The organism is Streptomyces sp. AC555_RSS877, from assembly GCF_019049245.1.
In the GTDB taxonomy this organism is placed as follows: Bacteria; Actinomycetota; Actinomycetes; order Streptomycetales; family Streptomycetaceae; genus Streptomyces.
Map to the genome: position 1 here is coordinate 113,269 of NZ_JAGMUK010000040.1, position 113,906 is coordinate 227,174.

Here is a 113,906-nt window from a genome sequence, read left to right on the forward strand (position 1 = left end):
GTTCACATCGACGTGCCCTGGCTGCTCCAGCGGCACGAAGAGGTTCTGCCCGACCAGCCCACGATCAACGACTTCTCCGCCCTGGTCGCCGCCGTCGCCCGGCACCGCGTCGACCCGCCCCGCCTCGGCGTGGACTCCGACCCGGCCTGGCGGGCCGCCGCACTGCTGCACACCATCGCCCTGCTCAAGCCGCTGCCGTCGGCCAACGCACGCTTCGCCTGTGCGACGGCGGTGGCCTACATGTTCGTCAGCGGCGTCGGCATCGACCCGCCCTACGGCGCCCTCGTCGACCTCGCCCGCGACCTGATCTCCGGCAAGACGGACGTCTACGGCGCGGCCGACCGGCTGCGTTCCTGGCAGATCTGACGTTCCCCGGGTGTCGGTGCATCGGCCGTCCTCGGGGCCGCCGACCGAGGGCGGGAGGAACGGGGTCGGCGGCCGGCTGCGCGCAGGAGAGCCGCCGTCCTGCGCGGGGGCCTCCGAGGATGGGCCGGTTCCAGTGCACTACGCGGCGGTGTGCGCCGGGAGCGTGCGTACCGCTCCGGCGCGTGTGCGTGCATCACACGGGGCGCACGCGAGGGCGGAAAGAACCGGTGCGGGCGCGATGAGTTGCCTACTGCCGTGCGGCCGTTTCTGACTTTCTTTCAATGATGTGCAGGTTTCTCCAGTGCCTTGTTGGCCGTGAGTGACTTGTGCGAGGGTGAACAACCGTGTGGGGGGTAAGGGCCGGCTCGCATTCGTTCCGTGGGGAACCGGGGCGGACGGAGGCGGTGAATTCATACTCCTCATGTCCGCGCCGGAAAGGTGAGTGCCAGTCCGGGCTTCTTTTCGGCGGTAAGAACTTCTGTGCCCCCGTGTGCGTGGGAAGGAATCCGCTCAGTGCCAACCCCCCATCCTCCTCGCCCGCCTTACCCCCCGGTCGGCGGGGCTCCCGAGGAATCCGACGAGGGCCTCGGCGCCGCGCTGAGAGGCCGTTCGGACGTCGAGGTCGGCAAGTCCGTCGCGCTGCTCATGGCGCGGCACTGGCAGCCGGTCCACGAGTACGCGGCGATCTGTCTCGCCTCCCCGGAGGGCACCGCCTCCATGGTCACCGCCGCCGCCTTCCACCAGGTGCTCGACCGGCTCACCCTGGGCGAGCCGGCCGTGGCGCTGCGGCCGCGGTTACTCGTGACAGTGCGGGACACCGTCAGACAGTGGTCCTCCGAGGAGCACATATCCGGAGCACTGCCGGAGTTGGGGAAACCGGCCGGAGGCCGCGGTATGCGGGCGGCCAAGTCGCTGACACCCGAAAATCGCAAGTTGGCCGAGCGTTCATTCCACGCTCTTCCCGGACTCGCCCGGTGTTTGCTGTGGCACGTCGAGGTCGAGGCGGAACCCATGGCCGTCCCCGCCGCTCTCCTCGGCATGGACACCGGCACCGCGTCGGCGGCTCTCGAACAAGCGCGTGAAAAATTCCGTGAGGGTTGTGTACATGCCCATCGAGAACTCGCGCCGAGCAAGGATTGCCGCTTCTACAACCGTCTCCTCGACGTTCCGATTCGCCGCGGCGGGGCGCTGTTGCCGGATGTCCAGCACCATCTGGGGGAGTGCCGCCACTGCCGGAACGCCGCCGAACAACTGAGTCATTTCGAGGGCGGCCTGGGTGTCCTGCTCGCCGAGTCGGTGCTCGGCTGGGGCGCCCGGCGCTATCTCGAGTCCCGGCCGAGCCGGTCGCAGGAGCCGCCCCGCGCGCGCGGCTCCTCCCGGCACGGCGGCGGACGCCGTCGGCTGCTGCCGGGGATCCCCTCGCCCGGCCGCCGGCCCCTGGGCGGACTGCGCTCCTCGAGGACGCTCCTGACGGGCGTGGGCCTCGCCTCCGCCGGGCTGCTCGCGACCGTGCTCGTCGCCGGCCAGTGGTCGGACGGCGACGGGGTCGACCCGGCCGCCTCCACCAGCGGGAACGGGGCCGTGGGCGCGGCACCGGGAGCCGGCGGCCAGGCCCCGCCCACGGCGTCCTCCGGCACCGCCCAGCTCCCCATCGCTCCCGGCCGCACCAGGCTGCGCAACCTCGGCGCCGACCTGTGCCTGGACATCAGGGGCGAGCCCAGGTCCGGCGCCGGGACCGAACTGGCGGCGTGCTCGTCCGTGCCCACGCAGCAGTGGTCGTACGAGAGCGACGGGCTGCTGCGCAGCGTGGCGGAGCCCGACCTGTGTCTCGACTCGCACGCCGACGCCGGGGTGGTCATTCTCGGCACGTGCGCGGGCGAGAAGGCGAAGCGGGCCGACGACGTGCGCTACGACCTCACCGTGCAGGGCGAGTTGCTGCCCCGCTGGGACGAGCAGCTCGCCCTCACCACCACCGGCGCCGACCCGGGTTCCGACATCGTCGTCAAGGTCCGTGACGGGGTCACCGAGCAGTACTGGCTCGCCGACCCCGCGTCGACGGCCACCCCCGGCTCGCTGTCGGCCACCGGCACGCGGGCGCCCGGCGCGCGGGCGGTGGGGCTTTCGGACCGGGGTTAGGGCTTGGCCGGCGGGGTTCGTCCGGCTCTCATGCGGGCTCCTCCACCAGGTCGGCGGAGCCCACGGTCGCCGGGGTGGCGTGTCCGGACAGGGCGAGGGTGAGGTCCAGCTCCGCCAGCAGACAGCGGATCACGTGCTCGACGCCCGCCTGGCCGTCGAGTCCGAGCCCGTAGACGTACGGCCGTCCGACCAGGACCGCCCGGGCGCCGAGGGCCAGGGCCTTGAAGACGTCGTCGCCGGTGCGGACGCCGCTGTCGAACAGGACGGTCAGGCGGTCGCCGACCGCTTCCGCGACCCGCGGCAGCGCGTCGGCCGCCGCGACCGCGCCGGCCACCTGACGGCCGCCGTGGTTGGACACCACCACGCCGTCCATCCCGGCGTCGGCGGCGAGGCGGGCGTCGTCCGGGTGCAGCACGCCCTTGAGGACGATCGGGCCGTCCCAGTTCTCCCGCAGGAACGCCAGGTCCGGCCAGGTCTTGCCGGGGTCGGCGAACATGCCGACGAAGTGCATCACCGCCGCGTTCGGGTCCTCGTGCACCGGCTTGGCCAGGCCCGCCCGGAACGCCGGGTCCGAGAAGTAGTTGGCGGTGCCCACGCCGTGCAGGAACGGCAGATACGCCTGGTCGAGGTCGCGCGGACGCCAGGACAGCAGCGGGGTGTCGAGCGTGACGACCAGCGCGGTGAACGCGGCGGCCTTCGCCCGGTCCAGGAAACTCCGGGCCACCTCCGGGTCCTTCGGCCAGTACAGCTGGAACCACCGCTCGGCGTCGCCCATCGCCTCGGCGACCTGCTCCATCGGCGTACTGGACGCCGAGGACAGGATGTACGGCACACCCTGCGCCGCGGCGGCCCGGGCGGCGGCGGGCTCGGCGTCGGGGTGCATGATCGACAGCACGCCGACCGGCGCCAGGGCCAGCGGCGCGGGCAGGGCGCGGCCGCACACCTCGACGGACAGGTCCCGTTCACGGACGTCCCGCAGCATGCGCGGCACGATCCGGCGACGCTCCAGTGCGGCCCGGTTGGCGCGGGCCGTACTGCCGTCCCCCGCGCTGCCCGCCACATAGCCGACCGGGCCGGGGCCGAGCCGCTGCCCGGTCAGCTCCTCCAGCCGGGTCAGATCGGTGGGCAGGCGCGGTACGGCGCCCGACATCCCGTTCAGATAGATCTCGTACTGGAAGTCCGCCCAGTGCTTGGCCATCGGTACCGCTCCGCCTCTCCTCGTCGAGCAGCGTCGCCCCGACGATACCGGCGAGTAGGCGCGGGTCCGCCCGCTGTTCGGGAACAGCGGCCGTGTGCGGGATCCGCACCGGAGGCCGGTTCAGCCGTCCTTCGGAGCGTGACCTGAGGAGTCGTCCACCGCCCGGTCACTCACCGTCCGTCGCGGCGTCCTCCGGCTCGGCGTCGGGCCCCTGGGCCCGCACCCGCTGCACGTGTTCGAGGGAGTCCCGCAACTCGGCGAGCCAGTCGTCGGTGTGGCGCTGGACCAGGCGGACGCACCAGGCGAGGGCGTCGCTGCGGCTGCGGGCGACACCGCCGGCCACGAGGGTGTCGAGCACCTGGCGCTCGGGCTGGCGCAGCCGGGTCATCACGGGCGCCGCCACATGGGTGAACAGGACCCGCTCCCCGCCGCACTCCACGCCCCAGGACACCTTCCTGCGGAACCGGTGCTCGGCCTCGCCCGCCACCGCGATCCGGGTCTCCCGGGTGCGCTCCCGGAACTCCTGGACCCGGCCCTGGACGGCGGCCTCCCGTTCGGCGGCCGAGACGTCCTGCGCCAGCCGGGGCTCGGGAATGCGGCCGATCACGGTGATCTCCTCGCGGTCGGCCGTGACCTCGACCAGCGCCTCGAAGAGGTCGTCCGGCAGGCGGCCGGCGAACCAGCCGCGCAGCTTCTCGTGCTGCTCTTTCGTAATCATGTAATCACGATTACTCCATCTCGGTGGGAAGGCAAGGGGCGGACCGGAAGTGCGCCGAGGGCTGAATCGGAATGTTTCAGGCCTATTAAGTGACGGGGGGAATCCGGCCATCCGGCCGGAACGGGAGATCGGGCACCGTGCGATTGCAGGGTGGGTGCGTTCGAATTCCGTTACTTCACGCCACTGATTCAATACGCAAGGTTACTGAAACCGGTGGGGTCGATGTGAGATTCGGGGCCGGACTCGGCAGACTCGCGCTCGCCGCGCCGGCACCGACCGAGTCGGATCGCGGCACACCGACATCTCGTCGAATCGAGCGGAAGGATGCACACAATGCGGAACACCGCGCGCTGGGCAGCGACCCTGGGCCTTGCGGCCACCGCCGTCTGTGGACCCCTGACGGGCGCCGCCCTCGCACAACCGACCACCACCCCGAACGCGCTCTACGCCCCCTCGGCCCTGGTCCTCACCGTGGGCCACGGCGACAGCGCCGCCACCGTCACCCCGGAACGCGCGGTCACCCTGACCTGTGCCCCGACCGCCTCGGGCACCCACCCGGCCGCCGTCTCCGCCTGCGCGGAACTGCGCGCCGCGGACGGTGACTTCGACGCCCTGGCGGTCAGGGACGGCGTCCTGTGCACCAAGGAGTACGACCCCGTGGTCGTCACAGTCGACGGCGTGTGGCGCGGTCAGCGCGTCTCCTACGAGCGCACCTTCGCCAACGAGTGCGTGAAGAGCTTCCAGGGGAGCAGCGTCTTCACGTTCTGATGGACCGGGATCGCACGTTCTCCGGAATGTCCCGAGGGGCCCGCAGATGGGGAGTGCGAGCCGCTTTCGCGGAGACCTGTGATCCCGCACCGGGGGTCGGTGGGCGGAGTGGGGCCGCCCGCCGACCCCTCGGGTCACTTCCCTTCCCTGTCCTTCTGTTCTTGGCCGCCCTGCTGGTTCCGGCTCCGGTCGCGGTGACTGGTGTCGCACCAGGGGTACCGCCGGCTGCGCCGGCAGGTGCACAGAGCCACCCGGAAGCGGTCGGAGCGGACCGTGGTGCCGTCCTCCAGTTCCACCTCCACCGGCCCCTCCACCAGCAGCGGGCCCCGGCGTTGCACGGTGATCCTGCGAGGCGTGTCAGACGGGGAGTTCGGCACGGACGACCACCAGCTCCTCCTGCTTCTCGGCGGGAGGCAGCAGCCCGCGCTCCCGCAGCCAGCCCTCCCGCCCCCGCAGCACCGGACCGAACGCGATCCGGCTGCGGCGGGTCACCGACGCCTTGAGTCCGGCCGTCCGCAGATGCTCCAGCGTCCGGCCCGGATCGCTGAGCGCGGAGTGCACGATCAGCACGACGCCCCCGGGGCGCAGCAGATCCGGTGCCTCCCGGCAGATCCGGTCCAGTACCAACCGCCCGTCCCGGCCCGCGTCCCAGGCCCGGGCAGGACCGCGCGGCAACCGCACCATGGGTGCCGGCACGTACGGCGGGTTGGTCAGGATGAGGTCGAAGGACTGGCCCCGCACGGGGCCGAAGAGGTTCCCGCGCCGTATGCGTACTGGCACTCCCGCCCGCCAGGCGTTCAGCCGGGCCGTGGCCACCGCTCGCCACGACACGTCCACGGCGGTCACGCGTGTGCCGCGGCGCGCGGCCTCCAAGGCCAGCGCACCGGAACCGGTGCCCACGTCGAGGACCTCCGCGCCCGGCGGAAGCGGTTCTTCTGACAGGGCCCCGGCCAGCAGGGCGGTGTCCTCCTGAGGGGCGTAGACGCCCGGGAGGACCAGCGGCAGTACCAAAGGATTCACGTCGCTCGTGTACCCCGGCAATCAGGAGATATGGGAGATTTCGGAAACCGTGGGCGTGCGCAGCGACGACCGTCCGGCCCGCCAGTCGGTGAGCAGCCGGGCGGCCAGGTGGCCCTCGACGTGTTCGGTGGCGTCGATGCCGAAGGCCACGTCGGCCGCCAGATGCGGCTCCTCGGCGAGCAGCCCGCCGATGACCTCGTGGCGTACGACCTGCTCGTGCACGGCGTCCGCCTCGACGTGCTCGTCGTAGAAGAACTCGGCCGCCGGTCCGGCGTCCGTGCGCCGCATCGCCTCGGCCAGCCGCCGGGAACCGGGTGACGACGTGATCTCGACCGACGCGAAGTGACCCACCAGGGCGCCCCGCAGGGACCGGTGCAGACCGAACAGGGACATGAGGTTCACCGTGGCCAGCATCTCCGCGCAGGCCGCGTCGAGGTAGTGCCCGTACGCCGTGTCGAGGTCCAGGTCGCACATCAGGTCGGCGAACAGCCGCGCGTGCACCCGGTCGGGGCGGCCGCCGCCGTACTCGTCGAACTCCACCGCCGCCATCCCCGCCTTGGCCCGGCCCCACAGCCGCGGCAGCACCCAGGCGTGCGGATCGGCCTCCTTGAGGTGGTACAGCGAGCGCTGCGCGGCGTACTCGCGCAGCTGCCACAGCTCGCCCTCCTTCTGCAGGTAGTGGCTGACGCCCGTCCCGTCGAGGGGTTCGACCAGGAGGTCGGCGAGCGCGTCGTCCACGCTGTCGTGTACGGCCGTGTCGGCACGCAGCGCGGCCAGGAAGCGGTGCTCCAGCGCGGCGCGGGTGCGCAGCAGGTCCGGGTCCCACTCGCGGTCCGGGGCGACGCCCTCGAACCCGCGGTAGTGCAGCTCGTAGCAGAGGTACAGCGCGAGCTGGAGGTCGTCGCCGTAGACGGCCGCGCCCGCCACCTCCTCGTGGTCCGGCAGTGGTCCGGCGCCCCGCAGGTACTCCGCGACGGCTGCCGAGACCGGCCCCCGGGCGAGGGGCAGCCGTGGTTCGTGACTCTCGTGTGGCATGAGCCCCGGGTACCCCGGCCGTGCTCGGCCATCCACCGGCGTGGAGCCGCCCAGAGGGGGTACTCCGAGCCCACATGAAGGCACTCGTGATCAACTGCACGCTCAAGAAGTCGCCGGACCCCTCCAACACCGAGGCACTGGCGGGCGTCGTCGCCGAGCGGCTCGCGAAGGACGGTGCGGACGTCGAGGTCGTCCGGGCCGTCGACCTGGCCATCGAACCGGCGTGACCAGCGAGCCCGTACGCGAGGGCGACGACTGGCCGCGCGTCCACGACAAGCTGCTGGAGGCCGAGATCCTCGTCATGGCCTCGCCGACCTGGCTCGACCGGCCCTCCTCCCCCGCCTGGGGGCACCCCTCTGGGGGAGGGTGCTGGAGCGGATGGACGCGCTCATGTCCGAGACCGACTGCGAGGGCAGGCCGGTCGCCCCGGGTCGCGGGTGTGGTCGTCACCGGCAACGAGGACGGCGCCCACCACGTCATCAGCGAGATCTCGGGCGCGCTCGCCGACATCGGCTACACCATCCCCGGCCGGGCGTGGACCTACTGGCACCTCGGGCCGGGCCCGGGCCCCGACTACCTCGACGACGAGCAGGGCCGCGACCGGTCGCACCAAACGGGCCGGGCCATGGCGGCCGACCTGTACGGCGTGGCGAGCGCCCTGGCGGCGCACCCCCTGGGCGCGCCGCCAGGCTAGTGTCCTGCGCCGTTAATTCGTCGTCGGTTCTTGGCAGTCCGGCGCTGCCGACTCGGTCGAGTACTCGCAGGCCGGGGCCGGAGGGGCGGCCGACCAGCCCGGCAGGGCAAGGCGCGAATCTGCCGACGAACTTCGGGCGCAGCACACTAGTCACTCGCCCTCGGACTCCTCCTGCGCGCGGGTGTTCGGGGTGATGGCCTCCGAGGCCTCGCCCCGGTGCCGCCGCTGCTCGGCGGAGTCCCGGGTGCGCGTCTCGGCGTCCTCGACCTCACGCAGGACCTCTTCGAACGCGGTCCCGGGCTCATCGGTCCGGCCGTCCTTGCGGTCGCTCTTCCCGGCATCGGACACGGCTGTCTCCTTCCTCGGGTTCCTGGGATTCCTGGGGTTCCTCAGGCTTCTTCCTCTGGCTTCCTCGGTTCAGTTGGTCGCCGTGGCGATGCGCAGCGGTACCGGACCCGGGGGAGCGGTCTCCTCGTTGCGGCGGACGATCTCCGCCCACCAGGACGCGCCGTCCTCGATGTGACGCAGCAGCACGCCTTCGCGGATCGCCCACGGGCAGATCGTGAGCGTCGTGATCCCGGTCAGTTTCATGGCCGTGTGCCCGACCACCGCGCCGGCCAGGCTCTGCATCGCGCGGGGGGCGGAGATGCCGGGCAGCAGGGCGCGTTGGGCGGCGGGCAGGACGGCCAGGCGGCCGATCGCCTCCCGCAGGTCCGCCCGGCGCAACCGGCGTTCCTCGAACGGGCCGTAGCGTCCGGGAGGGGCCCCGCACAGGCGGCCCAGCTGTTGGAAGGTGCGCGAGGTGGCCACCGCGGTGTGCGGGCCCTCCCAGCGGATCCGGGCCGCCACGTCCCGCAGCTGATGCCGGACCTTGCGGCGCAGCGCCCGCACCAGCTCCGGCGGCGGCGGGTCCTGGCCCTCGAAGTGCTCGTGGGTCAGCCGGCTCGCGCCGAGCGGCAGAGAGGCCACGAAGTCCGGTAACCGCCCACGGCCGAAAGCCACTTCGAGTGAACCGCCGCCGATGTCCAGCAGGGCGAGCGGCCCCGACCGCCAGCCCATCCAGCGCCGCGCCCCGAGGAACGTCAGCTCGGCCTCCACCTCGCCCGGCAGGGTGCACAGCCCGACTCCCGTCCGGGCCCGCACCGTGCGCAGGACCTCCTGCCGGTTCCGGGCGCCGCGCACCACCGCGGTCGCGAAGGCCAACGGCTCCGCCGCGCCCCACCGGGTCGCGGTTCTGCCCGCCTCGGCGACCGCATCGACCAGCCGTTCGACCGCCTCCTCCGGCACCGGGCCGCCGGGTTTCACGTGATCGGACAGCCTCAGTCGCCACTTGGCGGTGTGAACGGGCAGCGGCACCCCTCCCTCCGCGTCCGCGACGACCAGTCTGACCGTGTTCGATCCCACGTCAACCACGCTGATTCGCATGGCCCGTGAGTACCCCCTCGCACGGCAGCCCAACGTCAGCCGCCGCGCGACGCTCTCAGCCGCGGCCACTGCCCGACATCGCACACCAGTACGACTGACACGGGCCACAGCTTCCAGCCCCGCCAGGGGCCGCCTGCATACCGCTCCACCACCCGCCGACCTCGAGAATTCCCGGCGGTTGCGACCGCTGCGGCAGTGCCGGCGCCGCCACACACGAACCGTCCCGCAGGCCGGCGGCAGGCACCGTCTCCCCGCGGGCGGCGGCCCCTCGGGCCTGTGCGGCTCCCTCGGGCCGGATCACATGGGGACGACCGGAGGTCCTGCTCCGGGACCGCGCGCCGGTGGAGCAGGGAGGCGACCAGCGCGCGGCAGCGATCAAGCCGGTCGACCACCAGAAGGCGGTGGTGAGCGTGTCGCCTGTGACGGGTTCGTCGAGGGCGGCGCCCCCACCAGGGGGCCCCGGCTTCGGCGCCCGGCCTCTCAGCCGCTCACGTCATCTGCCGCCGCACCAGCTCGTGCAGCCGGCCGCCCGTGTCCGCGAGGAGCTGCGCGGGCGGGCCCTGCTGGGCGACCTTGCCGTCCTCCATGACGATCACGCGGTCCGCGTCCAGCACGGTCGACAGGCGGTGCGCGATGACGATCCGGGTGGCGTTGAGGGCCTTGGTGCTCTCGATGACCGTGCGCTGTGTCTCGTTGTCGAGGGCGCTGGTCGCCTCGTCGAAGAAGAGGATGCGCGGGCGGCGGATCAACGCCTGGGCGATCATGAGGCGTTGGCGCTGGCCGCCGGAGACGGCGCCGCTGCCCGAGACGATCGTGTGCAGCCCCATCGGCATCCGCTCGATGTCCTCGGCGAGCCCCGCCATCGCGGCCGCCGCCAGCGCCTCCTCGGGCGTGTAGGGCTCGGTGCCGCAGATGACGTCCAGGATGGAACCGGTGAAGGGCTGCGCGTGCTGGAGGACCACCCCGCACTGCCGGCGGACGGCGGACTGGTCGAGGGCGGCCAGGTCCTGACCGTCGTACAGCACACTGCCCGAGACCGGCCGGTCGAAGCCGATCAGCAGCCTGAGCAGGGTCGACTTGCCGCAACCGCTCGGGCCGACGATCGCCACGAACTCGCCCGGCCGTACGTCGAACGACACGTCGTCGAGGACCAGCGGACCGTCGTCCGAGTACCGGAAGGAGAGCCGGCGGGCCTCGATGCCGCCCGACAGCGGACCGGGGCGGGTGCTGGCCGTACGGACCTCCGGCGCGGCATCCAGCACCGGCTTGATCTCCTCGAACAGCGGCAGCGCGGCCACCACCGAGACGAAGGAGCCGGTCAGCTGGGTGACGGCCGTCAGCAGCATCGTCACCGAGGTGTTGAAGGTGAGGAAGGCCGCCGCCGACATCGATCCCCGCGCCGGACCTGCCAGCAGCATGAACATCACCAGGGTGCACAGGGGCAGGTAGACCGCGCCCATCACCGTGGTGAGGTTCTTGATGCGGCCGACCTTCTGCTGCAGCTCGCGGCTGCGCGCGAACTCCGAGGCCCAGGCCGCGTAGGCGTAGTTCTCGGCCGCCGCGACCCTCAGCTTCGGCAGGCCGCGCAGGGTCTGGAACGCCTGGTTGTTCAGCTTGTTGCCGAGCACCACCAGGCGCCGCTGCCAGCGCACCTGCCACAGTCCGAGGCCCAGGAACACGGCGGCGATGACGACGAGCATGCCGATCGCCGCCATCGCCATGGAGGGGCTGTACCAGAACAGCAGGCCCAGGTTCATCGCGCCCACGGTCACCGACTGGGCGATCACCGGGCCGATGCCCGCCATCATCCGGCGGATCGCGCTGATGCCCATCGCCGCGCTCGCCAGCTCGCCGGTGGAGCGTTCGGTGAAGAACTTGGTCGGCAGTCTCAGCAGCCGGTCCCAGACCGCCGGCTGGAGAGTCGACTCGATACGGCCCTCCAGGCGGAGCATGGTCAGGTTCTGCATCAGCATGAAGGCCGCCGCCACCACGCTGCTGATCATCACGGCCAGACAGAACTGCACGATCAGGTCGGTCTGCGCCTTCGGCACGAACTCGCCGAGCACCTTGCCGGTCGCGATCGGCACCAGCGCCCCGATGGCGACCGTCACCAGGCCGCTGGTCAGCAGGTTCGTCAGGTCACCGCCGGTGCCGCGCATGCTGAAGCGGAGCAGCCCGAACGGGGTGAGCGGCCGGTCGGGCAGCGGGCGGTAGAACATCACCGCACGCGGCTCGAACTCCTCCGCGTTGGCCTTCTCGATCGGCGTCTCCCGACCGGTCGCCGGGTGCACGGACACATAGCCGCCGCGCCGCCACAGCAGCGCGACGGGCGCGCCGGACAGGGCCCGGTGGCCCACCAGCGGGCCGACGTTGTCCCGCCACCAGCGGCCGTCGAGGCGTACGGACCGGATGCGCACCCGAGAGGCGAGGGCGATCTGCTCGACCGGGTCGAGACGGTCGCTCTCGGTGCCCGACTGCGCGGGCTCGGCGAGCGGGATCCCGGCGGCCTGGGCGACCAGCTTGCACGCCGCCCAACTGGCGTCCGCGTCGGCGGCTGTCGCACGCTTCGACGACTTGCCGATGGATGCCAGCAGCGTCCGGTCGGCCTGGGCGCGGACCGCCTCACCTGCCTTGATGCCGGCGGCCGTCCGCGTCTCGTGCGTGTGCTCCAGCTGTTCGATCCACCGGTCCAGCGTGGTCAGCAGCCGGTACTCCTGGTCGACCATGCTCTGCCACACGGCCGGGTCCATCAGCAGGTCGGCCGCCGCCTCCGCGCCGTACAGCGAGCCGTACTGCACACTGCCAGGCGGCACCTGCATCCAGAAGACGTCGTCGTCGGTGGGCGCGGCGGCCCGGTCCGTGGCCATCGGCGCCTGGAAGAGGATGGACAGACTGCGGCCGACGCCCAGCGCGAGGGCGTACTCCAGCGGGCTCGACGTCGGCGGCACGTACTGGGGATTGCCGTACGCGTCGTAGGACCACGTCTGGGTGTCCGCCGGCTGATACAGCTCGCGGAGGTTGATCCGGTGCACCACGCAGTCCCTGAGCGGGCGGGCCACCAGGGTGTGCTGGGGCCCCGCGACCGGGCCGAGCAGCAGCGAGCCCGCCTCCAGCCTGCCGAGGTGGTGCCAGTGGCCCTGCGCCTCGGCGTCGACCGCGAACAGGTCCACGGCACCCGCCGCGACCAGCCACAGCACCTGCGGCCCTTCCAGGTCGATGCGGCTCAGGCCGGTGCAGTCGATCGGCGTGCCCATGGAGCCGAGCGCGCCCAGAACGAGGTCCGGCTCGTGTGCGGTCGTCATCTCACCGCTCCCTGACCAGCTCGGCGTACGCGCCACCACGCGCCACCAGCTCCTCGTGCCGCCCGCGCTCCACGATCGTGCCGTGCTGGAGTACGACGATCTCGTCGCTGTCGCGCACGGTGCTGAGCCGGTGTGCGATCACCACGCAGGCACAGCCGCGCTTGCGCAGGTTGTCCATCACCGTCAGCTCGGTCTCCGCGTCCAGCGCGCTGGTCACCTCGTCGAGCACCAGGATGCTGGGCCTGCGCACCAGGGCCCGGGCGATCTCCAGACGTTGGCGCTGCCCGCCGGAGAAGTTGCGGCCGTCCTGCTCGACCTTGCTGTGGATGCCGCCCGGGCGGCGCATCACCACGTCGTAGAGGGCGGAGTCGCGCAGCGCGTCCACCACCGCGTCGTCGGGGATCGAGGGATCCCACAGCGCCACGTTGTCGCGGACCGAGCCCTCGAAGAGGAACACGTCCTGGTCGACGAAGGAGACGGAGGCCGCGAGGGCCCCGCGCGCAATGTCGTCGATGCGCTGCCCGTCGATACGGATCACGCCCTCCCACGGCGCGTACAGGCCGGAGATCAGCCGCGACACCGTGGACTTGCCGCTGCCCGAGCCGCCGACCAGGGCGACCTGCTGGCCCGGGCCGACGGTCAGGTCGAAGCCGGAGAGCAGGGGCTTGTCGAGCGGGTTGTAGCCGAAGGAGATGTTCTGCAGCTCGACGTGACCCTGCAGTCGGCGCGTCGACTCGCCGGCGCCCGGGCGGCCGTAGAGCGGGTCGGCCTGGAAGTTCTCGACGTCCTTCAGGCGGGCCACGTCGGCCGCGAAGTCCTGGATGCGGCTCGCGACACCGTTCAGACGGGTGATCGGAGCGGTGAAGCGGGTGACCAGTGCCTGGAAGGCGACCAGCAGGCCGACCGAGATCCCGCCCTCGATCGCCCGCATGCCGCCGATCCACAGGATCAGCGCGCTGTTCAGCGACGCCAGCGTCGGCGCGACCACGCCCAGCCAGGCGCTCGGCACACCGAGCCGCTGCTGCTCCTCCAGCGTGGTGGCGTGCTGTCCGGCCCACTTGCGGAAGTAGCCGTCCTCACCGCCGGTCGCCTTCATCGTCTCGATCAACTGCAGGCCGGTGTACGCCGTGTTGGTGAGCCGGGCGCTGTCGGCGCGCAGCTTCGCCGTACGGGTGGCACGCAGCCGGATCACCACCCGCATGGCCACCACGTTCAGCAGCGCCACGCCGATGCCGACGTAGGTGAGCTGCGGGTCGTAGGTGTACAGCAGCACCGCGTACAGGACGACGACCACGGCGTCCACGCCCGCCGCCGCGAGGTCGCGGGACAGCGTCTCGGCCACCTGGTCGTTGGACTGGAGGCGCTGCACCAGGTCGGCCGGGCTGCGCTGGGAGAAGAAGGTGACCGGCAGCCGCAGCAGATGGCGCAGGAAGCGGGCGCTGGAGAGGGTGGAGGAGATGATGCGGCCGCGCAGCAGGTTCGCCTGCTGCAGCCAGGTCAGCACGAGGGTGAGCAGCACGGACGCGCCCATCGACGCGAACAGCACGCCGAGCAGGGAGGTCTGACCGCCGATCAGGAACATGTCGATGTACTGGCGGCTCAGCGCGGGCACCGTCGCGCCGACCACCACCAGCAGCAGGCTCGCCAGCACCGCCGCCGGCATGGTGCCCGCGGTGCCGCGCAGCCGGGCCGGCATCGCGCCCAGGACACCCGGCTTGCGTCCGCCCTTGGTGAAGCCCTCGCCGGGCTCCATGACCAGGACGACGCCGGTGAAGCTGCCGTCGAAGTCCTCCATCGGTACGAAACGGCGGCCCTTGCCGGGGTCGTTGATGTACACCCCGCGGCGGCCGAAGCGGCGCCCCATGCCGTCGTAGACGACGTAGTGGTTGAACTCCCAGAACAGCACGGCCGGTGTCCGCACCTCGGCGAGGGCGGCGGTGTCCATCTGCATGCCCTTGGCGGTCAGGCCGTAACTGCGGGCCGCCTTCAGCAGGTTGCTGGCGCGTGAGCCGTCCCGGGAGACACCGCAGGCGATGCGCAGCTCCTCCAGCGGCACGTGCCTGCCGTAGTGGCCGAGCACCATCGCCAGGGAGGCGGCGCCGCACTCGACGGCCTCCATCTGGAGCACGGTGGGTGTACGGACCGTCTTGACCCTGCCCGTGGGGACCGGTCGCTTGGGCGGGGCGGCCCGGCGTCTGCTTCGGGTGTCCTGGGCGGCACTCACGGCAGCAGCCAATCGACGGGACGCTGGTCCGCCAGCCGGATGGAAGCGTCGGCCATCGTCATGGAGGTGAGGGAGAACGGCGGCCCGTCCGCGGACGACCACGTGTAGCCGCTCTTCGTGCCGGCCGACTTGTCCAGCCTGACCAGTACGGCCACCGGCCGGCCGTCCTTGGTGAACTGCTCGCCGAGCTGGCCGTCCCCGAGGAACGCGGAGATCTGCTGGGCCGACTGGGCGGAGCGGTCCACCGACTTCACATGGCCGCGCAGCACGCCGTACTCCTGGGTGGGCACCGACTGCACGGTCAGGTCGACGGCGGCGTTCGCGGGGATGGAGGCGGCGTTCTCGGCGGGGACGTACACCGTCGCGTACAGCGGGTCCGTGGCGCGGGCGACCTTCTCGACGGCGGCGACGTTCGCGCCGGTCTGGATGATCTGGCCGATGGTGGCGGCGAGCGCGGTGATCCGGCCCGCGGCGACGGTACGGACGACGGTGTCGCCCTCGGCCGTACGAACCTTCAGCACGGGGGAGTCGGCGGGCAGCCGCGTGCCCTCTTCGGCGACGACCGCGGTGACCTGGCCCGCAACCGGGCTCTGCAGGATGTAACTGCCCTCGCCGTGGGTGAGGATCGCGGGCGCACCGACCGTGGAGGCCACCGAGCCGGTCACCGCCCACACGGACGCGGCGGCCATCACGACCACGGTCACGGACAGGACGAGCCAGCCCTGGGGGCGGGCGAAACGCACCGGGAGGTCGAGCTCCTCCGGCGACTGGAGCTTGGCGAGGGCCTGTTGGCGGAACTGCACGGAACTTCCCTCACCTGTGGGAGAGATCTTTTACGGCACCCGAGAATCCCGGAGCCGGCATACGGCTCCGGGACTCAAGGGTCACAAAGGCGCGATCAGACGCCGGCGACCAGGCTGGTGACCGGGGCGGTGTTCAGGCCGGTGACACCCTCGACGGTGCCGACGGCCGTGTTGACCAGGCCGGAAACCGGGGCAATGCCGTCCACCAGGCCGGTGACGGTGCCCAGAGCGTTCACGGACAGACCGCCGGAGACGTTGTCGAGCTCGGCGTCGGAGATCTCGACGGTCTCAACCTGGGGGGTGGAGTTCATGATGGAACTTCCCTTCATATGGGTATTCACAAGGGGGGAGCGGCCCCCTCTGGGGGACAGACGGACGGCCGCGACCGCAGGCGCCGGGTGCCCGTTTCCGGAAAGCCCGTAGCGGCCCCTGCGGTGCGATGGATCAAAGCACGCGGCGGGTCCGGGCTTCCAATCAACCACCTGTCTCACCAGGGCATTTGTGCCTTAGGAGTACCCGTCGGTGCAGGGCTGCGCACTGCTTGGTGGCGACTTCTTCACACGTGGCGCGGTGGTGTGCCGGTACGGACCCTTGCGCTCGCCGTCGCGAATCCGACACTCCGTGCCAATGACGCGAGGGGTACTCCGACTTGTGCAGATCCTTCGCGTGCGGTGACCTCATTGGGTATTCGCTGTGCAGATTCCCTGGAGCAAGGATTCGGCCCGGTGTTCACAACGGACCGTTGGCGTCCGGTTGCTGAACGTGTCAGCCCAGTAGTGCGTAGACCGTGCTCGCCCGTGCCGTGATCTGCCCGGACCCCTCGTCCGTCATCGTGATGTCGGCGAACGCCGTCCTACGGCCCAGCTTGGTCACGACCGCTTCGATCAGGACATCCGAACCGGTCACCGCACGCTGGAAGGACGTGGACTGCTGCACCGTCGTCATCGGTCCGTAGGAGCCCCGGGCGGCCGACAGAGCGATCACGGTCGCCGTGTCGGCGGCGGCCATCAGAGCCTGCCCGGACAGCCCGCCGCCCTCCCGGGACAGGCGGTCCGACCAGGGAAGACGCAGGGTCGCCCGGTCGTCCCCCAAGGCCTCGACCCGCAGGCCCAGTTCGAGAACCCACGGGGCGAAGTTGTCGGCGAGGATCGTGTCGGCTTCGGCGGTGGTCATCGTCATATGGGCGATTGTTCCCCGCACCGGGCGGACGGGTGAGGGCCGTGGCCGATTCGGTGTTTCACGCGCCGCGCACGGAAACGGAATTGAACGCCCCGTGCACACCGTGCGTACCCACTGCCATCCAGGCGCCCCAACAACTGCCAGACACCGGCAACAGACTCCGGTCCCTCAGGAGGTCGAGAAGTTTGAGTCACAAGCGAATTCCGAAGCGCAAGGTCGCGATAGCGGCGGGCAGTGTGGTCGCGCTCGGAGCAGCCGCGATCCTGCTGCCCAACGCCAACGCCTCCCAGGACGGCTCTTCGGACAACACCGCCGCCGCGCCCCGGACCCTGAAGGCGGGGGACGCTTCGGATCTCGCCTCGCAACTCGCCGGACTGCTCGGTGACGCGTTCGCCGGTTCCTACTACGACAGCGACAGCCAGCAGCTGGTCGTCAACGTCATCTCCGGCGACAACAACAACGTGATCGTGCAGGCGGAGAAGGCGGGCGCGAAGGTCCGCGAGGTCGACAACAGCATCCGCGAACTCGAGGCCGGTGCCCAGACCCTCAAGTCCGAGGCGACCATCCCGGGCACCGCGTGGGCGGTGGACCCCAGGACCAACAAGATCCTGGTCACCGCCGACAGCACGGTCACCGGCGCCAAGTGGGACACCCTGGAGTCGACCGTCGAGAGCCTCGGCTCCGGCATGGCCACCATCAAGAAGTCGGCCGGCACCTTCAAGACCTTCCTCTCCGGCGGCGACGCCATCTTCGGCGGCGGCGCACGCTGCTCGGCGGGCTTCAACGTCACCGCGGGCGACGGCAGCCCCGCCTTCCTGACCGCCGGTCACTGCGGGGTCGCGGAGGCCGCGTGGTCCGACGCGCAGGACGGCGAGCCGATCGCCACCGTCGACCAGGCCACCTTCCCGGGCGACGGCGACTTCGCGCTCGTCAAGTACGACGACCCGGCGACCGTGGCGCCCAGCGACGTCAACGTCGGCGGCGGCCAGACCGTCGCGATCTCGCAGGCCGCGGACGCCACGGTCGGCCTCGCGGTGACCCGGATGGGCAGCACCACGGGGCTGAGCGACGGCGAGGTCCTCGGACTCGACGCCACGGTGAACTACCCGGAGGGCACCGTCACCGGGCTCATCCAGACGAACGTCTGCGCCGAACCCGGCGACAGCGGCGGCTCCCTGTTCACCGAGGACGGTCTCGCGATCGGCCTGACCTCGGGCGGCAGCGGCGACTGCACGGTCGGCGGTGAGACCTTCTTCCAGCCGGTCACCACCGCACTGGCGGCGGTCGGCGCGACCCTCGGCGCGGGCGACGCGGCGGGCGGCGGCGAAGCCGGCGCGGGTGAAGAGGCCGGCGCTGGTGAGGAAGCCGGCGCGGGTGAAGAGGCCGGCGCGGGTGAGGAAGCCGGCGCGGGTGAAGAGGCCGGCGCGGGTGAAGAGGCCGGAGCGGGTGAAGTCGGCGGCGAGGAAGCCGGCGCCGGTGAGGAAGTCGGCGGCGAAGAGGCCGGAGCGGGCCAAGAGGTCGGCGGTGAGGAGGCCGGCGCCGGTGAGGAGGCCGGCGCGGGCGCCGAGGACGGACTGACCGAGACCCACTGATCTCCGCGTCGAGAGCGGTTCGCCCCCACTGAGCCGCTCTCGACGCGGAACGACACGGACCGGTTCGGCCCCCCGGCGGGAGGGCCGGGCCGGTCCGTTCTGCGGTTCCGGCCCCGGGTCAGCCCGTAACCCGCGCCCGCAGCAGCAGCAGGGCCACGTCGTCGATCCGCTCCCGCGTGGCCACGCTGTGCCGGACGAGTTCGTCGGCCAGCTCGTCCAGGGGCAGGTCCCCGGCCTCGGCCAGCCGCCGCCCGAGCGCGGCGAGCGCGTCCTCGATGTCGACGCCGGGCGACTCGATCAACCCGTCGGTGTACAGGACGAGCACGGACCCGGGCGCGAGGTCCACCTCCGTCGTCGGATACGTGGCCGAGTCGGCGATGCCCAGCAGCGGGCCGCCGGCCAGGTCCAGCACCCGCACCCGCCCGTCGGGCCGGCGCAGCAGCGGCGGCGGATGCCCCGCCCGGGCCATCACGGCCCGCTCCCGGTCCGGATCGAGCCGCAGATACAGACAGCTCGCGAAGAGGTCCGAACCGAGGTCGATCAGCAGCCGGTTGGTGCTGCGCATGACCTCCGCGGGCGGCTGCCCGACGGTCGTGTACGCGCGGACGGCGGTACGGATCTGCCCCATCAGCCCGGCCGCGGTCACGTTGTGGCCCTGCACGTCCCCGATGACCGCCGCCGCCGGACCGCGCATCGGCACCAGGTCGTAGAAGTCGCCGCCGATCTCCATGCCCTGGGTGGCCGGCAGATAGCGCGCGGCCGCCTCGATACCGGGCAGCAGCGGCAGCGAGTGCGGCAGCAGGGCTTCCTGCAGGCCGTGCGCCAACTGGTGCTTCGCGTCGTAGAGCACCGCCCGCTCCAGGGCCTGGGCGATCAGGCTGCCCAGGCTCGTCAGCACCGCCCGCTCGTCCGCGGGGAAGGGGTGCGGCTCGGCGTAGGCGAGCACACACGTGCCCACCGGGCGGCCGGAGGCGATCAGCGGCAGATACGCCCAGGACGCGAACCCGTCGGGCGTCGGGTGCGGCGCCGGATACAGCCGCTCCAACTGCTCCCGCGAGTCGAAGAACGCGGGCACCCCGCTGGTCAGGGCGTGCGTGCCCGGGGTCTGTTCGGTCAGCGGCAGCCCGTCGAAGCGCTCCACGACGTGCGGGTCCGGGTATCCGCGGTGCCCCAGGACGTGCAGTCGGCCGGTCCGAGAACCGAGAAGCACCAGGGCCTGACTGCCCACGGCAGGGGCGATCTCGTCCGCCACCAGCTGGACCACGTCCTGCACGCTCGCCGCCTCGGTGAGCGCCCCGGCCAGACTCAGCACCTGGGAGATGGTCACGAGGCGGGAGGGGGCGTCACCGGGCTGCGGCCCGGCCCGGCTCATCTCCGCCACCGCCCGCGCCCGGCTGATCCGCACACTCAGGCCGGTCGTGCTCGGATACAGGCGGAAGGAGAGCCAGTCGCCGGGCGGGCGCATCGCCACGAACGACGTGGTGTGCTGGCTGAGCAGCGCGGCCCGGTAACGGTCCTCGTACGCCGGGTCGTTGAGCCAGGGAACCGCCGCCCACAGCTGGGAGCCGAGCAGCTCGCTCACGGCCACGCCCATCAGCTCGGCCGCCGCCGCGTTGGCGAAGCCGATCCGCCCGTGCAGATCCAGTGAGCACAGCCCGTACGGCAGCCGCGCCACCATCCGTGCCGCCTCCACCGTGCCGAGCGTGCCGGCCACGCCGCCCACCGTCGGCGCGGCAAGCAGGTCGGGTTCGGCGTGCAGCGGGACGCTCTCCTCGACCGCCCGCTCCAGCCGCAGTGCCAGCCGGTCGCAGGCCGCGGTGAGATGGTCGCGCTCCCGGTCGGACAGCTCCGGCGGATGCGATCCGGGCCAGGTCAGGAAGACCGCGCCGTACTCGGTGGACTCGGTGGCGACGGGCACCGCCGCCACCGCGAAGGGGTAGGGCAGCACGACCGCGATCCGTGGATAGCGGCGCGCCATGTCCTCCTCGCCGCCCACCCAGACCAGCCGCCGTTCGCGCACCGCCTCGGCCACCGGGATGGGCGCGCTCAGCCCCACCCGCTCCCAGGGCGCCGCGAACGCCCGGGGCAACCCGGCCATCACCGCCATCTCCAGCACCGACGCGTCGTCCGCCAGCAGATAGACCGCACCGGCGTGCGCGTGCACCTCGTCCATCATCGACGCCAGTGCCAGCGACAGCAGGGGTCGGCCGACGCGGGTCCTGGCGGTCACCGGCGCCTTCGCGGATGTCCGGCCGTCGGACACGCCGACCACCTCCTCGCCCGACCGGGGAACGGTCCCTGGGGTCAAATCTCCCTCTTGGCGGCCCACCGCGCACGGCGAGCGCCCGAGCGGCATCGCGCCGGCCCGCGTGCGGGCACCCGCATGCCCGCGTCACGGTGAGGGCGGCCCGTACCCCGTGCGCCCCGGGCCATGCCCCCACAGTCGAAGCGCGCGGCGGCGGACAGGCGCCGCGCGTGCGCCCCCGCGCACCCCGATGGCCGGTTCTCCGCGCCCGCGAACGGTCACGGGCGCGAACAATGGGGCAGGCGCTCAACACAAGGAACCGGCGTACGGCGAGCTGAAGGGGTGGCAGTGATCCGGGTGCTTCTGGTCCACGACGAGCTTCTGGTCCGATCGGTTCTGGCGGAGTGGCTCCGCCGGGAACCCGACCTGAGGGTGTACGACACCTCCTGGCGCGGCGCGCCCGGACACGTGAGGTCCGTGCGGCCGGACGTCTGCGCGGCCGACCTGGAGTGCGCGGACACCTACGGCATCCCGCCGCTCGGCGAGCTCCGCACGCGCGGCCCGGAACCGGTGCACCCCCGGCTGCTGGTGCTTGCCGGCGCGAACAGGCCCGGCCTGCTGAAACGGGCCGTCGAGGCGGGAGCGCTCGGTTACGTCGACAAGGAGGGATCGCCGCAGAACCTGGTGCGCGGGATCCGCCGCGTCGCCGAGGGGGAACGTTTCGTCGACGACTCCCTCGGCTTCGGTTTCCTCAAGGCCGCGCAGATGCCGCTGACCCGCAGAGAGCTCAGCGTGTTATCCCTGGCCGCCGAAGGGGCCTCCGTCGCCGAGATCGCCGGGAGCCTGCACCTGTCCCACGGGACGGTGCGCAACTACATGGCGGCCATCACCCGCAAGACCGGGGCCCGCAACCGCGTCGACGCGATCCGCATCTCGCAGGGCGAGGGCTGGCTCTGACCGCCCGGACGGTACGGGCGTCCAGCCGCCGACGAGTTCGCGGTACGGCGCGAAGTCCCGCACCAGCTCCTCGTGCGTCCCGTACGCCGTTCGCCTGCCGTCCATGACCAGCACCCGGTCGGCCCGCCGCGCCGAGCTGATCCGGTGGGCGACGACGACCAGCGTGCCGCCCGGCCGGGCCGCGAAGGCCCGTTCGGCGCGTTCCTCCGCCGCCGGGTCCAGGTGGCAGGTCGCCTCGTCGAGCAGGGCGAGCGGGGCGTGGGACAGATAGGCCCGCGTCAGCGCGATCAGCTGCCGCTCGCCCGCGGAGAGCGCCGCCGGATCCACCCGGGCGGCGGGCCCGCCCAGCGCTTCCAGCAGCGGAGTGAGCCCGACCGCCTCCGCCGCGGCGAGCAGTTCCGGCTCGGGCACCGGGTCGGGCCGGAAATGCCCGAGGTTCTCGGCGAGCGTCCCCGTGAAGACGTACGCCTCCTGCGGGATGACCACGCGCCGGGCGGCGGCCTCGGCCACCGGCATCCCGCACACCCTGATCGTGCCGCTCCGCGGCTGAAGCGGCCCGGCGACCAGCGCGGTGAGCGTGGACTTCCCGATGCCGCTGGGGCCCACGACGGCGAGGTGGGTGCCGGCCGGGAGGGTGAGATCGAGGTGGTCGATGACGGGGGCGGCGATGGGGCCGTAGGCGAAGGTGACGGAGGTGAGGGAGAGGGCAGGGGCATCGGCGGGGGGTTCCGGGCCGGGCCGCGCGAGAGGCGCGGTGGCCGGGGAGCCGGCAGGCTCACGCACCAGCCGCCGCAGCACCACGACCAGTCGTGAGCCGCTCGTGCCCAAACCGTGGACCAGGTTGCGCAGGGCGGGGAGCAGGGACTGGGTGACGTAGGCGAGGGCGCCGACCAGGGCGCCCGTGGTGACGCCGTGGTCGAGGAGCCAGGGCGCGGCGGCGAGCAGCAGCACGATCGGGAGCTGGCCGCCGACGGCGAGGGAGGCCACGCGCAGGACGCCCCAGCGGGCGAGGGAGCGGGCGGTCCGGAACTCCGCGTCGATCCGGCGCCCGGTGTCGGCGGCGACCCGGTCCTCCGCGCCGGCGGCGGTGATGTCCCGCAGTCCCGGGCAGACGGCGCCGAGGTCGTCGGCCAGGGCCTCGTCGGCGACGAGGAACGCCTCCTGCCGGCGGGCCAGCGGGCGCAGCGTCGCCGCGAACAGGGCCACCCCGGCGAGCAGTGGGGGGCCGACGACGAGCAGCAGCAGCGGGTCCAGCGAGAACAGGCCGACCAGGGCGCCGACGGAGGTGAACAGGAACGAGCGCGACACCATCACCAGTCCGGCGAACGTGTCCCGGGCGATCTCCACCTGCTGGGTGAGCCCGGACAGCGCCCCGCCGTCCGCCTCCCGCACCCCGCGTGCGACGACCCGGGCGACGAGCCGGTCCCTGAGCGGTTCCACCAGCGCGGCCACCGCGGCGTACACGCGGGCGGTGCCGTACGCGCCGACGACGACCCCGAGACCGGCCACCCCGAGCCAGCCGAGCCCGGCCTCCGGGCGCCCGGCCAGGAACCCCTCGTCCAGGGCGCGGGCGGGCGCGTACCCGGTGAGGAAGGTCTGCCCGGTCTCCAGCACCGACCAGCCGCCGAGCCGCACCAGTACCCGCCACCGGCCCCGCAGAAACCGGAACCCGAGCCGACCGATCCCCCCGTCCACGCCACCGGCCCCCTCGGTCACGACCGCCCCTCCTCCCAGGTGGTCACTTCGGGCCCACCGGCCCCACCAGACATACCGGGCTCCCCGAGCGCCGCCCGGTACTCCGCGTCCCGCCACAGCTCCTCGTGCGCTCCCACCGCCCGCACCCGGCCCCCGTCCAGCCACGCCACCGCGTCCGCGCGCGCTGCCGTGGCCGCGCGGTGGGCGATCAGGAGCCGGGTGCTGCCCGGACCGCCGCTCACCAGCGCCTCGGTGATGTGGGCCTCCGTCACCGTGTCGAGGCTGGAGAGGGCGTCGTCGAGGATCAGCAGCCGGCCGCCGTGGGCGAACGCCCGTGCCAGGCCCAGGCGTTGGGACTCGCCGCCGGAGCGCGGGGCGTCGGCGCACAGCGTGTCGTAGCCGTGGGGGAGACGGCGGACGAAGTCGTCCGCGCGGGCCGTCCGGGCGGCCTCGCGGATCCGGGCGGGGGAGGGGGACGGCAGGCCGAGGCCGATCGCGTCCTCGACCGTGCCGGTCAGCAGCGCGGGGCGTTCGAAGGCGTGGCCGACCGCGCGGCGCAGCTCGTCGTGGGTCAGTTCGCGCAGCGGCACTCCGTCGAGGAGGACCTGTCCGGCGGCCGGGTCGGCGAGCCGCCCGGCGACCGCGGCGAGCAGCGACTTGCCCGCTCCCGACCGGCCGACCACCGCGAGTGTCGTCCCGCCGGGTACGACGAGGTCGACGCCGTCGAGCACGGCCCGCCCGCCGCGCCGGGCGGTCACCTGGCGCAGCTCCAGCCGGCCCGGGCCGGGAGGCAGCCGGCGCGGGCCGTAGGCGGGGGCGGGCTCGGTGAGGACCTCGCCGAGGCGTCCGGCGGCAGCCCGGGCCCGGGCCAGCCCCGCGAGGTGTCCGACCAGCACGCCGACACCCGCCGCGAGAACCGCGTACCGCCAGGCGGCGAGCATGTCGCCCACCGACAGCCGGTTCCGGGTGAGCAGTACCCCGGCCACGGCCACCACCGCGAGCTGGAGCAGCGGGGCGACGGCGACGGCCTGGCCGGCCGCACGGCCCTGCACCTGCCACATGCGGTGGCCTGCCCGAGAGAGGTCGGGCAACGGCCGCAGGATCCGTGCGGTCTCCCGGTCCGCCGTACCGGCCGCCGCGATGGTGCGATGGCCGCCGACGGCCTCGGCCAGGGCGGATGCGATCCGCCCCTGCACCTCCTGGTAGTGCGTCACGCACCGCGAGGTGTCCCGGGACAGGGTCCGCAGGAGCAGGGCCAGCACCGGCGCTCCGGCGAGGAACACCGCCGCGAGCCACGGGTCGATCAGGGCCAGCGCCACGACGCCGCCGACCGGCCCGGCGAGCGCGGCGACCAGCGCGGCACGGGCGGCCGGTGCGGTACCGGCCTGGGCGGCGTTGCCGACGAGGCGCGCCACGAGGTCGCCCGGCCCGAAACGGGCGGCGGCCCGGGGGCCCACGTCCAGCACGTGCCGGGTCAGGTACCGGCGCAGCCAGGCCGTGGTGCGGGCGTCGACCGTGCCGCCGAGCACGGTCTGACAGGCGTCGAGCAGGGCGATCAGCAGGACCAGGCCGGCGCAGTACAGCACCCAGCGGGTCGCCGGGGTCTGGGCCAGCAGCTGGTCCAGGGCCCGGCCGAGTGCGGCCGGCAGCAGCAGGCCGGCGCCGGTCGCGGCCGTGCTCACCAGGCACAGGGCCACGCAATGGGTGACGCTGTGCCGGGCGGCCGGTGCCGTCAGGCCCTTGTCGGCACAGGTGGTCATGCGGCCTCACATCCGGGGCTGGTGCACAGGGTCCCGGGCGGCCCTCCCGCGAGGGAGCGCACCGCCCGGGGCCGCGGTTGCACGGTGCTCGTCAGAGACAGAGCGTGATGCTGGCCGCGCTGACACAGGACAGCAGGCTCAGGGTGCTGTTGCCGCCGCCGGTGTGCTCGTCGGACTCCATCGTCTGCAGGTCGAGAAGTGCCATCTCGTGTCCTTCCTCTAGGTCGTCCACCCGTGGGGACGGGGTTGGGTCACGACTCCGTCAGGTTGCGGAGCCGCGTTCTGTGGGCCGCCCGAGCGGCGGCAGGAACGGCAGGTGCGCGGTCGTCCGGTCGTCGAGGGCCGCGCCGAGCGCGAGCAGGCACCCTGCCGTTCCGGTGCCCAGGTCCATCGACAGCCGCATCATCTGGTGCCCCGGGAAGGCCAGTTGGCCCTGGTAGGACATCGCGAACCAGCCGAGCCCGGCGATCTGCTCGCCGAGCCGTGCGTCGCCGGCACCGGGCGTGCCGGTGCGGGCGAGGTGCAGGATCATCCCGGCACGGCCCTGGAAGAGGCCGGGCTGCGCGTAGAAGCGGGAGGTGGCGGCGGTCAGTACGCCGGCGCGGGCCCGCTCCCACTCGCCGGTGTCGTCGGCGACGTGGGCGAGGTAGTCGTCGAGGACCATCCCGATGCCCGCGCTGCCGTCGCCGAGGTACGGCAGCGTCCGCCAGCCCTCGTCGACCTCCAGCGAGCCGCCCTCGCGGGTCACACAGTTCTCCAGGTCCCGGCGCAGCGCCCCGCCGGCCGCCGTCAGCAGCTCCGGCTCGCCGGTGTGCTCGTACTGCCGCAGCAGGAACAGCGCGGGCCCGGTCCAGCCCCGCAGGAGTCCGGCCCGGCGCCGAGGCGTGGTGGGAGGCGGCTCCGCGAGTCGCCGTACGAGGATCCGAGCGGCCTCGGCGGCCCGTTCGGCGAGCTCCTCCTCGCCGGTGGTGTCGGCAAGGCCGCGCAGGACCAGGCCGAGTCCGGCCAGTCCGCCGTGCAGGTCGGAGGAGAGGTTCTGCCAGCGCTCCTTCAGGATCCCGTCGATCAGGTCGAGGGCGCGCTGCCGGTGGCCGAGCCGGTCCAGGACGTGGGCGACGCCCGCGAGACCGTCGTACAGGCCGAGCGAGGTGCCGATCGGGGGCGGCGCGGTGTGGTCGAGGAGCCAGCGTTCGCCCTCGTCGTACCTTTCGGCGCCGACCGCGTCCAGCGCGTACAGCACGCCGGCCGCGCCGTGCGCGAGTCCGAGGCCGCCGCCGTCGGAGAACTGGGTGATGTCGCCGGGGAAGAGCCGGTCGTCGCGCTCGGGGGTGGCCGAGGCGAGGAGCGCCTTGACCATGGAATCGCGGCTGTAGGGCCAGTCGCCGGGCTCCACGAAGGACACCGGGGGCGGCGACGGGCGCGCGGCCACGTCCCGCGTGATCTCCGTGACCGCCTCCTGCAGGAACTCCTTCGGTACGTCCGGGAACTGGCCGGCGATGACCTCCGCCAGGTGGGCCGCCTTGCCCCGGTCCACGACGAACAGCGTCGTGACGGGCAGGAAGAGGGCCAGGCGCAGGCAGGCCAGCGCATACCGGTCCACGTCGATGCCCGTACGGTCTGGCGGGGCGAAGAAGCCCGGATGGGCGACCACCTGCCGGCCCTGTTCCGAGACGGGGGCCGCGGCCTCGAAGTCGAGCAGGGACACCGACTCCTCGTCCGGGCCGACCATGATGTTGAAGACATGCAGGTCGTTGAAGACGATCCCGCGTGCGTGCACCGCTTCCACCGCCCGCTCCACCGCCTGGTGGATGCGCACCGCCCACGCCGAGTAGGCGGCGACCGCCTCCGGATCCGGGTCCGGGGTCAGCAGGGGGTGCCGCTCGGCGAAGAAGGAGTTGAGCGGCCGCCCCTCCAGGAAGTCCATGACCAGGAAACGGTGGTCGCCGAGCGTGAACCAGTCCCGCACCTCCGGCACCACACCGGTCCCGGACACCTGCTCCAGGGCGTACTTCTCCCGTTCGAGGCGGGTGATCGCGTCGGCTCCGTCGGAGGCCAGTCCCGCGTGCGGCCGCCCCTCCTTGAGAACGACCTTGCTGCCGTCCCGGAGATCGGTGCCCGCGTACACCCCGCCGCCGTTGGAGAAGTGCAGCGCCTTCTCGATCCGGTACGGCAGCTCGCCCACCGTCGTGGTGTTCCGCGCCGCCAGATGCGGCTCCAGGAAGGCAGGCAGCGTGACCCACTCCGGCACCTGGAAGGAGGGTGCCCGCCGGTCCGGCACCAGTCGACCCTCGCCGTCGCGCACCGCCGGCACGAGCGAGCCGCGGTCGTCGACGACGAAGGTGCGCGCGAAGGCGCCGTAGCGGACGTACAGCGGGCCGTCGTACCAGCGCAGGTCGGTGAGGATGTACGGCCCTTCGAAGCCCTCCAGGAGCCGGCCCAGCTCGCGCAGCACGTCGTGCAGCTGCTCCTCGTCGGCCGGATAGACGGTGACGAACTTGCCGCTGGTGTCGCGACCCGCGTACTTGGTGTTGCGCAGGTGCAGCAGATGCGGGCCGGGCACGAACTTGAACGGGATGCGGCGCGGCACGCAGTAGTCCCACACGATCGCGGCGATCTTCTCCGCGTTCGCCCGGACGGCCGAGGCGTGGATCTTCCAGCCCTGGGCCGGACCCGCCACCGGTGAGCCGTCCGGGCCGAGCGGCGTAAGCGCCAGCCAGTCGCCGATCCGCGTCGCGTCCCAGCCCTCGGGAACCGCGCGCCGCGCCGTCTCGTACAGCGGCGCCGCCTCCTGTCCCTCCGCGGACAGCCGGTCCGGCGTCTCGTAGAAGTGTCTGTCGGCGAGTGCGTACACCTCGTAGCGCTTGTCCATGCGTCCCCCTCCGTGGAACCGGCACTGAGCCTTCCAGTGAGCCCACGGCCACGGACAGTCACGTCTGTCACGAGGTCACCGTGCGGAACGCATGCGTAAAGACATGTTCGGGGAGTTTCGAGCGCGGACCGCCCGGTGGCTCCACGGAACGGTCACAGGGGCTGCGCAGGTGCCCCATAAGCGTTGTAATGGCGGACGTGGTCAGTGAGGGCGCGGCGGGACGCGGAGCGAGAACGCTGCGTGCCGAAGCTGCCCTGACCTCGCTCACGGACGAACCGGGCTCACCGCAACGGCTGCACCACCTCCTCGAACTGACGCTCGTTTTCGCGGGAGCGACCTTCGCCGCCGTGTACATCCCGGCCGAGGACGACGACCTGTTGTGCCTGATCGAATCCGCCGGTGTGCCCCGGACGCTGTACGGGCTGCGCGACACCTACGCCCGCTCCGGCCGCTCCCCGGTGGCCACCGCCCTGCGCGACGGCCAACCGGTGGTGCTCGGCCCCGGAGAACTCGCCGCCTGCCCCGAGTCCCGGCGCGCGCTCTCGCCGGAGTTCCATCTGGCGGCCCTGCCCGCGCACGGCGACGGGGGCGGAGCCTGCCTGCTCGCCGTCAGCGAGGACACGGCCGGTTTCGGCACCGAGGGCCGCAAGTGCCTCGAACTGATCGCCGGCGCCGTCGTCCGCCCGGCCCCCGCCGAGCGCACCGAGGGCGGCGACCTGGCCGCCGGTGCCTTCAGCCTCGCCATGGACACCGGCCGCGTCGAGGTCGGCGACGAGATCCTGGAACTGTTCGGCATCGGCGCCGACGCGTTCGACGGCAAGGTCGAGACGCTGCTCGGCCTCACCGTGCCGGAGGACCTTCCCTCGCTGATGTCGGTGGTGGAGGCCGACCACATGTCCATCGGCGACCGCGAGCTGGAGTTCCGCGTCCTGCAGCCCACCGGACCGCCCAGATGGCTCAGGCTGCGCGGTCGCCTCCTGCCCGGCGGCGACGGCCGCCCGGTACGGCTCGTGGGTACCGTCGGCGACGCCACCACGCTGCGCTCCGACGTCACCGACGTGGCCCGCGTCCAGCGCCTGGCCGCCGCCCTCGCCATCGCGGGCACGGTCCGCGACGTCAGTCACGCCGTCGTCGCCGCGCTGCGCGCACCGCTGCGGGCCGACCGGATCGCCCTCGCCGAACTGGAGGGCGACCGGCTCGTCGTCACCGTCCTCGACCCGCCCGAACCGGAAGACTGGCCCGAGCTGTGGCGCCTGGAATGGCGCTCCGAATGGCCCGACGCGCCCGTGCGCGCCATGCCCACCCTCGCCGCCGCCCTGCGCGAGGGCCGCGCGCAGATCTGGCCCGCCGGCACCGCCCTGGAGCCCGCCCTCGCCGAGGTCGGCCCCGGCGGCCTGGCGGTACTGCCGCTGCCCGGAGTGGGCCGGATGGCGGGCGCCTGTCTCATCGGCTGGGACACCCCGCACGACTTCGGTACCGACGAGCGCGCCCTGCTGACCGCCTCCGCGGGCCTCGCCGGGCAGGCCCTGATGCGCGCCCACGCCTTCGACGCCGAGCACGAACTCGTCGGCATGCTCCAGCGCCAGCTGCTGCCGCGCCGCCTGCCCGAACTGCCCGGCGCGGTGGCCGTCGCCCGCTACCTGCCGAGCACGGCGGGCCTCGAGCTCGGCGGCGACTGGTACGACGTGATCCCCCTGCCGGACAACCACGTCGCCCTCGTCATCGGCGACGTCCAGGGCCACAGCGCGGCCGCCGCCACCCTCATGGGCCAGATGCGCACCGCCCTGCGCGCCTACGCCGTCGAGGGCCACCCCCCGGACGTGGTCGTCTCGCACGCCAACCGCCTCCTGATGGACCTGGAGACCGACCTCTTCGCCACCTGCGCCTACGTAGACGTCGACCTGGAGGAGGGCTCCGCCTGGTACGTGCGCGCCGGACACCTCCCGCCGGTGCTGCGTCACCCGGACGGCAGCACCGAGATCCCCGAGGCGGACGGCGGCCCGCCGCTCGGCGTGGTGAGGCAGGGCGAGTTCCCGATGAGCCCGCTCAGGCTGCAGTCGGGCACCGTCCTGGCCCTGACCACGGACGGTCTGGTCGAGTCCCACGAAGCCGACATCGACGAGGGCATGAACCGCTTCGCCCACGGGCTGGCCGTCTCCGACCCCGGCCACCTCGGCCTCGTCGCCGACGCCCTGCTCGGCAACGCCCGCCGCAGCGACGACGTCGCCCTGCTCCTGCTGCGCTACGACGGCATGGCCTCCCGCCCGCAGCGCGAGGCCTGGACGGTGTGGCGCGTCCCCCAGGCCGTCGGGCAGGCCCGCCGCTTCACCCGCCGCACCCTGCGTGCCTGGGGCATCCCGGCGGACGCCATGGACGCCGTCCTGCTCGTCGTCTCCGAACTCGTCACCAACGCCCTGGTCCACACCGACGGCCGGGTCCGTCTCGACCTCACCCTCGTCAACCACCGGATGCGCGTCGCCGTCACCGACTCCTCCGCGCGCACCCCCGTCAAGCCCACCAGCATCGGCTGGGAGGCCACCGGCGGCCGAGGCATCCTCCTCGTCGAGGCCATGTCGGCGACGTGGGGGACCGTGCCGGTCAGCGGCGGCAAGCAGGTCTGGAGCGAGATCTCCCTGGAGGGGTACGACGTCGCGCCGACCGGGGTACCCGGGGCCCACAACCCCGAGCAGAGAGGCATGCCATGACCCAGCACGTCAGCGACATCATGACCAGCGCGCCGGTCACCGTGGAACCGCAGACGTCCGTGACGGCGGTGGCCCGGATCATGCGCGACCAGGACCTCGGAGCCGTCATCGTCACGGACGGGGACGAGCTGCGCGGCCTGGTCACCGACCGCGACCTCGTGGTGCGCTCGCTCGCCGAGGGCGGCGACCCCGAGCAGACCACCGTCGTCGACGCCTGCAGCGGCGACCTGGTCACCCTGACCCCCGAGGACGACGTGGACCACGCCGTCGAGCTCATGCGCGAGCACGCGGTACGCCGTCTCCCGGTCGTCGAGGGCGGCCGCCCCGTCGGCATCGTCGCCCTTGCCGACCTGGCGATGGAACGGGACCCCGGGTCGGCCCTGGGCGACATCAGCGCGGCCCGGCCCAACACCTGAGGACGACAGTACGAACGGAAGTGCGAAACCGGTGCCCGGGAAGGGGGCGCCGGTTTCACCGCACCGTCTGGGGGGACTCGGTGGCACAGCTCGGAAGGACGGAGCGCCCGGCCCCGGAGCGGGCCGAGGGCAGGACCGGACGCAGAAGGAAGATGAAGTGCCGTGACCGCGCAGACCAGTGAGAAACCCGTCGCCCGCAGGCCCGAGACGGGCTGGTCGAGGGCCCGCCGCCTGCGCGACGGACGTGCCCTGAGGACCTGCCTGCCCGCCGTGGCGGACGAGAGCACCCAGCGCACCGCGCGGCCGGACGGCGAGGGGAACATCTTCAGGGGCGAGGACTGACCGTCAGACACAGGCCGTGACGCCAGGGCCATGTGCTCGCCACGGTCCGTTCTGCCGGGCTATGGTGACGCAGATGAAGGCTCTCGTGTCGTCCGGCGGCGCCGGTACACGGTTGAGGCCGATCACGCACACGTCGGCCAAACAGCTGGTGCCCGTTGCCAACAAAGCTGTGCTGTTCCAAGGCCCGCAGGCCAGGATCCGCCTCGCGCCCCCACCAGCGGCCGGCCCCGCCGGAACCCTGGTCGGCGACTCCCGCGTCGGAGACCGCGGCGAGGTGCAGATCCACGCATGAACCTCCTCGTCACCGGCGCCGCCGGGTTCATCGAGCCGGCCCACGTCCGCATGCCGCGCGCAGACGAAGCGTCCGACGCGCCCCGGACCACAGCGCTCGACAGGCTCGCCCGCGCCGGCGCCCTCGGTCCTCCCGAACTCGGCCTTCCCCGGCCGGAGTTCGTGCGGGGCGACATCCACGAGGCCGGGCCCTTCGACGAACCGACGGCCGACGTCGACCCGGTCGTGCCCTCCGCCACCCAGTCGCACACCGATCACTCGATCGCAAGTGCGAACGATTTCGTCCTCCGGTGGGATACCCGCGGCGCCTACCGGGACCGCGTCGACCGGTCCAAGGTCCGCACCGCACCCGGCCACCGCGGGTGGCAGCCCCTGAAGCGACACGCACAGGGCCTGTCATGAGGCGGCCGATCACCGAAGCGGGCGACGCCCCCGGACCCAACTCCGTCCGTACGACGACCCCGTGCGCATCCCGCCGCGACGCGGGCGGTTCCCCGCCCGCCCCCAGCTCCGGCGAGGCCACCTGGTACGACCCGGCCCGTGAGGTGTTCCGCCTCCTCGGCGCCGGCCCCGACCGGGTGCGCCCCGTCGGTGGCGAGGCCCTTCCCCGGCCCGCCCCCCGCCCCACCCCGAATGAAGCCCCTCCACGGATCCGCAAGGAGTCCCCTGCGTGAAACGCCATGAGTTCCTGCGGGAGCTGCACAAGGTCAGCGCCAACCGCAACTACCTCGAGATCGGGGTCAACGACGGACGCAGTCTTGCCCTCTCCCGCGTCCCCAGCATCGCGATCGACCCCGCGTTCAAGGTGGTCACCGAGATCCGGTGCGACGTCCACCTGGTGAAGGCCACCAGCGACGACTTCTTCGCCCGGCCCAACCCGATCGGCCACCTCAAGGGCGGCCGTCACCCGATGCGCAACCTGCGCCGGGGCCGCAGCCCGATCGGCTACTGGCGGCGCACCACCCTCGACCTGTCGTTCATCGACGGCATGCACCTGTTCGAGTACGCGCTGCGCGACTTCATGAACGTGGAGAAGCACTCCGACTGGTCGAGCGTGATCGTCCTCGACGACATGCTGCCCCGCAACATCGACGAGGCCGCCCGCGACCGGCACACCGGTGCCTGGACCGGGGACGTCTACAAGGTCGCCGAGATCCTCGGCCGCTACCGCCCCGACCTGGTCACCGTCTTCGTCGACACCCAGCCCACCGGTCAGCTCGTCGTGTTCGGCGCCGACCCGGACAACAGGGTCCTGGACGACAAGTACGACGAGATCATGGCCGAGTTCGACGTGCCGGACCCGCAGAAGGTGCCCGAGGCGATCCTGGAACGGGTCCAGGCGGTGCCGCCGAAGGCTCTGGTGGAAGCCCCCTTCTGGGGCCCGCTGGCCAAGGCCCGCAACCTCGGTGTCAGCCGCTCCCGCGGCTGGGAGCCGCTGCGCACGGCCCTGGAGAAGGCCACCGGCACTCGCTGACCCCCCGGGGCCTAGCAGGCCCTCACAGAACACGGAGCGGGTCCGGGACCACCACAGTGGTCCCGGACCCGCTCCGCCTTGGCGAGCGCCGGCGCCGCGCACGGTGCCGGCGCACGCATGTCTCACGCGCGCCAGGCTCTGACCTTGGCCGCGGCCTTCCTCCGGATCCGTCCGAGCAGCGGCCGCGCCCTGCGCGCCAGCCGCTCCACGACACCGGGCCCGGGCGGGTGCACCACCTGTACTCCGCCCGCCCCGACCCGCAGGGCCGGTGACAGGGAGAGGAATCGGGGCACGCCGGCAGCCGGGGCCGGGCACAGGGCGACCTGCCAGGTCCTGCCCTTGAGGTCGCCGACCGGCAGAGCGGCCTCCAGCAGTGCGCCGGAGCCGTCCGGGGACGGCGACAGCGTGCCGGGGACGTCGCGGGAGGCCGAGCCGGTGAGCCGCAGCAGCACATCGGTGTCGCCGGGGACGTACAGCGGCAGGGGCGCGTGCAGCCGGCCGTCGGTGACGGTGACGTCCTTGGCGGGCACGCCGGCGAGGCCCAGCCGCTTGTCCGCGCTGTCGACGGCCAGGGCGAGACCGGCGTGCGGGTCGGTCCAGTACGGCAGCACGACCCGCCCGGCCACCACCCCGCCGAACGCGGCCGTCCGGTGCCTGCGGGGGGCCGGACGGACCGGCCCCAGGCGGCAGTCCTTGGTCCAGCCGCCCAGTTTGACCCGGACGTGGAAGTCCCACAGCCCGGCATTCATGGGAGCGCCGTCGGCCGCGACGGTGGGGTCGACGACGGCCGTGACGCGTAGCACCAGCCGGACCAGGTCGCCCTCCTTCACCGGGATGATCTCCCGGGTGACCTCGCCCGGCTGGAAGTACTGGGCGGAGGTGGCGCGTTCGCGCAGCAGCAGGTCCGCCGTGGCCGTCCCGAACCGGGTGACGCTGTCGGCGGCCACCCGGGCGACCGCCTCGGCGACGTCCCGCGGCGGACCGGAGGGCGGGGCGCCGGCCGGGTCGGCCGGGAACGTCATCGGTTCACCGCCGACCGTGTACTCGACGGCGAAGTCGACGCGCAGTGTCCCGTCCTCCCAGCGCACGCCCGCGGGCTCCGCCTTGAGGGCGACGGAGGCCTCCCACTCGGCGAACGCCACCACGTCGTCGTAGCGGTCGGCGGCGATCAGCGCGGCGACGATCTGCTGCGTCGTCTGGAGCCCCGCCGCGACACCCGGCCCGAAGCGCTCGACGACGACCCCGTGGATCTCGTCGAACAGCTCCCTGCGGTAGTCCGCGGGCAGCTTGAGCAGCCGTCGGCCGCGCATCCGCTCGACCATCTCGTTGCGCAGCCAGCGCCGCAGCAGCCGGTCACGCACCGGTCCCGGCTCGGTGTACTGCTCGACGACGTCGAGAGCCTCGCGGAGGTTCTTGAAGTACCCGCCCGGATCGAAGCGCTGGAAGCCGGCGTTGGACGCGTCGTCCCGCCTGACGTGGTAGTAGCAGACGTAGTCGCTGAGCACGGAGACGTTGTCCGCGCGCAGATACGCCTCGGTGACGAAGACGTGGTCCTCGAGCCGCCGCCTGCCCTCCGGGAAGCGCAGCCCGATGTCGTCGAGGAACTTCCGGCGGAACATCTTGTGCGGGGTGAGGCTGTCGATCAGCGGGGCGTTCGCCACGCTCGCGCGCGGGTGGTTGCGGCGGAACAGCTCCACCGGCACCGGCCGGCCCTTGCCCGCCATCTTGCCGACGACGACGTCGGCGCCGTTGGCCACCCCGTAGTGGTACATCCGCTCGAGGGCCTCGTCGCCGAGGTAGTCGTCGTTGTCGACGAACATGACGTACTCGCCCTGGGCTGCGGCGATCCCCACGTTGCGAGGCTTGCCCGACCAACCTGAGTTCTCCTGGTGGACGACCGCGACCCGGGGGTTCGCCGCGGCGACCTCGTCGAGCCGGGCGGGCGTGCCGTCGGTGGAACCGTCGTCGACGAAGATCACTTCGTATTCGTCGGGAGGCAGTGACTGCCTCAGCAACGAAGTGATGCAGTCCTCGATGTAGGTCCCCGGGTTGTAGACGGGAACGATGACGCTGACCTTCACCGGCATCGGGCTCCGGGCCCCCTCAGTTCGCTTGCCGTGGGTGATGTCGCTGGTACGCGTTGGCAGATGCTAACGCCACCGAGCCCTTTGTCCATCGTCGGCCCACCGGCGGGACACGTGGCGTGTCCCCGTCGGCGGGGGCCCGGCGGGCCTGCGGATGCCGGCACCCCCGCGCCGGTAATCTGGCGCGGTGCGCCTGCTGTTGATGTCCGACACCCACCTGCCGCGACGCGCCAAGGAGCTCCCCGCGCCGCTGCTGGCCGAACTCCCGCGCGCGGACGTCGTGTTCCACGCCGGGGACTGGGTGGACACCGCCACCCTCGACCTGCTGGAGGCCCGCAGCGCCAGGCTCGTCGCCGTGTACGGCAACAACGACGGGCCGGATCTGCGCGCCCGGCTCCCGGAGGTGGCGTACGCCGAACTCGACGGCCTGCGTTTCGCCGTCGTCCACGAGACGGGCGCCGCCCAGGGCCGTGAGACCCGCTGTGCCGGCCGCTTCCCCGACACCGACGTCCTGGTCTTCGGGCACAGCCACATTCCCTGGGACACCACCGCGCCCACCGGCCTGCGCCTGCTCAACCCCGGCTCGCCGACCGACCGCCGCCGACAGCCCCACTGCACCTACATGACCGCGACGGCGGCCGACGGCCGCCTCACGGACGTACGACTGCACCGCCTGCCCCCGCGGTAGGAAGGGGGCGCCGAACGCGCCCACTTCCCGAAGTGGCCCGCACCGCATATTCGTTGGACGTCCGGGCCCTGACCCCGGTCAACTGGACGGCGTGCTGATCGACACCGCCCTTGTACGCCGTCTGCTCGCCGCCCAGTTCCCGCAGTGGGCGCACCTGCCCGTCGCCCCCGTGGAGCGGTCCGGCATGGACAACGCCACCTTCCGGCTCGGCACCGGCCTGTCGGTGCGGCTGCCGCGCTACGCCCACTGGGTGGGCCAGGTGGAGCGCGAACACCGTTGGCTGCCGCACCTCGCACCGCGGCTGCCGCTGCCCGTCTCCGAGCCGGTCGCCAAGGGCGAACCCGGCGAGGGCTACCCGTATCCCTGGTCGGTGTACCGCTGGCTGGAGGGGGACACGGCGACGACGGAGGGACTGGCCGACCCCGTCCGGACGGCTCGTGACCTCGCCGGGTTCCTCAGGGCCCTCCGGTCGATCGACGCCACGGGCGGGCCGGGTCCCGAGCAGAGCAACGCGTTCCGTGGGGTGTCGATGGGCGACCCACGGGATTCGGTGGCCGAGGATTCACTCGTACGAGTCAAGATCGAAGCCCTGAAGAAGGCACGCCTGGTCGACACGGACGCGGTGACGGAGGTGTGGGAGGCGGCCCTCGCCGCCCCCGCGTGGGACCGGCCGCCGGTGTGGATCCACGGCGACCTCGACGCGGGGAACCTGCTGACCGTGGACGGCAGGCTCAGCGCCGTCATCGACTTCGGGACGCTGGCCGTGGCCGACCCGGCGGTGGATCTGCAGCCCGCCTGGAAGTTCCTGCCCGCCCGGGCACGGGACGCCTTCCGGGAGGCGGTCGACCTCGACGACGCGACCTGGGCGCGCGGGCGGGGCTGGGCGGTGGCCGGGTCGCTGCCGGTGCCGGACGACCCGTTCTTCCAGGCGGACCCCGCACGGGTGACGGCGGCGCTGCGTCACCTCGACGCGGTCGTCGAGGACCACCGCCGCCACGGTTCCTGACGACCGGAGCGCCCGCCAGGAGTCGCCGACGCGGGACCGGGTCTAGGACCCGGCCGGATGGATCGCTCCCGCCGTCGCCGTCAGTGGGGCGCCGCTGCCGCCCCAGCGCAGCGCGACGATCTCCGCGGCGACGGACACGGCGACCTCCTCGGGGGTACGGGCCCCGAGGTCGAGGCCCACGGGGGAGCGCAGCCGGGACAGCTCGCCCGCCGTGAGGCCGGCCTCCGTCAGCCGCCGCAGCCGGTCGTCGTGGGTGCGGCGGCTGCCCATCGCCCCGATGTACGCGGCAGGCCGGCGCAGCGCCTCCTCCAGCAGCGGCACGTCGAACTTCGGGTCGTGGGTGAGGACGCAGATCACCGTGCGGTCGTCGGTGCCGGTGCCCCTCAGGTAGCGGTGCGGCCAGTCCACGACCACCTCGACGCCCTCCGGGAAGCGCTTGGGGGTGGCGAAGACCGGGCGGGCGTCGCACACCGTGACCCGGTAGCCGAGGAAGTCGCCGATGCGGGCGACGGCGGCCGCGTAGTCGATCGCGCCGAAGACCAGCATGCGCGGCGGAGGTGTGAAGGAGTGCAGGAAGACGGTGACCGCGTCCTCGCGGCGTTCGCCATGGGGGCCGTAGTGCCGCAGGCCCGTGGCGCCGAGGGCGAGTTCCCCGCGCGCGTCGGCCGTGACCGCCGCGTCCAGGCCCGGTGTGCCGAGCGTGCCGGCCACCCCGTGCGGCCACACCGCGAGGGTGGCTCCGCGCGGCGCCGGCCCGTCGGTGACCGTGGCCACGGTGACCGGGCGGCCGTCGGCGACCGACTCGGCGACCGCGCCGAAGGACGGATCCGACTGCGGGGTGACGGGCCGGACCAGCAGGGTGATCTCGCCGCCGCAGGTGAGCCCGACCGCGAAGGCGTCCGCGTCGCTGTACCCGAAGGTCTCCAGGCGGGCCTCCCCGCTCGCCACCACCTCCTGGGCGAGCTCGAAGACCGCCCCCTCGACGCAGCCGCCGGACACGCTGCCCACGACCTCGTCGGCCGGACCCACGGCCATGGCCGCACCGGGATCGCGCGGCGCGCTGCGGCTGACCGCCACCACCGTGGCCAGGCCGAACGGTGCACGGGCCGCGTACCAGCCGCTCACCACCGGGAGAATGTCACGCACGGTTCCGCTCCTTCCACGCAAGCCACGTGGGCTCCTCTCACCCGCGTCGCGTGGCCACTGGTCGAGCGTTAATCCGTTGCCCCGGTGGCCCTGGACCTGCTGCACTTCAAGTGAACCTCGTCCTCGCCTCACCGCACGATCCAGGAGAAGCAATGCGCGCACCGCTCATGTCCGCCCCGGAAGGAATCACCCTCTCTTCAAAGGACATGACGCTCCGTGCACTTGCTCAACCTCGGCATCCTCGCGCACGTCGACGCAGGTAAGACCAGCCTGACCGAGCGGCTGCTGCACTCGGTCGGTGTGATCGACGAGATCGGCCGCGTCGACGACGGGAACACGCAGACCGACACGCTCGCGCTGGAGCGCCGGCGCGGCATCACCATCAAGTCCGCCGTCGTCTCCTTCGAGGTCGACGACGTGACCGTCAACCTCATCGACACCCCCGGCCATCCCGACTTCATCGCCGAGGTGGAGCGGGTCCTCGGCGTCCTCGACGGCGCCGTGCTCGTCGTCTCGGCGGTCGAGGGCGTCCAGGCCCAGACCCGCGTCCTGATGCGGACCCTGCAGCGCCTGCGCATCCCCACACTCGTCTTCGTCAACAAGATCGACCGACAGGGCGCCGGGTACGAGGGCCTGCTGCGGGCGGTCTCCGAACGGCTCACGCCCTCCGCCGTACCGATGGGCACCGCCGCCGGGCTCGGCACGCGGGGCGCCCGTTTCACCCCCGGCCTCGGCCCAGCCGCGCTCGACGTCCTGGCCGACCACGACGACGACCTGCTGTCCGCCTATGTCGAGGGCACCGTCTCCGAAGCCCGGCTGCGTGCCGCGCTCGCCGACGGGACCCGGCAGGCCCTGGTCCACCCGGTGTACTTCGGCTCCGCCGTCACGGGCGCGGGCGTCGGCGAACTGATCGAGGGGATCAAGGAGTTGCTGCCCGCCGCGGGCGGCGACCCCGACAGCCCGCTGTCCGGCACCGTCTTCAAGGTCGAACGGGGCCCGGCGGGGGAGAAGGTGGCGTACGCGCGGATCTTCTCCGGAAGCCTGCGCACCCGTGACCGGATCACCTTCGGCGACGCCCGTGAGGACGGCAGGATCACCGCGATCAGCGTCTTCGACCACGGCACCGACGTCCGCCGGGACACGGTCTGCGCGGGCCGCATCGCCAAGCTCCGGGGCCTCGCCGACGTCAGGATCGGCGACGCCCTCGGCGAACCACGCAAGGCGTACGGCCACTTCTTCGCCCCGCCGACCCTGGAGACCGTCGTCGTCCCCGGCCCGGGCACGGACGGCAGAGCCCTTCACCTCGCGCTCGTTCAACTGGCCGAACAGGACCCGCTGATCGGCCTGCGGCACGACGAGGTACGGCGGGAGACCTCCGTGTCCCTGTACGGCGAGGTGCAGAAGGAGGTCATCCAGGCCACCCTCGCCGACGAGTTCGGACTCGACGTCACCTTCCGCGAGACCACGCCCCTGTGCATCGAGCGGCCGGCCGGCACCGGGGCGGCGGCCGAGTTCATCAAGAAGGACGCCAACCCCTTCCTCGCCACCGTCGGCCTGCGCGTCGACCCGGCGCCGCCCGGGACGGGAGTCGGCTTCCGGCTGGAGGTGGAGCTCGGCTCCATGCCGTACGCCTTCTTCAAGGCCGTCGAGGACACCGTGCGCGGCACCCTCGGACAGGGTCTGCACGGCTGGCAGGTCACCGACTGCACGGTCACGTTGACCCACTGCGGCTACTGGCCCCGGCAGAGCCACTCCCACCAGGGCTTCGACAAGAGCATGTCCAGCACCGGGGCCGACTTCCGCGGGCTGACCCCGCTGGTCCTCGTGGAGGCGCTCAGGCGGGCGGGCAGCCAGGTGTACGAGCCGATGCACCGCTTCCGTGCCGAGGCCCCGGCGGACACCCTGGGCGCGCTGCTTCCGGTGCTGACCGCCCTGCGGGCCGTCCCGCAGACCACCGAGACGCGGGACGAGACCTGCGTTCTGGAGGGTGTCGTTCCGGCGGACCGGGTACACGCACTGGAGCAGCGGCTTCCGGGGCTCACCCGGGGTGAGGGGGAACTGGAGAGCGCCTTCGACCACTACGCGCCCGTCACGCACGGCACGGTGCCGCGCAGGCCGCGCACGGACAACAACCCGCTGCACCGCAAGGAGTACCTGCTGAACGTGACACGTCGGGTGGGCGGGTGAGGACCCGGTCGCCGGCGCGGTCGCCGAAGTAGAACCTTACTCATCAGTCAGATGTGTTGACGCTGTCAGGAAATCACCGGACTGTAATGGACATGCCGAATATGCGCGCGCGTCTGCTCGTTGTTCTGGTTGTCCTCTCCGGATTCCTGACGGCGACGGGCGTGAGACCCGCCACCGCCGAAGCCCTCCCCGACTCCCTCTGGTTCGACGACACCCCCGTCACCGTGCAGGACGGCCGCTTCACCGACGGCCTCGGCCGCGAGGTCGTCCTGCGCGGCTACAACGTCTCCGGCGAGACCAAGCTGGCCGAGAACAACGGCCTGCCCTTCGCCTCCGTCGCCGACGCGAAGAAGTCCGCGACCGCGCTGCGCGCCCTCGGCGGCGGCAACACGGTCCGCTTCCTGCTCTCCTGGGCCTACGCCGAGCCCGTGCGCGGCCAGGTCAGTGCGGCCTACCTGGCCGCCGCCACCGACCAGATGCGCGCGTTCCTGGACGCCGGGATCCGCGTCTACCCCGACTTCCACCAGGACCTCTACTCCCGCCACCTCTTCGACCCCGACAGCTGGTACACGGGCGACGGCGCCCCCAAGTGGGCCGTGGACGCCGGGAACTACCCGGACGAGAACTGCGGGATCTGCCTGTTCTGGGGCCAGAACATCACCCAGAACGAGGCCGTGAAGCAGGCGTCGTACGACTTCTGGCACAACGCGTACGGCCTCCAGGACGCGTTCCTCACCACCGCCCAGAAGACGATGGCGTACGTCAAACAGCACGTCAGCACCGCCCAGTTCGCCGGCGTCGTCGGCTTCGACCCCTACAACGAGCCGCACGCCGGCGTGTACGACTCCGGGCAGACCAGCCGCGCCTGGGAGCGCGACGTGCTGTGGCCCTTCTACGAGAAGTTCCGCGCCCGCATGGACACGGCCGGCTGGCAGGACAAACCGGCCTTCGTCGAGCCGAACCTGTTCTGGAACGCCAACATCGGCTTCCAGAAGCAGGAGGGCGGACTCCTCGACGCCGGGACCCTCGGCCCGGACTACGTGTTCAACACCCACTTCTACGACCAGAAGGCCATCTCCGGGATCTTCATGCCGGGCAAGGCCGGGGACGGTCAGTACTCGACCGACTTCGGGACGGTCCGCGACCGCGCCGCGGCCACCGACACGGCCGGAATCATCAGCGAGTTCGGCCACCCCTTGGCGGGCAACGTCTCCGACAAGGCACCCACCGTCCTCAAGGCGATGTACCAGGCCCTCGACTCCCGCCTGCCGAGCGCGAGTTGGTGGTCGAACCCGACGGCGTCCGGCCCCGTCCTGTCCGGTTCGCAGTGGCAGTGGGACATCTACAACGGACGTCACCGCGAGCTGATGAACGGCAACCCCGACAAGGTGCTCACCACCGGCGACGCCTGGAACGACGAGGACCTGTCGGCCGTACGCCTGAACGACTCGGGGACGGCCGTACTGCGCCAGGACGCCCGGCTCCTCGACCGCCTCTATCCGAGCGCCACGGCCGGGACGACCGTCGCCTTCACCTATGAGGACCGCTCCCGCGACGGCTCCACGACCCTGACCTGGAACCCGGTGCCGAGCTCACTGCCGAACGTCTCCCGGCTGGTCGGCTCCGGACAGTACGGGCTGCTGCTGTGGCGCTCCGACGGCACCTCGGCGCCCACCGAACTGCACCTCCCGGCATCCTTCCCCACCTCCACCACCACGGTCGTCTCCGACCTGGGCACCTCCTACGCCCCGCCGGCGTACACCCGGACGACCCCGGTCGCGGCGGCCCCGGAACCGGGCGCCACGGGCAGCCGCCGCCTCCTGCTCACCGCTCCCGACAACGGGGTCCTGCACTACGCGCTGGTGACCAACGGGACGACCTCGCCCCCGGCGGACCTGCTCGCCGCGGCCCGGGCCGAGCTGTCGGCATGGGCGGCACAGCGCGTGCGCTGACCGCGTTCGACCCTTCCCTCGCGTCGGGGTCCAGGCTGAACCCCGACCCGAGGGAAGGCGCGTGAGCTGCTACTCCGTGAGGCAGGTCGCGCCTTTGGGCGCCTGCCTCCAGCCCACCGCACCGCACCGCGCCGCCCCGGCCCGTGCCGCCTCGGTTCGCCGCGCAGCGCACGACGAAGCGAGGACGGAACGGGCCGGGGCGGTCAACAATCCATGCTTGGCTTACGGGTTGAGGCTCAGGAGGCCGTGCCCGTCCAGCCCGCGGTCACGTGGCCGAGGCGTACGCGCTGCGGGTGGTCGCCCACCGGGACGGACACCGTCTTCTTGCCGGTGGCGAAGTCGATCGCCGTGACCTGGTCGGCGCCGCTCTCGGAGACGACACAGCTCTTGCCGTCACCGCTGACGGTCGCCCAATAGGGCTTGGCGACGGGCACGAGCGGGCCCTCCTGGAGCGTGGCGCGGTCCACGACGGTCGCGTAGTCGTCCATCGTGCCCGCCACGCACAGCTTGGAGCCGTCCGGCTTCATCGAAATGCCGTGGTGGCGCGAGTCGTTGACGAACGTGGTGCGGTCGTCGCTGGTCGCCGGGTTCTTCGGCAGGGTCTTGGTCCGGGTGATCTTGTCGGTGGCGATGTCGTACTCGAAGAAGCCGTTGAAGAACGATACCTGGAAGTACAGCTTGGACTCGTCGGGCGAGAAGACGGCCGGCCGGACCGCGTCGGAGTGGTCCTTCAGGCCGATCGCGTCCAGCCGCTGCCGCATGTCGATGACCTTGACCTGCTTGTACGTGGTCGCGTCGACGACGGTGATGAGCCGGTTGCCCTTCGTCCAGTCCAGCCACGGCGCGTCGGTCGCCGTGTTCACGTCGCCGATGGCCATGTTCCAGATGTACTTGCCGTCGTTGCTGAAGATGTTCTCGTGCGGCTTGTCGCCCGTGGCGAAGGAGCCGTGCTGCTTGCCGGTGACGATGTCCAGCACGTGCACGGTGTTCCCGGTCGACGCGGACACCGCGACCCGCTTGCCGTCGGGGGAGACGGCCATGTGGTCCGAACGGTAACCCGACACGGGGAAACGCCAGTTGATGTTCCCGGTGGCCAGGTCGATGGAGACGACGTCGGCGAAGCTCGGCCGCGAGACCACCACCGACCTGCCGTCCGGGGTGGAGTACATGTCGTCGACGAACTGGTCGTGGCCCTCGCCGACGCTGTTGCGGATGGTCATGAAGGCGATCCACCGGATCGGATCGGCGTTGATCTCCGCCATCCGCTGGTCCTTGTCGGGAATCACGTTGATCCGGCCGACCTTCGCGAAGTCCCCGGTCGACTTGATGACGTCGGCGGTGCCCTCCCAGTTGTTGCCCACGAACATCACCTCGCGCAGGGCCGCGGCCGAGGAGTCCGAGGCGGCGCCGGCGACGGTCGCGGGGGCGGTGACGGTCAGGACGAGGGCGGCGGCCATGGAGCAAAGGTGCCTGGATCTGAAAGCAGGCATGAGCGCTCTCTCCTCTGGGGTGGGCGGGTGCCGGGACGCGGCGACGATTCTGAACACGAGTGCATTCAGAGTTGACTTACTCGAAAGTAAGGAAGGGGTGGCCTTCTCGACAAGACCGCGTACACGACAAACTTGGTGTCCCCAGGACGGGGCGAGACAGCGGGGAGGCACGGTGGCAGGCAGACTCAGGGCGCCGAGCGGCCGTTACGGCGGCAAGTCGGCCGAGGAACGGCAGGCCGAGCGGCGCCGTCGCTTCCTGGACGCCGCACTCCAACTCTTCGGCGACGCCCCCGGATACCGGGCCACGACCGTCGCCGCGCTCAGCGAGGCCGCCGGGCTGTCCACGCGCCAGTTCTACGAGGAGTTCCGCACCCTGGAGGACGTCCTCGCCGCCCTCCACCTCCAGGTCAACGACTGGGCCGAGGGGGCCGTCGTCGCGGCGGTCGCCGACGCGCAGCACCTGCCCATCGCCGAACGCGCCGCCGCCCTCTTCCGTGCCTACGCCGCGAACGTCACCGCCGACCCGCGTCGCGTCCGTATCACCTTCGTCGAGATCATCGGCGTCAGCGCGCGCCTGGAGGAACAGCGCCTGGCGCGCCGTGCCCGCTGGGTCGACCTGGTCTGCGCCGAGGCGGAGGCGTTCGCCGCGCGGGGAGAGGCGGCGCCCCGCGACTACCGGCTCGCCGCGACCGCGTTCATCGGCAGCGTCAACGGCCTGCTGCACGACTGGAGCGCGGGGTGGGTGGAGGCCACGCTCGACGAGGTGGTCGACGAACTGGTCAGACAGTTGCTGGGAATCCTGCGGCCGCCGGGGTGGGTGCCGGGGGCCGGCTAGGGGTGGGGGCGTGTGTCGTGGAACGGCGGCCGTCGCCCATTCGCCGCGGGGCGTGTCCGGCATGGGAGCGCCGGGGTGGGGCACCCGGGTGGACGGCGTCCGCAACCCGGTTGCCGTGCGGTGTCCGGCGGCCTGCGGTCGGCCGGACCAGCCGGACCAGCTCAGCGCCGGTGCGATGCACGCCCGGCTGGATACTTGTCCGAGCGTGCCTCGTCGTTCAACCGGCGCATGTCTGAGCCTGCCTTGCCGGTCGGCCGGTGCACGTCTGCGCCGCCTGTCTGGCCGCCCGGCAGGATCCTTGTGGCCGGGCGGGTCTCCCCGTTCGGCCGGTGCACGTCTGAGCCTGCCTAAGTCTTCAGCCGGTTCACCGCCTCCAGCACCGGCGTGACCCCGTCCTCGCTCCGGATGCGTGCCCCCAGCGCCCGCGCCCGCTCCCCGTATCCGGGATCACGGGAGGCCCGTACGAGCGCAGTGGCCAGCGTGTCGGACGTCAGGCGGCGCAGCGGCAGAGCGCGGGGGGCCACGCCCAGGCCGACCAGTCGTGCCGCCCAGAAGCCCTCGTCGAACTGGACCGGCACCGGAACGGCCGGTACTCCTGCCCGCAGCCCGGCCGCGGTGGTGCCCGCGCCCGCGTGGTGGACGACGGCCGCCATCCGCGGGAAGAGCAGGGAGTGCGGGACCTCGTCGATGGTCAGCAGGTCGTCGCCGGAGGCCTCCAGCCCGGCCCAGCCCCGCTGGATCACCCCGCGCAGCCCGGCCGCCCGCAGGGCGCGCACGATCTCGGCACCGAGCCGCCGTGGATCGGGCACGGTCGCGCTGCCCAACCCGACGAAGACCGGCGGCGGTCCGGCGTCGACGAAGTCCTCCAGTTGGGCCGGGAGCCGGTCCGTGCCGTCGTACGGCCACCAGTAGCCCGCCACGTCGAGGCCTGCCCGCCAGTCGCGCGGCCGGGCGACGACCAGCGGGCTGAAGCCGTGCAGCACCGACCACCCCTGCCGCTCCCGGGACCACAGCCCCGCCGTGGTGCGGGCCCGGGGCAGCCCCAGCCGGGCCCGCAGGGGTGGTACGGCCGCGGCGAAGACGTGCTCGAGGGCCAGGCTCACGCCCACCCCGGCGACGCGGTTGCCGACGGAGCCCCAGGAGCCGACGCCCAGCATCGGCGGCGCGAACTCCCGGGTGGGGGAGAGGGGTTGGAGGTGGACGCCGATGCTCGGCAGGGACAGCCCCTCGGCGATGGTGTGCCCCAGCGGGCCGAGGGAGGCGGCCACGAGCAGTGCGTCGCTCGTGCGGGCCGCGGCCACCAGGTCGTCGGTCATCCGACCGGCCAGCGCCCGCGCCATCGCGGCCACCCGCACCAGCTTGCCGACGCCGGACGCGCTGCGGTGCAGCCCCTGCCCGCGCGAGGACTCCAGCTCCGCCCGCGGGTCCACCGGCAGCGGATGGAACCGCAGCCCCGCCCGCGCCGCGAGCGGCTCGAACCGGGCGTGGGTGACCAGGGTGACCTCGTGTCCGGCACGGGCCAGACCGTGCCCCAGGCCGGTGTAGGGGGCCACGTCACCCCGGGATCCCGCTGTCATGATGGCTACGCGCACGACGGCCAGTATGGCGGCGGACCGCCCGCCCCGGGCGAACGGCCCCATCACGACAACGAGTTCACGCCTGTCGCATCCGTTGACTTGACTCCCCGGTGGCTCTACGTTCGGCGCGCACAGTGTTCGGAACGCCGATCTCCGTTCGAAATATCGACCGTGCTCGGGTTCCTCCCCCATGAAGGAGCCGCATGTATCCCCCGCCGCGATCATCCCGCGCGACCCTCAGAGGTCTCGCGCAGCGCTGCAGAGCCACCGCCGTCCGCGCCCTCGTCCTCGTCCTGACCGCGACCGCCGCACTGCTGTTCGCCCAGCCGACCCCGGCACAGGCGGCGACGACCCGTCAGATACCGGTGACCACCGCCCCGATGGGCTGGGCCTCCTGGAACAGTTTCGTCGCGAAGATCGACTACAACGTGATCAAGCAGCAGGTCGACGCGTTCGTCGCGGCGGGCCTGCCTGCGGCCGGATACAAGTACATCAACATCGACGAAGGCTGGTGGCAGGGCACCCGGGACGCCGCCGGCAACATCACGATCGATGAGACCGAGTGGCCGGGCGGCATGAAGGCCATCGCCGACTACATCCACAGCAAGGGCCTGAAGGCGGGCATCTACACCGACGCCGGCAAGGACGGCTGTGGCTACTACTTCCCGACGGGCCGGCCCGCCGCGCCCGGCTCGGGCAGCGAGGGCCACTACGACCAGGACATGCTCCAGTTCTCCAAGTGGGGCTTCGACTTCGTGAAGGTCGACTGGTGCGGTGGCGACGTGGAGGGCCTCGACGCGAAGACCACGTACCAGGCCATCAGCGACGCCGTCACGAAGGCCACGGCCACCACGGGCCGCCCGCTCACCCTCTCGCTCTGCAACTGGGGCTACCAGAACCCGTGGAACTGGGCCCCGGGCCAGGGCGCGATGTGGCGGACCAACACCGACATCATCTACTACGGCAACAAGCCCTCCATGGCGAGCCTGCTGACCAACTACGACACCAACCTGCACCCCACGGCCCAGCACACCGGCTACTACAACGACCCGGACATGCTGATGGTCGGCATGGACGGTTTCACCGCCGCCCAGAACCGCACCCACATGAACCTGTGGGCGATCTCCGGCGCCCCGCTCCTGGCCGGCAACAACCTGGCCACCATGACCGCGGAGACCGCCGCGATCCTGAAGAACCCCGAGGTCATCGCGGTCGACCAGGACTCGCGCGGCCTCCAGGGCGTCGAGGTCGCCGAGGACACCACCGGGGCGCAGGTCTACGGCAAGGTCCTGTCCGGCGCCGGCAACCGCGCGGTCGTCCTGCTCAACCGCACCTCGGCCGCCAAGAACATCACCGTGCGCTGGTCGGACCTGGGCCTGACCAACGCGGGCGCCACCGTCCGTGACCTGTGGGCACGCGCCGACATCGGTTCGTACGGCACGAGTTACACGGCGAGCGTCCCGGCGGGCGGCTCGGTGATGCTCACGGTCACCGGCGGCACGGAGGCGGCGAGCAGTACCTACACCGGAACGTCGAACTTCACCGGTGTGGTCGCCGGAAGCACAGGCCTGAAGACCGTCGACGTCTCCTACACCAACAACACCTCCACCGCCCGCACGGCCACCCTGAAGGTCAACGGCCAGACGCCCACCACGGTCTCCTTCCCGCCGACCGGATCGAGCCCGGGCACCATCTCCGTCGCGGCCTCCCTGTCCAAGGGCTCCGCCAACACGCTCGCCTTCTCGGGAGCGTCCGGCATCGACTCGATCACCGTGCGGCCCCTGCCCGGCACGAACGGCACCCTGGCGGTCGGCAAGCAGTCCGGCCGCTGCCTCGACATCTACGACAACACCATCACCAACGGCACCCAGGCGGGGCTTTGGGACTGCAACGGCGGCCCGAACCAGTCGTGGACCCACACCTCCCGCAAGGAACTCGTGGTCTACGGCAACAAGTGCCTGGACGCCTACGACCGCGGCACCACCAACGGCACCAAGGTCGTCATCTGGGACTGCAACGGCCAGAGCAACCAGCAGTGGAACGTGAACAGCGACGGCACCCTCACCAACGTCAACGCCGGGCTCTGCCTCGACGCGAACAACAACGGCACGGCCAACGGCTCGCTGCTCGTGCTGTGGTCGTGCAACGGCGGCGACAACCAGAAGTGGACGCTGACGTAGCCGCCTAGGGGGACACACCAGCAACGCCACCGCGGCGCCGCCGACAGGCGGCGCCGCACAGGCCGGGAAGCGATGCCCCTCGATGTCGTTGCGAGCGACGAGGGTCACGAAAGACAGGTGTGACGATCACGAAGGTGCCGGACACGAACGGAACATGAGCAACGACGAAAACTTCGCCGCTGCCTATCGCGAGCACTACTGGGCGGTCAGCCGCTACGTCGCGCGGCGGTTGGACGGGCGGACCAGCGAGGTGGAAGAAGTGGTGGCGGAGGTGTTCACGGTCGCCTGGCGCCGCCGGGCCGACCTGCCGGTGTCCCCACTGCCCTGGCTGTACGGCGTGGCACGCAACTGCCTGGCCAACGCGGTACGCGGCCACGGGCGCCGCCGCCGACTCGTCGACCGGCTCGGCAACGACGACACCGCACACGGGCGGCACATCGCGGCAGGCCCCGACACCGAGACACCGGGCGGCTGGGTGCACGACGCCCTCGCCCGGCTCTCCCCGGCCGACCGGGAGGTACTGCGCCTGACGGCCTGGGAGGAACTCGGCATCGACGAGGTCGCCGTCGCCCTCGGCTGCGGCCGACGGGCAGCCTCGATGCGGCTGCACCGGGCCCGCCGCCGGCTGAGAGCCGAGATCGACCGAATGTCCCCCGCGAGCGCCGCGGACCCGCACGTGCCGAGCCGGGTGACTTCGTCGAGCAGGGCGATCCCGTCGGACGCGGCGGCCTCGGCAGACGCGACGGCCTCGTCGCATGCGGCGCCCCCGTCGAACCGGCCCACCCCGTCGCACCCGATCAACTCGTCGAAGGAACACGGCCATGGCTGACGAACTGGAACTCCTGCGCCGCGCCAACCCGGTCCCGGTCGACGCGCCCCACTTCGGTGAGGGCCCCCTGGACCACCACGCCGAGCGGCACCTCAACCGGCTGCTGCACGAGCCGGCCCCGGCCTCCCGCAGCCGCGCCCGACTGGCCTGGGGCCTCGTCGCGACCGCCGTCGTCGCCGCCCTCGCGCTGGCCCTCGTGCTCGGCAGCCCGAACACGCCCCCCGCGGCCGCCGCCCCCCGCCCGCTGGTCGTGCAGGCCGGCTCCACGCCCGTACCTCTTCGGGTGCTGGCCGAGCGTGCCGGGCAGGACGCCGCCGACGGTTCGCCCGCGCTGCGCAAGGGCACGCACGTCCTGTCGTGGAGCATGGGCATGTCGCAGGACAAGCCCCCGGTCACGCTCGCCGAAGAGCGGATCGTGCGCTGGAGGGCCGACGACAGCCACACGGAACTGGTCGTGGCGACCGACCCGCGGCATCCCGGCCGGCCGGTCATGTCCGACGAGGACGGCGAGCCCCGCCTGGTCGAGGACGGCCACGTCGTCAGCAGAAGGACCTTCGGCCCGAGCTGGAGCGACGCGCCGCCCCAGTCGCCGCCGCCGCACGATCCGACGCGGCTGCGCGCCTACCTCCAGGAGGCGCAGTACACCAACACCCCCCTGACCACGCCCGAACTGCTCGACGCCGTGGGCGTACTGCTCGACCACTGGACCCTCGGCGCCCGCGAGGACGCGGCGGTCGGCCGCCTCCTCGCCGACACCGAGGGGCTGCGGCCGGTCGGCCAGGTGACCGACCGTCTCGGCCGGCGCGGGCAGGCGTACGTCTACGACGATGAGGGCGCCCGTCGGATGCTGATCATGGACCCGGTCACCGGCGCCGTCCTGGGGCTGGAGGCCACCTTCACGGTCGACGAGCCGGAGTACGGCGTCAGCGCGGGCGACGTCATGGAGTACAGCGTCTGGATGCGCTGATCACCGCCGGAGTCGCCGGGTGGCGGCGTCCACGGACTGTTCCAGCAGCGTGGCGACAGTCGTCGGTCCGACGCCACCCGGCACCGGCGTGATCAGGGAACCTCAGCGCCGGTCACGGCCCGCCGCCGGGACTAGCCTCCTGCCTCCTCGTCCCAGGCCTGGATCATGGTCTGGTCGACGATCTTCCCGTCCCGCAGTGACACCATCGACTCTGCGAACACGCGTACCCCGTCGGAGTACTCGCAGCTCTCCGTGAAGGCGACACGGTCGTCCTGGACGACGCACTGCTCCAGCTTGTGACCCTTGATGTCGCGGCTGTAGACGTCCTCCAGCATCTCGCTGATCTCGTCCCGGCCGTGCAGGACCTTGGGGTGGCTGGGCTGGGTGTTGCGGTCCACGACGCGGATCTCCGCGTCGTCCGCGTAGAGCGACAGAAGACCCGCCGCGGTGTGTCCTTCGATGGCCCGGCGCAGGGTTTCGGCGTCGAACCCGGAACGTGCCGCACTGCCCATGGTGACCTCCTTCGAAGGCCGCGGCCCGGCGAGGAGCGGGCCGCGAGGTGCCTCTCTCTTCGAGACTCCTCCGCCCCGGCACGCTCGGCAAGCGCAGTCCGCGCGCTGCGCCTGACGGGTGGGCGACAGCCGCCGCCCGTGTCCGACACGGCCCCGACGGCGTTGCTGTTTGCGTGATCTCAGCACGACGTATCGTCGCCGCCGTGGGTCTCGCCGTCGGGGTCACCGGCCTCGCCGCTCCGCTCGCGAACGCGGCCGACGCGGCTGCTCCGAGCGTCGGTCAGCTGAACCCCATCACCACGCTCGACTCGCTCGCCACGAGCGACCTGCCCGCTGAGCACCAGGCGGAGATGCCGCGGGTCGCGCAGCAGTTGGGCCAGCTCAACCGCCTCAACGACCTGAACGAGCTGCACCAGCTCACCGATCTGGTCGCCCCGGTCACGAACGTGCTGCCCGGCCTCAGCTAGGCACCCGCGCACCCTCGAGGGCCGCCCCTGACCGGGCGGCCCTTTCCGTTGCCCGGTGTCACACGTTCTCGTCCTCCGCGTCGAGGAAGTGGAAGCCGGGCCGCGGGTGCATCAGGAAGTCGTGATGCGAGATGTTCCAGGCGTAGGCACCCGCCAGCGCGAACGCCACCCGGTCCCCGGCTCTCAGCCCGGGGGCGCGCAGGTTCCGGGCCAGGACGTCCTTCGGGGTGCACAGTTGTCCGGCCACGGTGATCCGCTCGCCCTCCGCCGCCGGGCGTGGCCACGGGTGCGGCCAGGCGTCCACCGCCAGTACGGAACAGGGCTGGTCGTGCCCTTTCGTCGCCGGGGTCCGCAGATGGTGGGTGCCGCCCCGCACGACGGCGAACTCCTCGCCGTGGCTGTGCTTGACGTCCAGCACCTCCGTGACGTACCAGCCGCAGTACGCCGTCAATGCCCGCCCCGGCTCCATCCGCAGCGTGAGGCCCGGGTGCGCCTCGGTCAGCCGGGCCAGACCCTTGCCGTAGGCGGCCCAGTCGAAGAGGCGCTCCGGGCGGGTGTAGTCGACGGTCATGCCGCCGCCGACGTTCACCTCGGCGAGCGGCACGCCGAGCCCCGTCGCCCACGAGACGACGGTCTCGGCCACTGCCAGCTGCTCGGCCGCTTCCAGGCCGCTCGCCAAGTGGGCGTGGACGCCCCGCAGTTCGAGGTGGGGGTAGGTGCCGTCGGCGAGCGCACGGACGGCTTCGCGAGCCTGCGCGGGGTCCATGCCGAAGGGCGTCGGCCGCCCTCCCATCGTCAGTGAACTGCCCGCCAACGAGCCGTCGGGGACGGGCAGGTTGACGCGTGGCAACACCGCCACCCGCCGCCCCGGCGCGTACCGTCGCGCCAGCTCGGCCAGCACGCGCAGCTCGTACGCACTCTCCACGTGGAAGCGCTCGACGCCCCGTTCCAGCGCGGCCGTCACCTCGTCCGGCGTCTTGCCCGGCCCCCCGAAGGCGAGCGGGCGTCCCGGGACCGCGTCGGCGACATGGGCGAGTTCGCCGCCCGATGACACCTCGTAGCCGTCGACGTACGGACCGAGTGCGGCAAGGATCTCCGGCTCCGGGTTGGCCTTGGCCGCGTAGTACACCTCGACGCCTTCGGGCAAGGCGTCCCGCACGGCGGCGGCGTGGGCGCGCAGTGCCGTCAAGTCGTAGACGTAGGAAGGGAGTCCGGTGGAGGGAAGGGAGCGGGCACGGTCGTGGACCGCGGGCGTCGCGCCGGTCATCGGGTGCTCCCGGCCGTGTCGCGCAGGACGTCCTCGACGAGAGGGGACGGCAGCCGGACGTATCCGGCCTCCCGGTCGGCCTTGCGCTCCCAGCGGGTGAGCAGGTTGGCCTTGGCGGGCAGCGGCACCCCGGCGAGCAGGGCGGCCAGGCGCGGCGGACAGCCGCTGCGGTCGGCGTACGCCCGCAGGGTGTCCCGGACTCGGCCCCACAGCTCGGCCTCGGCTCGCGGGTGCAGGTCGGCGAGGGCGGCGAGCAGCTCGGCGACGTGGTTGACCAGCAGGCAGTACACGACCCGGTCCCAGCCGCGCTGTGCGTCGTACGTCAGCGGGCCCGCGACCTCGGGCGTCAGGGCCGCCAGGGCCTCGGCGTGGTACTCGGGGACGAGCTTGGTGCCCTCCAGGTCGCGGAAGAGGACCTGGGCGGGCATGCCGTCGCCGTCGACGCAGATCAGGACGTTCTGCAGGTGCGGTTCCAGGACCAGGCCGTGGTCGAAGTAGGCGGCCAGGACGGGTGGCAGGAGGAGACCGAGGTACGCCGACCACCATGCGAGGGCCCGCTGTTCGTCCGCGCCGGCGAGGAGGCGGGAGATGTGGGCGGGGCCGGTCGGGTACTCGTCGGCGACGGCGCCGGCGAGCAGGGGAGTGGTGCCCGGGGCGAGCCGGCGCGGCAGCCCTTCGCGGACGATGACGCCGAAGCCTTCGAACAGTGCGCGGTCCGGTGTGCCGTCGGGGCCGGGCAGGGCGAGCGTGCGGTAGGCGGGCTCGCGGAGCACCGCGCTGCCGGGGAAGCGCCGGGTGAGGTCGGCGAGCGCCGGGGCCAGGGCACGGGTGAGGGCGACGGCGCCGGACAGCTCGTAACTGCTGTTCTTGCGCAGGCAGTTGGTGATCCGCACGTTCAGGCTGAACTTCAGGAACGTCTGGCCGTCGTACAGGGTGCGCACGGACGCGGTGGCGGCGAAGGGCTGTCCGCCCGGGCCGAGGTCGAGGATGTCGCCGTCGGCGAGGGCCGCGCGCAGGGCCGGATGCCCGCTGAGCGTCTGGTACTGCCAGGGGTGGGCCGGCAGCAGCCGGTACCCGTCCGGGACGTCCGCGCGCTGCCGGTCCAGCGGGGCGACGGCCTGGGGGTCGGCGAACTCCTCGGCGACCAGGTGCGTACGGACGGCGAGGTGCCGCAGCGGGAACGCGGCCCCGGCCTCCGGGGCGTACGCGGACCAGGCGCGCGGGTCACCGGTGCGGGCCTTGGGCGTGGGGTGGAAGCGGTGCCCGAACAGCAGCGACTGCTCGGAGGCGAGGTACGCCGAGAGGCGGTCGTCCGGAGCTTGGTCGGCTCGTACGGTGAGCAGGGCGGCCCCGACCGCCTGGTGGCTGGAGGCGATCTGCTCCAGGAACTCCTCGTTGCGCACGCCGGTGCGCAGCCACAGCTCGTCGTGCGTGTACTCGGCCAGGCGTCGCCAGTCCAGCTCCGCCCAGCCGCCCTGGCTCTGCTCGCTCACCGGGCCGGTGAACCGGTGGGCGCCGAGCAGGGAGCTGCGGCGCAGGGCGACGCGCAGCAGGACCCCGCGGCGCGGCAGCCGCAGCAGCAGGCGGCCGTCGGTGACGACGGACTGGTGCTCGGGGCCGGACACCTCGCGCAGCAGACAGTTCAGGAGGGTGTGGGCCACCACCTCGTCGGCGGTGGGCAGCCCGGCGGGGGCGGCGGTGCGGGCGGGCGGGTGGGTGAGGGAGGGCATCAACGGCTCCAGCGGGTGCGGAACTTCAGCGGGGGGAGGGTGACAGAGAGGACGGTGACGGCGGCGGCACCGCCGGTAGGTACGGGTGCGGCCGGGCCGAAGCGGGCGCTGCCCGCCACCGCGCGCACCCGGCCCCCGGCCGAACGAGGAGCGCGGCATCCGCAGGGCTCGGCACTCATGCCGAACCCTCGGCGAGAAGCAGGTAGTTGGGGCCGGTGGTGTAGTGCTTGTTGATGTCGGCGGCGCCCGAACGTGCCTTGGTCAGCAGCGTCCCGGCGGTCACCATCGCCTTCACCGGCAGGGTCGGCGCGTCCAGGACCCGGGCGCGCAGCACGGCCCCGGCCTCCCCGCCGAGCCGGTCCACCGCCTCCGCCAGCCGGTCCCGTACCAACCCCAGCAGCACGGGCAGCGGGGCGCGACCTTGCCGGGCCAGCCCGAACGCGTAGGCACCCGCACAGAGATGGACGGTGATGGTGGCGAACAGGTCGGCGATCGGCCCGTCGTCCCGGCCGAAGGTCCGCACGTCGTCGAAGGCCCACGGCCCGGGGAGCAAAGGGGCCAGCCGCCCGGTGTTGACACGGGGACCGTCGTTGTCCTTGAACAGCAGCCGCACGCTGCCCCGGCGCAGCACCAGCGAGATGTTCTGCTGGTGCGACTCCAGGGCGATGCCGTACCCGAACAGGGTGGTCTGCCAGTCGAACAGCAGCGTCAGACACGCGTCGAGGAGGGCGAGCGGGTCTCCGTCGTGGAAGCGGTCGGCGAGGTGGTCGAGGACCATGCGTCCGTCGGGGGCCTCGGCGAGGAGCGCCGCCATCGGTACGACCGCCGAGTCGTCGAGCCCGGCCGGGTGGCGGCGGCACAGGACGGCAAGCAGTTCGTGCCCGGCGTGCGCGTACGTCGTCTCGTCGGCGTGCAGGATCGTGCCCCAAAACCGGGGTTCACGGGCGATCACCGCCTCCAGGAGCCGCTGCCCCACCGCTCCGTCCACGAGCGTCCCGGGCTTGATGGACCGCTTGTTGCGCAGCCCCAACGTGGCTGTGACCAGGGGAAGTTTGAGGTGCACCGACGGGTCCGCGGCCGTCGCCACCGTACGCATCGACAGCGTCGGTACGACGTCGAGGTGGGCCCGCTCGGCGAGCACGGCGCTGTCCGCGAGGCCGGCCTCCCGCAGCGCCGCGTCCAGCGGGGCACCGACGGTCGACGGATGCACCGGCAGCGCCACATGCGTGTGCTCGACCCGGGGCAGGCCGAGGACCTTCGGCGTCGGCCAGAACCGCGGGAGTGTGCCGGTCAGGGCGACCGCGTCCCGGGGCACGGCGAGCCAGCGCAGTGCGAACCGCGGATGGAACTCCGGCGCGTACCGGCGCAGTTGCTCCTCGGTCAGGCCCGAGCGTCCGCGCGCGGTGGGGTACACGGGATGGTCGAGCCGGGCGGCGAGCGTGTCGTACGCCAGGCCTGCGGCCGGGCCGGTCCAGCGTGCCGGGGCCTCGCCGTACAGGTCGGTCAGCTGCCCGGCCACCTCGGACCGGGTCGCCGCGTGCAGCCGCAGCGTGGCCAGCGTCTGACGGCACTCCTCGGCGAACGCGTCGAAGCCGCCCCGGTCCTCCGGCTCGGCGAGCGAACGCAGCGCGCCCAGCACGCTGTCGTACGAGGTCAGCTCGGCGCCGTCCGACGCGCGCAGGAGGAGGGGCAGCCGTGCGGCGTACACGCACTGGTAGCCGTCCTCGGCGACGGGCATGAGCAGGGCGTCGCCTTCCGGTGTCACCAGCCGCAGCCAGTCGCCGTCCGGCCGGGGCACCAGCGTGCTGCGGGTGCGCAGTCCCACCACGTCCTCGCGCAGCAGGGCGCTCAGTACCCGGGTCAGCAGCTCCGCCTCGCAGGTGTCCGTGATGCTCGGCGCGGTCACGGCTGGATCTCCCAGCGCCGGGCGACCAGGAACTCGGCCGCGACGCGGTCCACCGCGCACTGGTCGGTGCCGACGGCCCGCAGGACACCGAGGTAGTCGCGGTTGGTGCGGTACAGCTCGTGCCGCTCGCCCACCGTACGCAGCGGACGGTACGTCAGATACACCCCGTCGACGGCGAGTTCGGTGGCGGCGGGGGCGCCGACCAGGGTCCCGGCGCGGTCGGCGCACGGGTACTCCAGACGTGCGGCCCCGTCACTGCGGGCGCCCAGGCCGGCCGGCAGCGGCTCGCCGAGGTGGGTGCGCAGGATGTGCTCGAAGAGCGGTATTTCCAGCAGCCGGGCCAGCAGCAGGTCGCACTGGTCGCCGATGGCACGGTAGTTGACCTCGATGATCCGCGCCCGTCCCGCGTGCACGACGAACTCGGTGTGGCAGGCGCCGAACCCGACGCCCAGGGCGTCCAGTTGCGCCAGGATCTGCGCGACGACCGGCTCGGGATGCGCCGGGACGAAGGTGAGACTCTTCTCGACGAAGTACGGCGGCGGCGACAGCTCGGTGTGGAAGCCGCCCAGAACATGGCGGGCGGTGCCGTCGCCGAGGGTTTCCAGCGTGTACAGCTCGCCGGGAAGGTACTCCTCGACGACCAGTACGGCGCCCGGGCGCCGCCCCAGGATCTTTGCGGAGTACGACACCAGTTCCTCGGCGTTCCCGACGAGGACGACGTCCTCGCTGGCCACGCCCTCGCGCGGCTTGAGCACGCAGGGGTAGGGCGCGTCGAGCGCGGCGGGTTCGGTGAGCTCGGCCGACCACACGCTGTCCACGCCGGCCGCGGTGAGCCGGCGGCGCATCTCGGCCTTGTCCTTGGTGCGCAGCGTGGCCCGCCAGTCCTTGCCGGGGAGGCCGAAGTAGGCGGCGGCCAGGGCGGCCTGGGTCTGGAGGTGGTCGCTGTTGGTGAAGACGGCGTCGGGCCGGTGGTGCGTGGAGATTCGCGTGATCACGGCCCGGAAGTCACGGACATCGCACTCCAGGATCTCCACGTCCGGATACGTTGCACGGTGCGCGTCGGGCTGGTCGGTGAGGACGGTGACGTCCAGGCCCAGCCGGGCGGCGGCGGGCAGGAAGCCCTCCGTGACGGAGTCGGTGGGATTGAGGGCGAGCAGGTACAGGCGCATGACTGGGCAGGAACTTCCGCTAGCGGGCGGGGGGTCGAAGGTGCGGGCCGCGCTCGTGGCGACGGCCCGCCGCGAGCGCGTCAGGCGGTGGTGGCGCAGTGCCGTATCGCGGTGCCGTTCCTGACGACCAGCCAAGTGCCGGCGAGCTCAGGCGCGAGGACGGCGACGAGCGCGGCGGCGACCGTGGCCGGGGGCGCGGGGCGGGCGCCGGGGGCGAGACTCGGCGCGGCACAGAGCAACAGGGCTCCGGGTCCGGCGAGGGAGAGAGGTCCGTGCCTGGTCGCGGTCACGAAGCGTGAGCTTAGGTGAGGCTTGCTTTGCTGGCCAAATGGCTGTGGCCCCGCTGTGACGTGCGCTTCTTTCGGCCGTGCACGGGAACCCCCTTGATCACCACTCCGGGATCTTATAGATAAGGTAAGCCTTGCCTACCTTGATTCCGCCGATTTCCCTGCCCTGGAGCGTCGATGTCCGTGGCCCTGAAGACCTCTCCGGACGGTGCAGTCGCCCACGCCCTCGCCGACGCCTACCGGCGCCTGACCGGCGTGTGTGAAGCGCTCGACGTGCGGGTCGCGGAACCGGGCGACGCGGCGGCGCAAGAGGGCGTGCCGGCAGGGGAACTGGTATCCGACCAGCACGTGCTCGACGCCTTCGTCGACGCCGAGGCCGCCCGGATCGAGGACCGCTACGGGACCGCCCCGCGCCGCCACGTCGCCGCCTCCCGCGCCCTGCACGACTACGCCTGGACCGTCGGGCTGCTGATGGGCGGCGTCTGGTACCTCGAACGGCGGGTGCCCCGGATCCGGCCCGAGGATCTCCGGCTCGACCTCGCCTCCGCCACATACGTGATCACCCCGGGCACCGACCTCGCCTGTCTCCCCGGCGACCCCGTGGCCACACTGCCCGGAGTGCTGACTCTCCCTCAGGAGGAGCAGCTGCGGGCCGCGTTGCGGATGGCGGTCGCCGATCACATGCGTCCACTGCTGGCCGCGATCGGTCCGACGGCACGACGCGGCGCGCGCACCCTGTGGGGCATGGTCTCCGACGACCTCGTCTCCGGGATCTGGTACCTCGGCCGGATGCTCGGACAGGAGGACGACGCCCTGCGGGCCGCCACCGAGGTCCTGCCGGCCCCCGTGCCGCCGTACCCCTCCGGCGCCGGCTTCCGCCACCTGGTGGGCGACGACGGCCGACGGCACGTCACCCGCACCCGCGCCGGCTGCTGCATGTTCTATGCGATCCGGCCCGCCGAGGCCTGCGTGACCTGCCCCCGCACCGGCGACGCGGAACGACTGCGCCGCCTCGAGAACTGAGCGGCCGGACGGCTCACCCGGCCGTCGCGAGGAACTGCGTGGCGGCCAGCTCCGCGTACAGCGGGTCGGCGGCGACCAACTCCCGGTGCGTGCCCACCGCCCGTACCCGCCCCGCGTCCATCACGACGATCCGGTCCGCCATCGTCACCGTCGACAGCCGGTGGGCGACCACGAGCACCGTGGTCGTCCGGGCGACATCGGCGACCGTGTCGCGCAGCGCCGCCTCGTTCACCGCGTCCAGCTGCGACGTGGCCTCGTCGAGAAGGAGCAGCCGCGGGCGGCGCAGCAGGGCACGGGCGATGGCGACCCGCTGGCGCTCACCGCCCGACAGCCTGGTCCCGCGATGTCCGACCAGTGTGTCGAGGCCGGCGGGCAGGCGGGAGACCAGGCCGTCGAGCCGGGTCGTCTTCACCACCCGGGCGACGGCCTCCTCGTCCGCGTCCGGGTTGCCCAGCAGCAGATTGTCCCGCAGCGAACCCGACAGGACCGGGGCGTCCTGCTCCACGTACCCGATGGCGGAACGGAGACCGGGCAGATCCCAGTCCGCGAGGTCCCGGCCGTCCAGCCTCACCGTCCCGGACTCCGGGTCGTAGAACCGCTCGATGAGCGAGAAGACGGTGGTCTTGCCCGCCCCCGACGGCCCGACGAACGCCGTCATGCCCTGGGCGGGCACGGCGAACGTCACCCCGTGATGGACGTACGGCAGATCCTCCGCGTACCGGAACCGGACGTCCTCGAAGGCGACGGACGCGGGTTCCGCTCCCGTGGACGGCAGCGGCGCGGGCTCGGCCGCCGGCTCGGCGGGCAGCCGCATGGCCTCCTGGATGCGGGTGAGGGCCGCGGCGCCCGTCTGGTACTGCGTGATCGCGCCGACGACCTGCTGGATCGGCGACATGAGGTAGAACACGAACAGCAGGAACGCCACCAGCGTGCCCACGTCGATCGCCCCGGTCGCCACCCGCGCCCCGCCGGCCGCGAGCACCGTGATGAACGCGATCTGCATGGCCAGGCCCGCCGTGTTGCCCGCCGCGGCCGACCACTTGGCGGCCCGCACGCTCTGCCGCCACGACTCCTCGGCCGCCTCGTGCAGCGTCCGCTCCTCACGGTGCTCGGCGCCGGACGCCTTCACCGTGCGCAGCGCGCCGAGTATCCGCTCCAGCGAGGCCCCCATCACGCCCACCGCGTCCTGCGCCTGCCGGCTCGCCCGGTTGATGTGCGGCACGATCACCCCGAGAACCGTGCCCGCGCCCGCGATCACCGCCATCGTCACGGCGAGCAGCACCGGATCCACCAGGCCCATCATGACCACCGTCGCGACCAGCGTGAGCCCGCCGGTGCCCAGACCCACCAGCGAGTCCGTGGTGACCTCCCGCAGCAGCGTGGTGTCCGAGGTGATCCTCGCCATCAGATCGCCCGGTTCGCTGCGGTCCACGGCCGCGATCCGCAACCGCAGCAGATACGACGACAGGCTGCGCCGCGCCCCGAGCACCACCGACTCGGCGGTGCGCCGCAGCACGAACGAACCCAGAGCCCCCAGCGCCGCGTTGGTGATCACCAGCCCCGACATGAGGACCAGCCAGCCGGTGATGGCCCGGTCGTGCGACAGGTCGTCGATCAACTCCCGGGCCACCAACGGAAGCATCAGCCCCGTCGCCCCCGTGACGAGCGAGAGCGCGGCACCCGCCAGCAGCGCCCACCGGTGCGGCCGTACGTATCCGAGGATCAGCCGCCACGCGGGCGGTCCGGTCTCGGTCTCTGCGATGCTCACGATGCTCCCTCGGGCCTGCCTGCGGGCGGAGCGTTCAGGCTACGTCGGCGCCGACGCGAGGCGCCTTCCGGTGGGCGTCGCCTCGTGATGCCGCCCCGTTACTGATCAGTCAGACGTAGGGTCGGGGCAGGGACAGACACGAGCCGAGGGAAGGGGCCGGCACCATGGCGCAGGAAGTACGCGGCGTGATCGCACCGGGCAAGGACGAGCCGGTGCGACTGGAGACCATCGTGGTGCCGGACCCCGGCCCCGGTGAGGCCGTGGTGCAGGTGCAGGCCTGCGGGGTCTGTCACACCGACCTGCACTACAAGCAGGGCGGCATCAGCGACGACTTCCCCTTCCTGCTAGGGCACGAGGCGGCGGGTGTCGTCGAGGCCGTCGGCGCCGATGTCACCGACGTCGCCCCTGGTGACTTCGTGATCCTGAACTGGCGCGCGGTGTGCGGACGGTGCCGGGCCTGTCTGCGCGGGCGGCCGTGGTACTGCTTCGACACCCACAACGCCGGGCAGAAGATGACCCTCGCGTCGACCGGCCAGGAGCTGTCCCCGGCGCTGGGCATCGGGGCGTTCGCCGAGAAGACGCTGGTGGCGGCCGGGCAGTGCACCAAGGTGGACCCCTCGGTCTCGGCACAGGTCGCGGGCCTTCTGGGCTGCGGAGTGATGGCCGGCATCGGCGCCGCGATCAACACCGGACAGGTCGGCCGCGGAGACACGGTCGCCGTCATCGGCTGCGGCGGCGTCGGTGACGCGGCGATCGCCGGAGCGAACCTGGCGGGCGCGGCGAAGATCATCGCGGTCGACATCGACGACCGCAAGCTGGAGACCGCCCGCACCATGGGCGCCACCCACACCGTCAACTCCCGCGAGACCGATCCGGTGGAGGCGATCCGCGAGCTGACCGGCGGGTTCGGCGCGGACGTCGTGATCGAGGCGGTCGGCCGCCCGGAAACCTACAAGCAGGCCTTCTACGCCCGCGACCTGGCCGGCACGGTGGTCCTGGTCGGCGTGCCCACCCCCGAGATGAAGCTCGAACTGCCGCTCCTCGACGTCTTCGGCCGCGGCGGCTCCCTGAAGTCCTCCTGGTACGGCGACTGCCTGCCCAGCCGCGACTTCCCCATGCTGATCGACCTGCACCTGCAAGGCCGCCTGGACCTGGGGGCGTTCGTGTCCGAGACCATCGAACTCACCGACGTGGAGAAGGCCTTCGAGCGCATGCACCACGGCGACGTCCTGCGCTCGGTGGTGGTGCTCTGATGACCCCGCGCGTCGAACGCCTCGTGACCTCCGGCCAGTTCACCCTCGACGGCGGCACCTGGGACGTCGACAACAACGTGTGGATCGTCGGCGACGACCACGAAGCGATCGTCATCGACGCCGCCCACGACGCCGACGCCATCGCCGAGGCCGTCGGCGACCGCCGGCTGACCGCCATCGTGTGCACCCACGCCCACAACGACCACATCGACGCCGCGCCCGCACTCGCCGAGCGCACCGGAGCCACCATCTGGCTCCACCGCGACGACCTGCCGCTGTGGAAGCAGACCCACCCGGACCGGGACCCCGACGCCTGGCTGCAGGACGGCCAGGTCATCGAGGCCGCCGGCGCCGACCTGCGCGTCCTGCATACCCCCGGGCACGCGCCCGGCGCGGTCTGCCTGTACGACCCGGCCCTCGCCACCGTCTTCACCGGCGACACCCTCTTCCAGGGCGGCCCCGGCGCCACCGGCCGCTCCTACTCCCACTTCCCGACGATCATCGACTCGATCCGGGACCGTCTGCTCGCTCTCCCGCCCGAGACGAAGGTCCTCACCGGCCACGGCGACCCGACGACCATCGGGGCGGAGGCCCCGCAGCTTCAGGAGTGGATCACCCGTGGTCACTGACGAAGCCGCCATGTCCGCCGACGACGTCGTGCGCCTGAACGACGTGGGCATCCTGCGTTGCGCCCCCGACGGACCGGCCCTCGACGGCGAACGCGCGGCGCTCGACCTGATCGGCGACGCGTTCGGACGGGACGCCCAGGTGGTCGCCGTGCCCGTGGAGCGGGTGGCCGAGGAGTTCTTCCGGCTGCGGTCGGGGGTCGCGGGCGCGGTCATGCAGAAGTTCGTGAACTACCGGCTGCGCCTCGCCGTCGTGGGAGACGTCTCCGCTCATGTCACCGGGAGCACGGCTCTGCGCGACTTCGTCCACGAGACGAACCAGGGCGGCCACATCTGGTTCGTGGCGGACTTCGACGCGCTGGAGGAGAAATTGCGCGCGGCCGGGTGATCTCGCCCTGAAAGACGACAGAAGGTGTCCGGCTTACCCGCCACCCTCGTAGCGAGACCCATCGCAGACAGGGAAACGGGAGGCCGGACATGCCGGAACAGCTGACGGGCAAGGTGGCACTGGTCGCCGGGGCGACCCGGGGAGCCGGACGGGGCATCGCCGTGGAACTCGGGGCGGCCGGCGCCACGGTGTACGTCACCGGCCGCAGCACCCGGACCCGCCGCTCGGAGTACGACCGACCCGAGACCATCGAGGACACCGCCGACCTCGTCACCGAAGCCGGCGGCCACGGCATCGCCGTCCCCACCGACCACCTCGACCCGGCGCAGGTCCGCACCCTCGTCGACCGCATCACCGACGAGCAGCGCCGCCTCGACGTCCTCGTCAACGACATCTGGGGCGGCGAGCACCTCTTCGCCTGGGACGCCCCCGTCTGGGAGCACGACCTCGACAAGGGCCTCAGGCTGCTCCGGCTCGCCGTCGAGACGCACGCCATCACCAGCCACCACGCCCTGCCGCTGCTCCTGCGCCACCCCGGGGGACTGGTGGTGGAGATGACCGACGGCACCGCCGAGTACAACCGCGACACCTACCGGAACAGCTTCTTCTACGACCTCGCCAAGGCGTCCGTCCTGCGGATGGCCTTCGCGCTCGGTCACGAGCTCGGACCGCACGGCGCCACCGCCGTCGCCCTCACCCCCGGCTGGCTGCGGTCGGAGATGATGCTCGACAACTTCGGCGTGCGCGAGGACGACTGGCGCGAGGCCGCCGCCCGTGTCCCCCACTTCGCCATCTCCGAGACACCCCGCTATGTGGGCCGCGCGGTGGCCGCCCTCGCCGCCGATCCCGAGGTGGCGCGGTGGAACGGCCAGTCCCTCTCCAGCGGCGGACTCGCCCAGGTGTACGGCTTCACCGACCTCGACGGCAGCCGCCCGGACGCCTGGCGGTACCTCGTCGAGGTCCAGGACGTGGGCAAACCGGCAGACACCACCGGTTACCGGTGACCCGCGGTGCCACGCATGCCGGCGCGACGCGCCGGCATGGGGGGGCACCGCACTCGCCCGGCTGCTCGCAGGCCGGCACGGCGCTACCCGCTCACTCCTGGGGAACGGCCGAGCAGCGCGTCCAACCCGGCGACCAGGCCCTCGGGCCCGCCTCGCTCGGCGAGGGCGGGAGCGGTCTCGCGGAGCCTGGGCAACTCCCGGGGCGGCATGCGGTGCAGTCCGAGACGGAACGTGGGGTCCGGTTCCTCGGGGTCGTCCACCGTGGCTGAGAGGTCCACCCACGTGTACCCGAGGGCCCAGGCGGTGAAGGCGCGGAAGACGGCGGCGGAACCGGCCGCGTCGAACCCGGCGTCCCGGAGCAGCCCGAGCACCCGCTCATGATCCCTGAGGACCGCCGGCGACCGCCGCGCCAGCGGGACCGCCATCATGCGAGTGGAGAGCAGCGGTACCGCCTGGGGGTGGTCGACGCAGACGTCGTAGGTGGTCAGGGCGATACGGCGCAGTCCGGCCCGCCAGTCCGGCCTCTCCGCGGCCGGTGGCGCCCGCTGAACGGGTGCCTCGGCCAGACGGCCCTCCAACTGTAGATAGAGGACCTCTACGAGCCCGTCCAGAAGGGCGTCCTTGCCCGGCGCGTAGCGATACAGGCTCATCGCCTCGACGCCGAGTTCGGCTCCCAGGCTGCGCATGCTCAATGCGGAAAGACCTTCACGGTCAACCAGTTCCAGGGCAGCGGCCAGCACACGCTCCCGGCTGAGTCTGGCGTGGCCTCCGCGGCCGGCGCGTCGACCCGGGGTCGACTCTGAATCATTCGTCATAGCGCGTGCCTCCGGTGGAATTACCCCTTGTCCAGCTCACCCCATGCCACCAGGCGGTGGACGTATGTGCCGTTCCACCCTCGGTCCGTACATGTGGTGAGAGTGATCCGGGCCTTGTCGGCCTTGCTGTCCGGTTCGTTGGGAACGGGAAGAACAACACCGATGTCAGAGGGGCTGACGACCTTGGTCCGGGTGACTCGATAGCTGTACTCGGTTCCCTCCCGCCCGACCTTGATCACATCCCCCTTTTCCAGCTCTGGGAGCCGATGAAACGGCTGTCCCCAGCCTGTCCGGTGACCGGCGACCGCAAAGTTTCCGACTTCTCCCGGCATCGCTGTTCCCGGAAAGTGCCCAGGACCCTTCTCAAGCGTCCCCCGGGAGACACCCTCAAGAATCACGGCGGAATATTCGGCGCCGAATCGAGGAATTTTCAGCACTGCTAGCGCGTCGCCTTCATGAAAAACAGGCTTCTTCTGGTCGGCTGCCGCCGAAGGGGCAGCCGACTTCCGAAGAACCTCATGAAGTTTCTGCTGGGTATCGCTGTATTCGTGGTCCGCCTGCCAGTTGTGGAGGAACGTGAATCCGACCAGGACCATACCGGCGAGCAGGAGGCCGATACCCAGAAGGCGCATGGCCCTTCTCATGTCAGGAGTCGTCCTTGATCTTGCGTGGAACCAGCCGCAGAACGGCAAATCCCGCAGAGATCAGAACGAATGCGATCATCCAGAACCAGATGCTGTCCGGCCCCCCGGTAAGGGGAAGCATTCCTGCCGCACCAGCGCTGCTGGCCGTGGTACCTGCGCCTGCGTAGTTCGCCATGACTCTCTCCTTTTTCTGCTCCGTGTTTTCGGTCACCGACTAAGAGTCACCAACTGCGCTCCCTTCGAAGGGCCGCAGCCGCGAGCGCGCGGATGTGCACTCCCTGGAGAAACAGGTCATAGAGCCACTCCGGTATGACCAGCATCGATGCGACCGATGCACGCCAGCCCCTGGATTTCACGGTGATCGCGCGCTCAATGGCGTAGAACGCTGTGAAGGCGAGCCAGAAGGGGGCGATCCTGAGACCCGTACCGGAGGCGAGGAACCATATGATCGAACCTATGTAAACGGTCGATATGGATGCCCCGAGGAACGCTATGACCTGCCTGACCCAACCTTCTGTGGTGTAGCGAGTCAGGCCGTAGTCGATCAGATTCTCCAGCGCTCCTCGCTTCCAGCGAAGCCGCTGCTTGGCGAGGGCACCCCAGGTTTCCATGACCTCAGTGCTCATGGTCGCCCGAGCCGGAGCGGTGATACGCCATCCGAGATGCTTCAGGGCGAGCGTGAGTTCGTTGTCCTCCGTCAATGCCTTCGTATCGTAGACTCCGTCGGCCGCGGGAAGCCGGCCGATCATTCGAGCGGCGAGAACGCCCTTCAGGCTTTCGACCTTGAAAAGGCAGGCGGTTCCGGTAAGGCACAGTACCTTGCCGTGCTTTCGTGCTGTGTCCCGAGCGTATCGAGCGAACTCGTTGCGCTGGAACGTTCCGCACAGCCTTCCGCCCGAGCGGCCGCGGAAATTCCCGCCTACGGCGCCGTATCCCTGTCTCATCTTGCGGTGAGTCATCTCGATGAAGTGGGGATCGAGATAGGTGTCGGCGTCCTGGATGAGGATTGCGTCGTCGTCCGAGAGGCTCGGCAGCAGTCTGTCCAGCGCCCCGTTGAGGTTGCCCGCCTTCTTGTGCCGATTGCCGGCCGAATGCCAGACCTCAGCACCCGCTTCGCGGGCGATCCGCTCCAGTTCCTGGGTTCGCCCGCCGTCTTTGTGCGGATCGAGGGTCACGATGATGCGATCTGCGGGACGTGTCTGTCCCTGGAGCGCCTCAAGGACGTGACGGAGGGAGTCCACCTCCTTGTAGGCCGGTATGAGCACCGTCACCGTTGCCGTGTCGCCCGGCAGTCCCGTGTCGATCATCAGGTGTCCCTTACGGAAGAAATATACGACGTATACATACATACGCCACTTCATCCGTAAACTCAAGAGTCGACCGGTTTTGCCTGGTCGGGAGGGTGTGGGGTGAGCCGGAGGTGGCGGTGGGTTGAGGGGGCGCCGTCCGGAGATGTCGCTGTCGTCAGACGGCTGCGGCCAGGGCGGTGATCACGCGCTCCGTGTCGACCTCGGTGGTCCGCCAGTTGCTGAACGCCGCCCGCAGCGCAGGCGCCCCGCCGAACACGGCCGGTGTCAGGAACGCCTCCCCGGACGCGGTTACGGCCCCGGCCGGCGCTTCGACCCGCTCCTGCGTGGGATCCTCGGCGAGAGCGAAGCAGACGACGTCGAGCCGGACCGGTGCGCGCAGGCTGAGCGTCGGCAGCCCTTCGACGCGCGCACCGAGCCGCCGCGCCAGCTCCACGTTGCGTTCGACGACCTCGCGGTGCCCCGCACGGCCGTACGCCGGCGGCGAGAACCAGGCGGGCAGGGCCCGCAGCCGCCGGGAGTTCTCCGGGGTGAGGTGGAGGAAGTCGGGTTCTCCAGCGGGCAGGCCCAGGTAGGGCGTTGTGGAACACCGCGAGCTGCAGCTCGCGGCGGCTTGTGAACTGGACGCCCGCGTCGTAGGGGGACATGGAGCCACTTGTAGGTCGTCGCAGATCGAGTCGGCCGCGTCCAGCCCTTCGGCCAGATGCGCGTGGCGGGGGGACAGGGCGGCGAAACAGCCGAACGCTGCGTCCACGTGGAGCCAGAAGGTGTGCTGTTCCTTCTGCGCCGCGATGGCCCGCAGGTCGTCGAAGTCGACGGTGTTCACGGTGCCGGCGTTGGCCACGACGATCGCCGGCCGCCCGCCCAGACAGGCCAGTTCCGCATCGAGAGCGGCGACGTCGACGTCCTCCCGGTCGCCGGGCAGCACCCGCACCTGCCGCAGTCTGTCCCGGCCGATGCCGAGCACCGACAGGGGCCTTGGTAACGCTGGAGTGCGGACTGCCGGGGAGCACGTCGACCGGGACGAGCGCGGCGGCGCCCTCGCGGGAGACGTCCACGCCCAGGCGCTTGCCCAGCCACTCGCGGACGGCGAGTCCCACGGTGTCGGAGACGACGGTCGCACCGGTCACGAACGCCCCGGTGTGCGCGTCGCTGAGCCCGACCAGTTCCCAAAGCCAGCCCACCGTCTCCCGCTCCAGGGCCGTCGCCCAGGACCGGCCGCTCCGGACACGTCTGGTCGTACGCGTTCGTCGGCCAGGCCCCGGCGAGCGCGGCGGGAGTCGCTCCGCCGTCACGAAGCCGAGGTGGCGGGGCCCGCCGAGCCGGAGAAGCCGGGCGCCCATCGCTCGGCGAACCGGGCGAGAGCCCCGTCCGCCCCGGCGCCCTCGGCCGGAAGGGGATCGTCGTCGGGCGCCTTGCCGTTTGCCCGTATGGACGACCGACCGCTCATGACAGGCCGGTCACCTCCCGCGTGCCGAGGCCCAGGGCGGACTGCCGAGGTCGGGGAGCAAGGAGAGGTAGTCGGCGAGTGTCCTGTGCATGACCGGGAGCGTAGGCCGCGGCCGGCGTCGTACGCCGGGGCCAATTCGGGGCGACCGAACTGATGGCGGCGCGGAGCGGGCCGACTCCCGGGGTCCGACTGTCACCGTTTCGTCTCAGCACCAGGCGGCCTACAACCGTGGCCTCGGGGTGACGGTCTAGCTGGTGGAGAGCGTCACATCGCACGGACGGGGAAGGACCGCCATGGGGGACATACGCCGACGGGGAGCCGTCGCACTCGGGGTAGCCGGACTGATGGCACCGCTCACGCTCGCGCTGGGCGCCACGCCCGCGCAGGCCGCGAGCTGCACCACGCAGACCGGCCCCTACCAGAAGCAGGTGGAGAAGTTCCTCGGCCGGCCGGTCGACGGCAAGCAGTCCGCCGCCGACTGCAAGGCCATCCAGGGCTTCCAGAACAAGCACGGCATCACGCCGAACGCCGGCTACGCGGGGTCCGTCACGTGGGGCGTGATGGACCTCATGAACAAGCAGAAGGCCGTCGGCACCAACCCCAACAAGGCCGGCAAGTGTCCGGTCAACAAGGGCCGCATCGCCTGCGTGAACCTGACCCTCCAGCTCAGCTGGATCCAGGACGGCAAGAAGCTCGTCTACGGCCCCGTCCCGGTCCGCACCGGCCGCAACGGGTACGAGACCCGCACCGGCCTGAAGAAGATCTACTGGCGGAACATCGACCACGTCTCCAGCATCTACGACGTGCCGATGCCCTACAGCCAGTTCTTCGACGGCGGCCAGGCCTTCCACTCGGTCGGCGTCAGCATGTGGAACCCGCCCGGCTCGCACGGCTGCGTCAACATGACGACGACCTCCGCCAAGAAGTACTGGGCGCTGCTGAAGAAGGGCGACGACGTCTTCGTGTACGGCCGCAAGCCGGGCACCTGACAGAGGCCCCCGGCCCACGCGTGCCCCCCTTACTGGGGCGCGTCCCCGAAGTCCAGGATCTCCAGCCTGGCCCCGCCCTGCCGCGCGGAATCGTGCGCGACGATGCCCGGCAGGGTGTAGCGGGCGGCCACCCACGCGTTCACCGTGGGCAGCGTCCGCGTGTTCACGGCGGTCACGAAGTCGTCCACCAGGAAGTGGTGGCTGCCCTCGTGACCGTTGTGCAGGCTGTCGAACTCCCGCGGCAGCCGCGCCCGGTCGTGCACCGGCGCCGACCCCGAGGTGAAGGCGGCCCGCAGATCCGGCGCGATGTGCTGGAGTGACGGGTCGTCGGGCGACATGGTGGGCTTGGGCTCCAGCAGCTCGCTGATGTCCTTGACGCCGTTCTTGTCCTGCCACATGGCCACCGTGGCAAGCTGCTCCATGCTCCCCTCCGTCCCGAAGAACCGGAAACGCGACTCCCGGATGTGGGAGGGGTAGCCGACCCGCCGGAACTCGTTCGTACGGAACGACCCGCCGCCCGCCACTTCGAACAGGGCCGTCGCGTTGGAGACGTCGTTGCCGAACTGGCTGACCTCCTTGTCGAACACCCCGTCGCCGCGGTCGTCGACCACCCCGATCGCCGACACGCTCACCGCGTGCGTCTGCCAGGCACCCAGCACCCCGCCCACCGAGTGCGTCGGGTACAGCAGCGGGGGATAGCTGGCGGTCGCCTTCCAGTTCTCGCCGCCGCTGTACTGGTACGCCTCGTAGAAGCCGAGGTCCATGTCGTGGACGTAGTCGCCCTCGGCGTAGAAGATCCGCCCGAAGGCGCCCTCGGCGATCTGGTTGCGGGCGTGCACGGTCGCCGGGTTGTACTGGCTGGTCTCGCCCATCATGTAGGTCAGCCCGGTCGCCTTGACCGTGTCGATGATCGCCGCGATCTCCTCGGTGGTGATCGCCATCGGGACGGCGGAGTACACGTGCTTGCCGGCGTTGAGGCCCTTCACGACCAGCGGTCCGTGCGTCCAGCGCTGGGTGAAGATCGCGACGGCGTCGACGTCCGTCGACTCCAGCATGGCCTCGTACGAGGGGAAGGTGCCGGTGAGGCCTTCGGCGGCGGCCAGTTGCTCGGCCCGTTCGGTGAGCAGGTCGGTGACGTAGACGTCGCGGACGCCGGGATGGGCCAGGAACAGCTTGGCGAACTGGCCCGAGAACTGTCCGGCGCCGACGATGCCGAGGGAGAACGTCATGTGTGGCGTGCCCTTCACTGGTCGATGGAGTGGTCGGTTCACTGGTCGAGAATCAGGTTGATCTGGTCGGTGGTCTCGTCGAGGCTGCTCACGGGCTTGCCGTTGCCGAAGATGTCCTGCATGGCGGGGTGCATGAGCGCGAACATGTCCGCCGAGTAGTTGGTGATCGGGAAGGAGAAGGTCGTGAAGTCCTTCTTGTCGGCGACCGGCCGGGTGAAGGCCGTGACGTCGATGCCCTTCTTCTCGTACGCGGCTACCGCGGCCTGCGTGCCGTCGGGCGTGGCCGGGAAGACGATGCCGTAGCCGCCCACGGTCTTCTGGCACGCGTCGGACGACAGGTACTTCACCCACTTCAGAGCGCCCTGCTTGTTGGGGGCGTTCTTGGTGACGGAGTCGGCGAGGCCGTTCATCATGGTGGCGCGCTTGCCGGTGGGGCCCACCGGGGTGAAGGCGGTCCCCACCTTCAGGCCCTTGACGCCGTAGTACGTCGAGATCATCCAGGCACCGTCGAAGGCTGCCGCCGCCTTGCCCGCGGCGACCTGCGCGTTCGCCGGATTGGCGCCCGCGCTGTAGTCCGTGAGGGGGGCCAGGTAGCCCTTCTTGGCCAGGCCGAAGTACCACTTGATGACGGACTGGAAGGTCTTGCTGTCGTACTGGTACTTCGTGCCCCACCGCTTCTTGTCGGTGTAGGTCCAGCCCGCGGAGGCGGCGAAGTTGCTCCACTGGGTCTGGCCGTCGCCGTCCCCGCCGCCGCCCGTCGCGAGGCCGTACACCTTGACGTGGTGCCTGTCGAAGCCCGGTTCGTCACCGCGCTTGCCGTTCCTGTCAATGGTGAGACGGGCGATGGCCTTCTCGAAGGTGCCGCCGTCCTTCGGGTTCCAGGAGAGGGTGTTCAGCTCCTGCGCGCTGAGCCCGGCGGTCTTGGCCATCTTCTGGTTGTAGAAGAGGGCGACCGTGTCCCAGTCCTTGGGAGCGCCGTAGCTGTGCCCGTCCTGGCCGGTCCAGTTGCCGGCGAGCCCGGACTGGTAGTCGGACGGGTCGATGCCCAGGCCGTCGAGTGGTTCCAGCACCTTGAGATCGGCGAACTGGCCGAACTTCTGGATGTGGTCGGTGAACACGTCCGGTTCGGTGCCCGCGATGAAGCTCGCGGTGAGCTTGGTCCAGTAGTCGTCCCAGCCGAGCTGCGTGATCTTCACGTTCAAGCCCGGGTTCTCCGCCTCGAAGCCCTTCGCGCAGGCCTGGTAGGCGGGCAGCTGGTTGGCGTCCCACAGCCAGTACGACACCGTGTTCGCGGACGGCCCCGCACCGCCTCCCTTGGCGCAGCCGGCCGTCAGGGACAGCGCCAAAGCTCCGGTCAACGCCACGACCGTACGAATTCGCATGCCCGTCCCCTTACTTGATTCCGGTGAAGCTGATGGAACTGACGATGCGGCGCGCGAAGATGCCGAAGAGCACCACCATGGGCAGCGCGGCGATGAGCGTGGCCGCCATCAGGCCGGACCAGTCGTAGCCGGCCTGCGGCGTCTGCGCGCGGAAGATGGCCAGCGCCACGGTGAGCACCCGCGAGCTGTCGCTGTAGGACACCATCAGCGGCCAGAAGTAGTCGTTCCAGGAGGTGATGTACGTCAGGACGCCCAGCGTGAGGACGGGGGTGGACGCCATCGGCAGCATCACCCGGAAGAAGATCCGGATCTTTCCGGCGCCGTCGAGCAGGGCCGCCTCCTCGACCTCGCGGGGCACGTTCATGAAGAACTGCCGCAGGAAGAACACCGCGAACGGCGTCATGAACATCGTCGGCAGCGAGATGCCCAACAGGGTGTCCACCAGGCCGAGTTGTTTGATGATCACGAAGTTCGGGAGCAGGGTGAAGATCGCGGGCACCATCAGCCCGGCCAGGAACAGCACGAACATCTTGTCCCGGCCGCGCCACCTGAGGCGCGCGAAGGCGTACGCGGCCATGGCGGAGAAGAAGATCTGGCAGACGGTGATCAGGGTGGAGACGAACACCGAGTTGATCAGGTAGCGCCAGAACCTCAGACCGCCGCCCGCACCGCCCTGGGCTATCGCCTCCTCGGTGGACTGCAGACCCAGGGCTCGCTCGAAACCCCCGGACGTGAGGTCCACGGGCAGGGGATCGCCCGGGTGCGCGGCGAGCGCGGTGTTGGTGGACAGCGCGGTCCGCAGGATCCAGTAGAACGGCAGCAGGGTGATGAGCACGATCGCGGCCATCGCCGCCCAGGCCATGATCCGGCCGAAGGAAGGCCGGCGCCTGATGGTGGGCCGTACGGTCGTCGTGGTTGCCACGGCAGCCATGTCGGTGTCTCCTTCCCCGTCAGCCGAGGTCGGTCTGGCCGGCCCTGGTGAGCCGGTACTGAAGGAAGGTGATCGCGCTCAGCACGACCAGCAGGGCGACGGACATCGCCGAGGCGTAGCCGAACTGGAAGCGGCCGAAGGCGGCGCCGTAGATGTAGTACTGGAGCACGTTGGTGGCGTTCGCCGGTCCGCCCATGGTCGTCACGGCGACCGTGTCGAACACCTGGAACGAACCGATCACCGTCATGATCAGCACGACCGCGAGGACCGGCCGCAGCAGCGGCATCGTGATCCGCCAGAACATCCGCCACTCGCTCGCGCCGTCCACCTTGGCGGCCTCGTACATGTCGTTCGGGATGGCCTGGAGCCCGGCGAACAGCAGCAGAGCGGTGTAGCCGACGTGCCGCCACACATTGATCAGCGCGATCGTCGGGATTGCCCAGGTGTCGTCCGCGAGGAACGGGATGCGGTCGAAACCCAGCCCCGAGATGATCTCGTTGCCGATGCCGAGCTGGGTGTCCAGGATCCAGAGCCAGACGATGCCTGCGACGACGTTCGCCATCAGGTACGGAGTGAGCACGATTCCGCGCAGCACCGCCGACTGCGTCAGCCGCTGGAGCAGGACGGCGATGGCGAGCGCCGAAACCGTCTGCACCCCGATGTTGATCAGCACGTACTCGACGGTGACCCTGAGCGAGGCCCAGAAGATCGGGTCCTGGACCATGCGTACGTAGTTGTCGAGGCCCACCCACTCGGGCGGTGTGAGCAGGTTGTAGCGCGTGAAGCTCAGGTGGATGCCCCGCAGTGTCGGCCACAGCAGGAAGACCAGGAAGCCCAGCAGGGCGGGCGCGATGAACAGTGCGGCGAGCCGCTCGTCGCCCCCGCGTTCGTGGACCCTTGCCCGGCCCGTCCTCGGTTTGGTCGGTGCCCTCTCGGCGCTGCCCAGGGGCAGACGCGACGGAGGGCTGCTGGAGGCGATGGTCATCGGGAGACTCCCTCGTCCGCGGCGGCTCGTCCTCGCACTTACTTTCGTCGCGGAAGAATTCAGGCGTCAAGGGGCGTGCGAACATCTTTTCCAGGCCTGAGGGAACCCCGTAGCATGGCCATATTGCTTTTACAGCGAAAGAAAATCTCTGTGGGAGTCTGACCTACATGACCGCAGGTGCCGCAAGCTGGCTTCCCCTGAGCCCGGGCGAACGCTCGGTGGCGATCGAGGTGCTCGTCCACGGGCCCCTGTCGCGTACCGAGATCGCCCGACGGCTCGACCTCTCCGCGGGCAGCCTCACCCGCCTGACCAAGCCGCTGATCGAGTCCGGCCTGCTGGTCGAGGTCCCCGAGGCGGGCAGCCCGGCGGAGGTCCGCCAGGGGCGCCCCTCGCAACCGCTCGACGTCGTCGCCGAGTCCCGCTCCTTCCTCGGCTTCAAGATCACCGACGACATGGTCTACGGCGTCGTCACCACCCTCCGCAGCGACATCGTCGCCCGCCACGACCGTCCGCTCACCACCCACGAACCCGCCCGGGTCGCGGACCTGCTGGCCGAGATGACCGAGGAGCTTGCCCGTTCCCACCCCCGGATCGCGGGCATCGGCATCGGGGTCGGGGGCTTGGTCCAGGACCGGGCCGTGGTGGGGGAGTCCCCCTTCCTCAACTGGCGCGAGGTCCCGCTGGCCGCACTCGTCGAAGAGCGCACCGGACTGCCGGTCGTCGTCGAGAACGACGTCGCCGCCCTCGTCGAGGCCGAGACCTGGTTCGGTGCCGGTCGCGGCCTGGACCGGTTCGTCGTCCTGACCATCGGCGCCGGCATCGGCTACGGCCTCGTCCTGGGCGGCAAGCGGGTGCCGTACGCCGAGGAGGACCGCGGCTTCGGCCGCCACTGGATCGTGAACCCCAACGGCCCCCTCACCCCCGACGGCGAACGCGGCAGCGCCGTCTCGCTGCTGACCATCCCCAACATCCGCTACCAGGTCCAGGCCGCCACCGGCCGTGACCGCACCTACGAGGAGATCCTCGCCCTCGCCGCGGCGGCGGACCCGATGCCCGCCCGCGTCATCGAGGAGGCCGGGCGCGCCCTGGGCACCCTGGTCGCCCAGATCGCCAACTTCGTCCTGCCCCAGAAGATCCTGCTCGCCGGCGAGGGGGTCGGCCTGATGGACGTGGCCGGCAAGACGGTCGAGGACACCATTCGTGCCCACCGGCACCCGCTGGCCGCCCCGGTCGGCCTGGAGACCAAGGTGTCCGACTTTCACGACTGGGCTCGCGGCGCAGCCGTGTTGGCGATCCAGGTGCTGGTGCTGGGGGCGGTGCAAGTGTGAAGTCCGCCACGGGGCTTGGCGTATGGACGTGATCAGCAACACGGTCCGATATGCCCCATTGGCTCGTGATTACTCACATCGCCTTCACGTCCGGAGCCGTATGCTTCACATCATGTCCACCAGTGTTGAACCCGCTACCGAACGTTCGGCTGACGAGGTCAACGAGGAGATCAGGGCCCTGTGGCTCCGGTCGGGCGGGACACTGAACGGCGAGCAGCGCGAGGAGTACCGGCGGCTCGTCCTGGAGTGGGCCGCCGCGGCCCCGCAGTCGTCAGAAGCGGCCTGAGCCTCCCCGAAGTCCCGCCGCCCTCCTCGAAGTCCTCCACCTTTTCCTGATTCCCGGCGTCCGCTCCCGCCTCCCGGCGGAGCCCGCCGGGCATCACCGCGTCCGCCCGGGGCACCCCTGACCGGATGGGCCCCCTTCTGGCACTGACCTCGGCCGTCTGCTACGGCATCGTCGACTTCGCCGGCGGGCTGCTGTCCCGGCGTACCCACTTCGTCGCCGTCACCTTCCTCGGCCAGGCCGGCGGACTGCTGCTCGCTCTCGCGGCCGCCCTGCTGTATCCCGCCGACGCCGTCCAATCGGCCGATCTCTTCTGGGGTGCGCTGTCCGGGGTGGGCAGCGGCACCGCCATGCACTTCCTCAACCGCGGCCTGAGCCGCGGCGCGATGAGCGTCGTGGTGCCGGTGAGCGCGGTCACCGGGGTCGCGCTGTCCGTGCTGTGCGGGGTGCTCCTCGGCGACCGGCCGACGCCCCTGGCGTGGGTGGGCATCGCCGTGACCGTGCCCGCGCTCTGGCTGGTCTCCGCGGGTGACAGGGCGGCCCGCGGGGGAGTGCCCGACGGTCTGCTCGCCAGCGCCGGTGTCGCCGTCCAGTACATCGCGCTCGCCCAGGCGAGTGCGTCGAGCGGGCTGTGGCCGGTGGCCGCGGGCCGGATCGCCGCCGTGCTCGTCCTGCTGCCCGGCGCGGTACGGCACGCCGGCCGCCTGCGGATCCCGCCCGCGCTGTGCGCCCAGTCGCTCCTGGTCGGGGCGGGAGCCGCACTCGGACTCATCCTGTATCTCCTGGCCGCCCAACGGCAGTTGCTGGCCGTCGCCGTGGTCCTCGCCTCCCTCTATCCGGCTCTCCCGGTCGTCCTCGGACTCGCCCTGCTGCACGAGAAGGTCACCCGGAGACAGACAGCCGGCCTGCTGGGGGCGGCGGCGGCCACGGTATTGCTGACCCTCGGATGAGCCGGGCCGGTCAGCCCCACGTGGCCGAGTAGTACCGCCGGTACGCCTTGCGGTCCTGCTCCGCCCGGATGTACCGGGTGGCCACCAGGGCGATCATGCTGCCCGCGATGACCAGTAATCCGGGGCCGACGTTCCTGCTGTCCGTGAGCCGGGTCAGCAGCGGTGCGCCCGCCGTCCCGCCCGCCACCGGAGCCGACGCCCCGGGCGCGGCCGCACCCGGGGCGATCGAGCTCTGCGTGGCCGAGGCCGACGGCGAGGGCGCCGCGCTGCCACCCGCGGCGGGGGGCGCCACGAGCAACTGCACGTCGAGGTCGGCCAGCGCCTTCGTCACCGGCTGGAAGAACGTCGTACCGCCCGACTGGCAGTCCCCGCTGCCGCCCGACGTCACGCCGAGCGCGATCCCCTCGGAGAACAACGGCCCCCCGCTGTCCCCGGGTTCGGCGCACACGTTCGTCTCGATCAGGCCGCTGACCGTTCCCTCGGGGTAGTTCACCGTCGCGTTGAGCGCCGTCACCTGGCCGTCGCGCAGTCCGCTCGTACTGCCGCTGCGGAACACCCGTTGCCCGACGGCCGGGTCGGCCGCGGCCGTGATCTGCACTCCCTTGCCGTCACCGATGGCCACCACGGCGGCACCGTCACCCGCCCGGCCGTCCGCGTACTGCACCAGGGAGAAGTCGTCGCCCGGGAAGCTCTGCGTGACCGTCTTGCCCACCTGCTCCTTCCCTCCGTCGTCCGCGAACCACACGGAACCGGTGGGCCCGCAGTGCCCGGCGGTGAGGATGAAGTCGCGTTTCCCGTCGGTCACGTTGAACCCGGCCGAACAGCGTCCGGCGGTCGACAGGATCGGCAGCGCGCCGTTGAGACGGGGGGTGAACGTGCCCTCGGTGCGTTCCATCCGCACGAAGGCGCCGATGCCGTCCGCGACCCGCGTCATCCTGGACCAGTCGGCGGCCGAGACGGTGCTGTCGCCTCGTACCACGATCTGGTTGGTCCGGTAGTCCATCGACCAGGCCGTCCCGGCCACCCGGGGCGCCGAACGCAGCGTCTGCGTGGCCGACTTGAGCTCGTTCATGCTGTGCGAGACGACCTTCGGCTCGGCCCCCGCGCCGCGGACCTCGGCGGCGGCCTTCTCGTCGGTGACCGCGACGACCGGCCGGCCGTCGTCGCCGATCCAGGTGCCCGCCGTGCGGGAGCTCCCGAGCCGCGAGACCAGGCCGGCCCCCGTGTCGGCGGCCGCCTGGGCGTACGTCCGCGGGACGGCGGCGTCCGGAGACTCGCTCGCCATGGCCCGCGTGACCATCGTGCCTCCCAGGAGGAGTCCGCCGACGGCCGCCAGCCGTGTCACTCGCCGGACGACCCGTCGTCGTGCGTGCCTCATGCATGGCTCCCGAACCCGAACACACGGTGTGAACACCGCGGGGTCCTCCGGTCGTTGAGCACCCACTATCCATACGCGGCCCGAGACCGCCGTGTTCACGGCATCCGTGATCTCTCCGAATCCGGGAGGCGGACCCCATCCCCCACCGGCCTCGACCGGCCGACGGGTCAGCTCACCCACGGCCCCCTATCTTGTGGCCATGACCAGGATCCCGCACGAACCGTCCGGTGAACCGAATCCCCTGCGCGCACTCACCCTCGACCGCCTCCGATGCCGTACGAGCACGAAGTGGCGCACCTACCCCGACGACGTCCTTCCGTTGTGGGTCGCCGAGATGGACGTCCCCCTCGCCGAACCCGTGGTCCGCGCGGTCACCGACGCCCTCGAACTCGGTGACACCGGCTACCCGGCCGGCACCGCCTACGCCGAGGCCCTGGCCTCCTTCGCCGACGAACGGTGGGGCTGGGGCGGGCTCGCGGTGGAACGCACCGCGATCGTTCCGGACGTGATGCTCGGGGTGGTCGAGATGATCAGACTGGTGACCGGGCCCGGTGACCCGGTCGTGGTGAACCCGCCCGTGTACCCGCCGTTCTTCCAGTTCGTCGGCCACATGGACCGGCAGGTGGTCGAAGCCCCGCTCGGTCCGGACGGGCGCCTGGACCTCGGCGTTCTGCGGGACACCTTCCGCCGGGCCGTCTCCGGCGGTCACCGGGCCGCCTACCTCCTGTGCAGCCCCCACAATCCGACCGGCGCGGTGCACACCGCCGCCGAACTGGCCGAAGTAGCCGCCCTCGCCGCCCGGTACGGCGTGCGTGTCGTCGCCGACGAGATCCACGCGCCCGTCGTCGCCGGTGCGCGCTTCGTGCCCTACCTGAGCGTGCCGGGCGGCGAGGGGGGCCTGTCCCTCATGTCGGCGTCCAAGGGGTGGAACCTCGCCGGTCTCAAGGCCGGGCTGGCTGTCGCGGGCCCCGCGGCCGCCGCCGACCTCGCCCGGCTGCCCGAAGAGGTCGGGCACGGCCCGAGCCACGTCGGCGTCATCGCCCACACCGCGGCCCTGCGCGAGGGCACCGCCTGGCTGGACGCCCTGCTCGCCGGTCTCGACGACAACCGTCGCCTGCTCACCGGCCTGCTGGCCGAGCGCCTGCCCGCGATCGCCCACCGCCCAGGGGAGGCCACCTATCTGGCCTGGCTCGACTGCCGCGCACTGGATCTCGGCGACGACCCGGCGGACGTGTTCCTGCGGCGCGGCCGGGTGGCGCTCAGCTCCGGCCTCCCGATCGGCACCGGCGGGGCCGGACGCGTACGCCTGAACCTGGCGACCTCGCCGGAGATCATCGAGGAGGGCGTGCGACGGATGGCGGCGGCGCTGCGCTGACGTGAGCACGCGCGGCGCGGCTGCGGGGCGTTGCGGATCGCTGGGGCCGGCGCTCGGCCCTCCTCGCATCCGGTGCGGCGGGGCCTAGACTGCCCGCATGGACGACACGCCGCTGGAGCGGCTCGGTGCGGGCAAGTATCTGCTGATCACCAGCTATCGGAAGAACGGCACCGGAGTCGCCACCCCGGTGTGGGTGGTCCGCGACGGGGACGCGCTCGGTGCCTGGTCGGCCGCCGACGCCTGGAAGGTGAAGCGGATCCGGGCGCGCGGAGACGTCCTGGTCGGCCCGTGCGACCTGCGCGGCAACCCGACCGGCGACCAGGTGCCCGCCACCGCCGAGATCGCCGACGCGGAGATCACCGCCCACTACCGCCGGCTGATCGCCCGGAAGTACGGCATCGTCGGCCGCCTCACTCTCCTCGGCAGCCGGCTGCGCCGGGGACCGGACGGGACCGTCGGGATCCGCGTGACGCTGTGACGTACGGGGGCACGGGCCGGGCGGTCCGTGCCCCCGTACGCGAGCGGCTTACGACGCGTCCAGCACCGTGCCCGTCAGCACCGGGCGGCCGGGCAGCGGCTCGCCGTCGTAGTCGGTCGGCGCGAGACGCATGGACTCGGTCGGCTCGGCCACCTGGTCCTTCACGGTCGGCACCGTGAAGTCGGCGCTGGTGCTCCCGGCCGGGACGCTCATCCACACCCACAGGTTCGCCTCGGACAGCGTGCGCTCCGGGTCCGGCGAGTCCCCGAAGTTGTCCATGAGCCACTGCGGGTCCACGTCCTTGGTGGACAACTCGGCGCCCCCGGAGACCGCAAGCACCCGGACCGGCTGCCAGATGTCCAGGTCGGCGGGCTCGGCCAGGGACATCCGCCAGGTCAGCGTCTCCCCTTCGGTCACCCGGTCCGCGACCGGCGTCAGGGTGATCTCGGGCTCGGGGTCGTCGTTCTCCGCGGTCACGCCGCCCCGGTGCGAGCCGATGACCGCGTTGCGCACCGCCTTCACGACGATGTCGTGCCGTATGTCGTCGGCGAAGCGCGTGTTGCCCTTCACCTCGACCGGTATGTCGATGGCGTTGCTGCCGGGACGTACCGTCACCAGCTGGTTCGTGACGAGGTCGGTGTCCGGATCAAGGACGTACACACGGACCTGGCCGCTGCCGCGCCCGGAGATCTGGACCGGGACGCGGTAGGTGCGGGTGCCCGAGTCGCCCTCCTTGACGAACGTGCGGCCGACGTCGACGCGCGGCAGCGGGGCCGCCTTCACCGCCGGAGTTCCGGGGGCCCAGCCCCAGGCGTCCATCAGCCAGGCCTGCCCCGACTGCGAACGCGGGGTCAGAGCGAGGGACTTGACGTGCCGCAGATCGAGACCGGCCCGGATGGCCGCGGTCAGCGGGACGCGCACCTCGCGCGCCCAGTAGGAGGAGGTGCGGCCGCTGCCGGGCAACCCGTCCACCTGTACCCGGCCGAGCGCGGCGCGGCGTCCGGCGGTGTCGGTGACGGACACGTCGAGCTGGGTGCCGGTCGTGTTCGGCGGCACGAAGACGCGCAGCGCCAGGTCCCTGGAATGGCTGAGGGAGAGCGGCTTGGCGGGGTTGACGCGCGCCGCCGCACCCGGCGCCGACCAGGTGAGCGCGACCGCGCGGCGGCCGGTCTCCTGTCCCGTCTCCCACCACGCGAAGTGCGGCGAGGAGCCGGCGGTCTCGGGGTCCAGACAGGCGACGGCCGGGTCGGGGTCGATCGCCGAACACAGCTTGGCGCCGGTCACCTCGACCGGGCCGTCCGGCAGGAACCCGGCACCGCGGCGTGCGCCGACCGCGTGGGTGAGCACGCGGGCGGGGTCGGCGGAAGGGGCCCGCCTGCCCGAGCCGTCGAGCAGCGGACGCACCCGGTCGTCCCCGCCGACGAACAGCCCGGCCGCAGCGGCGATGTAGGTGGCCCCCGCCCGATGCTGCTGGTCGGCGGTCAGCCGGGTCGCGGTGCCCGTCGAGCACACCGGGTCCGGCGCTTCCTCGTCCTCCCAGAAGTCGTCGTCGGCGGGCGCCTCGGCCTGGCCCGGGGTCCACTCGCTGTTGAAGTAGTTGTGGTTGGCGCCGACCATGTAGACGGCGCTGTGCAGGGCGGTGCCCCGGCTGATGCCGCGTGTCCCGTCGACGTACACCTCGCCCTGGAGGTCGGACACGTCGCCGTCGCAGCCCGGCAGGATCGTCACCGACGGCACGTCCGCGACCGGATTCTGGCCGAAGATCGTCGGTCCGATGAGCACGGTGCCGCGCACCTTCCAGCGCACCGGGCCACGGTAGCCGTCCTGGGCTGCGGGCGGCGGGTAGAGGCTGTCCATGGCGGCCCGGTTCACGCCCTCGCCGCCCCGCGAGTGGCCGACGAGCAGGACGCGGGAGAGGTCCGCCTTCGGGGCCTCGCGTACGACGGCCGGGGCGGTGGACCGGTGGGCGGCCCAGCCAGCCCAGCGGGCGAGGTGTTGGCGCACCAGCGACGAACGCGCCTGCGCGCCGCCGTCGTCGGCGGCCCAGTCCTGGCCGTTGATGCCGTTGGCCGAGATCGACACCGTCACATAGCCCTGGGAGGCCAGGAGCTTCTGGTCACGCAGGTAGCCCTTGTGACTGGGGATCGGCTTCGTGCCGGCCGGGCAGGGCCATTCACCGGTCACGTCGTCCTCGCCGCCCGGCTTGTAGCAGGTGGAGTGACGGCCGTGCAGGAACAGCGCGAGCGGGCGACTGCCCGTGGCTCCCTTGGGGGCCACCACCTCGGCGCGCATCTCGACGGGGGCGGGGAACCCGGGCAGCTTCACCGGGTCGAGGTCGTACGCGCCGGTGACCGTGCGGTACGCGCCGGGCTTGCCGGGATCGACACCGCCGGCCGGCAGCGCGGCCGGCGGCTGCGTGGCGGCCGGGGAATCCCGCTCGCGGGGCCTGTCGGTCGTCGCCGCGTCCAACCGGCGCCCGCTCGCCAGCACCTGGAGGTCAGTCAGGCGCTCCAAGCCGGCCTCGCCGAGGCCCAGCCGGAACGTCCGGCCGTCCTTCCCGGCCTTCGGCACCCCGAGCAACCGGCCCTCGGCATGGAACTCGACACGCGCGTCGCCCATCGGCACGGGCTTCGGTGCCCGCCAGACCAGCTCGCGCGCGGCACCCTCCCCGCCGAGCCGCCAGCCCGGCGGCAGCCCGCCGTCCGCGTTCGCGCTCAACGGCCCCGTCTCCGGTGGCTGTTGAGCCTGTGCCAGTCCGGGCGATCCCGCCAGGGCCGCCAGCACCGCCACGGCGGTCACACATATTCGCCGGGCACGGATCAATGGTTCCCCTCCTCAAAACCCAAGCGCAGGCGCCCCGTTGGTCCCGGGAGCCTCTCGCGTCACACAGGACGGGAGGAATGGGGCTGTGGGTTGTCTGTGCAGAGGAAATGACCGCGGCCGAGCGATGTGATCAAGCCAGGGGGAGGGCGGACGGAGGGGTCGGCCCGGGACGGGGGGAGGACTGGTCGGGAACGGCGGAGGACTAGTCGGGGACGCGGTGGGGGAAGCGCTTTCTATGAGCCGACCCACCCACCACCGCGCAGCGATCGTCGGTACCGGTCACCGCGCCCAGATGTTCACCCGGGCCCTCGCCGAACGCCCCGGCCACCACGTCGCCGCCCTGTGCGACCCCAGCCCGACCCGGATGGCCTTCCACAACCGGCTGCTCACCGAGGCCGGCGAACCCGCCGCCACCCAGTGGGACCCCGGCCGTTTCGCCGACCTGCTCGCCCAGGAGGACATCGACGAGGTCGTCGTCACCACCGTCGACTCCGAACACGACCGCTACATCGTGCCGGCCCTGAAAGCCGGCTGCCGGGTGGTCACCGAGAAACCCATGACCGTCGACGCCGAGCGCTGCGCCCGCATCCTCGACACGGTCCGCGACACCGGCAACACCCTGACCGTCGCCTTCAACTACCGCTTCAATCCCGCCCACGAGAAGGTCCGGTCCCTGCTCGCCGAGGGCGCGATCGGGGAAATCCTGTCCGTCCACTTCGAGTGGCTGCTCGACGTACGCCACGGCGCCGACTACTTCCGCCGCTGGCACCGCGAGAAGCGGCACAGCGGCGGCCTCATGGTCCACAAGTCCAGCCACCACTTCGACCTGGTCAACTGGTGGCTCGCCGACCGGCCGCGGGAGGTCTTCGGATACGGCCGGCTCGCCTTCTACGGCCGTGAGGCCGGCGAACGCCACGGACTGCGCCGCGACTACGACCGCGCCCACGGCGCCGCCCCGGCCGCCGAGGACCCCTTCGCCCTGGATCTCACGGCCGACGACACCCTGCGCGCCCTCTACCTCGACGCCGAGCAGGACGACGGCTACGTCCGCGACCGCAACGTCTTCGACGGCCCCGTCACCATCGAGGACGACATGGCGGTCCTCGTCCGCTACGCCCGCGGCGCGACGATGACGTACCACCTGACGGCCTACTCCCCGTGGGAGGGCTACCGGGTCATGTTCAACGGCAGCGCGGGCCGGCTCGAGCTCGAGGTGGAGGAGAGCCGTTGGCAGCCGCCCCGCATCCGGATCTCCTCCGGCAGCGGCGCCCTGCACGGCGACACGGCCGCCGAGCACGCGGGCGGGGCACGGCTCACCCTGCGTCCGCTGTGGCGGCCCCCGGTCGACGTCCCCCTCGCCGCCGCTCACGAAGCCCACGGCGGAGGCGATCCGCGCATGCTCGACGCGCTCTTCGGGGCCGGGGCCGGGGCCGCAGGGGCGCCCACCGACATCGGGGCCCAGGGACACCCGACGGCCACCGAACGCGACGGCGCTCTCGCGCTGGCCGTCGGACTGGCCGCCAACCGGTGCTTCGAGACGGGGCGGCCGGTGAGCGTGGGGGCGGTTGTGCCCGGCGTGTGAGTGCGGTGAGGCGCCGCGTCGGAGAGACCCGTCAGCTCCAGGCGCGGTAGGGCTCGTCGAGCAGTTGGAAGACCGGCTCGCCCCGGACCGGGTCCTTCGCGGTGGACAGCCGGACCCGGTCACCGCTGTGGATGCCGATGGGCGGGCCCATGACCCGGCCGCGCAGGACGAAGCCCTCGGCCATCTCGATCAGGGACACGTTGCGGGCGGCGGGGGTGTTGCGGTGCACCACCGTGGAGTGGCGGACCGTCCCGGTGCCCTCGCTGCGCTCCGTCCGCAGGTCGCTGCCCTGGCAGACCGGGCACAGCAGCCGGTGGTACATGGCGGTGCCGCACCAGGTGCAGCGCTGGAAGAGGATGGCGTCCGTGTCCGCGCTCCCGCGATCCGGGGTCTTCGGATCCAGTAGGCCCGTCGCGAAGCCGGCTGACTGACGGACAACGCTTCCTGAGGGGTGGTACACGTGGGTCAACTCCCTGCGCTCGGCCGGAAATCCACGTGCGCGGATCACCGTGCACGCACGTGCCCGGTCGCCGTGCCACCGTGCACGCCTTCAGAGTATGGCACTCAGTGCCACTCGTAAAGGCACTCCGTACCCCTGATCTGAGAACGTGCCGACGGGATGCCCGTCCGGGGTCGACGTCAGTCGCGCGCGAGCGCCGTCTCGATCTCCTGGACGACCCGCCACAGCGGCGCCCCGCGCCGGGAGACGACGACCACCACGTCCTCCGGCTGCCCGCCGGCGAGAGACGCGGGAGGGCTGCCGAAGGCGGACTGCACATAGCCGAGCGCATGGTCCACCGTCGTGCTCGCGTCGCCCTGTCCGTCCGAACGCAGCCAGGAGCGCAGCGCGTTGTTGTGTGCCGCGACCACGGCGGCGGCGATCACGTCGGCCTGCAGGGTCCCGTCGCGGCGGCCGGCGAACCGGCCCCGCAGATACTCGGCCAGGGCCCGCTCGTAGCGCCACACCACGGACAGCTCGTACGCGCGCAGGCCCGGCACCTTCTTGGTCAGGCGGTAGCGCTGCACGGAGAACGTCGGGTTCTCGGCGTACATCCGCAGCACCAGCCGGGCCGCGTCACAGACCCGCCCCACCGGTTCGTCCGCGTCGTCGCCGGCGGCCAGGAACTGCGTCATGTCGGCCAGGCACCGCTCGTGGTCCGGGAAGACCACGTCCTCCTTGGAGGGGAAGTAGCGGAAGAAGGACCGGCGTCCGACCCCGGCCAGCGCCACGATGTCGTCGACCGTGGTCTGCTCGTACCCCCGCTCCAGGAACAGCCGGAAGGCCGCCGCGACCAGCGCGTCCCGCATGGGCGGTTTCGCGACCGCCGCCTGCGCCTTCTCTCCGCGTCGGGGCGCCGCGCTGCTGGAGCTCATGGACGGGAAAGTAGCACCTGACCGAGCGGGATGGCACTCAGTGCAACACGATGAGGGAACTGAGTGCTCTGTGTGCGCACGGCGTCCGCCTTCGCATACGATCGGCTCTCCGCGCAGCCGAGGAGCCCCGTATGCCGCCCGCCCGCCCCCGCCTTCTGTACGTCACCGACCTGGCGTACCAGGCACGCGGGCGGCGCTACTGCGACGAGGACATCTTCCTCACCGCCCGTCTGCGCGAGGACTTCGACCTGGCGCTGTGCGACCCGCGGGACGCGGCCGCTGTGATGGACGCCTTCGACGCCGTCGTCGTCCGCAACAGCGGTCCGGTGCTGACCCACCAGGAGGCGTACGACGCGTTCCGCGAGCGGGCGCTCGCCCGTGGTGCCCGCGTCTACAACCAGCTCTCCGGCCGGGCCGACATGGTCGGCAAGCAGTACCTGCTCGACCTGAGCGCCGCCGGGCACCCGGTCATCCCCACCGTCGACCGCCCGGAGGACCTGCACCGGCTGCCCGAGACGGAGCGGTACGTCGTCAAGCCCAAGCTCGGCGCCGACTCCGTGGGTCTGCGGATCGTCCCCGCGGACGGCCTGCGTGACCTGGTGGACGGGCACGTCCTGGTACAGCCGTGCATCGACTTCGCCTACGAGGTGTCCTTCTACTTCGTCGACCACGACTTCCAGTACGCCCTGTACGCGCCGCACCCGGACCGGCGCTGGCAGCTGGAACCGTACGAACCCACCGCGGACGACCTGGAGTTCGCCCGGCGGTTCATCGACTGGAACACCATCGACCACGGCATCCAGCGGGTCGACGCCTGCCGTGCCCCGGGCGGCGAACTGCTGCTCGTCGAGCTGGAGGACCTCAACCCCTACCTGTCCCTGGACGCCCTGGGCGACAAGGACAAGGACGCGTTCGTCAGCGCGATGAAGGCATCCCTGCACCGCTTCCTCTCCACGGAACCGCGCGCGGTCGGCCCGGGCCGACGCTGATCCTCCGCGGGCACTGAACTCCCCGAGCGGCGGGCGCGTATCACTCCCCGGGGGATGCCGGAGGTCCCTGCGAAAGGGACGGAGGGAGAGCCGTATGCCGACACCGACCGATCGCGGGCAGTCGTCCGAGCGACCCGGCGGGGAGCCGCTCGAACCGGTCCGCGTGCTGCGTCCTCGCAACACCGACGCCCTCGCGGAGCTCATCAGGGAGTTCCGTGAGCGGACCGGGCAGTACCAGGAACGCGGCGACGGCTATGAGGTCGTGACGCTGCCCCGCCCCGAGGCGGAGACACAGGAGATGGCCCCGGTCACCGGAAACGGGCCGGTGACCGGGCGCGGCGGCCGTGCGGTGGGGTTCGCCGACCCTCCGGTGCGGGCCGGTGGCCACCCGGTACGGGGCGGCGGTCCCGTCGGACGCGTGCCCGGCCTGCGTCGCACCACCGTCGTGGCCGCCGTGGTCGCTGCGGCGCTGGTCGGCTTCGGCTGCGCGTTCCTGCTGCCCGACCGGAGCGGTGCCGACGCGGCACGGCCCTCGCCCCCGTCCCCGACCGCGTCCGCTCCCGCCGCGCCCCCGCCCGCCGCCTCGGGCGCGACCGACCCCGACGGCCCGGGCACCCTCCGCGAAGGAGCTGCCGGGCCCGAGGTGACCGACCTCCAGCAACGCCTTCTGCGCATCCCGGACGTCTACGACCAAGGCTCCACCAGCGGCAGTTACGACGCCGACCTGACCGAGGCGGTGGCCCGCTTCCAGGTCTGGTACGGCATCCGCGGCGACGAGACCGGCGTGTACGGCGACGACACCCGGCTCGCACTGGAGTCCCGTACGGGCGGATGACGCGAGGCCGTCCGCACGGTTCGTCCACGTGTGAGGACGGCATGGGCGGCAGTGCCGTGCTCACCGGAAACCGGGGTACCCCTCGCACGACACCCACCCGACGGGAGTGATGCGAGCATGGCGGGTATGGACGCGTTCACCGGCCGGCTGGACCCGGACATGTGCGTGGTCACCGCCACGGCGGGCGGGGACCGGTCGGGCTGCCTGGTCGGGTTCGCCTCACAGTGCTCCATCCGGCCGGTGCGGTTCGTGGTGTGGCTGTCCAAGGTGAACCGCACCTACCGCGTCGCTCGAAACGCGCCGTTCCTCGCCGTGCATCTGCTCACCCGCGAACAGCGCGCGCTGGCCGAGCTGTTCGGCGGGCGGACCGGCGACTCGACGGACAAGTTCCGGCACGTCGGCTGGCAGGAGGAGCACGGCGGAGCGGCCGTCCTGGACGACGCGGCGGCCTGGTTCGTCGGCGCGGTCGTGCGGGACGTCGACGGAGGCGACCACGTCGGTTTCGTGCTCGACCCGGTGGCCTGGGGCGAGCGCGAGGGGAGCGACGACCGGCCGCTGCTGCGCCTCGGCGACGCCGTCACCATCGCACCCGGTCACCCGGTGGACTGACGTTCCGTCCCGCTGCTCGAACACCGGGCAACGCGTCGGGAAAGTGGCGGCGATCACGGAGCGGCTGCCGTCACGATGGGCAGCTCCCGTGCGAGGGACCTCGCGTCACCCGAACCGAAGGCCACGCCGATGAGCGGCTCCCGTATCCCGGGCCTGGTACTGCCCGCCGTGTTCCTGCTGGCCTTCGTCGTGGGGGCGTTCTGGTACTGGCGGCATCGCGGGGACGAGTGAACGACGCGGCGGACCGCCCTCGGCCGCCCCTCACTCCGGCTCGTCGGGCACCCTGATGTCGACCACGCAGACGTCGTCGCGCCGCTCACCCTCCAGCACCGCGGCGAGCAGCGGGCTCAAGGAACCGGGCTCGTCCGTGTGGTGGGTGACGACCGCCTCGGCGAGCCGCGTCAGACCCAGGTCGATGCCCTCCGCGGGCCGCTCCACCAGACCGTCGGTGTACAGGATGAGCCGGTCCCCGGGCTCCAGGAGGCACTCCGCCTCCTCGTAGACCGGCGAGGAGCACGCCCCGATCAGCATCCCGCGCGGGCGGCCCAGATAGCGCACCTCGCCGTCGCGCAGCAGCAACGGCGGCGGATGACCCGCCTGCGCCCACACCAGCCGGCGCTCGCCGGGGGTGTAGCGGGCCAGGACCATGGTCGCGGTGCCGTGCAAGTCACGGGAGTGCAGCAGCAGCGTGTTGAGGCGGGCGAGCGCACCGGTCAGCGACGATCCGGTGATGACCATGCCCTTCGCGGTGAAGCGCAGCTGCGCCATCGTGGCGACGGCACCGATGCCGTGCCCCGCGACGTCGCCGACCACGAACAGGGCGTCGCCGTCGGGCAGTTCGATGGCGCTGAACCAGTCGCCGCCGACATGGATGCCCGACTGGGCGGGCAGATAGGCCACTTCGATGCGCAGGTCGGCCAGCCGCACCGGCCGGGTGGGCAGCGGCAGCAACGCGTGCTGCAGCCGGGCGGCCAGCGTCCGCTCGGCGCGCAGTACGCCGTGCTGGGTCAGGATCTCCTGCTCGCTCTCCAGCAGGGCGAGTTCGGCGCTGCGCTGCGCGGTGAGGTCCTGCACGAAGCCGTGCACCTCGACGGGTGTGCCGTCGGCGGCCGGCACCGCCTCGGCGACGGCCCGCAGATGCCGGACCCCGTCGGCCGTCCTGATCCGGAACGGGACGTCGAACTGGTACCCGTCGTGCACGATGTCCCGGATGGCACGGATCAGTGCCGGCACGTCCTCGGGCAGCGACAGGCCCGGGAGGTCGGCGAGCTGGACCGGGCCGCGCGCGGGGTCCCGGTCGAGGATGTCGAAGACCTGGGACGACCAGTTGACCTCGTGCGTGACCAGGTTCCAGGTCGCCCAGCCCAGGTTGCCCAGCCGCTGCACGTCGGCCAGCCGCTGCTCCTGCCGGTCCGAGGAGTCCTGCCGGACCCAGGCCAGGACCAGTCCGTCACCGAGCCGCGCGGCCCGCACCGAGTACGTCGACAGCTCGGCGCCGCCGGCCACGACCTGATGATGGGCGAACGGCGGGCCCTCGAACGGCTCCCCGGTCTCCCGTGTGCGCAGACATCCCTCCCACAGCTCTTCGCCCGCCATGCTGGGGAAGCACTCCAGGATCCGATGGCCCACCAGCTCGTGCCCGGTACGGCCGACGATGTCGGCCGCGTCCGGCGTCGCCGCGTCGATGCGGTAGTCCTCCACCTCCCCCGAGGAGGTGGTCAGCGGTGACAGCAGCATCGCCGCACCCGGCAGTGTGTCGAACACCGCCTGGACGGCGCTGTTCGCGGCGTACTCCTGCCGGGCTCCGAAGGCTCGAAGCCGGCCCGCGCACAGCCGGGCGACCGCCCGCAAGAGCCGGCGGGCCGACGGGGTGAACGACCCGGCGCGCTCGCGCAGGACGCCGATGCAGACCTCGGCAGTGTCCCCGGCCGGCACCGGCAGCCAGGCGCGGGAGCGCCAGCGCTCCGGCGGGTCCCCGATGAGCAGGTACCGCTCCCGGTCCGTGCCGAAGTCCTCCAGCCAGCGCGGCTCCCGCGCGCGGAGCGCGTCCAGGGCGGCGACCCCGGTCAGCGGGGGCACCTGACGCCACTGCGTGGCCAGGAGGTCGCCGATCCCGCAGTGCCCGACCAGTTCCAGCCCCCCGGTGGGCAGGTGCTGAAAGATCATGACCGCGTCGGCGTCCACCTCGGGCCTCAGGTGGTCCAGCAGACACCGGGCGAGGTCCTGCGGGGTGCCGACGCGGGCCAGGGCCTCACCGAGCCGGCCGAGGGCGACGAAAGCGTCGTGCGTATCGTCGGCGTCCTCCGCTTCGAGGGTGTCCCGGGTGGCGGGCACGCCGGGCAGGGGTTCATCGAGGAAAGGAGCTGAGGCGCCGGAGCCGGCGGCGTCCGGCTGCGGTACGGCGTGCTGAAGAGGGGGCACCAGTTCGCCGAGGGTGATCCAGCACTCCTCCAGCAGCGAGCGGTTCGCGGCCTTGGCGCGCTGCTGCAGTTCCTCGCCGGCGGCGTTCGGCGTACAGCCGGTCAGCGCCATCAGCACACCCTTGGCCCGTTCGAGAACGGCCGACATCGCCGCCTGGTCGCGCAGCCGGTCCAATTCGGCGCGCTGACGGGCGACAACCTTCGCCAGCGCTGCCATGTCGGGCGCGGCGCCGGGCTCGGGGCTGGCGGGCTCGCTGGTCACGTGTTGAGCATCGCACATCGGAGGTGTGCCGATCACTGACTTGCGCCCGCTGATCGCACGCACCGGTGAAGCCGGCGAGACGGGCCGGGCAACGCGCCCGCCGTCCGCCGCACGGGATGTGTCTCAGCGGTCCGGCGGCGGGTAGAGCCACAGCCGCAGCAGGCGGCTCAGCAGTGGCATGACCAGATATGTCAGTACCGGCAGGAGCACGATCGGGAACACCGCGGCGCGTAACGGCAGGGGCCAGGTAAGGGTGTGCGGAGCCACCAGCCACTGGATCAGGAACGTGAACGGGTAGGCGCCGAGGAAGGTGGTGAGCACCATCTTCCAGCGGCGCGGGGCCTGCACGGTGGTGCCCGGAAGAGCGAACCAGGTCTCCATCCCGGTCGTCGACTGGCGCTCACTGCCGATCTCCGTCGCGACGCCCTCGATCCGTCCGTGCCACGTGGCCCGCTCCTCCGACTCCAGCCAGGCGGCGAGCCGATGCGGATCGGACCAGCGCAGCACCGCGTGGAAGCGGTGACCGTCCTCGGGCCGGAGCCAGGAGACGCCCTCGTTGCCGGGGAAGCGTCTGGCGCAGCGGGTGATCCCGTGCGTCCACTGCTCGAACTCCTGCTCGTGGCCGGGGCGCACCTGCCAGGTGAGGACCGTCGTGACCGGATCGCCCTGCCGTACGTCGGTGGTGCTCATGCTCACCACGGGTGCCACGAGAGGCGCGGCTCATGCCCTCGGGCAGCGGGTCACGCACCGGGTCGTGGGCCGGGCGGCCGAGGATCGCGCCGGGTCAGCGTCCGTGTCCGTGCTCGATGAGCGCCTGGGTGACCGCCCGCACGCTGCGGGCGATGTGCTGTAGCTGCAGGACCTCCGCCGCGTACAGCTTGATCGTGTGCTCGATGACCGACTCCGGAAGACCGAGTCCGGGCAGGTCGGCGCGTGCGGTCTGCAGGGCGGTGCGGGCGACCCGCACTTCCTGCTGGACCTGGATCTGGGCATGCCGGGCGAGCAGTACCGGGTGACGGATCAGGGCCGGGTAACTGGCGTAGCGGGCCGGCACCAGTTCGCGCAGCCACTTGGCGGCCGAGCGCTCCCAGTCGTAGCTGCCGGGGTTCTTTACCTGACACGGCCAGTCCGGGCTGATCCGCTTGGTCGTTCGTGTGGTCGTCAGGGTCATGGTCATCGCTTCCGGGGGTGCGTCGTCGTGCGGGGTGATCCGACGGGATGGCGCGGCCCCGGTCCAGGGGATGACCGGGGCCGCCACGGGCGCTCGCGCAAGCGATGCCCGACCGAACACCCTGGGCGCCGGCGCGGGTAGGAGCCGGCGGCTTCAGATGTCCGTGCAGGAGCCCGCGACGTCGGATGGTGCCCGCGCGGCGTGCGGTGCGGCATGCGCATGGGCGGACCGTCGTCTCTGTGCGGGCGGATGCGGGCGGAACGTGTGTCCCGGAATGACCGGGAGTGCGATCCGTGAGCAGTATTTATATATGCCGTCCGCTTTGCAAGAAGCATGAAAACATTCATGCGCGGTATGTGACGGATGTTCCCCGTGTGTCCGATGTAGGGGTGGGTCGTCAGTCCCGCAGGAAGAACTGGTGCTGGTCGGAGATGTGCTCGTAGTCCTCGAGCCGGGCCTGCGTGCGTTCCGGGTCCGCGTCGGTCATGGCCTGGAGCAGCGCGGCGGCCATCACGCCCGGCGCGGCATACGAGTCGAAGACCAGCCGGGACCCGGTCCCGGTGGCGAAGACGGCGTCCGCCTCGTCGGCCACCGGACCGAGCGCCAGGTCCGTGATCAGCGCCACCTTGAGTCCGGCGCTGCGCGCGACCCGTACCGCGGTCAGGGTCTCCTGGGCATGCCGGGGCATCGAGAACGCCAGCACCCAGGTACCGCCCGCCTCGCGCGACTGGAGCAGCGCGTCGTAGGCGACGCTGCCGCCCCGGGTGACCAGCCGCACGTCGGGATGGACCCGGCGGGCCGCGTACGCGAAGTACTCGGCCAGTGACGCCGAGATGCGCAGGCCCAGGAGGGTCAGCGGGGTCGACCGGGACAGCTCGCGACCGACGTCGATCACCTGGTCGGGGTCGGCGAAGTCGCGCCGGAGGTTCTCCAGGTTGTCGATCTCGGCGTCGACCGCCGCCTGGAGTTCGTTGCTGCCGTTCTCCTCCGCCGCGGGGGGACCGCCGGCGAGGGTGGCGAGCGCGATCGACTGGAGCCTCTCCCGTAGCGCGGGGTAACCGCTGAAGCCCACCGCCGCGGCGAAACGCGTCACCGACGGCTGGCTCACGCCGACACGCTCCGCGAGATCGGTGATCGAGAGGAAGGCCGCCTCGGTGATGTGCTCGATCAGGTACTGGGCGATGCGGCGCTGCCCAGGGGACAGCCGGGGCCGGTCGAACAGGCCCCTGAGCTGCGAAGTCGGGGAGACCTCCGCCTCCGGTGCGGTCTTCCCCGAGGTGATCGCGGATGCCTGGGCGCGTGCCTGCTGCGGCGATGGCACGGCGCCTCCTTTGTCTCCCACAGTGCCTCAACATAGCTCACGCACCGTGGCGGCCGGCGGCTCGAGCGGGGGCCCCGGACGGCGGCCCGAGAACGAGGGAACGAGCCGCCGAAAGGGCGGATACGGGCGCGCCGGCCGGGAACCCGCCCCGGCGAAGGCCCTTCGGCGACGATTTTCGAAGCCGGCAAACGTACCAACTCTTCGGCAGGTGAGAGGCGAATGAGCGCACTCAGTGCGGTGGAACAGGCCCTGGAGAACCGGTGGGAGGCGCTGTGGGCGCGGGTCATCGACAAGGAACCCGTCGAGCTCCTGGACGCGTTGCGACGCGAGTGCGACAGCAACGCGGTCGTGTGCAGCGAGACCCGTGTCGTGGTCCCCAACGCCTACGACATCGAACTCGCCGACTCCGTCCACGACGAGCTTTCACGCCGGGGCACCAACGTCGGCCAGGCGCTCACCGACTGTCTGATGCGGCACGCCGAACACAAGGGCTACGAGTGGGCCGGCCCGCTCGCCGTGCACATCACCAGGTCGGCGCAGGTGCCCAACGGCCGCTACCGGCTGGCCAGCAGCGTGATGTCGCACGTGAGCGCCGACGGTTTCCAGTACGCGGCTCACTAGGAGGAGCGGACGTCAGCGGCGGTAGATCGTGATCGAGTGACCGACCTGGTCGACCGCGCGACTGCTGTCGATCAACTCGGCCAGCTCACCCTTCGCTTTGGCAACCGAGGAGTCCGACACGGCCAGCAGTCCGCGTACTTCGCGCCGGGGCGCCCCGAGCGGATCAGGTGCGTCGATGCCGTAGTACGACGGCACACCGCTGCCCTTGTACACGAGCCAGATCCGCTCGCCCCGGTACCGCTCCCGCAGCCGGTCGGCGAGCCGGCCGAGGTCCTGGCCCCAGTCGACGTTGGAGTCGTGCAGCCTGAGCCGGGTCTTGGCCGGGCCGCCGAACGCCTCGTTGGAGTACGGCAGATAGCAGGGAAACGTCCGCAGGGAGCTGACCGCGACGAACAGCACCAGCGCCCCCGTCGCCACCGGCGTCCACCGCCACCGCGGGACCAGGACACAGCCCGCCCCCACCGCCAGGAACATCGGCAGGAAGACGGCGTACCGGGTGCCGAGGTCCCTCGCCCCCTCCATGGCCGCCGCCAGCAGCACCGCGGCCGGCAGCAGCAGATACGGCGCCACGGGCCGCAGCCGGCGTACCGCCACCACCACGACGGCACCGGCCGCCCACAGCGCGAGCATGCCGAGCGGCGTCTTCACCAGCAGTGCCACCGGCAGGTAGTACCACAGGGACCCCTCGTAGACCCGCCCGAACAGGAAGCCCTCCCACGGCCGGTTCTCCAGACCGAACTGGATCCGCATCCCGTCCCGGAACGCCTCCGGGAACGGCAGCAGCTCCACCAGCAGCCCCCGCCGCCCGTGCACGACGGGCACGTACTGCTGCGGCGACCAGCGCAGCCGTGGATCGACGGCCAGATAGGACGCCCAGACGACGGCCACGGCGACCAGCGCCACCACGGCGGCGCCCCCGGCCGCCCGCAGGAGCTTCCCGCGCCGGTCCGCCGAACCCGCGTCCGCGCACCAGACCGACACCGCGGCCAGTACCAGCAGCACCGGGAAGGCCGCCAGCGCGCTCATCTTCGTGGCCAGGGCCGCTCCGAGCGCCGCGCCGGCGAGCGGCAGACACAGCCGGGGCCGCCCGCGCGCCCGCCACAGCAGCCACACCGACGTCAGCAGGAACCCGGCCGTCGGCACGTCGAGCGTGGCCAGCGAGCCGTGGGCGATGACGTCGGGGGAGAAGGAGTACAGGGTGAGGGCCGCCAACCCGCCCACCGGCCCGGCCAGTTCACGGGCGAAGGCGAAGACGACGAGCCCGAACAGCAGCGTCAGCGCGATCACCGGAAGCCGGGCCCACAGCATCAGCCGCCAGGGGTTGTTGCCCGACTCGTACAACAGGTGCCGCCCGAGGGCGCCCTGGCCGCCGGTGAAGGACGGATCGACGTGCGGGTCGGCCAGGGCCACGCCTACGGCGACGACCAGCTTCCCCAGCGGCGGATGCTCGGGGTTGAAGCGCACGCGGTGCTCGTGCAGGTAGTCGGCGGCCGTCCCCACGTACACCGGCTCGTCGATGGTCGGGGTCTGCTGGACCGCCGTGGTCACCATCGCCGCGGCCATCTGGGCGAGCAGCACGACCACGAGGAGCGGCACCAGCCGGCGTCCGCCCGACCGCGAACGCCCCGGCGGCCGGACGCCGGGTGCCCCGGGGGCCGGGTCCAGGACCGAGGGCCGTTCGCGCGTCATCATCCGCCCCGCGGTGACACCGGGCGGGCGGTGGCGGGAGCGATGTGACGGCGTCTCATACGCCTACTCTGCATCAGCTCCCGCCACCAGGGGCGCTACCGCTTCAGGAGTCGTACCGACAGACCTTCCGCCGTGTGGACGGGTACGGCCCGCAGCGTGTCGGAGTCCAGCTCGACGCGGTCGAACTGACCGCGCAGCACCGGGGCGCCGAGCACGCGGACCGTGCTGCCCGCGGCCGGCGGCCGCTTCGCGTCGAGGCGCAGCGACAGCGTGCTGCCCCGGCCGAGCACCGCCCGGCGCGTCACCTCCAGGACCGGCTCCTGACCCGACCGCAGTGTCACCTCCAGGGTGCCGGACTCCTGCGTGTACGTGCCGTGGACCTGCAGCGACTTGCCGAGCTTCAGCGTTCCGCCGGTCACCCGCACACCACCGTGGCCCAGCGCGTGGGCCGAACCGGCGACCAGCACACCGTCCTCCAGCACGGTGCCGCCGGTGTACCGGTTGTGGCCCGTCAGGGTCAGCGTGCCGCTGCCGCGCTTGGTGAGGCCGCCGTCGCCGTCGATGTCGTTGCGCCAGCTGTCGGCCGCCCGGAAGCCGCCGGCCGCCGCGTCGAGCGTGACGGTCACGTCGGAGTCGAAGGCGCCGTAACCGTCCGCAGCGGCGAACAGGTTCAGCCGGCCCCACTGTTCGAAGCCGTCCAGCAGGACGTAACCCGAGGGCAGTGCGGTCGTCCGCAGCACGTCGCGACGCTGCGCCGCGTCCAGGTACGGCAGTCGCGTCTCCAGCAGCACCTCCGCGCCCTTGGGCACGCTCAGCGGCTCGTTGCGGCCGCGCCGGGTCAGCACGTAGGTCAGCCGGGGCCCCACGGCACGCTCGTTGGCGTCCCGGTCGGCGTACGGGTCGGAGCCGTCCGAGTGGGCGTACGTGTACAGCGTGTCCGCCGTGGTGCCGGTCTTCTCCTGGAAGTACGCCAGGGCCTGGGCGCGCGCCGCGGCCTTGAGGCCGGCGTTCGCCGGGTCGGCCAGTGCGGCGGCGGCCAGGGCGGTGGCCATGATCCGGCCGCCGATGACGTCGACCGTGGAGTGCATGCCCGACATGATCCGGGTGTGGCTCAGTTCGAAGGCACGGGTCACCAGTTCCTGGAACCGCTCGGGCACCGCGTAGGCGAAGGCCAGGGCCGCCAGGTGGAAGGCGTTGGTGTGACCGCTGGGGAAGCCGCCGTCATCCGCCGCGTTGGTGCTGCGCTGCCGCAGCAGCTGCGTGACGACGACCACCTTCGAGTCGTAGACCGGGTAGCCGAGCGCGTCCTTCGCGCCCGTGTCGACGACCTCGCTGTCCTCGTTCATGCGCCACGGGCGCGGGTACTGGAACGTGAACTTGGCGGGGTTGCCCGAGGCGAACGGGCCGCGCACGGTGTCGACCAGTTTGGCGACCTGGCCGAGAGCCGAGTCGTAGGAGCCCGCGCCGAGCGCGGATCCCGCGGGGGCGCCGGCCGGGACGGCGTCGCTGATCGTGGTGGCCGGTGTCCCCTCAGGAGCGCTGGTGATCGAGGTGACCGCCTTGGCGCCCGCCTTGTACAGGTCGGCCAGCGGACCGAGGCCCCCGATCATGGCGTAACTCTGGTGCTGGCGGTCGTGGACGAACGCCTTCTTGGCCTGCTCCTCCGTCCGTGCGGACGTGACCCGGGCGCAGTAGCGCATGTTGGCGCGCAGCACCTCGGGCATCAGCGGCGTGCCGGTGTTCCAGGCGTCGCCCGTCTTCCACACCTCGGCGAAGCCGCCGAGGATCCGGACCACGGCGTTGGTCTCGGGCGTCTGGTTCGCGACGATGTTGGTCTTGTAGTCGTCGACGAACGCGGCGAATGCCGTGGCCGCTTTCGCGTCCGTGGCGGCCAGCCAGGTGGCGAGCGTGGGAGCGGCCAGGACCCCGGCCGAGGCGCCCAGGGAGGTCTTGAGGAACCCCCTGCGGTTCACGGCGCGTTCACGGACCGACGAGGGGGAGCTGTGCCCGGCTGGTGACGGCATGCGTCTGCCTCTCTTGAGTTCATCGGCCCTGCGGCCGTGGGTAAGGAGGTGGTGCGATCGACGGCGGCTCGCGGGGCGACGGCCGACCTGAGAGCCGAACGCGCTTTCCCGAGCCGTACGAGCGAAGATCTACGGGCGGGTTGTGTCGGACCGGGGAGGATCCGGCGTCCGCCGCGTGTCATACGAGTGAACGGGCCATCGCCACCGCCCCGTCGACCGGCGCCACCCCGAGGGGCCTCGGCCGGGCTCCCGGCACGCGCTCGGCCAGGGACGACACGAAGGCGTCGTACAGGGCGGGTTGGGCCAGGACGGTGCTGCCGGCGATCACGACGTCGTCGACCGGGACCCCGCGGGCGGCGAGCCGTTCGACGAGCGCGGCCAGCGCGCGGCCGCCCTCGGTGATGACCGTACGGGCGAGCGGCGAGCCCGCCTCGGCGGCGGCGAACACCACGGGTGCGTGCCGGCCCCACTCGGCGGAGACGTCCTCGGCGCTCTCCAGCGCCGCCCCGAGCGCGGGTACCTCGGCGACCCCGAACGCGGCGACCAGAGACTTGGCCAGTGCGTCGGGTTCCTCACCGCGGTCGTGCGCCCCCCACGCGGCCCGCACGGCCTCACGGACGAGTCCGGCCGAGCCGCCCTCGTCGCCGAGCACCGCACCCCAGCCGCCGACCTGGACGGGGCTGCCGTCGTCGAGCCGGCCGACCGCGACCGAACCCGTGCCGGCCACCAGGCCGACACCCCGGTCCAGTCCCGCCGCGGGGACGAGGAGTTCGGCGTCGCCCATGACCAGGGCGGGCGCGTCGAAGTGGAGTTGCAGAGCGGTGCGGATCTGGGCGCACTGCCGAGGTGTCTCGCAGGCGTGCCCGCCCACCGCGACGGCTGACGGGCGTGCGCCCGTCGGCAGCGCTTCGGCGACCAGCGCGGCCAGCCAGCCGGCCGCGGCCACCGGGTCGTGCGGCCGCCAGCCGCTGCTCGGCCGGACGTGATCGGCGACGGACCGCTCGCCCGTGAAGGCGCGCAGGTGCGTCTTGGTGCCGCCCACGTCGATGCCGACCACGAGAGGGCACGAGGGGGGAGAGTCCTGCACGGAACCTCTTTCGTCGTTGCACTTGGCTGCGACGGTGGGCGAACCGTGCCTGGAACATGGGGAGTTGAAGAACTCGGGAAGCCCCGGGACGGGCCTCTGACGGACCACGGCAGGCGAGTACCGTGACGTTCGTTAGGAAGTTAACTAACGAAGTACAGTGCGTGTCAAGAGGCATCGCGCACTCCACCGGAACGGCCCGTCCGGGCCGCCGAGAGGCGGGGGATCCGCGACGCCAGGGCATCCCATCGCCGCATCCCACCGACCCGGTCGAGCGGGAGCGCGGCCCGTGACCTGTGTGGGAGAACTGTGGAACACGACGTGGCGAAAGCCCCCCGCCTGACCGAGAGCGCGAGCGCGGTGTTCGCCGTGCTGGCCGGGGCGGGCAGGGCCACCCGCCCGCAGCTCGCGAGCCTGGCGGGCCTGTCCAAGCCGACGGTGTCCTCCGCCGTGGCGGAACTGGAGAACGCCCGGCTCGCCGCCTGCTCCGGCACCGCCTCCGGCAGCACGGGCCGCAGCGCCGCCGTATACGTTCTCGGTCCGGCGGCCGGGGCCGTGCTCGCCGTCGACCTCGGCCCCGCCCTCACCCGGGTGCGCGGCTGCGCCCTGGACGGCACCCTGCTCGCCCAGGCCACCGGCTCTCGGCAGGAGGCCGCCGACGTCGTGCGCGAGGCCCTGTTCGCCCTGCCCGCCGCGGCCCCGCTGCGCAGCATCGTCGTCGCCGTCGGTGACGTCGCCGCGCCGGAGGAGTCAGGCGCCGGTATGCGACCCGCCACCGCCAAGGCCGGCCCCGTCTTCGACGCCATGGCCGTCGCCCTGCCGGCCGGTGTTCCCGTCCACCTCGAGAACAACGTCAACTGCGCCGCGCTCGCGGAGCTGCACGAGGGCGCCGCCCGCGGCCACCACACCTTCGGCTACCTGCGGATCGGCGTGGGCATCGGCCTCGGCATCGTGGTCGGCGGCCAGGTGCTGCGCGGAGCCAACGGCGCCGCCGGAGAGATGGCCCGGCTGCCCTACCCCTGGGACGACGACCGCGAGCCGCGCCAGGAGGCCCTGGAGGAGTACATCGGCGCACGCTCGCTGCTGCGGCGGGCCGCCGCGGCCTGGCAGGACACCGACGGGCCGCGCCCGCGTACCGCCGAGCGGCTGTTCGCCGCCGCCGGGGAGGGGCGGGCCACGGCTCGCGCCGTCGTGGGCCGTCATGCCGCGGACGTGGGCCGCCTGGCCGCCGCCGTGACCGCCGTACTGGACCCTGGACTGATCGTCCTGGGCGGCAGCACCGGAGCGTACCCGCAGCTCCTGCCCGGTGTGCGGGCCGAACTGGCACGGCTGAGCTGGCCCACCGAGGTGGTCAGCAGCACGGTCGGGGACCTCGGCACGGTTGTGGGTGCGTCCCGGCTTGCCGTCGCCCGGGGAGTCCAAACCGTGACCGAGGCCGTGGGGGAGAAGGATTGACGGCTTCCGACTCGGTCTGCCAATGTCCGGACAAGCGCTTTCTAAGTCGGCCGGGACGCCGGCTTGGGGTGAGCGTCCCGCCCGTACCCGAAGGTACGGCAGCCGCGCGATGGCGTGCTCGCGTGACGACGGCCATGGCGGCCGGGGATCCCACCCGTCAGGATGGCGCGGCCGGGCGAGGCCGTGCTCCGGAAAGCGAAATTCCCTGCAAAATGCACCCGTGCCGCCTCGGCTGGCGCCGTGCTCCGTCCCCTACCGAAAAAAAGGGATCGAAGATGACCACTGTGGGTGTGCGGCGCTCTCGCCGACTCGGCCGCGGCGGTATGCGCCGCCTGGCTCCCCTCGCTGCCGTTGCCACGGCAGGTGCCCTGCTGCTTACCGCCTGCGGAGGGGGATCCGACTCGGGCGGGACCTCCAAGTCGCTGACGTTCTGGATCTCCACGGTCCCGGGGCAGGACGCGGGCTGGAAGAAGATGGTGGCGCAGTACGAGAAGGAAACCGGCGTCAAGGTCAAGCTCGTCAACATCCCCTACGACGGCTACACGACGAAGCTGCGCAACTCCGCGCAGGCGAACTCGCTGCCCGACGTGGCGGCCGTGCCGGCGCTGGACCCGATCTGGTCGAACAAGCTGATCGACCTCAGCTCGATCGCCAACAACAAGACCAACAAGATCAATGGCAACTTCGTCGCCAAGGACTCGTCCGGGAAGGTGCTGTCCATCCCCTCGGACGTCACCGCGTCCGGCATGTTCATCAACAAGTCGCTCTTCGAGAAGGCCGGCGTCGACTACCCGACCTCGCCCGACAAGACGTGGACCTGGACCGAGTTCATCAAGGCGGCGGACGAGGTCCGGGAGAAGACCGACGCCAAGTACTCCCTGACCTTCGACCAGTCGCCGTCCCGGCTGCGCGCCATGGTGTACGAGATGGGCGGGAAGTACGTCCACGCCGACGACTCCGGCAAGTTCTCGGTGGACGCGGCGACCAAGAAGGCCGTGAACACCTTCGTCGGATGGAACGACGACAAGACCATGCCGAAGTCGGTGTGGACCAGCGGCGCCGACCCGTCGGCCATGTTCCAGAGCGGTGACGTCGTCGCCTACTGGTCCGGCGTGTGGCAGGTCGCCGCCTACGCGGAGAGCATCACGAAGTTCGAGTGGGCGAGCGTCCCGACTCCCGCCCAGCCGGTGCAGGCCAGTGACGTCAACAGCGGCGGCATGACGGTGGGCTTCAACAACAACGCCGACGCGGCCGCCGCCGCGAAGAAGTTCCTGTCCTGGCTGTACGAGCCCGACCACTACCAGGCGCTGTGCGAGGCCTCCGGCTTCCTGCCGGTCGAGACCGGTCTGAACCCGAAGTACCCCTTCAAGTCCGAGGCGGCGCAGGCGGCGTTCAAGCTCTACAACGAGTCCATCCCGCTCTACGACCCGATCTCCGGCTACTTCAACAGCGCGCAGACGAACTGGGTGCTGAAGGGCAAGAGCCTCGCCGACGACCCGACCAAGGCGGAGCTCGGCAAGGCGATCAACGGCGAGCAGTCGGCCGACAAGGCCCTGCAGAACATCGTGGACGGCTACAACCAGCAGGTCGGCGGCTGAGTGTAGGCAGGCAGGCCCGGGCGGCGGGGTCGAGACACCGCCGCCCGGGCCCGCGGACCCCACTCCACGTGATGCCGGGCTCATGGCCTGAGCCCCCAGGACCCATTCCACCAGCACGGAGTCAGGAAGATGACAAAACGCGCCTCGGACGCTTCGGACGTGTCCGTGAGCCCGCCCAGGAGACGAAGCAAGTACACCCTCGCACCGCTCGTCCTCATCACGGGCAATGTCGTGCTCTTCGCGCTGTTCTTCGTCTGGCCGGCGGTGATCGGGCTCGTCTACTCCTTCACGAACTACACGGGCGTAGGGGCGTTCCAGTTCGTCGGACTGGACAACTACCAGAAGCTGCTCGGGGACTCGACCTTCTACGCCGCGACGACCCGCACGCTGCTGTACACCGTGCTCTTCGTTCCGCTGAACTTCGTGTTGTCGCTGCTCATCGCCAACGTGCTGGTGAGCAAGCACGCCAAGGGCGCGTCGGTCGCCCGCATCTTCTTCTTCATCCCGTGGCTGCTGTCGCCCATCATCGTGGGTGTCCTGTGGCGATGGCTGTTCGGTGAGAACTTCGGACTGGTCAACTACCTCATCGAGAAGGTCGGCGGAAGCGCCGTTCCATGGCAGTCGAACGCGGACCTGTCACTGATCGTGGTCGTGGTGGCGGCAGCCTGGGCCTGGACGGGCTTCTCCATGCTGCTGTTCATCGCGGCGATCAAGAACGTACCGACGTCGTACTACGAGGCGGCGGCGCTCGACGGCGCCGGTCCGTGGCGCCAGTTCATCAGCATCACCCTGCCGAGCATCGCCCCCACGTCCTTCATCGTCATCCTGCTCAACACGATCCACGCGATGAAGGAATACGCGGTGTTCGCCTCCCTCAACAACGGTGGACCCGGAACGTCGAACAACCTGCTTGTCCAGTACATCTACCAGACGGGGTTCAAGACGGGCCAGATCGGCTACGCGAGCGCCGCGTCGTTCGTGCTCATGCTCATCCTGATGGGCGTCGCGATCATCCAGATGATGGTCAACCGGCGGGTGGAGAACCGATGACAACCACAGACACACTGCGCAAGGCCGACGCCGATTCCGTGCCGGCCGTCTCCAGGAAGCGGTCCCGCGGCGCGGCGAGCGGCGGGCTTCGGCGCGCGATTGCCCCGACGACTCTGCTGTGGGTCCTGGCGGGCCTCTACGGGCTGCCGGTGCTGTGGTTCGTCCTCAGCTCCTTGAAGCCGGCGGGAGACCTGTTCTCCCTTCCGCTGACGCTGTTCCCGGACGACCCCACCGTGTCGGGTTACAAGCAAGCGTGGGCAAGCGCCAACTTCTCCGGGTACTTCATCAACACGATCATCGTGTGCGTGATCGCGACGATCCTCACGGTGGGGGTCAGCTGCTGCACCGGGTACGCGCTGGCCAAGTACGACAACAAATGGCTCAAGGCCTTCTTCCTCTGCATCCTGGCCACCACGATGCTGCCGGCCGAGGTCATGCTCGCCCCGCTGTTCCTGGTGGTCCGCGACCTCGGCCTCTACAACTCGCTCTCCGGCATCATCCTCCCGGCCCTGCTCACCGCGACCGGGTGCTTCATGTTCCGCCAGTTCTTCCTGACGGTCCCCGACGAGCTCATCGAGGCCGCCCGCATCGACGGCGCGCGTGAGCTGTCGATCTTCCTGAGGATCATGGTGCCGCTCTCCCGGCCCATCATGCTGACGCTCGCCATCCTGTCGTTCCAGTGGAGGTGGAACGACTACATCTGGCCGCTGCTGATGCTCAACGACCCCGAGAAGTTCACCGTGCAGATCGGCATCCAGAGCCTCGTCGGCGCGCAGAACATCAACTGGTCGGTGCTGCTCGGCGGATCGGTCATCTCCATGGTCCCGCTGATCGTCGTCTTCCTGGTGTTCCAGAAGTACGTCATGAACGCCGACATCAACGCCGGACTGAAGGACTGACCTTGCCCACCCCGCTCGACCACGAGTTCGTCCGCGCGGCGGCCCGCGCCGCCGACCGGCTGGCCGCCCCGCTCGCGGCCCGCCCCGACGAGGAACCCGCCGGTGTGCCGCACCGCGGCCTGGCGCGGCGGGTCAAGACCCTGGTCGCGGCATACCGTTCCCCGGACTCCGCACTGCACAGCAGCGGGCAGGCCGTCGCCGCCGCGAGGACCCACCTCCGCGCCCTGCGGGCCGCGCAGACCACCACCGGCCTCTTCGCCGGCGGCGACAACGTGCAGTCACCGCCGGACTCCGCCTTCACCGTCAACGACGTGTGCGACGCGCACGTCCTCGCCGCCGACGGGGGGCCGGAGCTGCGCGACGTCACGGCAGCGCTCGCCGAGATCGCCGGCGCCGTCTCGGGCAGCCTCCTGACGGGCGGGGTGCACACCCCGAACCATCGCTGGGAGCTGTGCGCGGCGCTGGCCCGGCTGCACCGGTCGTTCCCGGACGACCGGCTGCTCGACCGTGTCGAGGAGTGGCTTGCCGAGGGCGTCGACATCGACGCGGAGGGCCTGTACTCGGAACGGAGCGCCAACTACGCGGCCCACGTGTCCAACCCGTCGCTGCTGCTGCTGGCCGAAGTGCTCGGCCGCGCCGACCTGCTGTACGCCGTCGAACGCAATCTCGCCACGACCCTGGACCTGATCAGGCCCGACGGCACGGTGGAGACCGTCCACTCGCGACGGCAGGACCAGAACCACGCGTTCCCGCTGGCGCCCTACCTGCCGCACTACCGGCTGCTCGCGATCCGCACCGGCCGGGGCGACTTCGCCCGGGTGGCGCGGCTGGCGGCCGCCGGCGGTATCGACGACCCCGACCTGCTCGCCGAGACCCTCCTCACCCCGGACCTGTGCCGCGCCCTGCCGGCCCCGACCGCGGAGACCGTTCCGCGCGACCGGTACCTCACCACCGCACGCCTCGCCGCCCGCGCGTCGACCGACGCGCACACGGTGGTGTACGGCGGCTCCGACGTGCCCGAGCACCGGCGCATCCGCTCGGGCCTCGCCTGCAACCCCACCTTCCTGCGCCTGTTCGCCGGCGACGCCGTCCTCGACGCGGTCCGCCTCTCGCGGGGGTTCTTCGATCTGGGCCCGTTCCGAGCCGCCGGCATGGAGCAGCTCGCCGACAACCGGTACCGGCTCACCGAAACCCTCACGGCCGCCTACTACCAGCCGCTCCCGAAGGACGACAGGCGGGACGACGGTGTCTACCGACTGGTGGACGACGGACGTTTCTCGGCCTCGATGGCCTTCCCGGATCGGCCTCGGGACGAGGTCTCCCACACGACCCGCGTCGAGGTGGACCTGAGGGAAGACGGTGCCGACCTGCGGATCGACATCAGCGGACCCCGGGTGCCCTGGGCCCTCGAACTGACCTTCCGGCCGGGAGGTGTGCCAGAGGGCGCCGTACCGATCGGTGACGGACGCTGGTGCCTGACGACCGGTTCCATGACCTACCGGGTCGGGGACGACGAGATCCGGGTCGAGGCCGACGTCGAGGCGGGCGAACCGCTAGCCGGGCCGGACCGGAGCGACGTACTGCGCTACGACCCGGGTCAGGACTACACCGTGGTGGGCGGCACCGACGCGACGACCGGGAACCGCGTCTACATCGGTGGACTCGGCCCGCACACACTGACCGTCGCACTGCGCGCCCGTCGGCCCGCACCTGTCGTGTGACCGGGACGGCCATGGCCACTCAGGCATGGAGAGTTGACAGGAGTACCGCCGCGGTCCGCCCATTCGGATGTACGTGCCAAGTATGGTGCCGGACCTGAACCTGGCCGCATGACGAAGAAGAAACCCCGCAAAGGCGACAAGGTCACCTGGAAGAGCCACGGGCAGGAGGTCCCCGGGAAGGTCACCAGGAAGATCACGGAGCGCACCGAGGCGGCCGGCCGGACCGTGGACGCCTCGGAAGACGAACCGCAGTACGAGGTGGAGAGCGACAAGACGGGCCGCTCCGCGGTCCACAAGCCCGACGCCCTGCGCAGGAAGGGCGACGACTCCTGATGGCCGACCAGGGTGACGACCAGGACCGGAAGGCCACGCTGGACGCCTTCGCCGAGGCCGTCAACATGACGCCGGGCCGGCTGGAGAAGTGGTTGGAGACGGACGAGTCCAAGAGCGTCGGCCAGAGCACGGGCGGTGGGGACGGGGAGAGCGTGGGGCACGCCTCCGGGCGGCGGATCGTCGAACTGCTCCGCACCAAGAAGGCCGACCTCAGCGACGACGACGTCGCACACATGCGCAAAGTGGTCGGTTACGTCCACCGGCACGTCAAGCAGCGCCCGGCAGGCGATGTCACCGACACCCCGTGGCGCCACTCCCTCATGAACTGGGGCCACGACCCCCTCGCCTAGAGCCACCCGGCAGGCCGGACCGCTCCCGGTCCGCCGCGGCACGCTGACGGACCGCCCCCCGCGGCTGCCGCACCTGCGGCTGCCCCAGAAGGTCCCGCACCACCAGATCCGCCCGCTCGCGCGTCGCGGCGACCAGCTCGGCGTTGTGCTCGTCGGAGCCCAGCACCCAGGCCACCGCCTCCTCGTGGCCCTTGCCGAACTCCTCGTGCCGGGCGACCAGCCGCCGTACCCGCTCCTCCTCGTCGGTCTCGCAGAACCACACCTCGTCCAGCTCGGCCCGGACCCGCGCCCAGGCGCCCGTGTCCAGCAGCAGGTAGTTGCCCTCGGTCACGACCAGCCGGGCGGCCGGCGGGACCGGGATCGCGCCCGCGACCGGCTGCTCCAGCACCCGTTCGAAGCCGGGCGCGTACACGGTCTCGCCGTCCGGCTCCTGGACGCGCAGCCGCCGCAGCAGTGCCGCGTACCCCGCCGCGTCGAAGGTGTCGGGCGCGCCCTTGCGCTCGCGTCGGCCGAGGCGGTCGAGTTCGACGTCGGCGAGGTGGAAGCCGTCCATGGGGACGTGCGCCACCCACGGGTCGCCGTCGGCGTTGAGCGCCCGCACCAGGTTCTCGGCGAGCGTCGTCTTGCCGGCGCCCGGACTGCCGGCGATGCCGAGGAGCGCACGGCGGCCGTGGGCGGTGAGGGCCCGGGCCCGGGTGAGGAGGTCGTCGAAGGTCAGGGGCACGCGACCGAGTCTGTCACCCGGCGTCGAGCCGATGACTTCGGGTGGGCAGGGCACTCTGGTCCGGACGAGAGGAGGGATCCATTCCATGTCCGACGACCAGGCGCAGATCCGCACGCTGATCACCAACTGGGCCGAGGCCGTCCACCGGGGCGACCTCGACGGCGTCCTCGCCGGCCACGCCGAGGACCTCGTGATGTTCAACGTGGCGCCGCCCCACGAGGGCATCCACGGCCTGGCCGCCTACGGGGCGACCTGGCCGCCGTTCTTCGGGTGGCAGGCCCAGGGCGCCTGCTTCGACATCGAGACCCTCGACGTCACGGCCGGCACCGACGTCGCCTACGCCCACGCGCTGCTGCGCTGCGCCTCACCCGAGGAACTCGCCGAGCACCCCGGCGTGCGCCTGAGGCTGACCTTCGGTCTGCGCAAGGAACGGGGCCGCTGGCTGGTCGCACACGAGCACCACTCGTTCCCGCACGACTGACCCGGCGCACCAAGAGGGGCGTAAGAGTGTGTCGTGAAGTGCGCCCTGTGTGGCGTGCGCCACTCACTGGACCCGCTCTCGTGGGGAACCGTGTCTGTATGACGGAGCTCGGTCTTCCCGAAGACATCCTGGCCTGCCTCTTCGACCTCGACGGTGTGGTCACCAAGACGGCCGTCGTGCACGCGGCCGCCTGGAAGGAGATGTTCGACGCGTTCCTGCGCGAACGTGAGGGTGAGCAGTTCCGGCCGTTCGGCGACGCCGACTACGACGAGTACGTCGACGGCCGCCCCCGGGCCGACGGCGTCCGCACCTTCCTCGCCTCCCGCGGCATCGAACTGCCCGAAGGCGCCCCTGACGACCCATCAGACGCCCCGACGGTGCACGGCCTGGGCAACCGCAAGAACGACCTGGTGCTGGAGAAGATCCGCACCGACGGCGTCGAGGCCTACGACGGCACCCTGCGCTATCTCGAAGCGGTCCGCGCGCGCGGCCTGCGCACCGCGATCGTCTCCTCCAGCGCCAACTGCCGCGACGTGCTGCGCGCCATCGACGCCGAGGGCTACTTCGACGTACGCGTCGACGGTGTGGTGGCCGCCGAACGGAAACTGCCGGGCAAGCCGCGCCCCGACACCTTCCTGGCCGCCGCCCGGGACCTGGGCGTCGACCCCTCGCGCTGCGCCGTCTTCGAGGACGCACTGGCCGGCATGGACGCGGGCCGCTCCGGCCACTTCGGGCACGTCGTCGGCGTCGACCGGGTCGGCCAGACCGACGCCCTGTACGCGCACGGCGCGAACGTCGTCGTGAAGGACCTGGCCGAGCTGGGAGGCAAGGCGTGATCACCGAAAGGGCGTACACCGTCGAACCCTGGGCCGTACGCGAGAGGGACCTCGACCTCGACGTCCTCGCGCAGAGCGAGTCCGTGTTCGCGCTGTCCAACGGCCACGTCGGCTGGCGCGGCAACCTCGACGAGGGCGAACCCCACGGCCTGCCCGGCTCCTACCTCAACGGCGTGTACGAGCTCCACCCGCTGCCCTACGCCGAGGCGGGCTACGGCTACCCGGAGTCCGGCCAGACGGTCATCAACGTCACCAACGGCAAGGTGCTGCGGCTGCTGGTCGACGACGAGCCCTTCGACCTGCGCTACGGCCGGCTCGTGGCCCACGAACGCACCCTGGACCTGCGCAGGGGAGTGCTGGAGCGGACCTGCGAGTGGATCTCCCCGGCCGGCTCCCGCATCCGGGTGCGCTCGACCCGGCTGGTCTCGCTCACGCAGCGGGCGATCGCGGCCGTGGCGTACGAGGTGGAACCCGTCGACAGCCGGACCCGGGTGGTGATCCAGTCGGAACTCGTCGCCAACGAGAGCCTGCCCGAGCCGAACGGCGACCCGCGCGCCGCCCAGGCCCTGAAGTCGCCCCTGGAGCCCGAGGAGGACTTCGCCTCCGGGTCGCGGCTGCGCCTGGTGCACCGCACCCGCCGCAGCGGATTCCGGATCGCCGTGGCCGCCGACCACGTCATCGACGGACCCGAGCGGACCACGACCGACAGCGAGAGCAACGTGGACGTGTCCCGGCTGACGGTCACCTCCGTCCTGGAACCCGGGCAACGCCTGCGGGTCGAGAAGCTCGTCGCCCACGGCTGGTCCGGGGCCCGCTCCCGGCCCGCGATGAGCGACCAGGTCGAGGCGGCGCTGGCGGCGGCCGCCCACAGCGGCTGGCAGGGCCTGCTGGACGAACAGCAGGAGTACCTCGACGACTTCTGGGCCCGCGCCGACGTCGAGGTGGACGGCGACGAGGAGATCCAGCAGGCCGTCCGCTTCGCCCTCTTCCACGTCCTGCAAGCCGGTGCCCGCGCCGAACAACGGGCCATCCCCGCCAAGGGACTGACCGGCTCCGGCTACGACGGGCACGCCTTCTGGGACACCGAGACCTTCGTCCTGCCCCTGCTCACCTACACCGCGCCCGACTCCGTCGCCGAGGCGCTGCGCTGGCGGCAGAACACCCTGCCCGCCGCCCGGGAACGCGCCCAGCAACTCGGCCTCGGCGGCGCCGCGTTCCCCTGGCGGACCATCGAGGGCTCGGAAGGGTCCGCGTACTGGCCCGCCGGCACGGCCGCCTTCCATGTGAACGCCGCCATAGCCGACGCCGTGGTGCGTTACACGGCGGCCACCGGCGACACCCACTTCGAACGGGACACCGGCGTCGAACTCCTGGTGGAGACCGCCCGCCTGTGGCGCTCGCTCGGCCACCACGACCACCACGGTGTCTTCCACATCGACGGCGTCACCGGCCCCGACGAGTACAGCGCGGTAGCCGACGACAACCTCTACACGAACCTCATGGCCAGGGCGAACCTCCTGTCCGCCGCCGACGCCTGCGAACGCCACCCGGAGCAGGCGGCCCGGCTCGGCGTAGACGAGGAGGAGAGCGCCGGCTGGCGGGACGCCGCCGAGGCCGTCCACATCCCCTACAACGACGAACTCGGCGTCCACGAACAGCACGCGGGTTTCACCCGCTACCAGCGCTGGGACTTCGCCGGTACGAGCGCCGACCAGTACCCGCTGCTGCTGCACTTCCCCTACTTCGACCTCTACCGCAAGCAGGTCGTCAAGCAGGCCGACCTGGTCCTGGCGATGTACACGTGCAGCGGCTGGTTCGAGGAGTACCACGACGAGGAGCAGATCGCCCGCAACTTCGCCTACTACGAGCCCCTGACGGTACGGGACTCCTCACTCTCGGCGTGCTGCCAGGCGGTCGTCGCCGCCCAGGCCGGCCACCTCGCTCTCGCCTACGACTACACCGCCGAGGCGGCCCTGATGGACCTCGCCGACCTGGAGCAGAACACCCGCGACGGACTCCACATCGCCTCTCTGGCCGGCACCTGGACCGCTCTGGTCGCCGGATTCGGCGGCCTGCGCCGCGACGGCGACTCGCTCCGCTTCGCCCCGCGACTGCCCGACAGGTTCAGCCGGCTCGCCTTCACCCTCCAGCTCCTCGGCCGTCGTCTGCGCGTGGAGATCGGCCCGGACAAGGCGACGTACACGCTGGTCGCGGGCGACCCGCTGACCATCCGCCACCACGGCACCCCGCTGACCGTGAACGGGGAGGGCCCCGTCGTCCGCGGGATCCCGGCGCAGAAGTCGCGCCCGGCCCCGGAACAACCCCCGCACCGCATCCCCAACCCGCGCTGACCGCGCGGAGTCCAGTCGCTCGACCAGGTCCTGCAGGCCCGAGAACCGGGCCGGCAGGACCTGGTCGCGTACGTGGCTGCCCCGCCGAGGCTTCAGGCACCTGGCCGATTTCGACCCTGCACACCAGTCCGAAGCGGGTTAGTTTGTCTATGTTTTTCCCGCATTCCCCGTATTCCCCGCATTCCCTGCACTCACCTGCCAGGGGGAGGGTGGACGATGGCCCACGGTACGCACGCCATGCTCGTCGGTCTGCGACGCGGCGAACCGGCGCCCGGCCCCGGCACGTCCTGGCGCACGCGGGGCGAGTGGCTGCTCGCGGCCGTGGCCGCAGCCTTCACGCTCGCCCAACTGCTCCTCGTGCGCCCCGGCATCGGCCTCGGCTGGGACGAGACGGTCTACGTCAGCCAGGTCGGCACCCAGGCTCCGGCGGCCTTCTTCAGCGCCCCGCGCGCCCGGGGCGTCTCCCTGCTGGTGGCGCCGGTCGCGTCCTGGTCGACCTCCACCGAGCTGCTGCGCGTCTACCTCGCCGTCCTCTCGGGCCTCGGCCTCTACCTGGCCCTGCGGGTATGGCGCGCCCTGTTCCCGGCCCGGGTCCTGGCCCTGGGCGGCGCGCTCTTCGCCACCTTGTGGATCACGCTCTTCTACGGCCCGCAGGCCATGCCCAACCACTGGGTCGCGATCGGTGCCCTGGTGTGCGTCGGCTGCTTCCTGCGCGCCCGCGCCGACCGCGCGGACCGGGCCGCCCTGTGGGGTGTGGCGGCGGGCGCCGCGCTCATGGCGTGGATGCGGCCCGCCGACGCCGTGTGGGTCGCGCTGCCGCTGCTCGTCCTGGTGGTGACGGCCCCGGCCCGCAGGTGGCGGCTCGCGGCCGCCCTCGTGGGCGGGCTCGTCGCGGGTGCGGCGGAGTGGGTGGTCGAGGCGTACGCCGACTACGGCGGCCTGGGCCGGCGACTGTCCGAGGCCTCCGACATCCAGGGCGGACTCGGGTGGCACCTCGCCGTCGACGACCAACTGCGCAGCCTGGTCGGACGGACCCTGTGCCGCCCGTGCACCGGACCGATGCCCAACCCGGCGGTGCTGGCCTGGTGGTTCGTCCTGCCGCTGCTCGCCGTCGTCGCCCTGGTGGTCGCGGTGCGGACCCGGCGCACCGCGCCCACGCTGCTGCCGCTCGCCTGCGCCACGACGGCCGCCGTGCCGTACCTGTTCATGATCGGGTACGCGGCCCCCCGCTTCCTGCAGCCCGCCTACGCGCTGCTCGCGATCCCGGTCGCGGCCGCTCTGCTCCATCTGGTCACCACGCCGGCCGGGCGGTGGCGGCCGATGGCGGCGGCCCTGGTCGCAATCGGGCTTGCCGGGCACCTGGCGGTGCAGTACGCCGTCCTGGACCGCACCGTGGACCGCACCACGGCCGACCGCCGCGACTGGGCCCGCACCGCCGACCACCTGCACCGCCTCGGCGTCCGCCCGCCGTGTCTGCTCACCGGCCACGAGGCCATCCCCGTCGCCTACTACACCGGCTGCTCCTCGGCGGCGACCGGCGGCCCGAACGCCAACAGCACCCGGGCGGACATCCTGCGCACCACCCGCCGCATGCCGACCGCCACCCTCACCCGGCCCGGCGCCGCGCCCCCCTCGTACGCCCGCGACTGGGGGACTCACCGGTCCGCGGTACGGGACCTGCACATCGCACCGACGCCGGCCCGCCGGGACGGGCCCGGATGACCTCCGGGCAGATCACCGTCGCGCCCACCCGCAGACGTGCCTACCGGCACACCGTCCTCGCCCTCGCCGTTCTGGTGGCCGCCGGCTGTCTGGCCCGGCGGCACTGGCCCGTGCTGGAGACGGGCGCCCTCCGGCTCGCCGTGGCCGACCAGGGCTGGCTGCTGGCCGGTGCCGCGGCGACGGGCGCGACCTGGCTGTGCTCGGCGCTCGCCCAACAGGGCGCCGTGACCCGGCCGCTGCCGCCGGGTCGGCTCGTGGCCACCCAGTTCGCCGCCTCCGCCGCCAACCACGTCCTGCCCGCCGGGCTCGGCGCGGGCGCCGTGAACCTGCGCTTCCTCATGCGCTGCGGGATGCCGGCAGGCCGCTCGGCGACCGCGGTCGCGGTGAAGGCCGCGGCCGGCGCCCTCGCGCGGGGCGCCCTGATCGTCGTACTCGCCACCGCCTGCCCGGGCGTCCTGCGGCTGCCGCCCGGCTGGGGCGGATGGGCGGCCCTCACCGGCGCGGCTCTCGGCGGTGCCGTCCTGCTGGGCGTCCGGCTGTGGCCCCGCTGCCGAGGCGCCCTCGGCGTGGTGCTGGCGGACGTGCGGGCCGTCCACGCGCGACCGCGCCGGGCGGCGGCGCTGTGGGGCGGCTCGCTGGCGTTCGCCCTGCTGCACGCCCTCGTCCTGATCGCCGTCACCCGGGCCGTCGCGCTGCCGCTGGCCCCGGCCCTAGTGGCCCTGCTCTACCTCGCCGCGAGCTGCGCCGCCGCCCTGCTGCCCACCCCGGGCGGCCTCGGCTCCCTCGACGCCGCGCTCGGCCTCGCGCTCGCCGCCGCCGGAGCGCCCCCGGCCGCGGCCGCCTCCGCCGTGCTCGGCTACCGCCTCCTGACCGTCTGGATCCCGTTGCTGCCGGGCCTGTTGGTGCTCGGGATCCTCGTCCGGCGCAGAGCGCTGTGACCGCGCCCCGGCGTTTCCCGGCCGCCCGCTTCTGGTAGGAGTCCGGTTGTCGGTCGACGGACGAGGGGGGAATGCCATGACAGGGAACGATCACGGCGGGCGCTTGGGGGAGGAGTTCTTCACCCCGGGATCGTCGTCCTTCACCGAGTTCCTGGCCGCGCACCGCCCGGAACTGCTCAGCACCCGCCGGGTCCTGCCGGACGGCGTGGTCGCCGCCCCCGACCAGGTACCGCACGGCACCACCGTGCTCGCCCTCACCTTCCGCGACGGGGTGCTGATCGCCGGCGACCGCAGAGCCACCATGGGCAACCTCATCGCCCAGCGCGACCTGGAGAAGGTTCACCCCGCTGACGACTACTCGGCGGTCGCCTTCGCCGGCACCGTCGGACTCGCGGTGGACATGGTGAAGCTGTACCAGGTCGAGCTGACGCACTTCGAGAAGATCGAGGGCACGGCGATGACCCTCAACGCGAAGGCGCGCCGCCTGTCCGGCATGATCCGGCAGAACCTCGGCCAGGCCATGCAGGGTCTCGCCGTCGTACCACTCCTGACCGGCTACGACCCCTTGGCTCCCGAGGGTGAGCGGGGCCGCATCTTCAGCTTCGACGTCGTCGGCGGGCTGTACGAGAAGACCGACTTCCACGCCGAGGGGTCCGGATCACCGTACGCCCGGGGCGCGTTGAAGAAGCTGTTCCACAAGGGCATGGACCGGCGCGAGGCCTCCCTGGCCGCGCTCCACGCGCTGTACGACGCGGCCGACGACGACTCCGCGACCGGCGGCCCTGACATTCATCGCCGGATCTTCCCCATCGTCTCGGTCATCACCGAGGACGGCTTCGAGCGGTTGTCCGAACCGGAGACGGAGCAGCTGAGCCGCGAGATGGTCGAGCAGCGCCGCGGCAGGCCGGACGGACCGAACGCGACGGCGTGACCGGTGACTTCCTGACCGGGCACTTTTCCCACCCGTGGTGAAGACCTGTCACGGGCTTTACTGCACATGACTTGCAGCTGCCGGAGGATGGCACAAGGCTGCTCGACGCGGCCGTACGCACAACAGGAAGATCCTCCCCCCGATGACGGCCGGCCCTGATTCCGCTCCGCCCCTCCTCCCCGCCACCGCCCCCGAGAGGGGCTCGGCCCGGCACCGCGTCCTCGGCTCCATGACGCGGCAGGAGTGGATCAGGGTGGGGGGGATGGCCGCCGTGGTCGTGGCCCTGCACGTGATCGGCTGGTTCACGCTGCTCGTGCTCGTCGCGCCGCACCACTACGGCATCGGCGAGAAGTCCTTCGGCATCGGGATCGGCGTCACCGCGTACACGCTCGGCATGCGGCACGCCTTCGACGCCGACCACATCGCGGCGATCGACAACACCACCCGCAAGCTGATGGGCGAGGGGCAGCGACCGCTGTCGGTCGGCTTCTGGTTCTCGCTCGGCCACTCCAGCGTCGTCTTCGTCCTGGCACTGCTGCTCTCGTTCGGTGTGAAGGCCCTCGCCGGGCCCGTCCGCGACGACGACTCACGGCTTCACGACGTCACCAACCTGATCGGCACGACCGTCTCCGGG

At 71.9% G+C, this 113,906-nt stretch carries 99 protein-coding genes and 6 pseudogenes (2 of these 105 only partly in view); 53 read left to right on the plus strand and 52 right to left on the minus strand.

Annotated features, from left to right (window positions below):
* Together KUM49_RS17845 and KUM49_RS17850 are read left to right on the plus strand one after the other, a co-directional pair.
* On the plus strand, positions 1-366 hold the 3' portion of the coding sequence (locus KUM49_RS17845; protein WP_217237840.1) for a toxin Doc. 12 nt of this gene lie to the left of the window's left edge; only the last 366 of its 378 coding nucleotides appear in the window; the start codon falls outside the window, past its left edge; it ends in the stop codon at positions 364-366.
* Between the two features lie 513 nt (positions 367-879).
* On the plus strand, positions 880-2,502 hold the full coding sequence (locus KUM49_RS17850) for an RICIN domain-containing protein (protein ID WP_217237841.1): 1,623 nt from the start codon (positions 880-882) through the stop codon (positions 2,500-2,502).
* Positions 2,503-2,530: 28 nt separating this feature from the next.
* On the opposite strand, the gene KUM49_RS17855 is transcribed toward KUM49_RS17850, so the two are convergent.
* Complete coding sequence (locus tag KUM49_RS17855; protein WP_217237842.1) at positions 2,531-3,700, minus strand: lactate 2-monooxygenase; 1,170 nt, start codon at positions 3,698-3,700, stop codon at positions 2,531-2,533.
* A 166-nt stretch (positions 3,701-3,866) separates the two neighbouring features.
* On the minus strand, positions 3,867-4,418 hold the full coding sequence (locus KUM49_RS17860; protein ID WP_217237843.1) for a hypothetical protein: 552 nt from the start codon (positions 4,416-4,418) through the stop codon (positions 3,867-3,869).
* A gap of 333 nt (positions 4,419-4,751) precedes the next feature.
* Here KUM49_RS17860 and KUM49_RS17865 point away from each other — a divergent pair, with 333 nt between their 5' ends.
* Entirely contained in the window at positions 4,752-5,186 is a 435-nt protein-coding gene (locus tag KUM49_RS17865) for a protease inhibitor (protein WP_217237844.1), read from the plus strand.
* Between the two features lie 134 nt (positions 5,187-5,320).
* On the opposite strand, the gene KUM49_RS17870 is transcribed toward KUM49_RS17865, so the two are convergent.
* The 3 genes from KUM49_RS17870 to KUM49_RS17880 are packed head-to-tail and all read right to left on the minus strand — an operon-like array spanning position 5,321 to position 7,241.
* Positions 5,321-5,563, minus strand: a complete 243-nt coding sequence (locus tag KUM49_RS17870) for a CDGSH iron-sulfur domain-containing protein (RefSeq protein WP_217237845.1) — start codon at positions 5,561-5,563, stop codon at positions 5,321-5,323.
* Positions 5,544-6,206: a HemK2/MTQ2 family protein methyltransferase gene (locus tag KUM49_RS17875; protein ID WP_308406654.1), complete on the minus strand. Its 663-nt coding sequence runs from the start codon at positions 6,204-6,206 to the stop codon at positions 5,544-5,546. Before KUM49_RS17875 ends, KUM49_RS17870 begins: the two co-directional genes overlap by 20 nt.
* A 21-nt stretch (positions 6,207-6,227) precedes the next feature.
* Positions 6,228-7,241, minus strand: a complete 1,014-nt coding sequence (locus tag KUM49_RS17880; protein ID WP_217237847.1) for an iron-containing redox enzyme family protein — start codon at positions 7,239-7,241, stop codon at positions 6,228-6,230.
* A gap of 74 nt (positions 7,242-7,315) precedes the next feature.
* Here KUM49_RS17880 and KUM49_RS17885 point away from each other — a divergent pair.
* Positions 7,316-7,935: pseudogene (locus KUM49_RS17885) on the plus strand (flavodoxin family protein).
* 150 nt (positions 7,936-8,085) lie between these two features.
* On the opposite strand, the gene KUM49_RS17890 reads toward KUM49_RS17885, so the two are convergent.
* The 7 genes from KUM49_RS17890 to KUM49_RS17920 form a co-directional block, all read right to left on the minus strand.
* The gene (locus tag KUM49_RS17890; protein WP_217237848.1) at positions 8,086-8,283 is read right to left on the minus strand and encodes a hypothetical protein; all 198 of its coding nucleotides are present in this window, start codon (positions 8,281-8,283) and stop codon (positions 8,086-8,088) included.
* A gap of 69 nt (positions 8,284-8,352) precedes the next feature.
* Entirely contained in the window at positions 8,353-9,360 is a 1,008-nt protein-coding gene (locus tag KUM49_RS17895) for a Ppx/GppA family phosphatase (protein ID WP_217237849.1), read from the minus strand.
* 488 nt (positions 9,361-9,848) lie between these two features.
* Positions 9,849-12,662: an NHLP bacteriocin export ABC transporter permease/ATPase subunit gene (locus KUM49_RS17900; RefSeq protein ID WP_217237850.1), complete on the minus strand. Its 2,814-nt coding sequence runs from the start codon at positions 12,660-12,662 to the stop codon at positions 9,849-9,851.
* A gap of 1 nt (position 12,663) precedes the next feature.
* Entirely contained in the window at positions 12,664-14,886 is a 2,223-nt protein-coding gene (locus tag KUM49_RS17905) for an NHLP family bacteriocin export ABC transporter peptidase/permease/ATPase subunit (RefSeq protein WP_217237851.1), read from the minus strand.
* The gene (locus KUM49_RS17910) at positions 14,883-15,689 is read right to left on the minus strand and encodes an HlyD family efflux transporter periplasmic adaptor subunit (RefSeq protein ID WP_217237852.1); all 807 of its coding nucleotides are present in this window, start codon (positions 15,687-15,689) and stop codon (positions 14,883-14,885) included. The genes KUM49_RS17905 and KUM49_RS17910 overlap by 4 nt, the downstream gene beginning before the upstream one ends.
* Before the next feature lie 95 nt (positions 15,690-15,784).
* A complete protein-coding gene (locus KUM49_RS17915; RefSeq protein WP_217237853.1) occupies positions 15,785-16,000 on the minus strand; it encodes a type A2 lantipeptide in 216 nt (71 codons plus the stop codon).
* A gap of 454 nt (positions 16,001-16,454) precedes the next feature.
* Positions 16,455-16,868, minus strand: coding sequence for a PaaI family thioesterase (locus KUM49_RS17920; protein ID WP_217237854.1), 414 nt, complete (start codon positions 16,866-16,868; stop codon positions 16,455-16,457).
* Positions 16,869-17,053: 185 nt separating this feature from the next.
* Between KUM49_RS17920 and KUM49_RS17925 the strand changes: the two genes are divergently transcribed.
* Entirely contained in the window at positions 17,054-18,460 is a 1,407-nt protein-coding gene (locus tag KUM49_RS17925; protein ID WP_217237855.1) for a S1 family peptidase, read from the plus strand.
* A gap of 118 nt (positions 18,461-18,578) precedes the next feature.
* Here KUM49_RS17925 and KUM49_RS17930 read toward each other — a convergent pair whose 3' ends face one another.
* The gene (locus KUM49_RS17930) at positions 18,579-20,732 is read right to left on the minus strand and encodes a SpoIIE family protein phosphatase (RefSeq protein WP_217238238.1); all 2,154 of its coding nucleotides are present in this window, start codon (positions 20,730-20,732) and stop codon (positions 18,579-18,581) included.
* A 159-nt stretch (positions 20,733-20,891) separates the two neighbouring features.
* Between KUM49_RS17930 and KUM49_RS17935 the strand changes: the two are divergent.
* Positions 20,892-21,578 (plus strand): annotated as a pseudogene (locus tag KUM49_RS17935) (LuxR C-terminal-related transcriptional regulator); the annotation flags it as partial.
* On the opposite strand, the gene KUM49_RS50215 reads toward KUM49_RS17935, so the two are convergent.
* From KUM49_RS50215 to lanKC, 4 genes are all read right to left on the minus strand, one after another.
* On the minus strand, positions 21,501-23,378 hold the full coding sequence (locus KUM49_RS50215) for an ATP-binding cassette domain-containing protein (RefSeq protein ID WP_374200168.1): 1,878 nt from the start codon (positions 23,376-23,378) through the stop codon (positions 21,501-21,503). The pseudogene KUM49_RS17935 and the gene KUM49_RS50215 overlap by 78 nt on opposite strands.
* A complete protein-coding gene (locus tag KUM49_RS17945) occupies positions 23,375-25,117 on the minus strand; it encodes an ABC transporter ATP-binding protein (protein ID WP_217237857.1) in 1,743 nt (580 codons plus the stop codon). Before KUM49_RS17945 ends, KUM49_RS50215 begins: the two co-directional genes overlap by 4 nt.
* Before the next feature lie 91 nt (positions 25,118-25,208).
* Positions 25,209-25,322, minus strand: coding sequence for a SapB/AmfS family lanthipeptide (locus KUM49_RS17950; protein WP_030045333.1), 114 nt, complete (start codon positions 25,320-25,322; stop codon positions 25,209-25,211).
* Positions 25,323-25,379: 57 nt separating this feature from the next.
* Positions 25,380-27,986: a class III lanthionine synthetase LanKC gene (gene lanKC / locus KUM49_RS17955; protein WP_217237858.1), complete on the minus strand. Its 2,607-nt coding sequence runs from the start codon at positions 27,984-27,986 to the stop codon at positions 25,380-25,382.
* Between the two features lie 188 nt (positions 27,987-28,174).
* Here lanKC and KUM49_RS17960 point away from each other — a divergent pair, with 188 nt between their 5' ends.
* The 7 genes and pseudogenes from KUM49_RS17960 to KUM49_RS17990 all read left to right on the plus strand — a co-directional run bounded on the left by KUM49_RS17960 (position 28,175) and on the right by KUM49_RS17990 (position 33,214).
* Positions 28,175-30,691 carry a SpoIIE family protein phosphatase gene (locus KUM49_RS17960; RefSeq protein ID WP_217237859.1) on the plus strand — a complete coding sequence of 839 codons (2,517 nt, stop codon included), beginning with the start codon at positions 28,175-28,177 and terminating at the stop codon, positions 30,689-30,691.
* Complete coding sequence (locus tag KUM49_RS17965; protein ID WP_217237860.1) at positions 30,688-31,107, plus strand: CBS domain-containing protein; 420 nt, start codon at positions 30,688-30,690, stop codon at positions 31,105-31,107. Before KUM49_RS17960 ends, KUM49_RS17965 begins: the two co-directional genes overlap by 4 nt.
* A 162-nt stretch (positions 31,108-31,269) precedes the next feature.
* Entirely contained in the window at positions 31,270-31,449 is a 180-nt protein-coding gene (locus tag KUM49_RS17970; protein WP_217237861.1) for a hypothetical protein, read from the plus strand.
* Positions 31,450-31,522: 73 nt separating this feature from the next.
* Positions 31,523-31,637 (plus strand): annotated as a pseudogene (locus tag KUM49_RS17975) (sugar phosphate nucleotidyltransferase); the annotation flags it as partial.
* Positions 31,638-31,737: 100 nt separating this feature from the next.
* The gene (locus KUM49_RS17980; RefSeq protein WP_217237862.1) at positions 31,738-32,142 is read left to right on the plus strand and encodes an NAD-dependent epimerase/dehydratase family protein; all 405 of its coding nucleotides are present in this window, start codon (positions 31,738-31,740) and stop codon (positions 32,140-32,142) included.
* A gap of 101 nt (positions 32,143-32,243) precedes the next feature.
* A pseudogene (locus tag KUM49_RS17985) lies at positions 32,244-32,414 on the plus strand (dTDP-4-dehydrorhamnose reductase); the annotation flags it as partial.
* Positions 32,411-33,214, plus strand: a complete 804-nt coding sequence (locus KUM49_RS17990) for a class I SAM-dependent methyltransferase (protein ID WP_217237863.1) — start codon at positions 32,411-32,413, stop codon at positions 33,212-33,214. The pseudogene KUM49_RS17985 and the gene KUM49_RS17990, both read left to right, overlap by 4 nt.
* A 122-nt stretch (positions 33,215-33,336) precedes the next feature.
* On the opposite strand, the gene KUM49_RS17995 is transcribed toward KUM49_RS17990, so the two are convergent.
* Positions 33,337-35,301 carry a glycosyltransferase family 2 protein gene (locus tag KUM49_RS17995; protein ID WP_217237864.1) on the minus strand — a complete coding sequence of 655 codons (1,965 nt, stop codon included), beginning with the start codon at positions 35,299-35,301 and terminating at the stop codon, positions 33,337-33,339.
* A 184-nt stretch (positions 35,302-35,485) separates the two neighbouring features.
* Between KUM49_RS17995 and KUM49_RS18000 the strand changes: the two genes are divergently transcribed.
* Together KUM49_RS18000 and KUM49_RS18005 are read left to right on the plus strand one after the other, a co-directional pair.
* A complete protein-coding gene (locus KUM49_RS18000) occupies positions 35,486-35,986 on the plus strand; it encodes a metallophosphoesterase (protein ID WP_217237865.1) in 501 nt (166 codons plus the stop codon).
* 91 nt (positions 35,987-36,077) lie between these two features.
* Complete coding sequence (locus tag KUM49_RS18005) at positions 36,078-36,992, plus strand: aminoglycoside phosphotransferase family protein (RefSeq protein ID WP_217237866.1); 915 nt, start codon at positions 36,078-36,080, stop codon at positions 36,990-36,992.
* Between the two features lie 42 nt (positions 36,993-37,034).
* Here KUM49_RS18005 and KUM49_RS18010 read toward each other — a convergent pair whose 3' ends face one another.
* Positions 37,035-38,138: an XdhC/CoxI family protein gene (locus KUM49_RS18010; protein WP_217237867.1), complete on the minus strand. Its 1,104-nt coding sequence runs from the start codon at positions 38,136-38,138 to the stop codon at positions 37,035-37,037.
* 216 nt (positions 38,139-38,354) lie between these two features.
* Between KUM49_RS18010 and KUM49_RS18015 the strand changes: the two genes are divergently transcribed.
* Together KUM49_RS18015 and KUM49_RS18020 are read left to right on the plus strand one after the other, a co-directional pair.
* Positions 38,355-40,325 (plus strand): translation factor GTPase family protein, encoded by a 1,971-nt coding sequence (locus KUM49_RS18015; protein ID WP_217237868.1) that lies wholly within the window; start codon positions 38,355-38,357, stop codon positions 40,323-40,325.
* An 86-nt stretch (positions 40,326-40,411) separates the two neighbouring features.
* Positions 40,412-42,277: a cellulase family glycosylhydrolase gene (locus KUM49_RS18020; protein WP_217237869.1), complete on the plus strand. Its 1,866-nt coding sequence runs from the start codon at positions 40,412-40,414 to the stop codon at positions 42,275-42,277.
* 236 nt (positions 42,278-42,513) lie between these two features.
* On the opposite strand, the gene KUM49_RS18025 is transcribed toward KUM49_RS18020, so the two are convergent.
* Complete coding sequence (locus tag KUM49_RS18025; RefSeq protein ID WP_217237870.1) at positions 42,514-43,767, minus strand: YncE family protein; 1,254 nt, start codon at positions 43,765-43,767, stop codon at positions 42,514-42,516.
* A 172-nt stretch (positions 43,768-43,939) separates the two neighbouring features.
* On the opposite strand from KUM49_RS18025, the gene KUM49_RS18030 reads away from it, so the two are divergent.
* On the plus strand, positions 43,940-44,602 hold the full coding sequence (locus tag KUM49_RS18030; protein WP_217237871.1) for a TetR/AcrR family transcriptional regulator: 663 nt from the start codon (positions 43,940-43,942) through the stop codon (positions 44,600-44,602).
* A 347-nt stretch (positions 44,603-44,949) separates the two neighbouring features.
* On the opposite strand, the gene KUM49_RS18035 is transcribed toward KUM49_RS18030, so the two are convergent.
* Complete coding sequence (locus tag KUM49_RS18035) at positions 44,950-46,179, minus strand: glycosyltransferase (RefSeq protein ID WP_217238239.1); 1,230 nt, start codon at positions 46,177-46,179, stop codon at positions 44,950-44,952.
* Between the two features lie 203 nt (positions 46,180-46,382).
* Here KUM49_RS18035 and KUM49_RS18040 point away from each other — a divergent pair, with 203 nt between their 5' ends.
* The 3 genes and pseudogenes from KUM49_RS18040 (at position 46,383) to KUM49_RS18050 (ending at position 50,155) form a co-directional block, all read left to right on the plus strand.
* Positions 46,383-48,359 carry a ricin-type beta-trefoil lectin domain protein gene (locus KUM49_RS18040; protein ID WP_217237872.1) on the plus strand — a complete coding sequence of 659 codons (1,977 nt, stop codon included), beginning with the start codon at positions 46,383-46,385 and terminating at the stop codon, positions 48,357-48,359.
* A gap of 154 nt (positions 48,360-48,513) precedes the next feature.
* Positions 48,514-49,026: pseudogene (locus tag KUM49_RS18045) on the plus strand (RNA polymerase sigma factor); the annotation flags it as partial.
* Positions 49,027-49,180: 154 nt separating this feature from the next.
* Positions 49,181-50,155, plus strand: coding sequence for a CU044_5270 family protein (locus KUM49_RS18050; RefSeq protein ID WP_217237873.1), 975 nt, complete (start codon positions 49,181-49,183; stop codon positions 50,153-50,155).
* On the opposite strand, the pseudogene KUM49_RS18055 reads toward KUM49_RS18050, so the two are convergent.
* A pseudogene (locus tag KUM49_RS18055) lies at positions 50,156-50,254 on the minus strand (bifunctional 5,10-methylene-tetrahydrofolate dehydrogenase/5,10-methylene-tetrahydrofolate cyclohydrolase); the annotation flags it as partial. It abuts the gene before it with no gap.
* 32 nt (positions 50,255-50,286) lie between these two features.
* Positions 50,287-50,667 carry a nuclear transport factor 2 family protein gene (locus tag KUM49_RS18060; RefSeq protein ID WP_217237874.1) on the minus strand — a complete coding sequence of 127 codons (381 nt, stop codon included), beginning with the start codon at positions 50,665-50,667 and terminating at the stop codon, positions 50,287-50,289.
* 173 nt (positions 50,668-50,840) lie between these two features.
* Here KUM49_RS18060 and KUM49_RS18065 point away from each other — a divergent pair, with 173 nt between their 5' ends.
* Positions 50,841-51,134, plus strand: a complete 294-nt coding sequence (locus KUM49_RS18065) for a hypothetical protein (RefSeq protein ID WP_217237875.1) — start codon at positions 50,841-50,843, stop codon at positions 51,132-51,134.
* A 58-nt stretch (positions 51,135-51,192) separates the two neighbouring features.
* Here KUM49_RS18065 and KUM49_RS18070 read toward each other — a convergent pair whose 3' ends face one another.
* The 6 genes from KUM49_RS18070 to KUM49_RS18095 all read right to left on the minus strand — a co-directional run bounded on the left by KUM49_RS18070 (position 51,193) and on the right by KUM49_RS18095 (position 57,496).
* Positions 51,193-52,401: a type III PLP-dependent enzyme gene (locus tag KUM49_RS18070; RefSeq protein WP_217237876.1), complete on the minus strand. Its 1,209-nt coding sequence runs from the start codon at positions 52,399-52,401 to the stop codon at positions 51,193-51,195.
* Complete coding sequence (locus KUM49_RS18075; protein ID WP_217237877.1) at positions 52,398-54,131, minus strand: IucA/IucC family siderophore biosynthesis protein; 1,734 nt, start codon at positions 54,129-54,131, stop codon at positions 52,398-52,400. Before KUM49_RS18075 ends, KUM49_RS18070 begins: the two co-directional genes overlap by 4 nt.
* Complete coding sequence (locus tag KUM49_RS18080; protein WP_217238282.1) at positions 54,131-54,310, minus strand: hypothetical protein; 180 nt, start codon at positions 54,308-54,310, stop codon at positions 54,131-54,133. The genes KUM49_RS18075 and KUM49_RS18080 overlap by 1 nt, the downstream gene beginning before the upstream one ends.
* The gene (locus KUM49_RS18085; protein ID WP_217237878.1) at positions 54,307-56,037 is read right to left on the minus strand and encodes an IucA/IucC family protein; all 1,731 of its coding nucleotides are present in this window, start codon (positions 56,035-56,037) and stop codon (positions 54,307-54,309) included. The genes KUM49_RS18080 and KUM49_RS18085 overlap by 4 nt, the downstream gene beginning before the upstream one ends.
* A complete protein-coding gene (locus KUM49_RS18090; protein WP_217237879.1) occupies positions 56,034-57,206 on the minus strand; it encodes an acetyl-CoA carboxylase biotin carboxylase subunit family protein in 1,173 nt (390 codons plus the stop codon). Before KUM49_RS18090 ends, KUM49_RS18085 begins: the two co-directional genes overlap by 4 nt.
* Before the next feature lie 80 nt (positions 57,207-57,286).
* Positions 57,287-57,496, minus strand: a complete 210-nt coding sequence (locus KUM49_RS18095; protein WP_217237880.1) for a hypothetical protein — start codon at positions 57,494-57,496, stop codon at positions 57,287-57,289.
* A 174-nt stretch (positions 57,497-57,670) separates the two neighbouring features.
* On the opposite strand from KUM49_RS18095, the gene KUM49_RS18100 reads away from it, so the two are divergent.
* On the plus strand, positions 57,671-58,516 hold the full coding sequence (locus KUM49_RS18100; protein ID WP_217237881.1) for a (2Fe-2S)-binding protein: 846 nt from the start codon (positions 57,671-57,673) through the stop codon (positions 58,514-58,516).
* A gap of 13 nt (positions 58,517-58,529) precedes the next feature.
* Here the strand turns inward: KUM49_RS18100 and KUM49_RS18105 are convergent, their stop codons facing one another.
* Positions 58,530-60,284: an ABC transporter ATP-binding protein gene (locus tag KUM49_RS18105; protein WP_217237882.1), complete on the minus strand. Its 1,755-nt coding sequence runs from the start codon at positions 60,282-60,284 to the stop codon at positions 58,530-58,532.
* A gap of 164 nt (positions 60,285-60,448) precedes the next feature.
* Between KUM49_RS18105 and KUM49_RS18110 the strand changes: the two genes are divergently transcribed.
* The 4 genes from KUM49_RS18110 to KUM49_RS18125 all read left to right on the plus strand — a co-directional run bounded on the left by KUM49_RS18110 (position 60,449) and on the right by KUM49_RS18125 (position 63,555).
* Positions 60,449-61,537, plus strand: a complete 1,089-nt coding sequence (locus KUM49_RS18110; protein ID WP_217237883.1) for an S-(hydroxymethyl)mycothiol dehydrogenase — start codon at positions 60,449-60,451, stop codon at positions 61,535-61,537.
* Entirely contained in the window at positions 61,537-62,166 is a 630-nt protein-coding gene (locus KUM49_RS18115) for an MBL fold metallo-hydrolase (protein ID WP_217237884.1), read from the plus strand. Before KUM49_RS18110 ends, KUM49_RS18115 begins: the two co-directional genes overlap by 1 nt.
* Before the next feature lie 10 nt (positions 62,167-62,176).
* The gene (locus tag KUM49_RS18120; protein WP_217238240.1) at positions 62,177-62,551 is read left to right on the plus strand and encodes a DUF4180 domain-containing protein; all 375 of its coding nucleotides are present in this window, start codon (positions 62,177-62,179) and stop codon (positions 62,549-62,551) included.
* A gap of 89 nt (positions 62,552-62,640) precedes the next feature.
* The gene (locus tag KUM49_RS18125; protein ID WP_217237885.1) at positions 62,641-63,555 is read left to right on the plus strand and encodes an SDR family oxidoreductase; all 915 of its coding nucleotides are present in this window, start codon (positions 62,641-62,643) and stop codon (positions 63,553-63,555) included.
* Between the two features lie 83 nt (positions 63,556-63,638).
* Here the strand turns inward: KUM49_RS18125 and KUM49_RS18130 are convergent, their stop codons facing one another.
* The 6 genes from KUM49_RS18130 to KUM49_RS18155 all read right to left on the minus strand — a co-directional run bounded on the left by KUM49_RS18130 (position 63,639) and on the right by KUM49_RS18155 (position 67,771).
* Positions 63,639-64,370 carry a TetR/AcrR family transcriptional regulator gene (locus KUM49_RS18130; protein WP_217237886.1) on the minus strand — a complete coding sequence of 244 codons (732 nt, stop codon included), beginning with the start codon at positions 64,368-64,370 and terminating at the stop codon, positions 63,639-63,641.
* Positions 64,371-64,390: 20 nt separating this feature from the next.
* Positions 64,391-65,014: a class E sortase gene (locus KUM49_RS18135; protein WP_217237887.1), complete on the minus strand. Its 624-nt coding sequence runs from the start codon at positions 65,012-65,014 to the stop codon at positions 64,391-64,393.
* Between the two features lies 1 nt (position 65,015).
* Positions 65,016-65,189 carry a hypothetical protein gene (locus tag KUM49_RS18140; RefSeq protein ID WP_217237888.1) on the minus strand — a complete coding sequence of 58 codons (174 nt, stop codon included), beginning with the start codon at positions 65,187-65,189 and terminating at the stop codon, positions 65,016-65,018.
* Positions 65,190-65,235: 46 nt separating this feature from the next.
* On the minus strand, positions 65,236-66,321 hold the full coding sequence (locus tag KUM49_RS18145) for a glycosyltransferase family 2 protein (protein WP_217237889.1): 1,086 nt from the start codon (positions 66,319-66,321) through the stop codon (positions 65,236-65,238).
* A 157-nt stretch (positions 66,322-66,478) separates the two neighbouring features.
* Positions 66,479-67,288, minus strand: a complete 810-nt coding sequence (locus KUM49_RS18150; protein WP_217237890.1) for an aspartate aminotransferase family protein — start codon at positions 67,286-67,288, stop codon at positions 66,479-66,481.
* Between the two features lie 324 nt (positions 67,289-67,612).
* Entirely contained in the window at positions 67,613-67,771 is a 159-nt protein-coding gene (locus tag KUM49_RS18155) for a hypothetical protein (protein WP_217237891.1), read from the minus strand.
* A 293-nt stretch (positions 67,772-68,064) separates the two neighbouring features.
* Here KUM49_RS18155 and KUM49_RS18160 point away from each other — a divergent pair, with 293 nt between their 5' ends.
* Positions 68,065-68,760 (plus strand): L,D-transpeptidase, encoded by a 696-nt coding sequence (locus KUM49_RS18160; protein WP_217237892.1) that lies wholly within the window; start codon positions 68,065-68,067, stop codon positions 68,758-68,760.
* Positions 68,761-68,789: 29 nt separating this feature from the next.
* On the opposite strand, the gene KUM49_RS18165 is transcribed toward KUM49_RS18160, so the two are convergent.
* Genes KUM49_RS18165 through KUM49_RS18180 form a run of 4 tightly spaced genes read right to left on the minus strand, consistent with a single transcriptional unit; the run spans position 68,790 to position 73,287 of the window.
* Entirely contained in the window at positions 68,790-69,989 is a 1,200-nt protein-coding gene (locus KUM49_RS18165) for a Gfo/Idh/MocA family protein (RefSeq protein WP_217237893.1), read from the minus strand.
* Between the two features lie 38 nt (positions 69,990-70,027).
* The gene (locus KUM49_RS18170; protein WP_217237894.1) at positions 70,028-71,371 is read right to left on the minus strand and encodes an extracellular solute-binding protein; all 1,344 of its coding nucleotides are present in this window, start codon (positions 71,369-71,371) and stop codon (positions 70,028-70,030) included.
* Between the two features lie 10 nt (positions 71,372-71,381).
* Complete coding sequence (locus KUM49_RS18175; RefSeq protein ID WP_217237895.1) at positions 71,382-72,302, minus strand: carbohydrate ABC transporter permease; 921 nt, start codon at positions 72,300-72,302, stop codon at positions 71,382-71,384.
* A gap of 19 nt (positions 72,303-72,321) precedes the next feature.
* On the minus strand, positions 72,322-73,287 hold the full coding sequence (locus KUM49_RS18180) for a carbohydrate ABC transporter permease (protein WP_217237896.1): 966 nt from the start codon (positions 73,285-73,287) through the stop codon (positions 72,322-72,324).
* A 167-nt stretch (positions 73,288-73,454) separates the two neighbouring features.
* Between KUM49_RS18180 and KUM49_RS18185 the strand changes: the two genes are divergently transcribed.
* From KUM49_RS18185 to KUM49_RS18195, 3 genes are all read left to right on the plus strand, one after another.
* Entirely contained in the window at positions 73,455-74,615 is a 1,161-nt protein-coding gene (locus tag KUM49_RS18185) for an ROK family transcriptional regulator (RefSeq protein ID WP_217237897.1), read from the plus strand.
* Between the two features lie 100 nt (positions 74,616-74,715).
* Positions 74,716-74,901, plus strand: a complete 186-nt coding sequence (locus KUM49_RS18190) for a hypothetical protein (RefSeq protein ID WP_217237898.1) — start codon at positions 74,716-74,718, stop codon at positions 74,899-74,901.
* Positions 74,902-75,026: 125 nt separating this feature from the next.
* Positions 75,027-75,848, plus strand: a complete 822-nt coding sequence (locus tag KUM49_RS18195) for an EamA family transporter (protein ID WP_217237899.1) — start codon at positions 75,027-75,029, stop codon at positions 75,846-75,848.
* Between the two features lie 10 nt (positions 75,849-75,858).
* On the opposite strand, the gene KUM49_RS18200 is transcribed toward KUM49_RS18195, so the two are convergent.
* Positions 75,859-77,226: a S1 family peptidase gene (locus KUM49_RS18200; protein WP_217237900.1), complete on the minus strand. Its 1,368-nt coding sequence runs from the start codon at positions 77,224-77,226 to the stop codon at positions 75,859-75,861.
* 199 nt (positions 77,227-77,425) lie between these two features.
* On the opposite strand from KUM49_RS18200, the gene KUM49_RS18205 reads away from it, so the two are divergent.
* Positions 77,426-78,601 carry a MalY/PatB family protein gene (locus tag KUM49_RS18205; protein ID WP_217237901.1) on the plus strand — a complete coding sequence of 392 codons (1,176 nt, stop codon included), beginning with the start codon at positions 77,426-77,428 and terminating at the stop codon, positions 78,599-78,601.
* A gap of 97 nt (positions 78,602-78,698) precedes the next feature.
* Positions 78,699-79,079 (plus strand): PPOX class F420-dependent oxidoreductase, encoded by a 381-nt coding sequence (locus tag KUM49_RS18210; RefSeq protein WP_217237902.1) that lies wholly within the window; start codon positions 78,699-78,701, stop codon positions 79,077-79,079.
* Between the two features lie 48 nt (positions 79,080-79,127).
* Here the strand turns inward: KUM49_RS18210 and KUM49_RS18215 are convergent, their stop codons facing one another.
* Complete coding sequence (locus tag KUM49_RS18215) at positions 79,128-81,902, minus strand: hypothetical protein (protein ID WP_217237903.1); 2,775 nt, start codon at positions 81,900-81,902, stop codon at positions 79,128-79,130.
* A 235-nt stretch (positions 81,903-82,137) separates the two neighbouring features.
* Between KUM49_RS18215 and KUM49_RS18220 the strand changes: the two genes are divergently transcribed.
* Positions 82,138-83,484, plus strand: coding sequence for a Gfo/Idh/MocA family protein (locus KUM49_RS18220; RefSeq protein ID WP_217237904.1), 1,347 nt, complete (start codon positions 82,138-82,140; stop codon positions 83,482-83,484).
* 31 nt (positions 83,485-83,515) lie between these two features.
* Here the strand turns inward: KUM49_RS18220 and KUM49_RS18225 are convergent, their stop codons facing one another.
* A complete protein-coding gene (locus tag KUM49_RS18225) occupies positions 83,516-83,944 on the minus strand; it encodes a Zn-ribbon domain-containing OB-fold protein (RefSeq protein WP_217237905.1) in 429 nt (142 codons plus the stop codon).
* A 179-nt stretch (positions 83,945-84,123) separates the two neighbouring features.
* A complete protein-coding gene (locus KUM49_RS18230; protein WP_217237906.1) occupies positions 84,124-84,858 on the minus strand; it encodes a TetR family transcriptional regulator in 735 nt (244 codons plus the stop codon).
* A 131-nt stretch (positions 84,859-84,989) separates the two neighbouring features.
* Between KUM49_RS18230 and KUM49_RS18235 the strand changes: the two genes are divergently transcribed.
* From KUM49_RS18235 to KUM49_RS18250, 4 genes are all read left to right on the plus strand, one after another.
* Positions 84,990-85,847, plus strand: a complete 858-nt coding sequence (locus KUM49_RS18235) for a hypothetical protein (RefSeq protein ID WP_217237907.1) — start codon at positions 84,990-84,992, stop codon at positions 85,845-85,847.
* A 94-nt stretch (positions 85,848-85,941) separates the two neighbouring features.
* Positions 85,942-86,682 (plus strand): peptidoglycan-binding protein, encoded by a 741-nt coding sequence (locus KUM49_RS18240; RefSeq protein ID WP_217237908.1) that lies wholly within the window; start codon positions 85,942-85,944, stop codon positions 86,680-86,682.
* 117 nt (positions 86,683-86,799) lie between these two features.
* A complete protein-coding gene (locus tag KUM49_RS18245; RefSeq protein ID WP_217237909.1) occupies positions 86,800-87,291 on the plus strand; it encodes a flavin reductase family protein in 492 nt (163 codons plus the stop codon).
* A gap of 75 nt (positions 87,292-87,366) precedes the next feature.
* On the plus strand, positions 87,367-87,522 hold the full coding sequence (locus KUM49_RS18250; RefSeq protein ID WP_217237910.1) for a hypothetical protein: 156 nt from the start codon (positions 87,367-87,369) through the stop codon (positions 87,520-87,522).
* Between the two features lie 30 nt (positions 87,523-87,552).
* Here the strand turns inward: KUM49_RS18250 and KUM49_RS18255 are convergent, their stop codons facing one another.
* The 4 genes from KUM49_RS18255 to KUM49_RS18270 form a co-directional block, all read right to left on the minus strand.
* Positions 87,553-89,928 (minus strand): SpoIIE family protein phosphatase, encoded by a 2,376-nt coding sequence (locus tag KUM49_RS18255; protein ID WP_217238241.1) that lies wholly within the window; start codon positions 89,926-89,928, stop codon positions 87,553-87,555.
* A 168-nt stretch (positions 89,929-90,096) separates the two neighbouring features.
* Complete coding sequence (locus KUM49_RS18260) at positions 90,097-90,663, minus strand: antibiotic biosynthesis monooxygenase (protein WP_217237911.1); 567 nt, start codon at positions 90,661-90,663, stop codon at positions 90,097-90,099.
* Positions 90,664-90,757: 94 nt separating this feature from the next.
* Entirely contained in the window at positions 90,758-91,150 is a 393-nt protein-coding gene (locus tag KUM49_RS18265) for a hypothetical protein (RefSeq protein WP_217237912.1), read from the minus strand.
* Positions 91,151-91,541: 391 nt separating this feature from the next.
* On the minus strand, positions 91,542-92,465 hold the full coding sequence (locus tag KUM49_RS18270) for a MurR/RpiR family transcriptional regulator (RefSeq protein WP_217237913.1): 924 nt from the start codon (positions 92,463-92,465) through the stop codon (positions 91,542-91,544).
* A gap of 219 nt (positions 92,466-92,684) precedes the next feature.
* Here KUM49_RS18270 and KUM49_RS18275 point away from each other — a divergent pair, with 219 nt between their 5' ends.
* The gene (locus KUM49_RS18275; RefSeq protein WP_217237914.1) at positions 92,685-93,086 is read left to right on the plus strand and encodes a DUF3662 domain-containing protein; all 402 of its coding nucleotides are present in this window, start codon (positions 92,685-92,687) and stop codon (positions 93,084-93,086) included.
* 12 nt (positions 93,087-93,098) lie between these two features.
* Here KUM49_RS18275 and KUM49_RS18280 read toward each other — a convergent pair whose 3' ends face one another.
* The 3 genes from KUM49_RS18280 to KUM49_RS18290 form a co-directional block, all read right to left on the minus strand.
* Complete coding sequence (locus KUM49_RS18280; RefSeq protein WP_217237915.1) at positions 93,099-94,778, minus strand: phospholipid carrier-dependent glycosyltransferase; 1,680 nt, start codon at positions 94,776-94,778, stop codon at positions 93,099-93,101.
* 92 nt (positions 94,779-94,870) lie between these two features.
* Entirely contained in the window at positions 94,871-96,799 is a 1,929-nt protein-coding gene (locus KUM49_RS18285) for a phosphatase PAP2 family protein (RefSeq protein WP_217237916.1), read from the minus strand.
* A 178-nt stretch (positions 96,800-96,977) separates the two neighbouring features.
* The gene (locus tag KUM49_RS18290) at positions 96,978-97,886 is read right to left on the minus strand and encodes a BadF/BadG/BcrA/BcrD ATPase family protein (protein ID WP_217237917.1); all 909 of its coding nucleotides are present in this window, start codon (positions 97,884-97,886) and stop codon (positions 96,978-96,980) included.
* 318 nt (positions 97,887-98,204) lie between these two features.
* Between KUM49_RS18290 and KUM49_RS18295 the strand changes: the two genes are divergently transcribed.
* The 7 genes from KUM49_RS18295 to KUM49_RS18325 all read left to right on the plus strand — a co-directional run bounded on the left by KUM49_RS18295 (position 98,205) and on the right by KUM49_RS18325 (position 105,289).
* Positions 98,205-99,338, plus strand: coding sequence for an ROK family transcriptional regulator (locus tag KUM49_RS18295; protein WP_308406655.1), 1,134 nt, complete (start codon positions 98,205-98,207; stop codon positions 99,336-99,338).
* Positions 99,339-99,613: 275 nt separating this feature from the next.
* Positions 99,614-100,936, plus strand: a complete 1,323-nt coding sequence (locus KUM49_RS18300; RefSeq protein ID WP_217237919.1) for an extracellular solute-binding protein — start codon at positions 99,614-99,616, stop codon at positions 100,934-100,936.
* Between the two features lie 129 nt (positions 100,937-101,065).
* Positions 101,066-101,986, plus strand: coding sequence for a carbohydrate ABC transporter permease (locus tag KUM49_RS18305; protein WP_217237920.1), 921 nt, complete (start codon positions 101,066-101,068; stop codon positions 101,984-101,986).
* On the plus strand, positions 101,983-102,885 hold the full coding sequence (locus KUM49_RS18310; RefSeq protein WP_217237921.1) for a carbohydrate ABC transporter permease: 903 nt from the start codon (positions 101,983-101,985) through the stop codon (positions 102,883-102,885). Before KUM49_RS18305 ends, KUM49_RS18310 begins: the two co-directional genes overlap by 4 nt.
* Before the next feature lie 2 nt (positions 102,886-102,887).
* On the plus strand, positions 102,888-104,606 hold the full coding sequence (locus KUM49_RS18315; RefSeq protein ID WP_217237922.1) for a hypothetical protein: 1,719 nt from the start codon (positions 102,888-102,890) through the stop codon (positions 104,604-104,606).
* A 108-nt stretch (positions 104,607-104,714) separates the two neighbouring features.
* The gene (locus tag KUM49_RS18320) at positions 104,715-104,939 is read left to right on the plus strand and encodes a DUF2945 domain-containing protein (protein WP_217237923.1); all 225 of its coding nucleotides are present in this window, start codon (positions 104,715-104,717) and stop codon (positions 104,937-104,939) included.
* Positions 104,939-105,289: a DUF3140 domain-containing protein gene (locus KUM49_RS18325; protein WP_217237924.1), complete on the plus strand. Its 351-nt coding sequence runs from the start codon at positions 104,939-104,941 to the stop codon at positions 105,287-105,289. The genes KUM49_RS18320 and KUM49_RS18325 overlap by 1 nt, the downstream gene beginning before the upstream one ends.
* Here KUM49_RS18325 and KUM49_RS18330 read toward each other — a convergent pair.
* Positions 105,258-106,013 (minus strand): nucleoside/nucleotide kinase family protein, encoded by a 756-nt coding sequence (locus tag KUM49_RS18330; RefSeq protein WP_217237925.1) that lies wholly within the window; start codon positions 106,011-106,013, stop codon positions 105,258-105,260. The genes KUM49_RS18325 and KUM49_RS18330 overlap by 32 nt on opposite strands.
* 85 nt (positions 106,014-106,098) lie before the next feature.
* Between KUM49_RS18330 and KUM49_RS18335 the strand changes: the two genes are divergently transcribed.
* The 7 genes from KUM49_RS18335 to KUM49_RS18365 all read left to right on the plus strand — a co-directional run.
* Positions 106,099-106,494 carry an SgcJ/EcaC family oxidoreductase gene (locus KUM49_RS18335; RefSeq protein ID WP_217237926.1) on the plus strand — a complete coding sequence of 132 codons (396 nt, stop codon included), beginning with the start codon at positions 106,099-106,101 and terminating at the stop codon, positions 106,492-106,494.
* 98 nt (positions 106,495-106,592) lie between these two features.
* On the plus strand, positions 106,593-107,330 hold the full coding sequence (locus KUM49_RS18340; protein WP_217237927.1) for a beta-phosphoglucomutase family hydrolase: 738 nt from the start codon (positions 106,593-106,595) through the stop codon (positions 107,328-107,330).
* Entirely contained in the window at positions 107,327-109,681 is a 2,355-nt protein-coding gene (locus KUM49_RS18345) for a glycoside hydrolase family 65 protein (protein WP_217237928.1), read from the plus strand. The genes KUM49_RS18340 and KUM49_RS18345 overlap by 4 nt, the downstream gene beginning before the upstream one ends.
* 216 nt (positions 109,682-109,897) lie before the next feature.
* Positions 109,898-111,403, plus strand: a complete 1,506-nt coding sequence (locus KUM49_RS18350; RefSeq protein ID WP_217237929.1) for a hypothetical protein — start codon at positions 109,898-109,900, stop codon at positions 111,401-111,403.
* Positions 111,400-112,341, plus strand: a complete 942-nt coding sequence (locus KUM49_RS18355) for a lysylphosphatidylglycerol synthase domain-containing protein (protein ID WP_217237930.1) — start codon at positions 111,400-111,402, stop codon at positions 112,339-112,341. The genes KUM49_RS18350 and KUM49_RS18355 overlap by 4 nt, the downstream gene beginning before the upstream one ends.
* A gap of 76 nt (positions 112,342-112,417) precedes the next feature.
* Positions 112,418-113,272 carry a proteasome subunit beta gene (gene prcB / locus KUM49_RS18360; RefSeq protein WP_217237931.1) on the plus strand — a complete coding sequence of 285 codons (855 nt, stop codon included), beginning with the start codon at positions 112,418-112,420 and terminating at the stop codon, positions 113,270-113,272.
* A 142-nt stretch (positions 113,273-113,414) separates the two neighbouring features.
* Positions 113,415-113,906: the 5' portion of a HoxN/HupN/NixA family nickel/cobalt transporter gene (locus KUM49_RS18365; RefSeq protein ID WP_217237932.1), read on the plus strand. Its footprint extends 672 nt past the window's final position; the window shows 492 of its 1,164 coding nt (coding positions 1-492); it begins with the start codon at positions 113,415-113,417; the stop codon falls past the right edge of the window.

Bases quoted from the DNA above. Each gene is read 5' to 3' on its own strand.
- KUM49_RS17855 (WP_217237842.1), bottom strand. From the start codon at position 3,700: ATGGCCAAGCACTGGGCGGACTTCCAGTACGAGATCTATCTGAACGGG.
- KUM49_RS17860 (WP_217237843.1), bottom strand. From the start codon at position 4,418: ATGATTACGAAAGAGCAGCACGAGAAGCTGCGCGGCTGGTTCGCCGGC.
- KUM49_RS17865 (WP_217237844.1), top strand. From the start codon at position 4,752: ATGCGGAACACCGCGCGCTGGGCAGCGACCCTGGGCCTTGCGGCCACC.
- KUM49_RS17880 (WP_217237847.1), bottom strand. From the start codon at position 7,241: ATGCCACACGAGAGTCACGAACCACGGCTGCCCCTCGCCCGGGGGCCG.
- KUM49_RS17895 (WP_217237849.1), bottom strand. From the start codon at position 9,360: ATGCGAATCAGCGTGGTTGACGTGGGATCGAACACGGTCAGACTGGTC.
- KUM49_RS17900 (WP_217237850.1), bottom strand. From the start codon at position 12,662: ATGACGACCGCACACGAGCCGGACCTCGTTCTGGGCGCGCTCGGCTCC.
- KUM49_RS17915 (WP_217237853.1), bottom strand. From the start codon at position 16,000: ATGAACTCCACCCCCCAGGTTGAGACCGTCGAGATCTCCGACGCCGAG.
- KUM49_RS17920 (WP_217237854.1), bottom strand. From the start codon at position 16,868: ATGACGATGACCACCGCCGAAGCCGACACGATCCTCGCCGACAACTTC.
- KUM49_RS17945 (WP_217237857.1), bottom strand. From the start codon at position 25,117: ATGACCACCTGTGCCGACAAGGGCCTGACGGCACCGGCCGCCCGGCAC.
- KUM49_RS17950 (WP_030045333.1), bottom strand. From the start codon at position 25,322: ATGGCACTTCTCGACCTGCAGACGATGGAGTCCGACGAGCACACCGGC.
- lanKC (WP_217237858.1), bottom strand. From the start codon at position 27,986: ATGGACAAGCGCTACGAGGTGTACGCACTCGCCGACAGACACTTCTAC.
- KUM49_RS17960 (WP_217237859.1), top strand. From the start codon at position 28,175: ATGGCGGACGTGGTCAGTGAGGGCGCGGCGGGACGCGGAGCGAGAACG.
- KUM49_RS17965 (WP_217237860.1), top strand. From the start codon at position 30,688: ATGACCCAGCACGTCAGCGACATCATGACCAGCGCGCCGGTCACCGTG.
- KUM49_RS17980 (WP_217237862.1), top strand. From the start codon at position 31,738: ATGAACCTCCTCGTCACCGGCGCCGCCGGGTTCATCGAGCCGGCCCAC.
- KUM49_RS17995 (WP_217237864.1), bottom strand. From the start codon at position 35,301: ATGCCGGTGAAGGTCAGCGTCATCGTTCCCGTCTACAACCCGGGGACC.
- KUM49_RS18020 (WP_217237869.1), top strand. From the start codon at position 40,412: ATGGACATGCCGAATATGCGCGCGCGTCTGCTCGTTGTTCTGGTTGTC.
- KUM49_RS18025 (WP_217237870.1), bottom strand. From the start codon at position 43,767: ATGCCTGCTTTCAGATCCAGGCACCTTTGCTCCATGGCCGCCGCCCTC.
- KUM49_RS18035 (WP_217238239.1), bottom strand. From the start codon at position 46,179: ATGACAGCGGGATCCCGGGGTGACGTGGCCCCCTACACCGGCCTGGGG.
- KUM49_RS18040 (WP_217237872.1), top strand. From the start codon at position 46,383: ATGTATCCCCCGCCGCGATCATCCCGCGCGACCCTCAGAGGTCTCGCG.
- KUM49_RS18050 (WP_217237873.1), top strand. From the start codon at position 49,181: ATGGCTGACGAACTGGAACTCCTGCGCCGCGCCAACCCGGTCCCGGTC.
- KUM49_RS18060 (WP_217237874.1), bottom strand. From the start codon at position 50,667: ATGGGCAGTGCGGCACGTTCCGGGTTCGACGCCGAAACCCTGCGCCGG.
- KUM49_RS18070 (WP_217237876.1), bottom strand. From the start codon at position 52,401: ATGACCGGCGCGACGCCCGCGGTCCACGACCGTGCCCGCTCCCTTCCC.
- KUM49_RS18075 (WP_217237877.1), bottom strand. From the start codon at position 54,131: ATGCCCTCCCTCACCCACCCGCCCGCCCGCACCGCCGCCCCCGCCGGG.
- KUM49_RS18080 (WP_217238282.1), bottom strand. From the start codon at position 54,310: ATGAGTGCCGAGCCCTGCGGATGCCGCGCTCCTCGTTCGGCCGGGGGC.
- KUM49_RS18090 (WP_217237879.1), bottom strand. From the start codon at position 57,206: ATGCGCCTGTACCTGCTCGCCCTCAATCCCACCGACTCCGTCACGGAG.
- KUM49_RS18100 (WP_217237881.1), top strand. From the start codon at position 57,671: ATGTCCGTGGCCCTGAAGACCTCTCCGGACGGTGCAGTCGCCCACGCC.
- KUM49_RS18110 (WP_217237883.1), top strand. From the start codon at position 60,449: ATGGCGCAGGAAGTACGCGGCGTGATCGCACCGGGCAAGGACGAGCCG.
- KUM49_RS18115 (WP_217237884.1), top strand. From the start codon at position 61,537: ATGACCCCGCGCGTCGAACGCCTCGTGACCTCCGGCCAGTTCACCCTC.
- KUM49_RS18120 (WP_217238240.1), top strand. From the start codon at position 62,177: ATGTCCGCCGACGACGTCGTGCGCCTGAACGACGTGGGCATCCTGCGT.
- KUM49_RS18125 (WP_217237885.1), top strand. From the start codon at position 62,641: ATGCCGGAACAGCTGACGGGCAAGGTGGCACTGGTCGCCGGGGCGACC.
- KUM49_RS18130 (WP_217237886.1), bottom strand. From the start codon at position 64,370: ATGACGAATGATTCAGAGTCGACCCCGGGTCGACGCGCCGGCCGCGGA.
- KUM49_RS18135 (WP_217237887.1), bottom strand. From the start codon at position 65,014: ATGAGAAGGGCCATGCGCCTTCTGGGTATCGGCCTCCTGCTCGCCGGT.
- KUM49_RS18140 (WP_217237888.1), bottom strand. From the start codon at position 65,189: ATGGCGAACTACGCAGGCGCAGGTACCACGGCCAGCAGCGCTGGTGCG.
- KUM49_RS18145 (WP_217237889.1), bottom strand. From the start codon at position 66,321: ATGATCGACACGGGACTGCCGGGCGACACGGCAACGGTGACGGTGCTC.
- KUM49_RS18155 (WP_217237891.1), bottom strand. From the start codon at position 67,771: ATGAGCGGTCGGTCGTCCATACGGGCAAACGGCAAGGCGCCCGACGAC.
- KUM49_RS18160 (WP_217237892.1), top strand. From the start codon at position 68,065: ATGGGGGACATACGCCGACGGGGAGCCGTCGCACTCGGGGTAGCCGGA.
- KUM49_RS18165 (WP_217237893.1), bottom strand. From the start codon at position 69,989: ATGACGTTCTCCCTCGGCATCGTCGGCGCCGGACAGTTCTCGGGCCAG.
- KUM49_RS18170 (WP_217237894.1), bottom strand. From the start codon at position 71,371: ATGCGAATTCGTACGGTCGTGGCGTTGACCGGAGCTTTGGCGCTGTCC.
- KUM49_RS18175 (WP_217237895.1), bottom strand. From the start codon at position 72,302: ATGGCTGCCGTGGCAACCACGACGACCGTACGGCCCACCATCAGGCGC.
- KUM49_RS18180 (WP_217237896.1), bottom strand. From the start codon at position 73,287: ATGACCATCGCCTCCAGCAGCCCTCCGTCGCGTCTGCCCCTGGGCAGC.
- KUM49_RS18185 (WP_217237897.1), top strand. From the start codon at position 73,455: ATGACCGCAGGTGCCGCAAGCTGGCTTCCCCTGAGCCCGGGCGAACGC.
- KUM49_RS18190 (WP_217237898.1), top strand. From the start codon at position 74,716: ATGCTTCACATCATGTCCACCAGTGTTGAACCCGCTACCGAACGTTCG.
- KUM49_RS18195 (WP_217237899.1), top strand. From the start codon at position 75,027: ATGGGCCCCCTTCTGGCACTGACCTCGGCCGTCTGCTACGGCATCGTC.
- KUM49_RS18200 (WP_217237900.1), bottom strand. From the start codon at position 77,226: ATGAGGCACGCACGACGACGGGTCGTCCGGCGAGTGACACGGCTGGCG.
- KUM49_RS18205 (WP_217237901.1), top strand. From the start codon at position 77,426: ATGACCAGGATCCCGCACGAACCGTCCGGTGAACCGAATCCCCTGCGC.
- KUM49_RS18210 (WP_217237902.1), top strand. From the start codon at position 78,699: ATGGACGACACGCCGCTGGAGCGGCTCGGTGCGGGCAAGTATCTGCTG.
- KUM49_RS18220 (WP_217237904.1), top strand. From the start codon at position 82,138: ATGAGCCGACCCACCCACCACCGCGCAGCGATCGTCGGTACCGGTCAC.
- KUM49_RS18230 (WP_217237906.1), bottom strand. From the start codon at position 84,858: ATGAGCTCCAGCAGCGCGGCGCCCCGACGCGGAGAGAAGGCGCAGGCG.
- KUM49_RS18235 (WP_217237907.1), top strand. From the start codon at position 84,990: ATGCCGCCCGCCCGCCCCCGCCTTCTGTACGTCACCGACCTGGCGTAC.
- KUM49_RS18240 (WP_217237908.1), top strand. From the start codon at position 85,942: ATGCCGACACCGACCGATCGCGGGCAGTCGTCCGAGCGACCCGGCGGG.
- KUM49_RS18245 (WP_217237909.1), top strand. From the start codon at position 86,800: ATGGCGGGTATGGACGCGTTCACCGGCCGGCTGGACCCGGACATGTGC.
- KUM49_RS18250 (WP_217237910.1), top strand. From the start codon at position 87,367: ATGGGCAGCTCCCGTGCGAGGGACCTCGCGTCACCCGAACCGAAGGCC.
- KUM49_RS18255 (WP_217238241.1), bottom strand. From the start codon at position 89,928: ATGGCAGCGCTGGCGAAGGTTGTCGCCCGTCAGCGCGCCGAATTGGAC.
- KUM49_RS18260 (WP_217237911.1), bottom strand. From the start codon at position 90,663: ATGAGCACCACCGACGTACGGCAGGGCGATCCGGTCACGACGGTCCTC.
- KUM49_RS18265 (WP_217237912.1), bottom strand. From the start codon at position 91,150: ATGACCATGACCCTGACGACCACACGAACGACCAAGCGGATCAGCCCG.
- KUM49_RS18275 (WP_217237914.1), top strand. From the start codon at position 92,685: ATGAGCGCACTCAGTGCGGTGGAACAGGCCCTGGAGAACCGGTGGGAG.
- KUM49_RS18280 (WP_217237915.1), bottom strand. From the start codon at position 94,778: ATGATGACGCGCGAACGGCCCTCGGTCCTGGACCCGGCCCCCGGGGCA.
- KUM49_RS18285 (WP_217237916.1), bottom strand. From the start codon at position 96,799: ATGCCGTCACCAGCCGGGCACAGCTCCCCCTCGTCGGTCCGTGAACGC.
- KUM49_RS18300 (WP_217237919.1), top strand. From the start codon at position 99,614: ATGACCACTGTGGGTGTGCGGCGCTCTCGCCGACTCGGCCGCGGCGGT.
- KUM49_RS18305 (WP_217237920.1), top strand. From the start codon at position 101,066: ATGACAAAACGCGCCTCGGACGCTTCGGACGTGTCCGTGAGCCCGCCC.
- KUM49_RS18310 (WP_217237921.1), top strand. From the start codon at position 101,983: ATGACAACCACAGACACACTGCGCAAGGCCGACGCCGATTCCGTGCCG.
- KUM49_RS18320 (WP_217237923.1), top strand. From the start codon at position 104,715: ATGACGAAGAAGAAACCCCGCAAAGGCGACAAGGTCACCTGGAAGAGC.
- KUM49_RS18325 (WP_217237924.1), top strand. From the start codon at position 104,939: ATGGCCGACCAGGGTGACGACCAGGACCGGAAGGCCACGCTGGACGCC.
- KUM49_RS18335 (WP_217237926.1), top strand. From the start codon at position 106,099: ATGTCCGACGACCAGGCGCAGATCCGCACGCTGATCACCAACTGGGCC.
- KUM49_RS18340 (WP_217237927.1), top strand. From the start codon at position 106,593: ATGACGGAGCTCGGTCTTCCCGAAGACATCCTGGCCTGCCTCTTCGAC.
- KUM49_RS18350 (WP_217237929.1), top strand. From the start codon at position 109,898: ATGGCCCACGGTACGCACGCCATGCTCGTCGGTCTGCGACGCGGCGAA.
- KUM49_RS18355 (WP_217237930.1), top strand. From the start codon at position 111,400: ATGACCTCCGGGCAGATCACCGTCGCGCCCACCCGCAGACGTGCCTAC.
- prcB (WP_217237931.1), top strand. From the start codon at position 112,418: ATGACAGGGAACGATCACGGCGGGCGCTTGGGGGAGGAGTTCTTCACC.